Genomic DNA, 113,887 nt, shown 5'->3' with positions numbered 1-113,887 from the left:
GTCTCCAGCCAGACGCTGACCAACCTGCGTCTGATCGACAACGTGTCTGATACGCTGATCCTTCGTCCGCTGATCTCCCACGATAAAGAGCACATCATCGATCTGGCGCGCGAAATCGGTACCGAAGATTTTGCCCGCACCATGCCGGAATACTGCGGCGTGATCTCAAAAAGCCCAACGGTGAAAGCGGTGAAGGCTAAGATCGAAGCGGAAGAAGAGAACTTCGATTTTGCCATTCTGGACAAAGTGGTGGAGGAAGCCTCCAACATCGACATCCGCGAGATTGCCCAGCAGACCGAGCAGGAAGTTGTTGAAGTTGAAACCGTGAGCGGTTTTGGTGCTAACGATGCGATTCTGGATATCCGCTCTATTGACGAGCAGGATGACAAGCCGCTGCAGGTTGAAGGCGTCGAAGTGGTTTCTCTGCCGTTCTATAAGCTGAGCACGAAGTTCGGCGATCTCGACCAGAGCAAAACGTATCTGCTGTGGTGCGAGCGCGGGGTGATGAGTCGCCTGCAGGCGCTGTATCTGCGCGAGCAGGGCTTTGCGAATGTGAAGGTGTATCGCCCGTAGTGTGCGGCCTGATGCCCTCACCCCGACCCTCTCCCACAGGGAGAGGGCGCAAACATTAAAAACGGCAACCTTTGGTTGCCGTTTTGCTTTTACCTCGCGCCACCCGGCTTTTTTATGCGCTACTCTTCATAGTAATTATAAATCCCCGCTGGCATCACCAGCGACGACGCCACTTCGTACGCTTTCTCGCGCCCGACCAGCAGGTCAATAATCTTTAAGCCAAAATCAATCGCGGTGCCTGGCCCCTGGCTGGTCAGCAGGTTGACGCGCGGATCCCAGACGACGCGTTTATCCACCCAGTGCTCTTCCGGGATCGTATCCTTAAGCCCCGGGAAGCCGGTCATGTTGCCGATGGGGAAGATATCGTGCGGAATCAGAACCGTTCCGGCGGCTGCACAGATAGCCGCGACGATGCGGCCGGATAAATGAAACTGGCGCACGGTTTCAACCAGCAGCGGGCTGTCGCGAAAACATTCCGCGCCTTTCAGGCCGCCGGGCAGGACGATGATGTCGTAATCGCCGTCAGCCACCTGCACAAGGGGGGCATCTGCGAGGATTTTCACCCCGCGCGAGCAGGTGATTTCAAGATTGCCGTCGCTGGCGACGCTGGCGGTGGTAACCTTAATGCCGCCGCGCACCATCAAATCAATGGTGGTGACCGCTTCCATCTCTTCGCTACCAGGGGCGAGGCAGATCAGGGCTGACGCGCTCATATTCACTCTCCTTACGTTTAACCATGTCATACAGACGGGCGTTTTCCGGCACGGCGATGCCGTGCGCGCGGGCGCGTTTTAGCAGATAGCCGGTGATGTAGTCGATCTCCGTGTGGCGTAATGCCCGAACGTCCTGCAACATCGAGGAGATATTTTCTGCCGTGCTCTCAATGACCTGCTCGACGTAGCAGCGCAAATCGTCTGCCGAGGTATGCAGGCCTTCCCGCTCAACGACCGCCGCGACTTCCGCACACAAAATCGCAACGTCCTGCGGATGATTTCTCAGCTCCCCGTTCGGGCAGTTCCACAGCGCCGTCAGCGGGTTGATCACGCAGTTTACCGCCAGCTTGCGCCACAGCTGAGGGCGGATGTTGTTGTGCCAGGCCACGTCCGGCAGCACCTTCTGCAGTACATCGGCAAGATAGCTGTAGTCGCCATCCTGTGCTCTGGCCGGGCCGATATGCGTCACGCCGCTGGCGACATGCACGATAATGTTGCCGTCGCGACGTGCTGCGTGCGTGGTTGTCGCCATCAGCAGGGGCTGCGGGACGTTTTTCAGCTCATCAAGGGTCCCCATGCCGTTATGCAGCAGCAGTATGGGCGAAGTGGGGGGGAGCTGCGCGGCCAGCGTTTTTACCGCGTCTGAGACCTGCCACGCTTTAAGCGTTACCAGTAAAAGGTCGCTTTGCGCCAGGAAATCAGGATCGTTCGCGGTGAGGGATTCGTTAAAGATGCTTCCGTCTTCACCAATCAGGTTTACACTGCAATAGGGCTGGGGCACGCGCAGCCAGCCCTGAACCTCATGTCCGTGCTTGCACAGCGCGGTCAGCCACAGCTGGCCAAGCGCTCCGCATCCGAGCACCGTAATTTTCATTGTTCCTCCTCACCTGCAACTGCGCCAGGTGTTACAGCTTAATTATACAGCTAAGCTTCTGTTGAGTTATGCCTCGTAGCGGGTATTATGCAACGCAACAAAAGTGAAGGGAGAAGAAAAGATGCCATCTTTCGATATTGTTTCCGAAGTTGATATCCAGGAAGTTCGCAACGGCGTTGAGAACGCAACCCGCGAAGTTGAGTCACGTTTCGATTTTCGCGGCGTTGAGGCCTCGTTTGAGCTGAACGACGCAAATAAGACCATTAAGGTGCTGAGCGAGTCTGATTTCCAGGTGAATCAGCTGCTCGACATTCTGCGCGCCAAGCTGTTAAAGCGCGGCATCGAAGGGACGTCTTTGGACGTGCCGGAAGAGTTTGTGCACAGCGGTAAAAACTGGTTTGTAGAAGCCAAGCTGAAGCAGGGCATCGAGAGCGCGGTGCAGAAGAAGATCGTTAAGCTCATCAAAGACAGCAAGCTGAAGGTGCAGGCGCAGATCCAGGGCGAAGAAATTCGTGTGACCGGTAAGTCCCGCGACGATCTCCAGTCCGTAATGGCGCTGGTGCGCGGCGGCGATCTGGGGCAACCGTTCCAGTTCAAAAACTTCCGCGATTAATATAAAAAAGCCCGGTTAAACCGGGCTTTTTTTCACGCTTTGAGCACCTGCTCGACTTCAAAACGGTTGGTCATTTTACTGTCTATTTTGACGTAAGCGCTGCGCTCTTCCGGGACGATGAGCACGTCCGTCACGCCCTCTTTGGCTTCCAGACGCTGTTTCAGCGCATCGCTAATCTCCACATCATCCGGAATTTCTACGCGCAGGCTGCTCACGTAGCGCGGCTCTTTCATGGTGCTGGCGACCAGCAGCCAGACTGTCGCCAGGAGCGCACCGGCGAGGAACACGGTTTGTGAATCAAACAGGCCGTCCACCCAGCCGCCGAGCGAGCCGCCGATCGCCACGCCGAGAAACTGACTGGTGGAGTAGATGCCCATCGCCGTACCTTTATATCCGGCGGGGGACTCTTTGCTGATCAGCGACGGCAGCAGCGCTTCCATCAGGTTAAAGGCCAGGAAGAACAGCTGTACGCCGGCAATCAGTTCCCAGAAGTGCGGCCCTGCACCCCAGAGCACAATTTCGGCAATCAGCAGTACCGCCACGCAGCCCACGAAGACGCGCTTCATTTTGCGCTTCACTTCAGCGTAGATGATGAACGGTACGACGGAGACAAACGAAATAAGCATCGTGACCAGATAGATTTTCCAGTGCTCAGCCGCCGGGAAACCCGCTGCGGCAAGCTGGCCGGGCAGGGCGACAAAGGTCGACATCAGCAGGATGTGCAGACACATAATGCCAAAGTTCAGCTTCAGCAGACGTGGCTCGACAATCACTTTGCTAAAGCAGCCTTTTACCATCCCTGATTCGCGGTTCAGAACGTGGTTTTTGCTGTCCGGCACGACCCATAGGGTTAAGGCAATGCCGATGGTTGCCAGCACGGCAATCATCCAGAACAGGGCGTGCAGACCCAGCGTGTGCGTAATAATGGGGCCCAGCACCATGGCAATTGCAAACGTCACGCCAAAGCTCACGCCGATGAACGCCATCGCTTTGGTGCGGTTCTGCTCGCGGGTTAAGTCTGACAGCAGCGCCATCACCGCGGCGGCAATCGCGCCGGAGCCCTGCAGGGCGCGGCCGAGAATAATCCCCCAGATGGAGTGGGAGAGGGCGGCAATCACGCTTCCGAGCACAAAGACCAGCAGCCCGCCGACGATCAGCGGCTTTCGACCCACCCGGTCAGAGAGCAGGCCAAAGGGGATCTGGAAGACCGCCTGCGCCAGGCCGTAGATGCCGATCGCGAGCCCAATCAGCGCCTCGCTGGCCCCCTGCAGCGCCATACCGTACGTGGTCAGAACAGGCAGGACCATAAACATGCCAAGCATCCGTAGCGAGAAGACAGTCCCTAAGCCCCAGGTCGCGCGTAGCTCGCCTGGCGTCATTTTATAATCGTTCATTACCACCTCAGTTCAAAAGCAGGCACTAGTTTAGGCGGGGTGTTAATTGCGGTAAATAGGTGTTTGTTTAAGAGATATTACCATCGTAGGCGATGCCTTGCCCGACCTGCCGATCCCGTAGGCCCGTGCAAGCGTAGCGCCGCCGGGCAAAAAAAAAGCCAGGTGATTAACCTGGCTTTTTTAATTCAGCACGCTTACCAGACGTAAGTCAGCAGGTTGTGTGAATCTGGCACCATGAAGTCCACGGACATCATCACGGACAGCGAGGTGATGGCTACAATCGAGAACACAAACAGCTTGCGCGCCCAGACCTTGTCATCTTCCACTTTGTAACCGCGCAGCGCCATACCGAGCCACCAGACGCTCACCGCGGCCGCTACCGCCAGATATTTGTATCCGGCGTAACCGCCCAGAGAGAGCATCAGCGTTGCTACAGCAAAGGCGATGATGTACAGCGTGATATGGTTCTTGGCAACTGAAATGCCCTTCACGACCGGCAGAACCGGGATGTTCGCCGCCTGATAATCCTTAAAGCGGAAAATCGCGATGGCATAGGAGTGCGGCATCTGCCACAGGCTAAAGATAGCCAGCAGGATCAGCGCACCGCTGTCGAACTCGTTCGTGACCGCGCAGTAGCCAATCACCGGCGGCGCAGCGCCGGAGAGAGAACCAATCAGCGTGCCGTAGACGGAGTGGCGTTTCATATACAGGCTGTAGACGCCCACATACACCACGAACCCCATCACCCCCAGCCAGCAGGCCAGCGGGTTAGCACCAAACCACAGCAGCATAAAGCCAGCAATACCCAGCAAGGTGGCGTACACCAGCGAGACGGAAGGGGCGATCAGGCCTTTCACCAGCACCCGATTTTTGGTCCTTTCCATCTTCTTGTCGATATCCATGTCGATGTAGTTGTTAAATACACAACCGGACGCAACAACCAGTGACACACCGACCAGCGTGTAGATAAAGAGGGTGTAATCAATGCTGCCCTTAGAGGCCAGCAGGAACCCTCCGATCACGGAGATCAGGTTGCCAAAGATGATGCCTGGTTTCGTTACTTGCAGGTATTGCTTAAACATACTCGCCGCTCTTAGTGAACCATCATGTTGTAGTTGAGGTTCCACATAATCCAGATGGAACCGACTACCAGGATAGCGATGATAATCACGGTAAAGATAAAGGCGGTCATATTCCAGCCTTCATCGGACTTGGTGTTCATGTGCAGGAAGCAAACCAGATGCACCAGAATCTGAATCACCGCGGTCACCAGGATTGCACCCAGAATAACCGGTTTAGACGCAGAACCGCTCATCACCATCCAGAACGGGATCACCGTCAGGATGATCGACAGGATGAAACCTGTCATGTAGGTTTTTACGCTACCGTGGGAAGCGCCATGATCGTTTGAATGACTCATTACATCGCCCCCATCAGATATACAACAGAGAACACACAGATCCACACCACGTCCAGGAAGTGCCAGAACAGGCTCAGGCACATGATACGGGTACGGTTAGTGCTGGTCAGGCCGCGACGGGATACCTGGAACATCAGTACCGCCATCCAGATCAGACCAGAGGTGACGTGCAGACCGTGGGTACCGACCAGCGCGAAGAACGCTGACAGGAAGCCACTGCGATCCGGACCGAAACCTTCCAGAATCAGGTGATGGAATTCATAGATTTCCATCCCGATAAATCCAGCACCAAACAGCCAGGTCAACGCCAGCCAGGACACAACCTGGCTCTTGTTGTTTTTGTACATGGCGATAGCCGCCATGCCGTAGGTGATGGAGCTGAATAACAGCAGTGCGGTTTCAACCAGAACGAACGGCAGTTCAAAGATGTCCTTGCCAGCCGGGCCGCCCGCCGTGCCGTTCACCAGAACGGCATAGGTCGCGAACAGACAGCAGAACAGAATGCAGTCGCTCATCAGGTAGATCCAGAAACCGAAGACTTTGGTCGGTCCTGTATCGTGGTGCGCATGCTCATGCGCGTGGGCAGTTGAGTGCGCCAGAGTATCAGTTGCCATTTTTCAGCCCCGCTTTAGAAATCTCGTCGAAATGCTGGTTTTCCAGCTTCTCAACTTCACGGACTGGTACGTAGTAGTCCACGTCCTCGTCAAAGCTCTTCACAATCCAGCTGATTACGATGCCGGCGAAGCCAACAATCGCCATCCACCAGATGTGCCAGATCATTGCGAAACCAAATACCGTTGCGAAGGCGGCAATGACGATGCCCGCACCGCTGTTTTTCGGCATGTGGATTTCTTCGTAATGAGCAGGTTGCTTGTACGCTTCACCTTTTTCTTTCATTTCCCAGAATGCGTCGCGTTCATGAACCTGCGGCACGATGGCAAAGTTATAGAAAGGAGGTGGAGAAGAGGTCGCCCACTCCAGCGTACGGCCACCCCATGGGTCACCGGTCAGGTCACGGTTCTGGTCGCGGTCGCGAATAGACACGTAGAACTGAATCAGCTGAGACGCAATACCGCAGGCAATCAGCACCGCACCGCCCGCTGCAACCATCAGCATTGGGTGGAACTGCGGATCGATCTGCTGGCTCAGACGACGGGTCATACCCATGAAGCCCAGCACGTACAGCGGCATAAATGCCACGAAGAAGCCGATGATCCAGAACCAGAACGCGCGTTTACCCCATTTTTCGTTCAGCGTGAAGCCGAACGCTTTTGGCCACCAGTAGGTTACGCCAGCGAAGCAGCCGAAGACCACGCCACCGATGATAACGTTATGGAAGTGCGCAATCAGGAACAGACTGTTGTGCAGAACGAAGTCAGCACCTGGTACCGCCAGCAGTACGCCGGTCATCCCACCTACGGAGAAGGTAACGATGAAGCCGATGGTCCACAGCATCGCTGAGTGGAACACGATACGGCCCTGGTACATGGTGAACAGCCAGTTGAAGATCTTCACCCCGGTAGGGATGGCGATAATCATGGTGGTAATACCGAAGAAGGCGTTTACGTTCGCGCCCGCACCCATGGTGAAGAAGTGGTGCAGCCAAACGATGAACGACAGAACGGTAATACACACGGTTGCCCACACCAGAGAGGTGTAACCAAACAGACGTTTACGCGAGAAGGTTGCCGCGATTTCGGAGAACACACCGAACACAGGCAGAACCAGAATGTACACTTCCGGGTGACCCCAGGCCCAAATCAGGTTGATGTACATCATCATGTTGCCACCCATATCATTCGTGAAGAAATGGGTGCCCAGGTAGCGGTCCAAGGTCAGCAGCGCGATGGTGACGGTCAGAATTGGGAAGGAGGCAATAATCAGGATGTTGGCGCACAGAGATGCCCAGGTAAATACCGGCATCTTGAACATGGTCATGCCAGGGGCACGCATCTTGATAATGGTCACGAAGAAGTTGATACCGGTCAGGGTAGTACCGACACCGGAGAGCTGAAGCGCCCAAATCCAGTAGTCGACGCCAACGCCCGGACTGTACTCAATTCCTGACAGCGGCGGGTAAGCCAGCCAGCCGGTCTGCGCGAATTCGCCCACACCCAGTGACAGGTTAACCAGAATAACGCCGACAACCGTGAACCAGAAGCTCAGGTTGTTCAGGAACGGGAACGCCACGTCGCGCGCGCCGATTTGCAGCGGAACGACAACGTTCATCAGACCGATAACCAGCGGCATCGCCACGAAGAAGATCATGATAACGCCGTGGGCGGTAAAGATCTGATCGTAGTGGTGCGGTGGCAGGAAGCCGGCTTCACCCGCAGAAGCGAGTGCCTGCTGGCTACGCATCATGATCGCATCCGCAAAGCCACGAATTAACATGACGATACCGACGATGCAGTACATGATACCGAGTTTTTTGTGGTCAACCGAAGTCAGCCACTCGTTCCACAGGTAGCTCCACTTACCGAAGTAAGTGATCAGGGCCAGTAAGGCCGCGCCACCAATGATAATTGCAGCCACCGTAACCACGATAATCGGTTCATGGTAGGGCACTGCATCCAGTGTCAATTTTCCGAACATTTTCTTCCTCGGCCCCTTAGTGAGCGGTTTCCGCGTGGCTCATGTCCATGCCTTCCATACCTTCGTGCGCGCTGTGCTCGCCTTCAGGCTGGGTCATGTCCATGCTCTTGCCGTGATCCATAAATTTGCCAATAACGTCTTTGAACAAATCGGGTTTCACATTAGAGAAGTACTCCACCTTGTTGTATTCGCTAGGTGCAGCCACTTTTTCGAACGCCGCCATGTCAGACATGGTGTTTGGAGACTGCTTCGCTTTTTCAACCCACTGGTCGAAAGCGGCACGGTCCGGCGTCGCAATAGCTTTGAACTTCATACCTGAGAAGCCCGGGCCGCTATAGCTGGCGGAGATACCATCATAGGTGCCTGCTTCATTCGCGATCAGGTGCAGGTTGGTCTGCATACCGGCCATCGCGTAAATCTGGCTACCCAGACGTGGGATGAAGAAGGAGTTCATTACGGAGTTGGAGGTCACTTTGAACTGAACCGGAGTGTTCGCCGGGAAGGCGATTTCATTCACGGTAGCAATACCCTGCTCTGGATAGATGAAGAACCATTTCCAGTCCATGGAGACCACTTCAATGGTAATAGGTTTCTCATCGTGAACCAGCGGTTTGCTTGGCTCAAGTGCGTGAGTGGTTTTCCAGGTCAGTACGGCAAGGAACAGGATGATCAGAATAGGAACCGTCCAGACCACAGCTTCCACTTTATTGGAGTGTGACCAGTTAGGGCTATACTTCGCATCTTTATTGCTCGCACGATACTTCCAGGCGAAACCAACAGCCATCAAAATGGCAGGAATAACCACAATCAACATCAGGCCAAAAGCCGTCAATATCAGTGAACGTTGTTCCAGTCCAATCTGTCCTTTGGGGTCTAGTAGTGCAGAATCGCAGCCACTGAGTAATACAGTGCCCGCGAATAATGACAACCATCCCAAACTTTTATTGTATTTCCCGAGTCTCATTTAACGACCTCAATTCCACGGAGTCTGGTGGCGTTTAAAGTGTGCGGGCATTTTACGGGAAGGTTACATTACTGTAAACATCATTAGGCCTGTGTCAGGAAGGTGTTACTGGGTTCTGCCGCACATGTCACAAGTGTTGCAAATTATGTCGGTTTTTATGACAGAAGCCGCATGGCGTGGGCTTTATAACGAAAGGACCCCCAAGCATACCTTAAAAGGGGCAATTGGTATAACCATTGTTGAAAATAAACAAAAAATTAACAATTAATTATCAATAAAAAGACATTTGAAAAACGAAAAATCAAACTCTCATATGCTGAATCGTTTAATGAAAAATAGCGTTTCGGAATGGGAGCCAATAATTTCCAAATCCTATCCCGCACAAATCAACAAATATTTTTTTTGCGCCTGGCGGCTATTTCACCGTTATAATTTCAGTTAGTGATTACAACGGGAAATAACCTTTCGCATTTTTCTTCAGGTCATCTGCGTTTTACGCAACGCCATGAAATCAAGCAGACCTCCGATCAGGATCCCGGCGATAGCCAGCAGGGCGCCTGCGTCCAGCAGAAGGGCTTCGAAAGGGAGTACCAGAGAGGTGCTGGCATTGATAATAAGCACCACCAGCCAGAGTGCGAGAGCAGCGCAGCCCACCATTAACAGACGTAACGCAAAACGGTAGGCGCGGTGATATTCGGTGCGCGGCATAAAGTGTTCTGTCCGCTGGGTATATTCCAGGGTCTGACGGCAGACCAGCAGCAATAAAATTCCCGGCACGGCAGCCACAACCGAGAAGAGATAAAATGTTGGCCAGCCGTGGGCTTCCACGAACCAGCCGGCAATCGGGCCAACGTACACCCGGCCAACGGCGGAGAGCGCCGAGAGCAGCGCGAACTGTGTAGCGGAAAACGACTTGTTGCACAGGGTCATCAACAGTGCGACAAACGCCGCTGTGCCCATACCGCCGCAAAGGTTTTCGAAGAACACCGCAGCGGCCATGCTGATCGTATGTTTGTCGGTAATCGACAGCAGCCAGTAGCCTGCGTTAGAGGCGCCCTGAAGGATGCCGAAAATCAGCAGCGCGCGAAACAGCGTCAGGCGCTGCATCAGTACGCCGCCATAAAGCGCGCCGACAATGGTCGCAAACAGCCCCAGCGTTTTATTCACCACGCCGACTTCACCGGCGTCAAAACCGACGCCCCGGATCAGGAAGGTGGTGGTCAGGCTCATGGCAAAGGCATCGCCCAGCTTATAAAGGACGATAAGCAATAGGATCAGCCAGGCGTTGTTGCGGCCAAAGAAGTCACGAAGCGGTTCGGCGACGGCCTGCTCCAGCGAGCGGGGAACCGGGATGACATCACTCGGTTCGGGCGCGAACAGCGTCACGATAATGCAGGGGATGAGCAGTGCGGCCATCAGCCAGTACATGCCCTGCCAGCCGAGGTAACGGTCGGCGAGCCACAGCGCCAGCCCGCCGGAGACCAGCATCCCGAGGCGATAGCCCAGCACGCTGATTGCCGCGCCGGCGCCGCGCTCTTCCGCAGGTAACACGTCCGTCTTCCAGGCGTCGAACACGATATCCTGAGAGGCGGAACAGAAGGCAATCACTACCGCAAGTGCCGCCATCCAGCGAAGCTGAGTGCTGGGTTCAAGAAATCCCATCGCCGCAATAGCCAGCAGCAGCAGGATCTGCGTCATCACTAGCCAGCCGCGTCGACGCCCGAGGAAAGGCGGCGTATAGCGATCCATGATCGGAGACCACAGGAACTTAAAGACATAGGCCTGGCCCACAAGCGAGAAGAAACCAATCGTTTTAAGATCGATGTTCTCAACCGTCATCCACGCCTGAAGCGTGCCGGAAGTGAGTGCGAGGGGTAAACCCGAGGCGAAGCCGAGGATCAGCAGAATCGCTGATTTCGGTTGCTGGAAAATGCGTAAGTAGTGGCTGGACATGTTCTTATAAAACTGACCCGGTGATACACCGGGTCAGAGAGCGGGATTAACGCGCGTTCTGCTTGATGAAGTCGTGAATGCTGGTGTCCTGCGCCATATCGGCGATGGTGTCGGTCAGCACGCTGTTCACGGCGTTAGCAATGTTCTGGTTAGAAGCCTGGAAGGCACCTTCAACGGAGTAGCTGGCGCGGTAGTTTTTGGTCATCTTGTTGCCATTCTTCGCGGTGGCAATGATGGCGATATCCGCTTTGGTCGCGATGTTGTAGCGCACGTTGCCCTGAGACACGTCAGCGTACAGGTTGTTCACGATAATCTGCAGATCGACCGCGCCGCTTGGGCCAATCATGTAGCCGCGGGCTGTCATCTGTTTCTCCAGCACTTCCTGGAGCAGGAAGCGCAGGTCGCGGGACGCGGTGAGGGTAACCTGCTGGTTGTCGCGGGTCACTTTTGCCAGCGCCTGGTCCTGACGCTGATCGGCACCGTTAATGCTCACGGTGACGCCCATCAGGCTTGGGTCCTGCTGAGGCAGAGTGATTTTTGGTGAGACATCAATGGTGGTAGGCGGGGTAGCACAGCCTGCCAGCATAAAAAGGGCTACCAACGGAAAGAAGAGTTTTTTTAACATTTTCGGGTTCTCAACGAATCGTAAGCATTTAAAGAGAAAAATTGCCGCCATCATAACATCGCCAACGGCGAGGGGAAGTGGTCAACGCATGTAAATTCATCGTCTTGTCCGAAAACTGACCAGTTCACCGTTTTTCCCAATCCGTGTATGACAAAACGTATGAGTCTCACAGTGAACTTCATTCGTTTGAATGAGAAAATCAGACGAAAGCTAAATATTTGTTGTCAAGGTGTAATGGAAACGGTAAAAGCGGCTAACATTTAAAGGGATGGGTGACATCCTGGCGTTGTCGGAGGAGTAATTTCATGATGATACGTGAGCATATAGAAGATAAATTAAGGGCAGCGTTCAACCCTGTGTTCCTCGAAGTCGTCGACGAAAGCTATCGTCATAACGTGCCGGCAGGTTCTGAAAGCCACTTTAAAGTGGTTCTGGTTAGCGATCGCTTCACGGGAGAACGTTTCCTGAATCGACACCGCTTGATCTACAGCACCTTGACGGAAGAGCTCTCCACGACCGTGCATGCGCTGGCACTGCATACCTACACCATTAAGGAATGGGAAGGCTTGCAGGATACGGTTTTCGCATCGCCGCCCTGTCGCGGTGCAGGCACTATCGCCTGATAAATCGGATTTGCAACGGCTGGAGCTTTTCCAGTATGTTGCTTACAGATTTCCTCAAAACGGCCTCCGGGCCGTTTTGTTTTGTCTGAGTTTTGAGCGAATGGAGCGATTTTAAGACTAAAAATAGCCTTAAAGTGTGAAAAAAGCCGCAGCAACATGCCCCAACCGTTCTCGACTCACCTAAGTGATGCCGCTATAATGCCGCGTCTTATTGAATGTCTTCGGGATGATTCTGGCGACAGGGAATGTGAATCTGCACTAAGAGAGCATCCCGGTATAACAGACAGATTCAGAGTTGACCGAGCACTGTGATTTTTTTGAGGTAACAAGATGCAAGTTTCAGTTGAAACCACTCAAGGCCTTGGCCGCCGTGTAACGATTACTATCGCTGCTGACAGCATCGAAACTGCTGTGAAAAGCGAGCTGGTCAACGTAGCAAAAAAAGTACGTATTGACGGCTTCCGCAAGGGCAAAGTACCAATGAATGTTGTTGCTCAGCGTTATGGCGCTTCCGTGCGTCAGGATGTGCTGGGTGAACTGATGAGCCGTAACTTTATTGATGCGATCATCAAAGAAAAAATCAATCCGGCCGGTGCGCCGAACTACGTTCCAGGCGAATACAAACTGGGCGAAGACTTCACCTACTCCGTAGAGTTCGAAGTGTACCCGGAAGTTGAGCTGAAAGGTCTGGAATCTATCGAAGTTGAAAAACCAGTTGTTTCCGTGACTGACGAAGACGTTGACGGCATGCTGGATACCCTGCGCAAGCAGCAGGCGAACTGGAAAGAGAAAGAAGGCGCTGTTGACGCTGAAGACCGTGTCACCATCGACTTCACCGGCTCTGTAGACGGCGAAGAGTTCGAAGGCGGCAAAGCGTCTGACTTCGTACTGGCAATGGGCCAGGGTCGTATGATCCCAGGCTTCGAAGACGGTATCAAAGGCCACAAGGCTGGCGAAGAGTTCACCATCGACGTGACCTTCCCGGAAGAATACCACGCTGAAAACCTGAAAGGGAAAGCAGCGAAGTTCGCTATCAACCTGAAGAAAGTTGAAGAGCGCGAACTACCAGAACTGACTGAAGAATTCATCAAGCGTTTCGGCGTGGAAGATGGTTCCGTAGCGGGTCTGCGTACCGAAGTGCGTAAGAACATGGAACGCGAACTGAACGGCGCGGTGCGGAACCGTGTTAAATCTCAGGCGATCGAAGGTCTGGTGAAAGCCAACGAAATCGACGTTCCAGCTGCCCTGATCGACAGCGAAATCGACGTTCTGCGCCGTCAGGCTGCACAGCGTTTCGGTGGCAACCAGCAGCAAGCTATGGAACTGCCACGCGAGCTGTTCGAAGAGCAAGCAAAACGCCGCGTTGTTGTTGGCCTGCTGCTGGGCGAAGTGATTCGTACCCACGAGCTGAAAGCTGACGAAGAGCGTGTGAAAGGCCTGATCGAAGAGATGGCTTCTGCATACGAAGATCCATCAGAAGTGATCGAGTTCTACGGTAAGAACAAAGAGCTGATGGACAACATGCGCAACGTTGCCCTGGAAGAGCAGGCTGTTGAAGCGGTACTGGCGAAAGCGAAAGTGACCGAAAAAGCGACCTCTTTCAACGAACTGATGAACCAGCAGGCGTAATTTCGCCCCAACGGTTTAAAGTTTGAACAGAAAACCCGTTGCCTTGCGGCAGCGGGTTTTTTTTATCGCAGCGATAGCCCAGGAAGAGTGCTAAAACGCCCTTTCGGTGTTAGCGTAACAACAAAAGGTTGTTATGCTTGAAATAGGGCACTGTGAACCCCATAAGTACGTAATCATGATGAATGAGACTGGCTGATAATCCGTCCGTAAGGTTACAATCAGTACAGCAGGTGTTTTCAATTTTGATCCAGGAGACGGAAATGTCATACAGTGGCGAACGAGATAACTTTGCACCCCATATGGCTCTGGTGCCAATGGTTATTGAACAGACCTCACGTGGTGAGCGTTCTTTTGATATCTATTCCCGTCTGCTCAAGGAACGCGTTATCTTTTTGACCGGCCAGGTGGAAGACCACATGGCTAACCTGATCGTGGCGCAGATGCTGTTTCTGGAAGCGGAAAACCCGGAAAAAGACATTTACCTGTACATTAACTCCCCGGGTGGCGTGATTACAGCAGGTATGTCCATTTATGACACCATGCAATTCATCAAGCCTGATGTAAGCACTATCTGTATGGGTCAGGCTGCATCGATGGGCGCATTCCTGTTAACAGCAGGGGCGAAAGGTAAGCGTTTCTGCTTGCCAAATTCCCGCGTGATGATTCACCAGCCGCTGGGCGGTTACCAGGGGCAGGCGACGGATATCGAAATCCACGCCCGTGAAATTCTGAAAGTAAAAGCGCGCATGAATGAACTTATGGCGCAGCATACGGGTCAACCACTCGAGCAGATCGAGCGCGATACCGAGCGCGATCGCTTCCTCTCTGCTCCAGAGGCAGTTGAGTACGGCTTAGTCGACTCCGTGTTGACCCATCGTAATTGATGCCCGCGACGCGAGTGTGCCGCTATACTAAGGTAGGGCGGCACGCTGCTGATTGCAGCATGCGTCTTAGAATGGCATTTGCGTCGTCATGTGCGGCACAAAGAACTTAAAAAGAGGTTTGGACTCATGACAGATAAACGCAAAGATGGTTCGGGCAAACTGCTGTACTGCTCTTTTTGCGGCAAAAGCCAGCATGAAGTGCGTAAACTGATTGCCGGGCCGTCCGTGTATATCTGCGACGAATGTGTCGATTTATGTAACGACATCATTCGCGAAGAGATTAAAGAAGTCGCACCGCACCGTGAGCGCAGCGCGCTGCCAACGCCGCATGAAATTCGTCATCACCTTGACGACTACGTCATCGGACAGGAGCAGGCCAAGAAAGTGCTGGCGGTAGCGGTCTATAACCACTACAAACGTCTGCGTAACGGCGACACCAGCAATGGCGTAGAACTGGGTAAAAGTAACATTCTGCTGATCGGCCCAACCGGTTCCGGTAAAACGCTGCTGGCTGAGACCCTGGCGCGCCTGCTTGATGTTCCGTTCACGATGGCGGATGCCACCACCCTGACCGAGGCCGGTTATGTGGGTGAGGACGTCGAAAACATCATCCAGAAACTGCTGCAGAAGTGCGATTACGACGTACAGAAAGCCCAGCGCGGGATTGTTTACATCGATGAGATCGACAAGATCTCCCGTAAATCAGACAACCCGTCCATTACCCGTGACGTATCGGGTGAAGGCGTACAGCAGGCACTGCTGAAGCTAATCGAAGGTACGGTTGCCGCCGTTCCGCCGCAGGGTGGTCGTAAACATCCGCAGCAGGAGTTCCTGCAGGTTGATACCTCCAAGATCCTGTTCATCTGTGGTGGCGCGTTTGCTGGTCTGGACAAAGTCATCTCCCACCGTGTTGAAACCGGCTCCGGCATTGGTTTTGGCGCAACGGTGAAATCGACGTCCGAAAAACCAAACGAAGGCGAACTGCTGTCTCAGGTTGAACCGGAAGATCTGATCAAATTCGGTCTGATCCCTGAATTCATTGGCCGTCTGCCGGTTGTAGCAACGCTGAATGAGCTGAGCGAAGACGCGCTGATCCAGATCCTGAAAGAGCCGAAAAATGCGCTGACCAAGCAGTATCAGGCGCTGTTCAATCTGGAAGGCGTTGATCTGGAATTCCGCGACGAAGCGCTGGATGCTATTGCCAAGAAAGCGATGATCCGTAAAACCGGTGCGCGTGGTCTGCGTTCAATTGTTGAAGCGGCACTGCTCGACACAATGTACGATCTGCCGTCGATGGAAGACGTTGAGAAAGTGGTGATTGACGAGTCCGTCATTAGCGGTCAAACCAAGCCGCTGCTGATTTACGGCAAACCGGAAGCGCAGCAGGCATCTGGCGAATAATTAACCAAATCATACAAGCAGTTAATCAAAAAGGGGGGATTTTATCTCCCCTTTACTTTTTCCGTATTCATAGCGTTGAATGTGTGGGAAACATCCCCATATACTGGATACATGTTAATGGTTATGTGAAGCACAGTGACATGACCAGCTTACCTGGCGGACACTAACTAAGAGAGAGCTCTATGAATCCTGAGCGTTCTGAACGCATTGAAATCCCCGTATTGCCGTTGCGCGATGTGGTGGTTTATCCGCACATGGTCATACCCTTATTTGTAGGGCGGGAAAAATCTATCCGTTGCCTCGAAGCCGCCATGGATCATGATAAAAAAATCATGCTGGTGGCGCAGAAAGAAGCATCAACGGATGAGCCGGGTGTAAACGATCTTTTCACCGTCGGGACCGTGGCCTCTATTTTGCAGATGCTGAAGTTGCCTGACGGCACCGTGAAGGTGCTGGTAGAAGGCCTGCAGCGTGCGCGTATTACCACTCTGTCAGATGACGGCGAGCACTTCTCTGCAAAGGCAGAGTACCTTGATTCGCCTGAGCTTGATGAGCGTGAACAGGAAGTGCTGGTTCGCACCGCGATTAGCCAGTTTGAAGGCTATATCAAGCTGAACAAGAAAATTCCACCAGAAGTGCTGACGTCGCTGAACAGCATCGACGACCCTGCGCGTCTGGCGGACACCATCGCTGCACATATGCCGCTGAAGCTGGCTGACAAACAGTCCGTGCTGGAAATGTCCGACGTTAACGAACGTCTGGAATACCTGATGGCGATGATGGAGTCTGAAATCGATCTGCTGCAGGTTGAGAAGCGTATTCGCAACCGCGTGAAAAAGCAGATGGAGAAATCTCAGCGTGAGTACTATCTGAATGAGCAAATGAAGGCCATTCAGAAAGAACTGGGCGAGATGGACGATGCGCCGGACGAAAACGAAGCGCTGAAGCGTAAGATCGACGCGGCGAAGATGCCGAAAGAGGCGAAAGAGAAAGCCGAAGCAGAACTGCAGAAGCTGAAAATGATGTCTCCAATGTCGGCTGAAGCGACCGTTGTTCGCGGCTACATTGAGTGGATGGTGCAGGTTCCCTGGAACGCCCGCAGCAAGGTCAAAAAAGACCTGCGTCAGGCGCAGGAAATCCTGGATACCGACCACTACGGCCTGGAACGCGTGAAAGACCGCATTCTTGAGTACCTCGCGGTACAAAGCCGTGTAAACAAAATCAAGGGCCCAATTCTGTGCCTGGTAGGACCGCCGGGGGTAGGTAAAACCTCTCTGGGTCAGTCCATCGCCAAAGCGACCGGACGCAAGTATATCCGTATGGCGCTGGGTGGCGTACGCGATGAAGCGGAAATCCGCGGTCACCGCCGTACCTACATCGGTTCTATGCCGGGTAAACTGATCCAGAAGATGGCGAAAGTTGGGGTTAAAAACCCGCTGTTCCTGCTCGATGAGATCGACAAGATGTCGTCTGACATGCGCGGCGACCCGGCGTCTGCACTGCTGGAAGTGCTTGATCCAGAACAGAACGTGGCGTTCAGCGATCACTACCTGGAAGTGGACTACGACCTGAGCGACGTGATGTTCGTGGCGACCTCCAACTCCATGAACATTCCGGCCCCGCTGCTGGACCGTATGGAAGTGATCCGTCTCTCCGGTTATACCGAAGATGAGAAGCTGAACATCGCTAAGCAGCACCTGCTGCCGAAACAGATTGAGCGTAACGCGCTGAAAGCCAACGAGCTGACCGTCGAGGACAGCGCGATTATCGGCATCATTCGCTACTACACCCGTGAAGCGGGCGTGCGTAGCCTTGAGCGTGAAATCTCTAAACTGTGTCGTAAAGCGGTGAAACAGCTGCTGCTGGATAAGAGCCTGAAACACATTGTGATTAACGGCGACAATCTGCATGCGTACCTGGGCGTTCAGCGCTTTGACTACGGTCGCGCGGACAACGAAAACCGCGTTGGTCAGGTGACTGGCCTCGCATGGACGGAAGTGGGTGGCGATCTGCTGACCATCGAAACCGCCTGTGTCCCTGGCAAAGGCAAGCTGACCTACACCGGCTCGCTGGGTGAAGTGATGCAGGAATCCATCCAGGCGGCGCTGACCGTGGTGCGCGCGCGCGCGGAGAAACTGGGTATCAACCCTGATTTCTACGAAAAACGCGACATCCACGTGCACGTTCCTGAAGGGGCGACGCCGAAAGATGGCCCAAGCGCGGGTATTGCCATGTGTACCGCTCTGGTTTCCTGCCTGACTGGTAACCCGGTGCGTGCCGATGTGGCAATGACCGGTGAAATCACGCTGCGTGGTCAGGTTCTGCCGATTGGTGGTTTAAAAGAAAAACTGCTGGCGGCACACCGCGGTGGGATCAAAACCGTATTGATCCCTTACGAAAATAAACGCGATCTGGAAGAGATTCCGGACAACGTGATTGCCGATCTGCAGATCCATCCTGTGAAGCGAATTGAGGAAGTTCTCAGTCTCGCATTGCAGAATGAGCCCTCCGGAATGCAGGTTGTAACCGCAAAATAGTGACCTCGCGCAAAGAGCGTCAATAAAAACAAGGCTGGTAAGTCATTTCGCACTTGCCAGCCTTTTTTTGTATAGCTAATTTAGATTGCTGATTAGGTCAGCCATCAACAACGGGTGTTGTAAGGTCATGGCAGGCCTGATATAACTGCTGCGCGGTCGCGTTGTGAAGGATTCAGGCGCGATATAAATTATAAAGAGAGGAAGAGAACAGTGAATAAATCTCAACTGATTGACAAAATTGCTGCTGGTGCTGATATTTCTAAAGCTGCAGCTGGACGTGCGTTAGATGCCTTAATTGCTTCTGTTACTGAATCTCTGCAGGCTGGGGACGACGTTGCACTGGTAGGCTTCGGTACTTTTGCTGTTAAAGAGCGTGCTGCCCGTACTGGCCGCAACCCTCAGACCGGTAAAGAGATCACCATTGCTGCTGCTAAAGTGCCGGGTTTCCGTGCAGGTAAAGCGCTGAAAGACGCAGTAAACTGATTGCTTTCCCGTTTCAGGGAAGCCGGAAAGTACAAGGGCGCATCATTTGATGTGCCTTTTTTGTTTGTCCAGACCTGATTTGTGCGAGTTTATGCGAGTTGTGGGCTGACAATCGCCCCGTTTTCTTGTCACAATACGCCTTCACGCGCGACGGGCAGGATTTTCCGTCAGCGTAAGGTAACCAGTCACCTACAGCGGAGTGTTGTTACACCATGATGGACAGCTTACGCACGGCTGCTAACAGTCTCGTGCTCAAGATTATTTTCGGTATCATTATCGTGTCGTTCATATTGACCGGCGTGAGCAGTTACCTTATTGGCGGTGGCGCAAACTACGCCGCAAAAGTGAATGGCCAGGAAATCAGCCGTGGTCAGTTCGAGAATGCTTTTGCCGGTGAACGTAACCGTATGCAGCAACAGCTGGGCGACCAATTCTCTGAACTGGCAGCGAACGAAGGGTACATGAAGACCCTGCGCCAACAGACACTGAACCGTCTTATCGACGAAGCGCTGCTTGATCAGTATGCCAAAAAACTGGGCCTTGGCATCAGTGATGAGCAGGTGAAAAAAGCCATCTTCTCCACCCAGGCCTTCCAGTCTAACGGTAAATTCGACAACGCGCGTTACAACAGTATCGTCAACCAGATGGGGATGACGGCCGATCAGTACGCCCAGGCGCTGCGTAACCAGCTGACCACCCAGCAGCTCATCAATGCCGTCGTGGGCACCGATTTCATGCTCAAAGGTGAAACGGACGAACTGGCCGCGCTGGTGGCGCAGCAGCGCGTTGTACGCGAAGCGACCATTGATGTGAACGCACTGGCGGCGAAACAGCAGGTGAGCGATGCTGACGTTAACGCTTACTACGAGCAGAACAAGAATTCCTTTGTTTCTCCAGAGCAGTTCCGCGTGAGCTACATCAAGCTGGATGCGGCCGCGCTGCAGGAAACCGCGTCTGATGCTGAAATCCAGTCTTACTACGATCAGCATCAGGATCAGTTCACTCAGCCGCAGCGTAACCGCTACAGCGTGATTCAGACGAAAACCGAGGCTGATGCTAAAGCGGCGCTGGATGAGCTGAACAAAGGCGCTGATTTCGCGACCGTTGCGAAAGCGAAATCCACCGACATTATCTCTGCGAAAAACGGCGGTGATATGGGCTGGCTGGAAGACGCGACCACCCCTGACGAGCTGAAAAATGCCGGTCTGAAAGAGAAAGGTCAGCTTTCAGGCGTCATTAAGTCTTCCGTTGGTTTCCTGGTCGTGCGTCTGGACGACATCACCGCGGCGAAAACCAAGCCGCTGGCTGACGTTCGCGATGATATCGCGGCGAAAGTGAAACAGGAAAAAGCGCTGGATGCCTACTACGCGCTGCAGCAGAAGGTAAGCGATGCTGCCAGCAACGACAACGAATCTCTGGCAGGTGCAGAGCAGGCGGCGGGCGTGAAGGCGGTTGAGACGGGCTGGTTTGGTCGTGACAACCTGCCGGAAGAGCTGAACTTCAAACCGGTTTCTGATGCCATCTTCAACGGTGGTCTGGTGGGCGAAAACGGCACGCCGGGCAGTAACTCTGACATCATTACCGTCGACGGCGATCGTGCGTTTGTGTTGCGCGTCAGCGAGCACAAGCCAGAAGCGGTCAAACCGCTGGCGGAAGTGAAGGATCAGGTTGTCGCTCAGGTTAAGCACAACAAAGCGGAACAGCAGGCGAAACTGGAAGCTGAGAAGATTCTGTCCGATCTGAAAGCGGGTAAAGAAGACGCGCTGAAAGCGGCTGGACTTAGCTTCGGTGAAGCGAAAACGCTGAGCCGTACCGGCCAGGACCCAATCAGCCAGGCCGCGTTTGGTCTGACTCTGCCTGCGAAGGACAAGCCAAGCTTCGGTACCACCACCGATACGCAGGGTAACGTCGTTCTGCTGGCGCTGGATGAAGTGAAAGCCGGCACCCTGCCAGAAGCGCAGAAGAAAGCGATGGTTCAGGGGATTACCCAGAACAATGCCCAGATTGCCTTCGAAGCCATGATGAGCAACCTGCGTAAAGAAGCCAAAATCAAGCTGGGTGATGTAATGACTCAGCAGCAGTAATTACGTGTCTGCTCGCAGATTTTCGTAACGCTCTGCAAAAACTAAAGGCCGCTTTCGCGGCCTTTTCCATTTCTGCAATCTGCTGTTTGTGCCGGTTTTAACGGGCGGCTATCGTGACATGGCTGTCAACAAACAAGGAGATAACAGCATGAAATGTGGAATCAAAGCACTGTTAATTACGCTGGCTATTGCCACCACCGGGATGAGCGCGGGCGCGCAGGCGGCGACGCCAGCTGCCAAAGCACAGGCTACGCAGAGCAAGTCCGATGCGGCAGCGCCAGTGCAAGGGCAAACCAAAGCGACAGATGCCGGTAAAAATGCGGATGATGACGGTACGCGGGTCAGTATCAATTCGGCCTCAGCGGAAGATCTCGCCCGTGCGTTGAACGGCGTGGGCCTGAAAAAAGCGCAGGCCATCGTCAGCTACCGCGAAGAGTATGGTCCTTTCAAAACGGTCGACGATCTCAAGCAGGTGCCGGGCATGGGCAGCGCGCTGGTTGAGCGCAACCTCTCACACCTGACGTTGTAATTACGCAATTTCTTGCACTGCGGCAAAATTTTGCCAGGATAAAGAGGTCATACCAGTTATGACCTCTCTTCCTACAATAACAGTAAAGGCTATTGCGCTATGCAGACAAAAATCAAAGTACGCGGTTTTCATCTCGACGTTTATCAGCATGTGAACAATGCTCGCTATCTTGAGTTTCTTGAAGAAGCGCGCTGGGACGGGCTGGAAAACAGCGAAAGCTTTCAGTGGCTGACCGCGCACAACATCGCGTTTGTGGTCGTCAATATCAACATCAACTACCGCCGTCCGGCCGTGCTGGGCGATGTGCTCACGGTCACCAGCCAGGTGCAGCAGATCAATGGCAAAAGCGGCGTATTAAGCCAGGTGGTGACGCTCGATCCAGAAGGGCAGGTGGTCGCAGATGCGTTGATCACGTTTGTCTGTATCGACCTGAAAACGCAGAAAGCGCTACCGCTGGAAGGGGAGTTGCGGGAGAAGCTGGAGTTGATGATCGTATAAGACATATTAAGGCGTACTCGTGCTGTCGACACCTGTTTTGCGACAGCACGGTCAAATAACTCTATTTAAGCCCGGTCTTTTTCTGCATTGCGGCCATCACGCCGACTTTATCGGCGAGATAGTGGTTCAGCCCGTTAGCGCGAAGATTACAGGCCGCGCACTGGCCGCAACCATCGCCTTTGATACCGTTATAGCAGGTGAGCGTTTCGCTGCGAACAAGGTCCAGCTTGCCCCAGTAGTCCGCCAGCGCCCAGGTTTCGGCTTTATCCAGCCACATGAGCGGGGTTTCAAAGCGCGTCTCTTTCGCCATCCCCAGATTAACGGCGTGGTTTAACGCTTTCACGAACTCATCGCGACAGTCCGGGTAGCCGGAGAAGTCGGTCTCGCACACGCCCGTGATCACCGCTTCGGCCTTTACCTGGTAGGCGTATATCGCCGTCAGGGTCAGGAAGAGGATATTACGGCCCGGCACAAAGGTATTTGGAATGCCGCTGGCATCGGGTTCATAGTCTGGTACAGGAATACTGTCGCGGGTGAGGCTGCTCACGGCCAGTTCATTTAACAGCGTAACGTCCAGCACCTTGTGCGCGCGTGCGCCCAGTTTCAGGGCTAGTTCACGAGCAACGTCGATTTCAGCGCGATGACGCTGACCATAATCGAAAGTGACACAGTGAACTTCATCGTACTGATGAAGGGCCTGGACCAGGCAGGTAGTAGAGTCTTGTCCTCCGCTGAACACGACGACGGCACGTTTCATAAATCATCTCGACTGTTACGGTAAAAACGTTATGTTACCGTCTGACCACGACGGCGACCAGCTTCTTCACGATTTGGGCGCGGGCAGCCAGGCTTCGGTAAAGTCAAACCAGCCGCGGGTGTTGAGGCGTATACCATTCACGCCAGGCGGAGCACTGATTTGGTATTGATAATTAAAGAGTGGCGTCAGCACCGCACTCTCCATTAGCCGGTTGAAGATGGCTTGCAGCCCCGCGTGTCTATCCCGAGCCTCGGCCTGAGTCTGTACCGCATCCAGCGTGGCCTGCAGGTGAGCGTAAGCCGGAGCGCTAAGAACGTGCGGCCAGAGGGCATCGCAGCGCAGCCACTGTTCAAGCGTATATTCCGGCGCTTCGCCAATCAGCCTGTCCCCCATCATTATGTCTGCATCGGCAAGCTCCAGGCATCCGTCCCACGTCTTGGCGTCGTGAAAGATGACGGTCAGTTCACACCCCTGTAGCGCCAGGTATGCCTTCAACTGGCTGGCCATGGTGTGAAGCTCAACAGGGAGATGGTAAACCAGCGTCAACGCTTCAGGGAGGGTTACGTCCGATAAATCAGGCCATTCGGGGATTGTCCAGTCGGGAAGCAGTTCCTGGGTTGGCGTGATGAGCCCTTCGTTTAGCGGAAGTGTGTGGAGAAGCCTGGAGAGATGAATGATATTGATAAGCCGCTTTGCCTGGATCTCACTCAGGTGCGCGCTCTGTTTTAGCGTGAGGTAACAGAACCCCAGGCTGGTGCTGCTGCTTACCAGCCGCAGACTTTCCAGCTCGTCGGCCTCGCCGATCGCGATTTGCACCGGGTGACGACAGCTGGTGCCCAGGCTGTAATCAAAAAGCTGGGGAGTGATCCAGTATTCGATGGCTTTGAGCAGCGGATGACTCAGGTGATACTGCTCATGGCTTTCCAGACGAACCAGGTCGGGCTCAAAGGCAGCCAGCCGAAACGGGCCACTGCCAACCGCAGGATGGTCGGGATGCGCCAGACGGCTACAGTAGGTTGCCAGCCTGTGCGGTAGCCAGTAGTCCGGTTGATGCAGCGTAAACGTCAGACACTGTGGATGCGTTGTTTCAATACATAAGACGCTCTGAAACAGAGTGCGCAGGGCAGGAAGCGTCAACAGCGCTGTCAGACTTCGCTGGAGTTGCGCCGTTTCTATTTTATCGCCGTTATGCCAGTGCAGGGTGGAGCGAATGTAGAAATGCCAGCGCAAACCGTCCTTCGACACTTCCCAGTGATGAGCGAGATCGCCCGCGGGTTCACTGCTGTTACCGTTAAAACGCGTCAGGCCTGAGAACACCTGTCCCGCCAGATGCTGCTCTGCCCGGCCCGGTAAAAACCCCGGCTGAAGCGGCTCCAGCGAGCGATAGTAGGGGATGCGCAGCGTCGGCGTGTCGTTTTGCCACTGCCCGCCCAAAAACGGGTGCAGCAACGATCGTAATTCTGCGGGGGCAAGCTGGGCCAGTTCCAGCGCGTTATGCTGCTGCCCGCTTTTCAGCGCCTCTTCCATCATCGCATTGCGCAGTGACTCCGGGGCGACATGGAACGTTAGCTCACCGCGCTTACCGCGGCCAGACTGCGCTCGCCAGCTGAGCCAGCCCGCCTCCTGGGCCTGGCGCAGCAGGGTTCGGACATGCCGCTCGCTGCAAAAACAGCGGGCGGCCAGCTCGCTGATGGTGACCTGCTGCGTTGCCCCCAGGGAAGGCTGCCACAGGCGGTGATACTGGTTGAGTCGATTGAGCTGGCGCATAAGAAACCCGGAACAATAATTATCATCTATTCACTATTACTTCCGTATATCTCACACGATACTGTTGCACAAGTTAACCGCATCACATTTCGGGAGTAATCATGGCTCGGCTCGCTGCATTTGATATGGACGGTACGCTGTTAATGCCGGATCACCGTTTGGGAGAAAAAACCCTGAACACGCTGAAGCGCCTGCACGAGCGAAATGTCACCCTGACGTTTGCCACAGGGCGTCATGTGCTGGAGATGCGCCATTTGCTGGGGGCGTTTTCCCTCGACGCCTTTCTGATCACCGGCAACGGGACGCGAATTCACTCCGTAGAAGGCGATGTGCTGCACCGGCAGGATCTCAACCCGGAAGTGGCGGACATCGTGCTGCACAGCACCTGGGACACGCAGGCCAGTATCCACGTCTTTAACGATCGGGGCTGGTTTACCGGAAGCGAAATCCCTGAACTGCTGCACGCGCATGTATACAGCGGTTTCAAATATCAGCTTATCGATCTGCGTCGGATCCCCGCCCATGCGGTAACTAAGATCTGCTTCTGCGGCGATCATGACGATCTGTGTCGCTTACGGATTCAGCTGAATGAGGCGCTGGGCGACCGGGCGCACCTGACTTTCTCGGCGGTGGATTGTCTGGAAGTGCTGCCGGTGGGCTGTAACAAAGGCTCCGCTCTGGCGGTGCTGAGCGACCACCTGGGCTTAACGCTGCAGGAGTGTATGGCGTTTGGTGACGCCATGAACGACCGCGAAATGCTGGGTAGCGTAGGTCGCGGTCTGATCATGGGGAATGCGATGGCGCAGCTGAAAGCAGAACTTCCCCATCTGCCGGTTATTGGCCACTGCCGCAATGAAGCAGTGTCCCATTTTTTGACGCATTGGCTGGACAACAACAATCTCCCGTATTCCCCCGAATAGTGAGACCCTTCCAGCAAGCCAGACTTCGGTCTGGCTTTTTTTATTTCACCAGGTCTGCAATCTGCGCTTTCCACGGGGCGATATCGCCGATGTTGGCATGCACCCACTCCGCGTTGTAGTAGGTATCGAGATAACGCTCGCCGCTGTCGCACAGCAGCGTGACGATGGAACCGGTGCGGCCCTCTTCGCGCATACGGGCGGCAAGCTGCAGTGCGCCCCACATATTGGTGCCCGTCGATGCGCCCACTTTGCGGCCCAGCTGCGTTTCCAGCCAGTGCGCCGTTGCCACGCTTGCGGCATCCGGCACGCGCATCATCTCATCCACGACGTCGGGGATAAAAGAGGGCTCCACGCGCGGGCGGCCAATCCCTTCAATTTTACTGCCTACCGGGCTGCGCAGCTGCGCATTGCGGTTTTGCCAGTAGTCGAGGAACACGGAGTTTTGCGGGTCAACCACCATCAGTTGGGTATCGTAGCCCTGACAGCGGATGTAGCGTCCAATCGTGGCTGACGTGCCGCCGGTACCGGCGCTCATGACGATATAGGACGGAACCGGATGCGGTTCGTGGGTCATCTGGCGGAAAATACTGTCGGCAATATTGTTATTGCCGCGCCAGTCGGTGGCACGCTCGGCGAAAGTGAACTGGTCCATATAGTGGCCGTTCAGCTCGCGGGCCAGCATTTCGGAGGCGGCGTAGATTTCGCAGGCGCTTTCCACAAAGTGGCAGCGTCCGCCGTAAAATTCGATCTGTTCGATTTTGCGTTTTGCGGTGCAGGACGGCATCACTGCGATAAACGGCAGGCCCAGCAGGCGGGCGAAATAGGCTTCGGACACCGCCGTTGAACCGGATGAGGATTCTATGATGGTGGTGCCTTCTTTGATCCAGCCGTTACACAAACCGTATAAAAACAGCGAGCGCGCCAGGCGATGCTTCAGGCTACCGGTAGGATGGGTGCTTTCATCTTTCAGATAGAGCTGAATGCCGTCAAACCCCGGCAGGGAAAGGCGAATCAGGTGCGTATCCGCCGAGCGCTGATAGTCGGCATTGATTTCGCTGATCGCATGTTTAACCCAGGTGCTATTCATCATCGTTATCCGTTTGTCATTTTGTGCCTAGGATAGCGAAAAGCACAGAAAAAATTGTTGCTATCTGGCCTTTAAAATAGAATGAAGAGAGAAAAATTTTCTCTGTGAGGTGGGTATGCTAGATAAAATTGACCGCAAGCTCCTTTCATTGCTGCAAAATGACTGTACCCTCTCTTTGCAGGCGCTGGCAGATGCCGTTAATCTGACCACCACCCCGTGCTGGAAGCGCCTAAAGAAGCTGGAAGATGACGGCATTCTTCTGGGGCGCGTCGCGCTGTTAGATCCCGAAAAACTGGGGCTTGGGTTGACGGCATTTGTGCTGATAAAAACCCAGCATCACAGCAGCGAGTGGTATTGCCGCTTCGTCACCCAGGTGTCGGAGATGCCCGAGGTGCTCGGCTTCTGGCGTATGGCCGGAGAGTATGATTACCTGATGCGCGTCCAGGTGGCCGACATGAAGCGCTATGATGATTTCTACAAGCGGCTGGTGAACAGCGTACCGGGTTTGTCGGACGTCACCTCAAGCTTCGCCATGGAACAGATTAAATACACCACAGCATTACCCATTGAATAACTTCGTAAAATACCTTCAGGAACAAACCGCGTGCGATTATTTGCCCAATTAAGCTGGTACTTTCGTCGGGAGTGGCAACGCTACCTCGGTGCAGTCGCCCTGCTTATTATTATTGCCATCCTGCAGCTGATCCCGCCGAAAGTGGTGGGGTACGTCGTGGATGGCGTCACCGAACAGCATTACACCACCGCACGGGTGTTGATGTGGGTCGGCACGCTGGTGCTGACGGCCGTCATTGTTTATCTGCTGCGCTACGTCTGGCGCGTGCTGCTGTTTGGTGCGTCCTATCAGCTCGCCGTTGAGCTGCGTGAAGATTTTTACCGCCAGCTGAGCCGACAGCATCCCGAATTTTATCTGCGTCATCGCACCGGGGATCTCATCGCCCGCGCGACAAACGACGTCGATCGCGTGGTCTTTGCCGCCGGGGAAGGGGTGCTGACGCTGGTGGACTCGCTGGTGATGGGCTGTGCGGTGCTGATCGTGATGTCCACGCAGATCAGCTGGCAGCTGACACTGCTCGCCCTGCTGCCGATGCCGATCATGGCGCTAGCGATCAATCGCTATGGAGAACAGCTGCACGAGCGCTTTAAGCTGGCCCAGGCGGCGTTTTCGTCGCTGAACGATCGCACCCAGGAGAGCATGACCAGCATCCGCATGATCAAAGCGTTTGGTCTGGAAGACCGACAGTCTGCGCTGTTTGCCGCCGATGCGGCGGACACGGGGGCGAAGAACATGCGCGTCGCGCGTATCGACGCCCGGTTTGACCCGACGATTTATATCGCGATTGGCATGGCAAATATGCTGGCGATTGGCGGCGGAAGCTGGATGGTGGTGCAGGGCTCGCTTACCCTGGGGCAATTGACTAGCTTTGCGATGTACCTGGGGCTCATGATCTGGCCGATGCTGGCGCTGGCCTGGATGTTTAACATCGTGGAGCGCGGCAGCGCCGCCTACAGCCGCATTCGCGCCATGCTGGCCGAAGCGCCGGTGGTCATCGACGGCAGCGAAGCCGTACCGGAAGGGCGCGGCGTCATGACCGTCGACGTCCGGCAGTTTATCTATCCGCATACGGAGCATCCGGTGCTGGAAAACGTCAGCTTTACCCTGCAGCCAGGGCAGATGCTGGGCATCTGCGGCCCGACGGGATCCGGCAAAAGTACCGTGCTCTCTCTGCTTCAGCGCCACTTTGACGTCACCGAAGGCGATATCCGCTTCCACGATATTCCCCTGACCAGACTGCTGCTGGACGAGTGGCGCGGTCGCCTGGCGGTCGTCAGCCAGACGCCGTTTTTATTTTCGGACACGGTGGCGAACAACATTGCCCTTGGGCGCCCTGGGGCGACGCAGGAAGAGATTGAACATGTGGCGCGTCTGGCCAGCGTACATGATGACATTTTGCGTCTGCCGCAGGGGTACGAAACGGAAGTCGGGGAACGCGGCGTTATGCTGTCCGGCGGGCAAAAGCAGCGTATCTCGATTGCCCGCGCCCTGCTGCTGAATGCTGAAATTCTGATCCTGGATGATGCGCTTTCCGCCGTGGACGGCCGTACCGAGCATCAGATCCTGCATAACCTGCGCCAGTGGGGTGACGGACGCACGGTGATTATCAGCGCCCACCGTTTGTCGGCGCTCACCGAAGCCAGCGAAATTGTGGTCTTACAGCACGGGCACATTGCCCAGCGCGGGCAGCATGAAGCGCTTGCCGAGCAGCCGGGCTGGTATCGCGATATGTACCGCTATCAACAGCTTGAGGCGGCGCTGGACGATGCGCCGGAGCAGGATGAGGAGGCCGCCAATGCGTAAGCTCGGAACGATGTGGCCGACGCTCAAACGTCTGCTGGCCTACGGCTCGCCGTGGCGTAAACCACTCTCCGTGGCCGTGCTTTTACTCTGGATTGCGGCGATTGCTGAAGTGAGCGGTCCGCTGCTCATTAGCTACTTCATCGACAATATGGTCGCCAAAAGCTACCTTCCGCTGGGGCTGGTGGCGGGCTTAGGCGTGGCCTACGTTGGCCTGCAGCTGGCGGCGGCAGGGCTGCACTATGCTCAGTCGCTGCTGTTTAACCGTGCTGCCGTGGGCGTTGTTCAGCAGCTGCGTACGGATGTGATGGACGCGGCGCTTCGCCAGCCGCTCAGCGAGTTTGACATCCAGCCGGTCGGGCAGGTAATTTCGCGCGTGACCAACGATACCGAGGTGATCCGCGATCTGTACGTTACCGTGGTCGCGACGGTGTTACGCAGCGCGGCGCTGATTGGCGCGATGCTGGTGGCGATGTTCAGCCTCGACTGGCGCATGGCGCTGGTGGCGATCACCATCTTCCCGGCGGTGCTGATTGTGATGGTCATTTACCAGCGCTACAGCACGCCGATTGTGCGTCGGGTGCGCGCGTATCTGGCCGACATTAACGATGGCTTCAACGAAGTGATCAACGGCATGAGCGTCATCCAGCAGTTCCGCCAGCAGGCGCGCTTTGGCGAGCGCATGGGCGAAGCCAGCCGTTCGCACTACATGGCGCGTATGCAGACGCTGCGGCTCGACGGTTTCCTGCTGCGTCCGCTGCTGAGCCTTTTCTCGGCGCTGGTGCTTTGCGGGTTGCTGATGCTCTTCGGGCTGAGCTCAAACGGTACGATTGAAGTGGGCGTGCTGTACGCCTTTATTAGCTATCTGGGGCGCCTTAACGAGCCGCTGATCGAGCTCACCACCCAGCAATCGATGCTGCAGCAGGCGGTGGTCGCCGGTGAGCGCGTGTTTGAGCTGATGGACAGGCCGCGCCAGGCCTACGGCAATGACGAGCGGCCTCTGCAAAGCGGGACTATCGCCTTTGATAACGTCTCGTTTGCCTATCGCGAAGACCGGCTGGTGCTGCAGGACATCACGCTTGACGTTCCGTCGCGCGGTTTCGTGGCGCTGGTGGGGCATACCGGCAGCGGTAAGAGCACGCTTGCCAGCCTGTTGATGGGCTATTACCCGGTCACGCAAGGTGAAATCCGCCTCGACGGGCGCCCGCTCGCGTCTCTCAGCCACACCGTGTTGCGTAAAGGCGTCGCGATGGTGCAGCAGGATCCGGTCGTGCTGGCCGATACCTTCTACGCCAACGTGACCCTGGGGCGAGACTACTCCCAGGAGCAGGTCTGGGACGTGCTGGAAAAAGTGCAGCTGGCAGAGCTGGCGCGCGGGTTTAGCGATGGGATCAATACCAAACTGGGCGAGCAGGGGAACAATCTCTCCGTCGGGCAAAAGCAGCTCCTGGCGCTGGCGCGGGTGCTGATTGAAACGCCGCAGATTCTGATTCTGGATGAAGCCACGGCCAGTATTGATTCCGGCACCGAGCAGGCCATCCAGCAGGCGCTGGCCGCGGTACGCGACCATACGACGCTGGTGGTGATTGCCCACCGTCTTTCCACCATCGTCGATGCCGATACCATTCTGGTGCTACACCGTGGGCAGGCCGTTGAACGCGGTACGCACCGTGAACTGCTGGAAGCAAAAGGGCGCTACTGGCAAATGTACCAGCTGCAGCTGGCGGGCGAAGAGCTGGCGGCCAGCGTGCGCGATGAAGAGTCGCTTAGCGCCTGATGCACCAAAATGAGGCGACGCGCTAACAGTCATTCCTGTTGGTGCAAAACTGAAACGCACCCTGCACCGGCATGGTGCGTTTTTTTTCGCCTGTTTGTTTATTACGCCCGCGTAATGCTCTGTGCGCCGCCGTTCCCCCTCGTTTTCATTTCTGGCACACCCCTTGCAATACCATCTGCGTAAGCTGCGGCCATTACCGAATTCTGACTGGAGGGGATCTATGAAGCTGGTTACGGTTGTAATCAAACCATTCAAACTCGAAGACGTGCGTGAAGCGTTGTCTTCAATGGGTATTCAGGGACTGACTGTCACCGAAGTGAAAGGCTTTGGTCGTCAGAAGGGTCATGCCGAGCTTTATCGCGGGGCGGAATACAGCGTTAACTTTCTGCCAAAAGTAAAAATTGATGTCGCGATTGCTGACGACCAGCTTGATGAAGTCATTGATGTCATTAGCAAAGCGGCCTATACCGGCAAAATTGGCGACGGCAAAATTTTCGTTGCCGAACTGCAGCGCGTCATTCGCATCCGTACCGGCGAATCTGACGAAGCGGCTCTGTAAGCAACTCCTGGCACACAGTGATAGGGATCGAGAAAATGAAGATAGCAACACTCAAAACGGGTCTGGGTTCGCTGGCGCTGCTGCCGGGCCTGGCGCTGGCTGCTACCCCTGCGGTGGTCGACAAAGCCGATAACGCCTTTATGATGATCAGCACCGCGCTGGTGCTGTTCATGTCAATTCCGGGCATTGCGCTGTTCTACGGCGGCCTGATCCGTGGCAAAAACGTTCTCTCCATGCTGACGCAGGTTGCCGTGACGTTCGCACTGGTCTGCGTGCTGTGGGTGGTTTACGGTTACTCGCTGGCGTTCGGCACGGGCAACGCGTTCTTTGGTAACTTCGACTGGGTGATGCTGAAAAATATTGAGCTGACTGCGCTGATGGGCAGCTTCTATCAGTATATCCACGTTGCGTTCCAGGGCTCCTTTGCCTGTATTACCGTCGGGCTGATTGTGGGCGCGCTCGCCGAGCGTATTCGTTTCTCTGCCGTGCTGATCTTCGTGGTGGTCTGGATGACGCTCTCCTATGTGCCGATTGCGCACATGGTCTGGGGTGGCGGTCTGCTGGCAACGCACGGCGCGCTGGACTTCGCGGGCGGTACCGTTGTACACATCAACGCCGCGGTAGCGGGCCTGGTGGGTGCCTACCTGATTGGCAAACGCGTGGGCTTCGGTAAAGAAGCGTTTAAACCGCACAACCTGCCGATGGTGTTTACCGGTACGGCTATCCTCTACTTTGGCTGGTTTGGCTTCAACGCCGGTTCGGCAAGTGCAGCAAACGAAATCGCCGCGCTGGCCTTCGTGAACACCGTTGTGGCGACGGCGGGTGCAATCCTCTCCTGGGTGTTTGGCGAGTGGGCGGTACGCGGTAAACCGTCACTGCTGGGTGCCTGTTCGGGTGCCATTGCCGGTCTGGTTGGCATTACGCCAGCGTGTGGTTATGTCGGTGTAGGCGGCGCGCTGCTGGTCGGGCTGGTTTCCGGTCTGGCGGGTCTGTGGGGCGTGACCGCACTGAAACGCGTGCTGCGCGTTGACGACCCATGCGATGTGTTTGGCGTGCACGGCGTGTGCGGCATCGTGGGTTGTATTATGACCGGTATCTTCGCCGCGAAATCGCTCGGCGGTGTGGGCTACGCAGAAGGCGTGACCATGGTTCATCAGGTGCTGGTGCAGCTGGAAAGTATTGCTATCACCGTTGTGTGGTCTGCCGTTGTCGCCTTCATTGGCTATAAGCTGGCGGATATGACGGTTGGTCTGCGCGTACCGGAAGAGCAGGAACGCGAAGGTCTGGACGTCAACAGCCACGGCGAGAATGCGTATAACGCATGATCTGAGTGTTTTGCCGGGTGGCGGCTTCGCCTTACCCGGCCTACAAAAGCACAAAACGTAGGCCCGGTAAGCGTAGCGCCACCGGGCTTTTTACATCAACCTCTGTTACGCATCACCCCTTCCTGCACCGTAGAAGCTACCAGCACGCCATCCTGCGTATAAAACTCACCGCGCACAAACCCGCGAGCGCTTGACGCTGACGTACTCTCCACGCTGTAAAGCAGCCACTCATTCATGTTGAACGGACGGTGGAACCACATGGAGTGATCGATCGTCGCGACCTGCATCCCTTTTTCAAGGAACCCGACGCCGTGCGGCTGCAGCGCCACCGGCAGGAAGTTGAAATCTGACGCATAGCCCAGCAGATACTGATGAACGCGGAAGTCCTCAGCCACGGTGCCGTTAGCACGTATCCAGACCTGGCGCTTCGGCTCGGCGGTATGGCCTTTCATCGGGTTGTGGAACTCAACCGGGCGGATCTCCAGCGGCTTATCGCAGAGAAACTTCTCTTTGACCTGCGGCGGAAGCAGATGCGCCAGCGCGCGGGCGATATCGGTCTCTGATTTGAGATCGTCAGGCGCGGGTGCCGGCGGCATCACTTTTTGATGCTCGTAGCCGGGTTCCGGCGCCTGGAAAGAGGCGGTCATGTAAAAGATCGGCTTGCCGTTTTGAATGGCCGCTACGCGGCGCGCGCTGAAGCTGTTGCCGTCTCTCAGGACCTCAACGTCATACACGATTGGTTTCGCGCTATCGCCAGGGCGTAAGAAATAGCTGTGGAACGAATGCACCAGACGGTCTGCCGGGACAGTCTCCTTTGCAGCGTACAGCGCTTGTCCAACGACTTGCCCCCCGAAGACCTGGCGTAAGCCGAGATCTTCGCTCTGTCCGCGAAAGAGTCCTTCCTCAATTTTTTCCAGATTCAGTAATGTCAGCAGATTGTTCAGTGCCTGACTCATAGTTGTCCTCAATAAACGCCGTAGCGAAAGATAGGCAGAGTATAACGCAGAAATGAAAGTGGTCCGATGGGTAGAATAATCTGAATATCGGCACGTTTTCAGGCATAAATCGGTGATCTGTGCCACACTTGGATACGTTATGTGATTGAAACGACATCGGATGGGATCGATCCCGCTGGTGCATTGATAAGGAGACTTCAATGAAACTCGTGCCCATGCTAAGTGGTGTAGCTATTGCGGTGGCGTTGTCCGCCTGTGCCGGTAAGAGCGCCCAGGTGCCAGTGCCAGCAGCAGACCCGAACGGGATTAATACCCTTTCGCAGCAATCCATTCAGCAGCCTAACGTTTCCGGTACCATCTGGATTAAACAGAAAGTTGCGCTGCCGCCGGATGCGGTATTAACCGTGACGCTGTCTGATGCTTCTCTGGCCGACGCGCCGTCGAAAGTCGTGGCTCAGCGCGCCGTTCGTACTGAAGGCAAGCAGGCGCCGTTTAGCTTCGTGTTGCCGTATAACCCGTCGGACGTGCAGCCTAACGCCCGTATCCTGCTGAGCGCAGCGGTAACCATCAACGGCAAGCTGGTGTTTATCACCGATACGGTCCAGGAAGCGATCAACAACGGTGGGACCAAAGTCGACCTGAACCTGGTGCCGGTGCAGCAGACCGAAGTGCCGGTCGCACCGCAGACCAATCAGCCGTCCCTGCCAACCCCGCCGACTCAGATGTAATTTCTGCATTTCCCCTCTCCTCCGGGAGAGGGGTCAATATACCCACCGAAACTTCTGCAAATCGATCTGACCCGACCCTGACACCTGCACACCCTCTGAAAGTAACGCCTGACGCTGACGCTGGAGATCCGGCCCGGTGAGTGAAATGGCGCCATGACGGTTCACCACCCGATGCCAGGGCAGCGTACTGCCTTCCGGAAGCCGTTTCAGGACGCCGCCAACCTGTCGCGCCGCGCGCGGGGAACCGGCCAGACGCGCGACATCACCATAGGTAGTGACGTAGCCTTCCGGGATTGAGGCCACGATTTGCCATACGCGCTGTGGAAAGGAGTCGTGTTCGTCCATACCTTTACCTGTGGGGAGTTTCTGGAAAGCTATGGTAAACGAAGATCTTCTTGATTGCTGCGCCTGTTTGCGCAAGAAACCAGCATCCGGTTGCTGGTCGCTTGCAATTGGGTCTTAGCACAGGGATAATGCGCCAGCGCGTTGGTTATCAACGCTCTCAATGGGGGCTCTGTTGGTTCTCCCGCAACGCTACTCTGTTCACCAGGTCAGGTCCGGAAGGAAGCAGCCAGGGCAGACGACGTGTGTGCCGGGATGTAGCTGGCAGGGCCCCCACCCATTTGTGGCCTCATAAGATCTTCCTGCTTCACCTCTCCACTTAAACCACAATCCCACAATTATATTGTGCCTATATTGTGTAATATATATTTCATTGTACTGAAATATTATTGTCATAAACCTGTAATAATAGACTGTCATTTTATTATTGGACGGTTATTTTCTTCCATAACTCAAAAAAATATATATCTGGATAACATTGTTAACTTCGTGTATTAAATAAAGTACTTGTTCCGAAGGGAAGTGACAAACATGGCTACAGCGGTATTAAACGTTAAGATTGATGACGCGCTAAAAGAAAGGCTTCGCCACTATGCGGAAGTCAATAACGAGAATTTAAGCGTGACGACAGAGAAACTGCTGCTGCTGGCATTCGAAGCAGTAGAAGAGGCGGGAGTATCGGAAGAGGATATTGATAATCAGCATACGGAAGAAGAGAGTGTTTCTCCATTTACTCCTAAAGAAATCAAGGCTCTACGTAAACTTCTGAAGAAGAGAAAATGAAACAACAACTGTCAACTGCCAGTGACTACAACGAGGCCTGCGATCTGTTGCGTTCAGGCTACGTGAAGCATGTACGTCTTGGCTGGAATGTTGGAAGCGATGAATTCTTTCGAATTGCGTCTGACTGGTGTGATACCGGTGCAAAAATTAAGAAAGACGGTGATAACTTCGTTATTTCACTAAAAGGCTTTCCTATTCCTCCTCAGCATTAAACCCTGACCAGTGAAAACTGCTGACTGCATATGTTACAGTCAGCAGTTTTTATTTTATGATCTGCTTCAAATATTTTAATATTAGATCACGCTGCGTTTTAACGATGGCACGTTTTTATTCAGGGCGAGCCATAGCGGTTTGATCCTCAGCAATGCCTGCTCAAGCTCTGTCGATTCCAGCGAGAAGGGCATCCGTAAATAGCGGTCAAACGCGCCAGATAAACCAAACCGCGTACCGGTCCCCAGATTGATCCCCAGAATCTCAGCCCGCGCGGCAAGCTGTGTCGCCAGCATGCCCGGGAGTTCTATCCAGTAAGAGAGCCCGCCATCCGCCTCGTGGAATTTCCAGTCCGGGAAATGTTCGCGCAGCAGTTCACCGCATCGATCGCGCCGTTCCGCCAGCATCTTCCGGCGTGCGGGCAGAAACGTCTCGCTGTTGTTAATGAGCCACTGCATCGCCAGCTGTTCCAGCAGCGGCGAGCCTAAATCAAGGGTGTCCCGCGTCTGGGCAAGGGTGGCGATAGTGCGCGAGGAGGCGCGGATCCAGCCGAGACGCAGCCCTCCCCAGAAGCTTTTTCCTGCAGAGCCTAAGGTGATGACGGTGGCCTGCGGGTTAAAGGCGGCCAGCGGCGGCGGGGGAGGCGCATCAAACCAGAGATCCACCATTGTTTCATCTACCACCAGCGCCGTGCGGGTTTGGGCTGCAATATCCGTGATGGCCTGACGGGTGGCGATATCCATACAGCGCCCGGTGGGGTTATGAAAATCAGGCATCAGATAGGCCAGACGCGGCGCCGTCTGGGCAAGCGTTGCCGCGAAGCCATTCGTATCCCAGCCGGTTTCCGGCAGCGACACCCCGACTGGCCGACACTGCGCGCCCTGAATGGCGGCAATCGCCAGCGGATAGGTGGGGTGATCGACCACGACGCGGTCCCCCGGCCCGGTCATCATCCGCAGGACCAGCGCAAAGCCGCTGACGGCGCCATTAACCACCATCACTTCGTCCGCGCGGGTGGGAAGGCCCCGCGCGGTATAGCGCGCAGCGATGGCCTCCCGCAGCGTCGGTAGCCCCAGCTGATCGTAGCCCGTCAGCGAGAGGTGCGGGGTAATGGCCGTGAGCGCATGGGCATAAGCCTGATGGATCTCCGGCCCGGCATTCAGGGCGGCAGTGGAGAGATCCAGTGCGGCGCTCGCCGCTGAAAGGGTGGGAACGGCGCGCGTGTCAGGCAGAATGACCCGCGACCCGCTGCCGTGGCGGCTTTCAAGGTACCCTTCTTCACGCAGGTGGGCTAGCGCGCTGCTGACGGTGGTCCGGCTCACGTCCAGCGCCGTGGCCAGCTCACGCTCGCCCGGCAGCCGCGTATTTAGTGTCAGGCGTCCGTCAAGGATTAACAAACGCAGCGCGTCGGCCAGCTGTCGCCAGAGCGGTGTGCGGGATGAGGCTTGCTGCCAGTGGCCTAAAAGACGTACCAGCGACTGGCTTCCGAAGCGACGTGATGACATATGCAGTCCACTATTTGAAAACTGGACATTAATCATAGTGCCATTTTAGGTCAGGATGAAAGCCTGGTTTACTGGAGAAGATAAAAATGGTACGTCGTCTGCTACAACTCTATGTCGGTTTAGGACTGTATGGCCTTTCCACCGCGATGTTTATTCGTTCCGATTTGGGTGTCGATCCCTGGGATGTTTTTCACCTTGGGGTGGGGATGCAGCTGGGGATGACTATCGGGACGGTGATCATTTTAGTCGGCGCTGCGGTGCTGCTGCTGTGGATCCCGCTGCGCCAGATGCCGGGCCTTGGCACGATCAGCAACGTGATTTGTATCGGTCTGGCGGCGGACGCCAGCATGGCGCTTATCCCGGAACTGGATTCGCTAGCCGTTCGAATTGCTTTCCTGGTGTCGGGCATCGTGATGAACGCGATTGCGACAAGCATGTACATCGGGGCCGGCTTCGGGCCTGGCCCGCGCGACGGCCTGATGACCGGCATTCACGCCCGGCTGGGATGGTCCATTCGCAGCGTGCGCACCTCAATTGAAGTGTCCGTCCTGCTGATTGGATGCGTGCTTGGCGGCACGTTTGGGGTGGGTACCGTACTGTATGCCCTGACCATTGGCCCGCTTATCCAGCTCTGTCTGCCCTGGTTCCGCCAGAAGCCACGCATTGCGGAAATACCCCAGCCGGAGCGGGTTGTTTAATTTTGCGAAGCGCTCACATGTTTTAACGGCGTCGCTGTGCCAGAATAGGGGCACGATAAACGCGATGCCAGAATGCATGAAAGCTATCACTCTCTATGATGTCGCCCTCCTTGCGGGGGTTTCTTACCAGACCGTTTCCCGCGTCATTAACAACGCGGAACATGTGTCTGCCCGCACGCGAGAAAAGGTGCAGCAGGCGATGGCGGAGCTGCACTACGTTCCAAACCTTCGGGCACAGCAGCTGGCGGGTAAACGCACCCGTACGCTGGGCCTCATCACTACCGACCTGGCCCTGCACGCGCCTTCACAAATTGTGTCGGCGGTCAAATCGCGTGCGGCGGAACAGGGGGCGAGCGTCCTGATTTCCATGGTGGAGCAACCCCGGCAGTGTCAGGCCGCGCTTCAGACGCTGCTGGCACAGCGGGTGGACGCGCTGCTGGTTAATGTGCCGCTTGACGATCCGCACGCCGAAGAACTCAGGGCGCTGGCGTCGCCCGTCCCGGTGTTGTTCCTCGATGTGGCGCCCTCAGCGCGGGTAAACAGCCTCGTGTTTAACGCAGAACAGGGGGCGCGTCTGGGCGTTGAGCATCTGCTTTCACTGGAGCATCGGAATATTGCCCTGCTGAGCGGGCCGGAGAGCTCGGTCTCTGCACGGGCGCGTCTGGCAGGCTGGAAAGCGACGCTGGCGCAGGCGGGTCTTAACGCGGCGGCTGTGGCCTACGGTGACTGGAGCGCGGCCAGCGGTTACGAGAAGGGACACGTGCTGCTGTCGGGTGCGGCATTACCGGATGCGATTCTGGTAGCGAACGATCAGATGGCGCTCGGGGTAATGCGCGCCTGCGCGGAAAAAGGGATTGCGATCCCTGGCCAGCTTTCGGTAGTGGGGTTTGACGATACGGCCGACAGCGCCTGGTTTTCCCCGCCGCTAACGACCATTCGTCAGGCGTTTCGCGAGGCGGGCGAACGCAGCGTGGAGTGGCTGCTGGCGTCTTCCGGGGGCGAAGCGTGCCGGCAGGTTCAGCTGCCGGTGACGCTGGTTACCCGTCATTCCACCGCGCGGCGCAGCTCTAAGCAGGCCGAACGCGAGGATCTGGCGCAGCAGCTCAGAAGCCTGGCACTCCTTGCCGAGCAGATTGCCCGCAAATAAAACTTTGTGATCGGACTCGCTACCCCGCGATTGAACGCTTTACCGTTGCCGGGTGCCAGGGCATGTTAACCAAAATTGTGAGCGCTTCGCAAAGAGGTTACTATGTCCACCACTTCACCGCTGACCCTCAGCGCAATTCTGGCCCGTCGGGACTGGGAAAATCCTGGCGTCACCCAGTGGAACCGTCTGGCCGCACACGCGCCGTTGCACAGCTGGCGCAATGAGCCCTCGGCAAGAGATGACGCCGGATCCGCCAGCAGGCACAGTCTCAATGGGCTATGGCAGTTTAGCTACTTTACCGCGCCGGAGCGGGTTCCTCAGGCATGGGTAACCGAAGATTGCGCGGATGCCGTTGCGATGCCCGTGCCGTCTAACTGGCAGATGCAGGGTTTCGACACGCCCATCTATACCAATGTCACCTATCCCATTCCCGTTAACCCGCCTTTCGTGCCGCAGGAAAACCCGACCGGATGTTACTCGCTCACATTTGAGGTGGATGACGCCTGGCTTCAGAACGGGCAGACCCGCATCATCTTCGACGGCGTGAACTCGGCGTTCCATCTGTGGTGCAACGGGCAGTGGATGGGCTATTCCCAGGATAGCCGGTTGCCCGCCGAATTTGACCTCTCGGTGGCATTACGCCCCGGGCAGAACCGCCTGGCGGTCATGGTATTGCGCTGGTGCGACGGCAGCTATCTTGAAGATCAGGACATGTGGCGCATGAGCGGCATCTTCCGCGATGTAACGCTGCTGCATAAACCCGAGACGCAGATTGCCGATTATCACGTCGTAACGGATCTGAATGCGGAGCTGGACCGCGCGGTGCTGAAGGTGGATGTCACGCTGGCAGGCGCTGGCTTTGCGGACGGCGAGGTGGTCTTTACCCTGTGGCGCAAGGGGGAAAAATGCGCCAGCGTCTCCCGGCAGCCGGGGTCTGCCATTGTTGACGAGCGCGGCAGCTGGGCCGAGCGGCTAACGGCAGCGATCCCCGTCGACCAGCCCGCGCTCTGGAGCGCTGAAACGCCAGAACTGTATCGCCTGACGATTGCGCTTCTTAACCCGCAGGGTGAGGTGCTGGAGGTTGAGGCGTGCGACGTGGGCTTCCGCCGCGTTGAAATCAGCAATGGCCTGCTGAAGCTCAACGGTAAACCGCTGCTGATCCGCGGGGTTAACCGGCACGAGCATCACCCGGAAAACGGTCAGGTGATGGACGAAGCGACCATGCGCCGCGATATCGACATCATGAAGCAGCACAACTTCAACGCCGTGCGCTGCTCGCACTACCCGAACCATCCGCTGTGGTACCGGCTTTGCGACCGCTACGGGCTATACGTCGTTGACGAAGCCAATATCGAAACGCACGGCATGGTACCGATGAGCCGCCTTGCTGACGATCCGCGCTGGCTGCCCGCCATGAGCGAGCGCGTGACCCGCATGGTGCAGCGCGATCGTAACCATCCCTCAATTATCATCTGGTCGCTGGGCAATGAGTCGGGCCACGGCGCGAATCACGATGCGCTGTACCGCTGGCTGAAAACCACCGATCCTACGCGTCCGGTGCAGTATGAAGGCGGCGGCGCGAACACGGCGGCGACCGATATCGTTTGTCCAATGTATGCACGGGTCGATCGGGATCAGCCGTTCCCGGCCGTGCCAAAATGGTCAATCAAGAAATGGATCGGCATGCCGGACGAAACGCGTCCGCTGATCCTCTGTGAATATGCCCACGCGATGGGAAATAGCTTTGGCGGGTTCGCGAAATACTGGGAAGCGTTTCGCAGCCATCCTCGCCTGCAGGGTGGGTTTGTCTGGGACTGGGTCGATCAGGCCCTGACGAAACGGGACGAAAAGGGCAATACGTTCTGGGCCTACGGCGGAGACTTCGGGGATAAGCCGAACGATCGGCAGTTCTGTCTTAACGGGCTGGTATTCCCCGACCGCACGCCGCACCCGGCGCTGTACGAGGCGCAGCGCGCCCAGCAGTTCTTTACCTTTACGCGGGTCAGCACCTCTCCGCTGGTGATTGAGGTGCAAAGCGGCTACCTGTTCCGCTACACCGATAACGAAGTGCTGAACTGGACGGTCGCCCGCGACGGGGACGTACTCGCTGCGGGCGAGGTGACGCTCTCGATGGCGCCTGAAGGTACCCAGCGTCTGGAGATTGACCTGCCGGCGCTGAACGCCGGGCCGGGTGAGGTCTGGCTGAACGTTGAAGTACGCCAGCCGCGGGCAACGCCGTGGTCTCCGGCTGACCATCGCTGCGCGTGGGAGCAGTGGCCGCTTCCGGTTCCACTCTTTATTGCTCCGCCAGCCCCGGCGGGCGAACCTCCAGTGTTAACGCAAACCGATCGCATCCTGGAGATCGCCCATCGTCAACAGCGCTGGCAGTTCGATCGTGCAACCGGAAACCTGTCCCAATGGTGGCGAAACGGCGTTGAAACGCTCCTTTCACCTCTGGCGGATAACGTCAGCCGCGCGCCGCTGGATAACGACATTGGCGTGAGTGAAGCGACGCAGATCGATCCGAACGCCTGGGTTGAACGCTGGAAAGCGGCGGGCATGTACGATCTCACCTCGCGCGTTCTGCACTGTGAGGCACAGCAGCACACAGGCGACGTGGTGGTTACAACCCAGCACGCGCTTGAGTATCGCGGCAAAGCCCTGTTCATGAGCCGTAAAGTCTGGCGGGTAGACGAACGGGGCGTTCTGCATGGCGATATTCAGATTGATGTTGCGTCTGATATCCCTGAACCCGCGCGCGTTGGCCTGAGCGTTCATCTTGCCGAAACGCCGGAAAACGTTCATTGGCTGGGGCTGGGGCCGCATGAAAACTACCCGGACAGAAAGCTGGCGGCGCAGCAGGGTCGCTGGACATTACCTCTCGAGGACATGCACACGCCGTATATCTTCCCGACGGAAAATGGTTTGCGCTGTGAAACCCGGGAACTTGTGGTGGGAACGCATCAGCTGAACGGCCGGTTCCATTTCTCGGTGAGCCGCTACGGCCAGCAGCAGCTGCGTGAGACAACCCATCATCATCTGCTGCGCAAGGAGCCGGGATGCTGGCTCAATCTCGATGCGTTCCATATGGGCGTGGGAGGCGACGACTCCTGGAGCCCCAGCGTCTCGCCGGAATTCCTCCTGCAGACACGCCAGCTTCGCTATACCTTCAGCTGGCAGCAGAACCCTTAACTGACCATGAAGATGCGGCCACAGAGCGTGGCCGCAGTCTTACGCCAGAATGCCGCTCAGGCCATGCAGGCTCATGTAAATCCCTACTACGGTAATCAGCGCAGCGGAGATCCACGGCGCTTTACGGGAGAATTCGCTAAACCCGGGCCAGCGTTTGGTCGCGTGCTTGAGGCTTAAGGCGGCAATCGCGCCGGAAGCGACCAGCGTTAACGCCAGACCAATACTGAAGCTGAACACCAGCGTCGCGCCGAGGGCTAAATGCTTCAGCTGCAGGCAGATCAGCAGCACGGTGATGGACGCCGGACAGGGGATAAGCCCGCCGGTCAGGCCAAACATCACGATCTGTCCGGTGGTGACATTTTGACCGCTGAAGCGCCGGTTAATATCCTGCGCGTGAGCGCGCTGGTGGGCATCCTGCCACTCTTCTTCAACCAGCGTGTGTTCGTGGTGATGATGATCATGATGGTGGTCATGGTGGTGATCATGGTCGTGATGATGACGATCGTGCGGCTGGCTCTCTTTCCAGGTTCGCCACGCCATCCACAGGGCGATCGCAACGATCAGCATCCCGGAGATCAGCTGGAACCAGGGTTCGGACGTGTGTGCATCCCAGCCCCGACCAAACCATAATCCCGCCATCGCAACGAGCCAGACCACCGCCGTATGGGAGAGCGTGGCCGCCAGGCCGAGCAGCACCGCCTGTTTCAGCGTGCCTCGGATGGCAACAATAAAGGCGGCCATCATTGTTTTTGAATGGCCCGGTTCCAGGCCATGTAGCGCACCGAGCAGGATAGCGCTGGGAACAAACAGCCAGGCATTGCCCTGCTGAAGGAGTGAAGCAAAATCGGTCATGGGAAATTCCGGAGTGGAAAGCGTGCGGAGATACTACTCCCCCCCAGTAGTTCAATACTACCCCCCAGTAGAAAAATACTCAGGGGGAGTAGAGCGTGATATGCTTTAAAAGCCAAAAAATAAGGGATACAGAGATGTCACATACCGTTCGAGACAAGAAGATGTTACTGACTCGCCTGAAGAAAATTCAGGGGCAGAGCACCGCGCTGGAAAAAATGCTCAACAGCGATCACGAATGCGCCGAGGTGTTACAGCAGCTGGCGGCGATCCGCGGGGCGGTGAATGGCATGATGATGCAGGTGATCGAAGGGCATTTAACCGATCATGTGGTGAAAGAGCCTGAAGAAGCGCAGCGTGAAGCCGATCTTGGCGTGGTGTTACGGGTGATGAAATCCTATCTTAAGTAGAATGCATGCCGAGGTTATTTTCTGCCCAAAGAATAAATTCCGTCTTTGGCAGCGCTTTACTGTAAAACCATCCCTGACCGTACTGCACGCCGTGGCGGTGTAGCCAGGCGAGTTGCCCTGCGGTTTCGACGCCCTCCGCTACCATCGCCAGCTTCAGCGACTTCGCTATTTCAATGATGTGCGGCGTCACGTTTTTATATTCCAGCGCATCCACGAACGACTTATCGATTTTTAGCGTGTCGACGTCCAGATCCTGCAGATAGCTCAGGCTGGAATAGCCCGTGCCAAAATCATCAATATAGACAGGGTGGCCCGCACGACGGAATGCGGCGATAGCCGGTGCGCTAATTTTGGGATCGGCAAAACCGCGCTCGGTGAGCTCCAGGGCGATCTGTCTGGGATGGATTTGCCATTTATTCAGGAGCTGACTCAGCAGCGGCGGCAGGATGCCGGAGGTTAAATCGGCAGGGGCGAGGTTAATGGAGATATGCTGATCCGGATGGCGCTGCAGCCAGTGGCCCATATCTTCAAACACCTTTTCGATGACGAGCTGCGTGAGCTGCGAGATGAGCCCCGTTTGCTCGGCAAGGGGGACAAAAATATCCGGCGAAAGACTGCTTCCGTCTGGCTGCGGCCAGCGCGTCAGCGCCTCAGCGCCCACAATTTTTCCACTACAGAGCGCTACGATGGGCTGATAGTGCACCACAAAATCCCGGCTGTTAATGGCGTCAAGCAGGCGATTGCGCGGCGACTGGATACGCCGCAGGATCCGCAGGACAAACAGTGCGGCGAGCAGGCTTATCAACATGCCGAACGGTAACCAGAAAAGAAGCTGTCGGTGCCAGGTTTCAGCGAGCGGTTTGAGCGTTGCCCATGCGACGACGGTAAACCCAAGCTCAGGTACAGACTTCATGACGTACATTGAACCGTTGTACTGCACGCTTTTCACACCCCGCTCCTGAACCATGTCGCGGATGTGAGAGTCGAGCTTGCTGCTGCTGGCGAATATGCGGTGCGTTGCGCTTCCTACCAGGGCGGCATCAATCGCAATCTCGCCGAAAGGGATCACGTCCACCAGCGAGGCAGGATCGACCATCACAAGGTAGTTGCCTTTTCCCAGCACCGCCATGTAGCGGTTAAACCCAAGATCGTTCTGGGTGGTCAGCCAGGCGCTGTAACCATCTTCGGTAATGCGCATCGGAGGGGGGAAAGGGGACGCATGACTGGTTTGCTCCAGGGAAGAGCAGAGCGGTCGAAGGTTGTCGATATAAATCACTTCCTGGACATATCGCCACGAGAAAGCAACCCGGCGCATCTCCCTTAATTGCAAAGGGCTACACGGCACGCCGTCAAAGGCCTGCAGGTGATCGAGCGCTTCTTTTGCCTGATCCACAACCCTGTCGGTGCGTACCAGCACGCGGGAGGCATAGTTATCCAGCGCATCGGCAAATTTATCTTCAGCCTGGCGGTGGGCCAGCCAGATGCTCAGGCAAATGGGGACCAGCACAGAAAAGATAAGTACGCCAGTCACCAGACTGACCAGATGTCGGGTTTTCATGCTGTCGTGTCCTTCCTCGTATACCCGTTCCTGGGCATTGAGTTCCCTGCCTGAAGAGAAAGATTTTACCGCGAAATGATATAGTTATAGCACGTGGGTGGCGTGGTTTTCATTTTATCTAAGGTAAATCAGAAAATAACGTCAGAAGAGAGGGGTTGTTTTTTCAACCTCGCCTGGATATTATTTTGTTATGTTATAACAAAACACAAAGGATTTACGATGAAACCCGATATCCACCCAGCCTATCGCACCGTGGTATTCCACGACACCAGCGCGAATGAATACTTTAAAGTCGGCTCAACCATTAAAACCGACCGCGAAATTGAACTCGACGGTGAAACGTATCCGTACATCACCATCGAGGTTTCTTCAAAATCGCACCCGTTTTATACCGGTAAGCAGAAAACGTTCTCGACGGACGGCAGTGCAGCACGCTTCCGCAAGCGTTTTGGCGGCTTTCTCAATGCGAAGCGGGGCTAACCATGCAGGTACTTAACTCATTACGCAGTGCAAAGCAGCGTCACCCGGATTGCCAGATAGTCAAACGCAAGGGACGCTTATACGTGATTTGCAAATCTAATCCGCGCTTTAAGGCGGTTCAGGGACGTAAAAAAAGACGCTAAACGCGCGTTTCTCGCCAGCTTTCCAGGGCTCTTTTCTGTTTGCCATCGGCAGTAAAATTGTCGGTGGCAAGCCAGCTTTCAAAGGCGCTCGCCAGCGCAGGCCACTCTTTGTCGAGGATCGAAAACCAGTCGGTATCCCGGTTACGGCCTTTTATCACCAGCGCCTGACGAAAGCGCCCCTCAAACTGAAAGCCCAGACGCAGCGCCGCTTTGCGGGAAGGCTCGTTCAGGCTATTGCACTTCCATTCATAACGCCGATACCCCAGGGTATCGAACACGTATCGCATCAGCAGATACTGCGCTTCTGTCGACCCTGGCGTGCGGCTTAACAGAGGAGAGAAGTGAACGTGCCCCACTTCCACGACCCCATTTTTAGGGTCGATCCGCATCAGAGACAGCGTCCCGACAGGAGACTGGGTCCGGTTATCCATCACGGTAAAGTGGATGGGATCGGATAACTCACTTACGCTCGCCACCCATTCGGCAAACTCCTCTGCGGTGGCATCGGGTTCACGCAATAGCCACGTCCAGCTGCGGGTATCTTCGGCCAGGGAATACGCAGAGAACAGCGCGCGGGCATGCTCCACACGCAGCGGCTCAAGCCGACAATAGTGACCCTGAAGGACCACCCGGGATGGGTGTTGACGAGGCTGCCAGTCGATAAGGGCTTCGCCTACGGGCTGTCCAAACGCATTGAATGTATTCATCTTTATTTCCATGACGTTGAAAAGATCTCCAGATTAGAGAATTGCTGGTTCCTTAAAAAGAACCACCAGGCTATGTTTTTCTGGTACCACAAGGAGGGAAGATGAATATACCCGGTGATGAGCTTTACACTTTGCTCCATGCTGCGCTGAAAAAGCGTGGGCAGGAGACGCTCCAGCGCGCGCTCTATCTCGCTTTGCGGGAGGCCATACTGGGCGGAAGGCTTCGGTCCGGCAGCCAGCTGCCCGGCTCGCGAACGCTGGCGCAGCAGATCGCGGTTTCCCGAAACACCGTCAATGCGGCGCTGGACCAGCTCACGCTCGAAGGCTATTTGCTGCGTAACCGTCAGGGGACGCGGGTGGGGCAATTCGCTCATCGTACGATTGCCCGGGCATTGCCGGATCCTGACGTCAGGCTGACAAAACGGGTCGCCCTGCTGCCCGCGCCTGTGCCGCGCGACACCCCGGTGATGGCGTTTACGCCGGGAACGCCTGCCATTAACTATTTCCCCTTGCCGCTGTGGCGGCGATTGTACGATCGCGTCCTGCGCGAGGAGGGAAGTGCCCTGTTAGGCTATGGCGACCCGGCCGGCGAGCCGTCGCTGCGGGCGGCGATTGCGCGGCATCTCGCCCTGTCCCGCGGTATCGACTGCGACGCCAGCCAGATTGTAATCACGGAAGGAGCGCTGGAGGGCGTCAATCTCTGCACGATGCTGTTAAGCGAGCCTGGCGATGTCGCCTGGGTAGAAAACCCCGGCTATAGCGGGGCAAAGAGTGCGTTTGTTAAAACCGGCCTGGCAATGACGGGGATACCGGTTGATGACGAGGGAATGTGCTGGGAAGGGGTGAATTCGCCCGCTCCTTCACTGATTTTTACCTCACCTTCGCATCAGTTCCCTTACGGGAGCGTGCTCAGCGCGCGGCGGCGGCTGGCGCTGCTGGAGCTGGCCCGGCAGCACAACGCGTGGATCATTGAAGACGATTACGACAGCGAGTTCCGCTATGCCGGTGAGCCCGTACCGGCGATGCTGGGAATGGTCAACAATGCGCCCGTTGTGTATCTGGGGACGTTCAGTAAAACGCTTTTTCCATCGCTCAGAATGGGGTTCATGGTGTTACCGCCAGCGCTGGCGAAAGCGGCTCGCCCGGCCATCGGCTCGCTGTTGCGCGGGGGGCATCGTGCGGAGCAGCGTACCCTGGCGCTGTTCATTGAGGAAGGTCATTACGCCCGTCATCTTGCCGCCATGCGTCGGCTCTACCGTAAACGCTACCGCCAGCTGCGGGAGGTGCTGAGCGCAGAGCTTCATTCTCCGCACCGCATTCTGGCAGGCGAAGGGGGAATGCATCTGGCGCTGGCGATAGACGATATTGACGACCAGAGGCTGGTGGAGCAGGCGAGGGCGTTTCAGCTGGCACCCGCTGCGCTGAGCGGGTACTACCTGGAGGCGAAGCAGGGGCAAACCGGTCTGGTTTTAGGTTACGGCAATACCTCTGCTTCTCAGTTTGCGCCGGGGATCCGACGTCTGCAGGCGTTAATTACGCGGCAGCAGGGCGGGAAAGGGTAAAGACATCATAGAAAGAGAGCTGACCTTTGGTGGAGACCATTTTCTGCAGCTTCTCTTTTTGCCCGGCTTCAACCGCCGGAGAGTGCATGATGCTTTCGATCAGCTCCTCGGGCACGTAACGCGTGTTGTACCATTCGCCGTTGTAGCAGACCCGGAAATCGAGCACGTCGATATCTTCGTAACGGTAGCGCGGATTCACGTCGAAAAAGAAAAAGGCGTTAAAGACGACAAACAGTACAACCAGCAGCCAGACGGAGTCCACCAGCGTTTCGGACTTCAGCATCACAATAAGCGTCGCCAGCCAGGCGGCATACATGGCGACAAACAGTCCCGGATGTTTGCGAATAAAGCTAATGCTAAAGCGCGGGCGATTGTCGCGCTTTTCGCGGAGGTTGAGATCGTCGATGGTGGCGGTAAGCAGGCGCTGTATCTCGGTCATTATTTGCCTTCATGAGAGTTGACAATACAGGGTGTCTGCCAATTTTAGGGGAGCCATCAGGCTGAAAAAAGTAACAGTCTGGCGCTAAAATACTATAACAGTTGACTCCCCGGAACCTCACAGCGTTTTGATGATTTTTGCCGGGTTGCCGCCTACGACGACGTTAGCCGGGACGTCTTTCGTCACGACGGCGCCGGAGGCCACCACCACATTATCACCAATGGTGACGCCAGGGTTAATGACCGCCCGGCCGCCAATCCAGACGTTATTTCCTATATTGACCGGTTTTCCAAACTCCACGCCGCTGTTTCGTTCTTCCGCGTCCACGGGATGGGTAGCCGTATAAATATGAACACCCGGCGCGAGCATGCAGTTATCGCCAATATGAACAGGGCAGACGTCCAGCATTACGCAGTCGAAGTTAGCGTAAAAGTTTTTGCCCAGATAAATGTTATATCCATAGTCGCAGCGGAAGCTCGGTTCTATATAAGCGCCTGCGCTTTGTCCCAGAAGTTCCGCCAGAATGTTCTGGCGTTCTGTTTTTTCATCAGGCGCGGTGTGGTTATAGCGATATACCAGATGGCGGGCCCGCAGTCGGTCGGCCCGTAACGTCTCATCGCCGGGGCGGTAATGTTCACCGGCAATCATTTTCTGTTTTTCTAAGCTCATTGGAAACCTCGCTGGATGTGATTACCGCAGGGTAATCGGAACAAGCCAGGAGGGGAACGTTCCCGAAAAGCCGATGTGACCATTGTCACAACATTGATGCTGCTGAACACGTTTTACACGGAGACCTGGCTTACGCACAGGGAGCATAACGGGATAGGTAAATACTCAGAACGAGGCGTAGAACTCTACAGACACCCTTCAAAGATTAACGGACAAATTTCCACACAGAAGTAGGGATTTTGTCATACAGCTTATTCATTGTCAGCTCGGCAAGACGATGGTCAGCGGCTGAATAAAATACCGCCAGTTCATTATCCGAAAGCTCGTATTTATTCTTTTCAATGACGCGCTCGAGCGTGTCAATTGACTGACAACGTCGTAAGCGCATCAAATAATCGATTTTTGTGAGTGGTTTATCAGACATAAATTCACCTTAGTAATTGTAATAATTTTAACAGGAAAGACTAACCGGGTTAGCTCTGCTCACGTTGACGAAACAGCGGAATAGCCGATTTCCCGATTTACGCCATTTTTGCAAGTCCTGGGCGTTAATGCCGTAACTGCTGAACAACATAAAGGTGTCGTCCAGGTATTCATCAATTTGCTCAATGAGCTTATTATCTTCATTGTACTTAATTTTATAATTAAGTGCGAAGGTTGCGATATGCTCTATCAGCTCATTCAACTGTAAATTGATGGCAGACGTTGGGTCGTTTACCCAGCCATGGTTACTTTCATCAAGATTGGCAAGGCAGTCATGGTACAAGGATTCGCAGAGAAATTTCAACTGCGCGATATCATGCCTTTTTGGCGAGTACTCGTCCATAGCGCATCCCCTTCTGAGTGATTTCTTACTCACCGAACATCATTGTCGGGATGGATACAACTGACTTAGCTACATGAGTGCTGTGTTCCTGATAACCTAACTATAAGCCACTCCTTCCTGGATTTCACCGCGCTATTACGAAAAATTACAAATAAAACCGCAGGCTGGGAGCGTGAACGCAAATGGTCACCCTGGACTCAACGTTTTTATCCAAATTAACGACGGGGTTTTATCGCTTCCTTACGTTTCATCGGCTTAGCAAAAATGATGAGAAAAGTTCAGATTCAGACTTATCTTTGTAAGAACTTCTTATTAGGAATATTCCTAATACCTTAAGCGGGGAAATGAAATTAAAAAAATCCTGAATTCACCGATTAAGTTATCAGTTAATTATGATATGTCTATTTAAGATGGCAGAAAATAAATAGAGCCACAATAAGCGTAATTTATGATTTTTTCTGAAAATGAAAAAGGCCGCTAATGCGGCCTTTTTATGATGTGAAACCGGTATCAGTGAGGTTCTACCGAATGACTGTGTTCAACATCTTCATTCTTGCGGCTAAAGCGGCGGCGAACCACCACGAAGAACACCGGTACGAAGAAGATAGCCAGTACGGTCGCGGTAACCATACCGCCCATCACGCCTGTACCTACTGCGTTCTGCGCGCCGGAGCCCGCACCGGAGCTGATAACCAGCGGCAGTACGCCGAGGATAAACGCCAGCGACGTCATCAGGATTGGGCGCAGACGCATACGAACCGCCTCAAGCGTCGCCTCAATAAGGCCTTTGCCTTCTTTCTCCATCAGATCTTTGGCGAATTCAACGATAAGTATCGCGTTCTTCGCCGACAAGCCAATGGTTGTCAGCAGGCCTACCTGGAAGTAAACGTCGTTGGTCAGTCCACGGAACGTTGCCGCAAGCAGCGCACCGATAACCCCGAGTGGAACCACCAGCATAACGGAGAACGGAATCGACCAGCTCTCGTACAGTGCCGCCAGACACAGGAAGACTACAATCAGTGAAATGGCGTACAGAGCAGGGGCCTGGTTACCGGACAGACGTTCCTGATAGGACATACCGGTCCAGTCGTAGCCGATACCCGCAGGCAGTTTGCTTGCCAGCTCTTCCATCAGGTTCATGGCTTCACCGGTGCTTCGGCCCGGAGCAGCCTGACCCAGGATCTCCATCGATGGCAGACCGTTATAGCGTTCCAGACGCGGTGAACCGTATTCCCAGCGCGACGTTGAGAACGCCGAGAACGGAACCATCTGACCATTGCTGCCGCGCACGAACCAGCTGTTGATATCGTTCGGCAACATACGGTACTGCGCCTCTGACATCACGTACACTTTCTTCACGCGACCGCGGTCGATGAAGTCGTTAACGTAGCTACCGCCCCAGGCCGCGCCCAGCGTGGTGTTGATGTCACTGATGGATACGCCCAGCGCCTGGGCTTTTTCCTGGTCGATATCGATCTTGTACTGCGGCGTATCTTCCAGGCCGTTTGGACGCACGCCAACCAGCAGGTCAGGGTGTTTAGCGACTTCACCAAACAGCTGGTTACGCGCCTGCGTCAGTTTTTCGTGACCCAGACCGCCCTGGTCAATCAGCTGGAAGTCGAAGCCGGTTGCGGTACCCAGTTCAACAATCGCTGGCAGGTTAAAGGCGAAGACCATCGCATCTTTAATCTGCGAGAAGGTGCCCATTGCACGGCCGGTGATGGCTTCAACCTTGTTCTTTTCGCCCGGACGTTCAGACCAGTCTTTCAGAGAAACGAAGGCAATACCGGTGTTCTGACCACGACCCGCAAAGCCAAAGCCGTTAACCGCAAACACGGATTCAACGTTGTCTTTCTCTTTGGTGAGATAGTAGTCCGTCACTTCATCCAGCACTTTCTGGGTACGCTCTTGCGAGGCACCCGCCGGAAGCTGTGCCATCGTCAGGAACACGCCCTGGTCTTCATCTGGCAGGAACGAGCTTGGCAGACGAACGAACAGGAAGGCCATGCCCACCACGATGATGATATAGAGCAGCAGGTAACGACCGGTGCTGCGCAGGATGTTACCCACGCTGTCGGTGTAGTGGTGCGTGCTCTTATCGAACATGCGGTTAAACCAGCCGAAGAACCCTTTATGCTCGCCGTGACCGCCTTTCTGAATCGGCTTCAGCATGGTGGCACACAGGGCAGGGGTCAGGATCAACGCCACCAGCACCGACAGCGCCATCGCGGAAACGATGGTAATAGAGAACTGACGGTAAATCGCACCGGTGGATCCCCCGAAGAAGGCCATCGGGATAAATACCGCAGACAGCACCATCGCGATACCGACCAGCGCGCCCTGGATCTGGCCCATTGATTTACGGGTCGCTTCCTTCGGCGGCAGACCTTCCTCCGCCATGACGCGCTCGACGTTCTCGACCACGACGATGGCGTCATCCACCAGCAGGCCGATGGCGAGCACCATCCCGAACATCGTCAGGGTGTTTATCGAGTAGCCGAATATCGACAGGATCGCAAAGGTCCCGAGCAGAACAACCGGCACGGCAATCGTTGGGATAAGCGTCGCGCGGAAGTTTTGCAGGAACAGGTACATCACCAGGAATACCAGGATGATCGCCTCAACCAGCGTCTTAACCACTTCGTGAATCGAGATTTTTACGAACGGCGTGGTGTCGTACGGGTAAACGATTTTCAGACCTGACGGGAAGAACGGTTCCATCTTCTTCAGCTCTGCGCGGATCGCCGTGGCGGTGTCCAGGGCGTTAGCGCCTGTCGCCAGTTTGATACCCAGACCGGAAGCCGGTTTACCGTTAAACTTCGCGATGATGTCGTAGTTCTCACCGCCCAGCTCAACTTTCGCCACGTCGCGCAGGCGAACCTGCGAACCGTCCTGATTCACTTTCAGCAGAATTTTGCTGAACTCATCGGCAGAGGTCAGACGGGTCTGCGCGATGATCGAGGCGTTAAGCTGCTGGCCTTTCACCGGCGGCGTACCGCCGAGCTGACCGGCCGCTACCTGGGCGTTCTGCGCTTTAATCGCGCTGATCACGTCAACCGGCGTCAGCTGGAAGTTGTTCAGCTTGTTCGGATCCATCCAGATACGCATCGCGTACTGGGAACCGAACAGCTGCACGTCACCCACACCGGAAGTACGGCTGATGGCGTCCTTCATGTTGGCGCCCACGTAGTCGGAAATATCCTCCTGCGTCATGGTGCCGTTGGTGTTGATAACGCCGACAACCATCAGGAAGCTACTGGACGATTTCTCAACGCTCACACCCTGCTGTTGAACTTCCTGCGGCAGCAAAGGCATTGCCAGCTGCAGTTTGTTCTGCACCTGAACCTGCGCAATGTCAGCATCCGTACCTGACTGGAAGGTCAGGGTGATCTGAACCGTACCGGTGGAGTCACTGTTTGAGGACATGTACATCAGGTTATCGATACCGTTCATGTTCTGTTCGATAACCTGGGTGACGGTATCCTGCACCGTTTTCGCATCAGCCCCCGGGTAGGTTGCGGAAATTGTCACCGCCGGTGGCGCAATCGTTGGATATTGCGCGACAGGCAGCTTCAGGATCGCAAGTCCCCCGGCCAGCATGATGATAATGGCGATCACCCACGCAAATATGGGGCGATCGATAAAGAAATTAGGCATGTCTTAACGGCTCCTGTTTAAGTTAAGACTTGGTTTGTTCTGACTGGCCAGCGGCCGAAGCTTGTTGTTTATCGTCAGATTTCACTTCCTGTGCTTTAACCTGCGCGCCAGGACGAACTTTTTGCAAACCAGTAACAATCACGCGATCGCCATCTTTCAGACCTTCCGTCACCAGCCATTTATCGCCAATCGCCTGGGTGGCGGTGATATTGCGCGTTTCGACTTTGTCATCAGCCCCAACAACCAGCGCGCTCGCATCGCCGCGTGGCGTACGGGTCACACCCTGCTGTGGAACCAGAAGTGCGGTTGGATTCGTTCCTTCTTCCAGACGTGCGCGAACGAACATACCTGGCAGCAGATTTTTGTCAGGGTTCGGGAAAATCGCACGTAAGGTGATGGAACCGGTGGTCTGGTCGACCGTCACGTCAGAGAATTCCAGCGTACCTTCCTGCGGGAACTTGATACCGTCGTTGGTAATCAACTCCACTTTGGCTTTGCCGTTTTCCTGTTTCAGGGTGCCGTTAGCCAGCTCCTGTTTCAGGCGCAGGAAATCGTTGCTGGACTGCGTCACGTCAACGTAGATCGGATCAAGCTGCTGCACGGTTGCCAGCGCATTGGTCTGACCGTTCTGCACCAGCGCCCCTTCCGTGACGGAAGACTTACCAATACGACCGCTGATAGGGGAGGTCACTTTGGTATAGGCCAGGTTAATGCGCGCGGTTTCGACGGCCGCTTTGGCTGCCACTACGGCCGCGTTAGCCTGCTGTGCATCGGCCAGAGCGGTATCGTAATCCTGTTGGCTGATGTACTTGGTACCGAGCAGCTTTTGGTAGCGGTTCAACGTCAGCTGAGCAATTTTGGCCGCGGCTTGTGCTTTCGCCAGATCACCTTTCGCACTTTCATAAGAGGCCTGATAGGTTGCTGGATCAATCTGATACAGAGACTCACCGGCTTTCACATCACCGCCTTCGGTGAAGTTACGCTTCAGGATAATGCCGCTAACCTGAGGACGCACTTCCGCAATGCGGTAAGCATTGGTACGGCCTGGTAATTCGGTGGTGATTTGTAGAGGTTCAGATTTGAGCGTCACGACGCCTACTTCTGGCGCCTGCTGAGCTCCTTGTTGAGCTGGTTTGTCGTCACATCCTGTTAGCGCTAAGCTGCCTGAGAGCATCAGAACGACCGCCAGAGGCGTTAACCCTCTGTTTTTGTTCATATGTAAACCTCGAGTGTCCGATTTCAAATTGATCAAGGGTCCTGAGTCTAAAAACCCATTGCTGCGTTTATATTATCGTCATGCTATGGTACATACATTCACAAATGTATGTAAATCTGACTCCTGTAAATTCACCCACCTATGGCACGAAAAACTAAACAACAAGCGCTGGAAACCCGACAACACATTCTGGATGTGGCAATACGTTTGTTCTCGCAGCAGGGTGTTTCATCCACCTCGCTGGCGCAGATTGCTCAGGCTGCCGGTGTGACGCGAGGAGCGATTTACTGGCATTTTAAAGATAAGTCAGATCTGTTCAGTGAAATCTGGGAGCTTTCAGAGTCCAGCATTAGCGATCTAGAGAGTGAGTATCGGGCAAAATTCCCTGACGATCCACTCTCAGTATTGAGAGAAATATTAGTATATATCCTTGAAGCAACGGTAGTTGAAGAACGTCGCAGATTAATGATGGAGATTATTTTTCATAAATGCGAGTTCGTGGGCGAGATGGCGGTGGTGCAGCAGGCGCAACGCAGCCTTAGCCTGGAGAGCTATGATCGTATTGAACAGAACCTGAACCTGTGTATGCAGGCAAAACTATTACCGGCCAATCTCTTGACCCGACGGGCGGCAATCCTGATGCGCAGCTACATTTCAGGTCTGATGGAAAACTGGCTTTTCGCGCCGCAATCCTTTGACCTCAAAGAGGAAGCCCGCAGCTACGTGGCGATTTTACTGGAAATGCTACAGCTCTGCCCCACGCTGCGCAGCGACGCGCCTTCGCTAACGGCCTGATCCCTTTCCAGGATTTATCTCAGAGGATAACGTTCGCGCTATTCTGCTTTCGGCGAGCGTGATATTCTTCACGCCGGACTATTTTCGGTCATCTTCTGACATCATTCATAACTATGCTGCCCATCAATCGCTCGCAACATCCTGTTTTTGCATTGCTCTTTGCGATGCTGTTTTTCTTCGCCACGGCGCCGCTGACCTGGGCCCGCGCCGATAACAGCAACGATATTCCCTCGCGCGGCGATGTTCAGTCGCAGCTCGACACGCTGAACAAACAAAAAGATCTCTCTCCTCAGGATAAGCTCATCCAGCAGGATCTGACGGAAACGCTGGAAACGCTGGATAAAATTGAACGCGTCAAAGCAGAAACTGCCCAGCTTCGACAGAAGGTGGCGCAGGCGCCTGAAAATATGCGCAAAGCGACGGAATCGCTGAACGCCCTGAGCGACGTCGATAACGATACCGAAACGCGCAAGACGCTCTCAACGCTCTCCTTACGCCAGCTTGAGTCTCGCGTCGCGCAGCTGCTCGACGACCTGCAAACCGCGCAGTCAGATCTCGCAACCTATAACAGCCAGCTTGTCTCGCTGCAGACCCAGCCCGAGCGCGTGCAAAACGCGATGTACGCCGCGTCTCAGCAGCTGCAGCAAATTCGTAACCGTCTGAACGGCACGACGGTAGGCGAAGGCACGCTGCGCCCGACGCAGCAAACCCTGCTGCTGGTTCAGCAGACCTTGCTCAATGCGCAAATCGAACAGCAGCGTAAAAGCCTGGAAGGGAATACGGTGCTGCAGGACACGCTTCAGAAACAGCGTGATTACGTCACCGCGAACATTAATCGCCTGGAACACCAGCTTCAGCTGTTGCAGGAGGCGGTAAACAGCAAACGCCTGACCCTGACGGAAAAAACCGCCCAGGAGGCCGTATCGCCTGACGAAACCGCCCGTATTCAGGCGAATCCGCTGGTGAAACAGGAGCTCGAGGCCAACCACCAGCTTAGCCAGCGCCTGATACTGGCGACGGAAAACGGTAACTCGCTGGTTCAGCAAAATATTAAAGTGAAGAACTGGCTGGATCGCGCGCTGCAGGCTGAACGCAACATCAAAGAGCAGATTGCGGTTCTGAAGGGCAGCCTCCTGCTGTCGCGTATTCTCTACCAGCAGCAGCAGACGCTCCCGTCCGCCGATGAGCTGGAGGACATGACCAACCGCATTGCGGATTTACGTCTGGAACAGTTTGACGTCAACCAGCAGCGCGATGCCCTTTTCCAGAGCGATACCTTTGTCGCCAAAATTGAAGAGGGGCATTCCAGCGACGTGAACCCGGAAGTGCACGACGCGCTGCTCCAGGTCGTCGATATGCGTCGCGAGCTGCTGGACCAGCTCAACAAACAGCTGGGCAACCAGCTGATGATGGCCATTAACCTGCAAATCAACCAGCAGCAGCTGGTGAGTGTCTCGAAAAGCCTGCAGGAGATCCTGACCCAGCAGATTTTCTGGGTGAACAGCAACAAGCCGATGGACTGGGACTGGGTCAAATCCTTCCCGGAGACGCTGAAAACGCAGATCAAGAGCATGAAGATCACCGTAAACTGGGAGAAAGCCTGGCCTGCGGTGACGATTGCCTTGCTGGCGGGATTACCGCTGCTGCTGATTGCCGGCCTGATCCGCTGGCGTCTGGGCTGGCTGAAAAAATATCAGGCGAAGCTGGCCTCCGAAGTGGGGCAGCTGCGCAACGATAGCCAGCTCCATACGCCAAAAGCGATTCTGCTCGATCTCATCCGCGCCCTGCCGGTGTGCCTGATAATCCTGGCCGTGGGCCTGATTCTGCTTACCATGCAGCTCAACGTCAGCGATCTGCTGTGGGCGTTCAGTAAAAAACTGGCGCTGTTCTGGCTGGTCTTTGGCGTGTGCTGGAAGGTGCTGGAAAAAGACGGCGTGGCGGTGCGTCATTTCAACATGCCTGCGCAGCTGACCAGCCACTGGCGTCGTCAGATTGTGCGCATCAGCCTGGCGCTCCTGCCGCTGCACTTCTGGTCGGTTGTCTCTGAGCTTTCTCCGCTGCACCTGATGGATGACGTGCTGGGCCAGCTGGTTATCCTGCTGAACCTGCTGCTGATTGCGATCCTGATGTGGCCGATGTGCCGCGACAGCTGGCGTGATAAAGAGTCCCACAATATTCGCCTGGCCACCGTGACGGTGCTGGCGATCATTCCGCTGGCGCTGATGGTGCTGACGGCAACGGGCTACTTCTACACCACGCTGCGCCTGTCCGGGCGCTGGATTGAAACGGTCTATCTGGTGATCGTCTGGAACCTGCTCTATCAGACCGTGCTGCGTGGCCTGAGCGTGGCGGCCCGCCGCATCGCCTATCGTCGTGCTATCGCGCGTCGTCAGCATCAGGTGAAAGAGGGGGCCGAGGGCGCGGAGCCGCAGGAAGAGCCGACCATCGCCCTGGAGCAGGTTAACCAGCAGACGCTGCGTATTACCATGCTGGTGATGATCGCCCTGTTTGCGGTGATGTTCTGGGCTATCTGGTCCGATCTTATTACCGTTTTCGCCTATCTCGACAGTATTACCCTCTGGCAATACAACGGTACCGAAGCGGGCGCGGCGGTCATGAAAAGCGTGACCATGGGCAGCCTGCTGTTTGCGCTGGTGTCGTCGGTGGTGGCCTGGGCGCTGATTCGCAACCTGCCTGGCCTGCTCGAAGTGCTGCTCCTGTCACGTCTGAATCTTCGCCAGGGGGCGTCCTACGCCATTACTACGATCCTCAACTACGTGATCATTATTGTTGGGGCGATGACGGTCTTTGGCTCGCTTGGCGTTTCGTGGGATAAACTGCAGTGGCTGGCGGCCGCCCTCTCGGTCGGTCTTGGTTTTGGCCTGCAGGAGATCTTCGGTAACTTTGTGTCCGGCCTGATCATCCTGTTCGAACGCCCGGTACGAATCGGCGATACCGTCACCATCGGCACCTTCTCCGGTACGGTCAGCAAGATCCGCATTCGTGCCACCACCATCACCGACTTCGATCGCAAAGAGGTGATCATCCCGAACAAAGCGTTCGTGACCGAGCGTCTGATCAACTGGTCGCTTTCCGATACGGTGACGCGCGTGGTGATCCGCCTGGGCGTAGCCTATGGATCGGATCTGGAGAAGGTGAAAGAGGTGCTGCTCAAGGCGGCGTCAGAACATCCGAAAGTGATGCACGATCCGGCTCCGGCGGTCTTCTTCACCACCTTTGGGCCGAGCACGCTGGATCACGAGCTGCGTTTATACGTGCGCGAGCTGCGCGACCGCAGCTACACGGTGGATGAACTTAACCGCTCTATCGATCGTCTGTGCCGTGAAAACGATATTAATATCGCCTTCAACCAGCTTGAGGTTCACCTGCGCAACGAGAAGGGTGATGAGCATACGGAAGTGAAGCGCGAGATTAAGGGTGACGATCCGACTCCGGCGTAATCTATTATTTTCCCTCTGCCCTCAGGGGCGAGGGAACAATTTTTCCCCCTCTCCCTCAGGGAGAGGGCCGGGGTGAGGGTAATTTACCTTCAAAATCCCGCCGCACAATCTCCAGTGCCTTAAGCACCGTTTCGGCGGGGATCTCATGATTCTCCAGCAGCATAATCAAATCGACGGCCAGCTTGACCTCATCGGGTGCATTTTCCAGTGACATGGTGTGGCTCCTGTTAACGGGTCAAACGTTCAATGACGCGCTCAATCTCATCCCGCGCCTGACGGCAGCGGACGATGCGTCCTTCCAGCGCGCTAATCTCGCGCATCAATAGCTGCTGTTCCTCCAGCGTTTCGCTGTTGTTCAGCCGCACTTCGCGTTCGCGCTTCATCTCAAACAGCCGGCGCTCAAACTCCTGGTTCTCCAGCCGCTTGCGCTGCCATTTACCGAGGCCCGGCGAGGCGCTGTCCCAGGCGCGCAGCGGCCAGGCGGCGATTTCGCGATGCAGAGCGGTGATCTGTTCAGTGAGATGCTCCGCAAGCCACGCCAACTGTTCCTGCTGTTCACTCTCAACCGCATGGCGAAGCTCGTCGAGGTTCGTCTGCGCTTCCGCCAGATAATCCTGAATGACGGTGCTGCGGGTACGAAAAAGCTGCCGGTCAAAGCGCGGCTTCAGCGTGGCGTGCCCCATTAGCGGTGTAGCTTGCTCCTTCAGAGCAATCAGCTGATTTTGCAGCCTCTCAAGAAGCAGTGCTGTTTTCAAGGCGCTCTCCAGTGGTAAAGTAGCCGTTCAGTTTGATAACGATTCGCATTATGAAGCGTACTATTTTAATCATCATTGGCTGGCTCGCGGTAGTGCTCGGCACGCTGGGCGTGTTTTTACCCTTGCTGCCGACCACCCCGTTTATCCTGTTGGCGGCCTGGTGCTTCGCCCGCTCGTCGCCGCGTTTTCACCACTGGCTGCTCTATCGCTCGTGGTTTGGCGGCTATCTGCGGCACTGGCAAAAACACCGGGCCATGCCGCCCGGCGCGAAGCCGCGCGCGATCGTGGTGATCCTCATCACCTTTGCTATTTCATTATGGCTGGTGAAAATGATGTGGGTACGCATTCTGCTGCTGGCGATCCTCTCCTGCCTGCTTATCTTCATGTGGCGGATCCCCGTGGTTGATGAAAAGCAACAAAAGCACTGAAGCCTTATCATGACTGTTGCAATTATTGCGCACAGCCAGTAAATTCGACCGTTTTCGAGCACAGGTGCGCCTGGTCAAAGGTTAAACAATTGTTGCCTTGGCCGACTCGTTGCGCGCTGTGAGTAACACTGTTTCATTTAGGCAAAACCGATGACCGCAACTGCACAGCAGCTTGAATATCTGAAAAACAGCATCAAAAGCATCCAGGACTATCCAAAGCCTGGCATTCTTTTCCGTGATGTCACCAGCTTGCTGGAAGACCCGAAAGCGTACGCGCTCAGCATTGAACTGCTGGTAGAGCGTTATAAAAACGCCGGGATCACCAAAGTAGTAGGTACCGAAGCCCGTGGCTTCCTGTTTGGCGCACCGGTTGCGCTGGCAATGGGCGTGGGTTTTGTGCCGGTGCGTAAGCCGCGCAAACTGCCGCGTGAAACCATTGCTGAGAGCTATGAGCTGGAGTACGGCACCGATCAGCTGGAGATCCACGTTGATGCGATCAAGCCTGGCGACAAGGTGCTGGTGGTGGACGATCTGCTGGCAACCGGCGGTACCATTGAAGCGACCGTGAAGCTGATCCGTCGTCTGGGTGGTGAAGTGACCGACGCGGCATTCATCATCAACCTGTTCGATCTCGGCGGTGAACAGCGCCTGGAAAAACAGGGCATTACCAGCTACAGCCTGGTGCCTTTCCCGGGTCATTAATCCCGGTTTTCACAACCTCGCTCAATGGGTGAGGTTGTGATAGCATTCCCCTCCATAAATTCACCTTCCAGCGTTGCAGAGCCTGCCCATGAGTTATCAGGTGTTAGCCCGTAAATGGCGACCACAAACCTTTGCTGACGTTGTCGGTCAGGAACATGTGCTGACGGCCCTGGCGAACGGCTTGTCGCTAGGTCGCATCCATCACGCCTATCTTTTCTCCGGCACCCGCGGCGTCGGTAAGACCTCTATTGCCCGTTTGCTGGCAAAAGGTCTCAACTGCGAAACCGGGATCACCGCCACGCCGTGCGGCGTGTGTGATAACTGCCGCGAGATCGAGCAGGGGCGTTTTGTCGATCTGATCGAGATCGACGCCGCCTCGCGCACCAAAGTGGAAGATACCCGCGATCTGCTCGATAACGTGCAGTACGCCCCGGCGCGCGGCCGCTTCAAGGTCTACCTGATCGATGAAGTGCACATGCTGTCGCGCCACAGCTTTAACGCCCTGCTGAAAACGCTGGAAGAGCCGCCCGCGCACGTGAAGTTCCTGCTGGCGACCACCGATCCGCAAAAGCTGCCGGTCACGATCCTGTCGCGCTGCCTGCAGTTCCATCTGAAGGCGCTGGACGTTGAACAGATCCGCGCGCAGCTTGAGCACATTCTTGATGAAGAGAAGATCGTTCACGAGCCGCGCGCCCTGCAGCTGCTGGCCCGCGCGGCGGACGGCAGCCTGCGTGATGCGCTCAGCCTGACCGACCAGGCGATTGCCAGCGGCGACGGCAAGCTCTCCACCGATGCGGTCAGCACCATGCTCGGCACGCTGGATGACGATCAGGCGCTGTCGCTTATCGAAGCGATGATTGCCGCCAACGGCGAACGCGTGATGTCGCAGGTGAATGCCGCCGCTGCCCGGGGTATCGAATGGGAAGGGCTGCTGGTTGAGATGCTCAGCCTGCTGCACCGCGTGGCGATGCTGCAGCTTTCTCCGTCCGCCATCGGTGCGGATATGGCCGCCATTGAACAGCGGATGCGTGAACTTGCCCGCACCGTGCCGCCTGCCGACGTGCAGCTGTATTACCAGACGCTGCTGATTGGCCGCAAAGAGCTACCGTTCGCGCCGGATCCGCGGATGGGCGTTGAAATGACGCTGCTGCGCGCGCTGGCGTTCCACCCGCGCATGCCATTGCCGGAGCCGGAAGTGCCGCGGCAGTCTTTCGCGCCTGTCGCCCCTACGGCGGTGATGTCGCCGCAGCAGGTGCCACCGCAGCCGACACCGCCGCCGCAGCAAAACGTGCCGCTGTCGGATGCCACCAGTTCGGTGCTTGCCGCACGCAGCCAGCTGCAGCGTGCGCAGGGAGTAACCAAACCAAAAAAGAGTGAACCGGCAGCGCCAGGAAGAGCGCGGCCGGTGAACAACGCCGCGCTTGAACGACTGGCCTCGGTAACGGAGCGCGTACAGTCGCGTCCGGCACCGTCCGCGCTCGAGCAGAAAGCCCCGGTGAAAGAAGAGGCTTACCGCTGGAAGGCAACCACCATCACCGAAGAGGTGAAGGAAGAGGTCGCCACGCCGAAAGCGCTGAAAAAGGCGCTGGAGCATGAGAAAACGCCGGAGCTTTCCGCGAAGCTTGCCGAAGAGTCCATTGCGCGCGACGCCTGGGCCGCCGAGGTCAGCAAACTTCAGCTGCCGAAGCTGGTGGAGCAGGTCGCGCTGAATGCCTGGAAAGAGCAGGACGGCAATCAGGTGCGTTTACACCTGCGTCCGGGTCAGCGGCACCTCAATTCCCCTGGCGCGCAAAAGGCGCTGGCCGAGGCGCTCACTGCATTACAGGGTGCGCCGGTTGAATTGACTATCATTGAAGATGATAATCCGGCAGTGAAAACGCCGCTCGAGTGGCGCCAGGCCATTTATGAAGAAAAGCTCGCGCAGGCGCGCGAGGCGATTATTGCGGATAACAACATTCAGACCCTGCGCCGGTTCTTCGACGCCGATCTGGATGAAGAGAGTATTCGCCCCATTTGATCGTGAGTCTGACTTACGGTTGTAATCCTTAAACGTGAAAGAAGAGAGAAGCCTATGTTTGGTGGAAAAGGCGGTCTGGGTGGCCTGATGAAGCAGGCTCAGCAGATGCAGGAAAAAATGCAGAAGATGCAGGAAGAGATCGCTCAGCTGGAAGTCACGGGTGAGTCCGGTGCCGGTCTGGTCAAAGTGACCATCAACGGTGCGCACAACTGCCGTCGCGTGGAAATCGACCCGAGCCTGCTCGAAGACGACAAAGAAATGCTGGAAGATCTGGTTGCAGCGGCGTTTAACGATGCCGCTCGCCGTATCGACGAAACTCAGAAAGAGAAAATGGCCTCTGTTTCCAGCGGTATGCAGCTGCCGCCTGGCTTCAAGATGCCATTCTGATGCAAACCAGTCCGCTGCTCACGCAGTTAATGGAAGCACTGCGCTGCCTGCCGGGCGTTGGCCCGAAGTCGGCGCAGCGCATGGCGTTTACGCTATTGCAGCGCGACCGCAGCGGCGGGATGCGCCTGGCGCAGGCTTTAACCCGCGCCATGTCAGAAATTGGTCACTGTGCGGATTGCCGCACCTTTACCGAGCAGGACGTGTGTAACATCTGTACGAACCCGCGTCGTCAGGAAAACGGTCAGATTTGCGTGGTGGAGAGTCCGGCGGACATCTACGCCATCGAACAAACCGGGCAGTTTTCCGGCCGCTACTTCGTGCTGATGGGGCATCTCTCCCCGCTGGACGGCATTGGCCCGGATGATATCGGTCTTGACCGCCTTGAACAGCGTCTTGAGTCCGAAACCATCAAAGAGGTGATCCTCGCCACCAACCCGACGGTGGAAGGGGAGGCAACCGCCAACTACATCGCCGAACTGTGCTCGCAGTACGGCGTTGACGCCAGCCGCATCGCCCACGGCGTGCCGGTGGGCGGCGAGCTGGAAATGGTGGACGGCACCACGCTGTCGCACTCTCTGGCCGGGCGTCACAAGATTATTTTCTGACCAAACGGAGGCTGCGCGCACGGCCTCCGCTTGAAAATTTCCCCCCTTATCCCCATCTCTCACTCAACGTTTTAAAACCCCATTAAATGGCATTGTTGAGGTCGACATAGATGAAAGGACAAGAAACCCGTGGTTTCCAGTCAGAAGTAAAACAGCTTCTGCACCTGATGATCCATTCCCTGTATTCCAACAAAGAAATTTTCCTGCGTGAGCTGATTTCCAACGCCTCGGACGCGGCGGACAAGCTGCGCTTCCGCGCGCTGTCCAACCCGGACCTGTACGAAGGCGACGGCGAGCTGCGCGTGCGCGTCTCGTTCAACAAAGAGAACCGCACCCTGACCATCGCCGATAACGGCATCGGGATGAACCGCGACGAGGTGATCGACCACCTCGGCACCATCGCCAAATCCGGCACCAAAGCGTTCCTCGAGTCCATGGGCTCTGACCAGGCGAAAGACAGCCAGCTCATCGGCCAGTTCGGCGTGGGCTTCTACTCGGCGTTTATCGTGGCCGACAAAGTCACCGTGCGTACCCGTGCGGCAGGCGACAGCGCCGAGAACGGCGTCCTGTGGGAATCCAAAGGGGAAGGCGAATACACCGTTGATGACATCACCAAAACGGATCGCGGTACCGAAATCACCCTGCACCTGCGCGAAGGGGAAGACGATTTCCTGAACGACTGGCGCGTGCGCTCCATCATCAGCAAATATTCCGATCACATCGCCCTGCCGGTAGAGATTGAAAAACAGGAAGAGAAAGACGGCGAAACCGTGGTTTCCTGGGAGAAGATCAACAAGGCGCAGGCGCTGTGGACGCGCAACAAGTCTGAAATTAAAGACGACGAATACAACGAGTTCTACAAGCACATCGCCCACGACTTTACCGACCCGCTGACCTGGAGCCACAATCGCGTGGAAGGTAAGCAGGAGTACACCAGCCTGCTGTACATCCCGGCACAGGCGCCGTGGGACATGTGGAACCGCGATCACAAGCACGGCCTGAAGCTGTACGTGCAGCGCGTGTTCATCATGGACGACGCCGAGCAGTTCATGCCGAACTACCTGCGCTTTGTGCGCGGTCTGATAGATTCCAACGATCTGCCGCTGAACGTCTCCCGTGAGATCCTTCAGGACAGTACCGTCACCCGTAACCTGCGCAACGCCCTGACCAAACGTGCGCTGCAGATGCTGGAAAAACTGGCGAAAGACGATGCGGAAAAATATCAGACCTTCTGGAAACAGTTCGGCCTGGTGCTGAAAGAAGGCCCGGCAGAAGACACTGCGAACGTTGAAACGATCGCCAAACTGCTGCGCTTCGCCTCTACGCATACCGACTCCTCCGCGCAGACCGTGTCGCTGGAAGAGTACGTCTCCCGCATGAAAGAAGGGCAGGAGAAGATCTACTACATCACTGCCGACAGCTACGCGGCGGCGAAGAGCAGCCCGCACCTGGAGCTGCTGCGTAAGAAAGGCATCGAGGTGCTGCTGCTTTCTGACCGCATCGACGAGTGGATGATGAACTACCTGACCGAGTTCGACGGTAAATCCTTCCAGTCTGTCGCCAAAGCGGACGAGTCCATCGACAAGCTGGCGGATGAAGTGGACGAAAGCGCGAAAGAAGCCGAGAAGGCGCTGGAGCCGTTCGTTGAGCGCGTGAAAACCCTGCTGGGCGAGCGCGTGAAAGAGGTGCGCTTCACGCACCGTCTGACCGACACCCCGGCGATTGTCACCACCGATGCGGACGAAATGAGCACCCAGATGGCGAAACTGTTCGCTGCGGCGGGCCAGGCGATGCCGGAAGTGAAATATATCTTTGAGCTTAATCCGGATCATCCGCTGGTGAAACGCGCGGCGGATACCCAGGACGACGCCCGCTTTGCCGAGTGGGTTGAACTGCTGCTGGATCAGTCCCTGCTGGCCGAGCGCGGCACGCTGGAAGATCCTAACCTGTTCATTAAACGTGTGAATGCGCTGCTGCTGGCGTAATTGACCACGCCTCCCCTGGTCTTCTCCCTCTCCCGTGGGAGAGGGCCGGGGTGAGGGCACCAGACCGCACCCTCCAAAATAATCTCCCCCCGTTAACCGTTTCAGCCTTCCCGCCTTCCTTGAGCGATGCCCGTTCTGGTGGTATTGTTTAGCGCTTTTGAAAAATTGAAACGACTTTTGAGGGGATTTTCGCAATGCGTATTATTCTGCTTGGCGCTCCGGGCGCGGGTAAAGGAACTCAGGCTCAGTTCATCATGGAGAAATACGGTATTCCGCAAATCTCCACCGGTGACATGCTGCGCGCCGCTGTAAAATCTGGCTCCGAGCTGGGTAAACAAGCGAAAGACATCATGGACGCGGGCAAGCTGGTGACCGACGAGCTGGTTATTGCTCTGGTCAAAGAGCGCATTGCTCAGGAAGACTGCCGTAATGGTTTCCTGCTGGACGGCTTCCCACGCACCATTCCTCAGGCTGACGCCATGAAAGAAGCGGGCATCAACGTGGACTACGTTCTGGAGTTCGACGTGCCGGACGAGCTGATCGTTGACCGTATCGTTGGCCGTCGCGTACACGCTGCTTCTGGCCGCGTTTACCACATCAAATTCAACCCACCTAAGGTTGAAGGTAAAGACGACGTGACCGGCGAAGAGCTGACCACCCGTAAAGACGATCAGGAAGAGACCGTGCGTAAACGCCTGGTGGAATACCATCAGATGACCGCGCCGCTGATCGGCTACTACACCAAAGAAGCGCAGGCGGGTAACACCAAATACGCCAAAGTTGACGGCACCAAAGCCGTGGCTGACGTACGTGCAGAGCTGGAAAAAATCCTCGGCTAATCGCGCGCCTCTCACCCGGGCTCCCGGGTGAGAAATATTCTCATCTTACCTATTACAGCAATGGGTTTCGTTTAAACGCATTTCCGCTACAATTGACAACCTATCAAATGGTTAAGAGGCGTGAATGAGTCAGGCGAAAACCGGCATCCTGCTTGCCAATCTGGGCACTCCAGAAGCACCTACATCAGACGCGGTAAAACGCTACCTGCGACAATTTTTAAGCGACACGCGCGTCGTGGATTTCCCGAGACTGCTGTGGTGGCCGCTGCTGCGTGGCGTCATTCTGCCGATTCGTTCTCCGCGCGTCGCCAAACTCTATCAGTCCGTCTGGATGGAAGAGGGCTCGCCGCTGATGGTTTACAGCCGTCGTCAGGAAAAAGCGCTGGCCGCCCGCCTGCCGGATATGCCCGTCGCGCTCGGCATGAGCTACGGAAAACCGTCCCTCGAAAGCGCGGTGGAATCTCTGCTGGCGCAGGGCGTGGATCATATCGTCGTGCTGGCGCTCTACCCGCAGTACTCCTGCTCGACCGTGGCCGCCGTCTGGGACGAGCTGGCCCGCATTCTGGCGACCCGCCGCCGCATTCCTGGCGTGACCTTTATTCGCGACTATGCGGATAACGATCTCTACATCCAGGCGCTTGCCAACAGCGCGCGCGCGTCGTTTGAAAAGCACGGCGAGCCGGATCTGCTGCTGCTCTCCTATCACGGGATCCCACAGCGTTTCGCCAACGAAGGGGATGATTATCCGCAGCGCTGCCGCGATACCACGCGCGAGCTGGTCTCCGCCCTTGGCCTGCCGCCGGAGAAGGTGATGATGACCTTCCAGTCGCGCTTCGGCCGCGAGCCGTGGCTGACGCCGTATACCGATGAAACCCTCAAAATGCTGGGTGAGAAGGGCGTGAAGCATATTCAGGTGATGTCGCCGGGCTTCTCGGCCGACTGTCTGGAAACGCTGGAGGAGATCGCGGTGCAAAACCGGGAATTTTTCCTTGAGGCTGGCGGCGAAAAGTACGAGTACATTCCGGCGCTTAACGACTCGCCTGAGCATATCGACATGATGGTCTCGCTGGTAACGAACAGCCGCTGATCGCACTCCGGGCCGGGTTTGTGCTACCATTCCCGGCCCATATTCTTCGTACAGTTCAGACCATGAAATTTCCCGGTAAACGCAAATCCAAACACTACTTCCCCGTCGATGCCCGCGATCCGCTCCTGCAGCAAATCCAGCCAGAAAACGAAACCAGCGCGGCATGGGTCGTCGGTATCGATCAGACGCTGGTGGACATTGAAGCGAAAGTGGATGATGCGTTTGTTGCCCGTTACGGTCTGAGCGCCGGTCACTCGCTGGTGATTGAGGACGACGTTGCCGAAGCGCTGTACCAGGAGCTGGTGCGCGAAAACCTGATTACCCATCAGTTCGCCGGTGGCACCATCGGCAATACCATGCATAACTACTCCGTGCTGGCCGACGACCGCTCGGTGCTGCTCGGCGTGATGTGCAGCAATATCGAAATCGGTGGCTATGCCTACCGCTATCTCTGCAACACCTCCAGCCGTACCGATCTGAACTACCTTCAGGGCGTCGACGGGCCTATTGGCCGCTGCTTTACGCTAATTAGCGATTCCGGCGAGCGTACTTTTGCCATCAGCCCGGGTCATATGAACAAGCTGCGCGCCGAGAGTATTCCGGAAGAGGTGATCGCGGGCGCCTCGGCGCTGGTGCTGACTTCCTATCTGGTGCGCTGTAAGCCGGGCGAGCCGATGCCGGAAGCGACCATGAAAGCGATCGAGTACGCGAAGAAATACAACGTGCCGGTCGTTCTGACGCTGGGAACAAAATTCGTTATCGCCGATAACCCGGAGTGGTGGCAGGCCTTCCTGAAAGAGCACGTCTCGATTCTGGCAATGAACGAAGAAGAGGCCGAAGCGCTGACCGGCGAAAGCGATCCGCTGCTGGCGTCTGACAAAGCGCTGGACTGGGTAGATCTGGTGCTCTGCACCGCCGGCCCGGTTGGGCTGTACATGGCGGGCTTCACGGAAGAAGAGAGCAAGCGCAAAACCCAGCACCCGCTGCTGCCCGGTGCGATTGCCGAGTTCAACCAGTACGAGTTCAGCCGCGGCATGCGCTACAAAGATTGCGTGAATCCGCTGCGAATCTACTCTCATATCGCGCCGTATATGGGCGGGCCGGAGAAGATCATGAACACCAACGGTGCGGGCGACGGCGCGCTGGCCGCACTGCTGCACGACATCACCGCTAACGCCTACCATAAAACCAACGTGCCGAACTCCAGCAAGCACAAGTTCAGCTGGCTGACCTATTCCTCGCTGGCGCAGGTGTGTAAATATGCCAACCGCGTGAGCTATCAGGTGCTGAACCAGCACTCCCCGCGCTTAACGCGTGGGCTGCCGGAACGTGAAGACAGCCTCGAAGAGGCTTACTGGGACAGGTAAAAGCAAAACGGCAACCCTGGTTGCCGTTTTTAGTGTTTGTTCCCTCTCCCTGTGGGAAAGGGTCAGGGCATCAGGCCGCACAAGGTAAAAGCAAAACGGCATCCTATGGTTGCCGTTTTTAGTGTTCGTTCCCTCTCCCTGTGGGAGAGGGTCAGGGTGAGGGCATCAGGCCGCACCAAACTTACCCCGTCACAGCCTCTTCAACCGGCGGTTTCTCCAGCAGCGTCAGCATCGTATTCGCAATCTCGCGCTCGCCCATCACCACCTTATTTGCACCGCGCTCGGTAATGTACTCCACCTCGTCGTCATAGTGCGCCCGGGCGATAATCTCAATCGTTGGGCACTTCTCCCGCGCGGAAGCCACAATCTCACCCGCTTCATAGCCGTTAGGTATGGTCAGCAGCAGCCAGCGCGCGCAGTCCAGATGCGCCAGATTCATGATCTCTTCGTTTGCCGCATTGCCCAGCACCGCACGAATACCGCGCTCGCGCAGCTCGTCGACGCGGGTGCGTGAGGTCTCAATCACCACCAGCGGAATGCCCTGCGCCATCAGCTTCTCACCGAGCAGGCTGCCCACGCGGCCAAAGCCGACCAGCAGGGCGTGATTGCAAATATCCACCGGGATCTGCTTCTCTTCTTCGATGGCCTCTTCGAGCGTCTGTTCTTCCAGCGTTTCGGTTTTATCGAGGTATTTTTCCAGCAGGGCAAACAGCACCGGGTTGAGCATAATCGACAGAATCGCCCCCGCCAGCACCAGGTTCTGCCCCGCCTGCGGCAGCAGGTTGAGGGCCATGCCCAGACCGGCCAGAATAAAGGCGAACTCACCGATCTGCGCCAGGCTGGCGGCGATGGTCAGCGCCGTCCGCGGCGAGTGGCCAAACATCCGCACCAGGAAGAAGGCGGCAAGCGACTTGCCAAAGATGATGATCGCCAGCGTGCCCAGCACGGCCAGCGGTTGGTGAATCAGAACCATCGGATCAAACAGCATCCCGACGGAGACGAAGAACAGCACGGCGAAGGCGTCGCGCAGCGGCAGAGTATCGTGCGCCGCGCGGTGGCTCAGCTCGGACTCGTTCAGCACCATCCCGGCGAAGAACGCGCCCAGGGCAAAGGAGACATCAAACAGCTCAACGGCACCAAACGCGATTCCCAGCGCCAGCGCCAGCACGGAGAGGGTAAACAGCTCGCGCGAGCCGGTTGCCGCGCTGCGGGACATGATCCACGGCACCAGACGGCGGCCCACCAGCATCATGATGGCGATAAACGCCACCACCTTACCGATGGTGATACTCATATCCAGCGCCAGCGAGGCAAAGCCGACGTTGTCTTTTTCCATCATCCCGGCGACGGCAGGCAGCAGCACCAGCGTCAACACCATGACCAGGTCTTCAACAATCAGCCAGCCTATCGCGATTTGCCCGCGCTGGCTGTCTATTAGCTGTCTCTCTTCAAGCGCGCGCAGCAGCACCACGGTACTGGCGGTTGAGAGACACAGCCCAAAAACGATACCGGTCATTAACGACCAGCCCAGCACCGCCGAAAGCGCCATCCCCAGCAGCGTCGCCACCCCTATCTGGGCGATCGCTCCCGGTATGGCAATCGACTTTACCGCCATCAAATCCTTCAGGGAGAAGTGCAGGCCGACGCCGAACATCAGCAGAATCACGCCCAATTCCGCCAGCTCAGGGGCCAGTTTGGTATCCGCCACGAAGCCTGGCGTAAACGGTCCCGCCAGTACACCCGCTAACAGATAGCCGACAAGAGGAGAAATACGCAGTTTATTGGCAATCATGCCGAGGATAAAAGCGAGCACAAGTCCACCAACAATGGTGGTGATAAGCGGTGTGGCGTGGTGCATTCCGTCTCCTTTCGTTGTGGGTGTTCCTTTTTGGCGAAAAACCAAAAAACCGAGTAATAGTTTATGACAATTTTTACCCTTATGTTTATGAATAATTGTTGAAGTTTGAATAAAACAGCAATATGCGCGTAAAAAAGCGCATTTTGATAAATTCAGCGAGGGGATGAAGAAGAAACCCTTATGGCATCAGGGTATCAGGTAGCCAAAGTAAAACTTTGGCTACCCGTAATTCAGTCTTTATGACGGTTATCAGGCAGGAATATGGTTAACATCCCAAGAAGCGGCAGGAAAGCGCAGATTTTATAAACCAGGAAGATGCTGGTGTGATCCGCAACCATCCCTAACACCGCTGCGCCAAGCCCGCCCATGCCGAAGGCGAAACCGAAAAAGAGCCCGGAAACCATACCGATACGGCCAGGCAGCAGCTCCTGGGCATAAACCAGAATGGCGGAAAAGGCGGAAGCGAGGATAAAACCAATAATCACGGTTAAAATCCCCGTCCATTCAAGGCTCGCGTACGGCAAAATAAGGGTAAACGGCGCCACGCCGAGGATAGAGCCCCAAATGACATATTTACGCCCAATCTTATCCCCCACAGGCCCGCCAATGACCGTACCGGCCGCGACGGCGAACAGGAAGGCAAAGAGGTGGATCTGCGCATTCTGTACCGATAATCCGAATTTTTGCATCAGATAAAAGGTGTAATAGCTGCTGATGCTCGCCATATAGAAGTATTTCGAGAAAATCAGCACCAGCAGCACAGAGACGGCCAGGATAACCTTATTGCGCGGCAGGGGATTGATAACTTTCGCTTTAGGTTTCCCTTTATTCACGCGATGCTGAGCGGCATACCAGCGGCTGATCTGCGCCAGCACGATGATCGCAAGCAGCGCGGCCAGCACAAACCATGCCACGTTGCCTTTCCCGTAAGGGGCAATAATCACCGCGGCCAGCAGCGGGCCGAGAGAGCTACCGAAATTACCGCCTACCTGGAACAGCGACTGCGCCAGACCGTGACGTCCCCCGGAGGCCATGCGCGCCACGCGAGAAGACTCTGGATGGAAGACGGACGACCCGGTGCCCACCAGCGCGGCGGCAACCAGCACCGCTTCAAAACTCCCCGCCATGGCCAGCAGCACCAGCCCGCTTAAGGTAAAGCACATGCCGATCGGCAGCGACCACGGCATCGGGTATCTATCCGTCCAGTAGCCCACCACCGGCTGCAGCAGTGAGGAAGCCAGCTGGAAGGTCAGGGTGATCATCCCGATCTGCACGAAGGTGAGTGAGAACTCGGACTGCAGCAGCGGATAAATGGCCAGAATCAACGACTGGATCATATCGTTGAGCAGGTGTGAGAGGCTGATTGCGCCTAAGACTTTAAAGGAGGTGCGCGACGCCGGTGCGCCCGGAACGGGCTGGGTTGATTCACTGATTGCCATAGAGAGAAGTACCACGTCTTTAGTTATTAGAGATGCAGGGTGTAATTATTATCCGACTAACATACCCGCCCGGGACATTTGAAGAAAGTCGCAATTCTGAAAACTTATTTGTCTATTCTTGTTAGTCACTGTAATTTTTGCCTTTGTCTATTGGTCAGGGAGAGAGAAGATGAAGTTAATGAAGCGGGGCGTCGCGCTGGCGCTCATCGCCGCATGGGGCCTGGTAAGCCTGCCCGCGCAGGCGTATGAAAAAGACAAAACCTATAAAATCACCATTCTGCATACCAACGATCACCATGGTCATTTCTGGCGCAGCGAATACGGCGAATATGGCCTGTCGGCACAAAAAACGCTGGTGGACGGCATTCGTAAAGAGGTAGCGGCCCAGGGTGGCAGCGTGCTGCTGCTGTCGGGGGGCGATATCAATACCGGCGTGCCGGAATCCGATTTGCAGGACGCGGAACCTGATTTTCGCGGCATGAACCTGATTGGCTACGACGCGATGGCCGTGGGTAACCACGAGTTCGATAATCCTCTGACCGTACTGCGTCAGCAGGAAAAATGGGCCAAATTCCCCTTCCTCTCCGCCAATATTTACCAGAAAAGTACCGGCGAACGCCTGTTTAAGCCGTGGGCGCTGTTTAAGCGTCAGGATCTGAAGATCGCGGTCATCGGCTTAACCACCGACGATACGGCGAAAATTGGTAACCCTGAGTTCTTTACCGATATCGAATTCCGCAAACCGGCAGACGAAGCGAAGCTGGTGATTCAGGAGCTGCAGCAAAACGAAAAGCCGGACGTGATTATCGCCACCACGCACATGGGGCACTACGACAACGGTGAGCACGGCTCCAATGCCCCCGGCGACGTGGAGATGGCGCGCAGCCTGCCCGCGGGCTCGCTGGCAATGATTGTGGGCGGTCACTCACAGGATCCTGTGTGCATGGCCTCGGAAAACAAAAAGCAGGTGGACTACGTGCCGGGCACGCCGTGCGCGCCGGACCGTCAGAACGGTATCTGGATTGTTCAGGCGCACGAGTGGGGCAAATACGTGGGCCGGGCGGATTTCGAGTTCCGTAACGGCGAGATGAAGCTGGTTCACTATCAGCTCATCCCGGTCAACCTGAAGAAGAAAGTCACCTACCCGGACGGGAAAAGTGAGCGCGTACTTTACACGCCAGAGATCGCTGAAAACCAGCAGATGCTCTCCCTGCTGACGCCGTTCCAGAACAAAGGCAAGGCGCAGCTGGACGTGAAAATCGGCACGCTGAACGGTCGTCTGGAGGGGGACCGCAGTAAAGTTCGCTTCGTGCAGACCAACATGGGTCACCTGGTGCTGGCGGCGCAAATGGCGCGCACCGGCGCTGACTTCGGCGTGATGAGCGGCGGCGGTATTCGTGATTCCATCGAAGGTGGAAACATTACCTATAAGGACGTCCTGAAGGTGCAGCCGTTCGGCAACCTGGTGGTCTATGCGGACATGAGCGGGAAAGAGGTGATTGACTACCTGACCGCCGTAGCGCAGATGAAGCCGGATTCCGGGGCCTATCCGCAGTTTGCTAACGTCAGCTTCGTCGCGAAAGACGGCAAGCTTAACGACCTGAAGATCAAAGGCGAACCGGTTGATCCGGCTAAAACGTACCGTCTGGCGACCTTAAGCTTTAACGCCACGGGCGGCGACGGCTATCCGCATATCGATAACAAACCGGGATACGTGAACACCGGCTTTATCGATGCGGAAGTGCTGAAGCAGTTCATCGAGCAGAATTCACCGATTGACGTGAATGCCTACGAGCCGAAAGGTGAGGTGAGCTGGCAGTAGTGCGGTTGTTTTGTGCCGGGTGGCGGCTTCGCCTTACCCGGCCTACATTTGAATCGTAGGCCCGGTAAGCGCAGCGCCACCGGGCAATTTTCTCAATCCCGGCGCGCAATATCCGCAAACTTCGCGTCCAGCATTTTCGCCAGATCGCCCGCGGCCAGCTCGATATCCAGCCCGCGTTTGCCGCCGGATATAAAGATGGTTTCAAACTCCTGGGAAGGCGCATCGATCAGCGTCGGCAGGCGTTTTTTCTGCCCGAGCGGACTGATCCCGCCCACCAGATAGCCCGTGGTGCGCTGCGCCACCATCGGATCGGCCATATCCACCTTCTTCGCGCCCAGGGCTTTGGCGACTTTCTTCAGATCCAGCTGTCCCGCCACCGGAGTGACCGCGACGGCGAGGTGTTTCATATCACCATTCACCGCCACCAGCAGCGTTTTATAAACCTGGTCCGCGTTCAGCCCCAGCTTGCGCACCACTTCATCACCAAAGTTAGTTTCATTCGGATCGTGATCGTAAGTGTGGATCCGGAAAGAAATGTTGTTTTTTTCGAGTAATTTAACGGCGGGAGTCATAGCTATCCTTCTTACGACAGACAAATCATGCCATCAGCATACGCCTGACGTTTGTCTAAAAAATAGCACCATCTTGCGCAATAGTATTGGCAGTGATGGTCACTTTGAGCGACAATCGGCTCAACCGAAGGTCTCCTTCGGCATAATAAAAACGATGAAATTCCTCTTTGACGGGCCAATAGAAATATTGGCCATTTTTTTATTTCAACAGTGACGGCAAATTCCCTTCTCCGTACAAATGTAACGCCCCAACAGCCACCACGTAATGCCCCGCAGGTAACGCATGCAGCGTCTGCCGCCAGGCTTTGTTACGTGCGTTCATCAGCACATCATACAGCGATTCGCTGAACGTCGACGGTAACGCCAGCTTACCGTCCTCGGGCGGCGCGTCCAGCCACCAGCCAATCATGGTCTGCAGCAGGCGCGCATTGGTGTGCCAGTGGGTCAGCGTATCGTCCAGCAGCATAAGGCCGTCGTCGGGAAGCTGCCGCAGAAGCGCAATCTGACTGTCCGTCCCTTCCAGCTCGATGACGGGCAGACGGCGCGCCCTTGCCACGTTCAGCAGCTGGTAATCAATGCCGTAATCACCGCGCAGTCCCAGACGCTGCGCCTGCGTGGCCTGCAGCACCATCGCAATTTGCCAGAGCGGCAGGGTGTCAATCATGGAGAGCGACACGCCGGTTTCATCCGCGACGCGGGTCAGTTCCGCAAGCTGGGTTTCGTCCAGGCGTTCTGCCAGGGTGAGATCGCTCTCGAGCCCGGCAAACGGCGACTCCTGACCCGAAATGTCCGCCTCAACGACCAGCGCGTCGGCGTGCTTCAGCAGTTTAATCAGGCCGGGTGGCAGGGGAGACATATCCTGCGTACCCATATGAATACTGCCGACCAGGTGCAGGTGCTGACCGCCGGGAAGAGAAATATCCAGACCGGGCCAGGCATAACGGCGAGGAAAGAGGGCGCGAAACGATGCTTTTATACGATTAAACAGACCCATACGCGCTCCATGAATGGAAAGGTTCATGCTAGCGCGTACGGGTACAAGGTTCAATCCTTCGGTTTAAAGCGCAGCAGCCGGTTGGCGTTGCTCACCACGGTAATGGAGGAGAGCGCCATCGCCGCACCCGCGACCACCGGGTTAAGCAGCGTGCCGGTCAGCGGCCACAAAATACCGGCCGCGATCGGGATTCCGAGGGTGTTATAGACGAACGCTCCCAGTAAGTTCTGCTTCATGTTGCGCAGCGTGGCTTTTGAAATGGCCAGCGCGTCGGCAACGCCCATCAGGCTATGGCGCATCAGCGTAATGGCGGCGGTTTCAATGGCGACATCGCTCCCGCCGCCCATGGCAATCCCTACGTCCGCCTGGGCCAGCGCCGGGGCATCGTTGATGCCGTCGCCGACCATCGCCACCTGACGACCCTGGCTTTGCAGTTTCTTGATGGCGTCCGCTTTACCGTCCGGCAGTACGCCTGCAATCACCTCATCAATTCCGGCTTCTTTCGCGATGGCGTTGGCGGTGGTCGGGTTATCCCCGGTCAGCATCACCAGACGATAGCCGGCGCGGTGCAGGCGCTGCAGGGCGTCCACGCTGTCCTGGCGAAGCGGATCGCGCACGGCCAGCAGCGCGGCGGCTTTGCCATCCACCGCCAGCAGAACCGGCGTGGCGCCCTGAGACGCCTGCGCTTTCAGCTCGCTTTCCAGCGCGGCGGTATCAATACCGTTTTCATTGAGCAATGCCTGGTTGCCCAGCAGCAGCGCGTGGCCTTCTGCTTCACCGCTGACGCCGAGCCCGCGCAGGGTGCGGAAATTGCTGACCTGCGGCAGGGCAGAAGCATTCGCTTTATCGAGAATAGCGCGCGCCAGCGGATGGCTGGAGCCTTGCTCCAGCGCGGCGGCGAGGCGCAGCGCGTCCTCTTGCGCAATGCCCGCGGTAGTGACGGCCACCACCTGCGGTTTGCCTTCGGTCAGCGTCCCGGTTTTATCAAACACCAGCGTGTCGAGGGTGCTGGCCCGCTGCAGCGCGTCTGCATCCCGTACCAGTACGCCAAATTCGGCCGCGCGGCCTACGCCGGAGATAATCGACATCGGAGTCGCCAGGCCAAGGGCGCAAGGACAGGCGATGATCAGCACCGTGGTGGCGATCACCAGGGTGTAAACAATCTGCGGCGCGGGGCCGAAGAAATACCAGATAGCCGCGCTCAGCAGGGCAATGCCGACCACCACCGGCACAAAAATGGCCGAGATTCTGTCAGCAAGCTGGCCAATTTCCGGCTTGCTGCTCTGCGCCTGGCGCACCATGCGGATGATACGCGACAGCGTCGTGTGGCTGCCGACGGCGCTGGCGGTAAACAGCACGCTGCCGTCCTGCACCACCGTGCCGGCATGAACGGCGTCGCCGTCTGATTTCTGCTGAGGGATAGGCTCGCCGGTCAGCATCGCTTCATCCAGCCAGGCTTCGCCCTGGGTTATCTTGCCGTCAACGGGAACGCGATCGCCCGTCGTCAGGCGCAGCGTCATGCCGGGCTGAACTTCCGCCAGCGGGACGCTTTTCTCCCCCTCGACCGTGACCACGCGCGCCGTCGGCGGGGTTAAATCAAGCAATCTTTCCAGCGCTTTCGAGGAGCGCTGGCGGGCGCGGGCTTCCAGCATATGGCCCAGGTTAATCAGGCCGATAATCATCGCGCTCGCTTCATAGTAGAGATGGCGCGCCTCCATCGGGAACCACTGGGGCCAGACGTTCACGCTCATCGAATAGAGCCACGCCGCGCCGGTACCGAGCGCCACCAGCGTATCCATCGTCGCGGTGCGGTTTTTCAGGCTCTTCCAGGCGCTGGTATAGAAATGTCCGCCTGCAAACACCATCACCGCAAGGGTAATCAGGCCAATCACCAGCCACAGCGTGCGGTTGTCGTCGGTGACCATCATGTTGTCGCCGAGCATGCCCCACACCATGACCGGCACCCCGACCAGCAGAGCGACAATCGCCTGCCAGCGGAAGCGTTTCATGGTGGCGATAGCCGTTTCCTGCTGACGCTCGCGGCGCTCGGCATCATCTTCGATGGCCTCCGCCCCGTAGCCCGCTTTCTCAACGGCCTGCACTAAATCTGCGGCGGAGGCACTGCCCATCACCAGCGCAGTACGCTCCGCAAGATTGACCCGTGCCTGCGCGACGCCCGGTACGGCCTGCAAGGCGTTTTGTACCCGGGAGACGCAGCTGGCGCAGCTCATGCCGTTGATCAGCAGCTGTTGGCTGTCGTCAATATCATCAGCTGCCGGAAGCTCAGGAGTGGCCGCTGTCAGCGCTTCCGACGGGGATGATGACTCTGCCAGCGGTTTAGCCTTTGGGTGGCTTAACTCCGCCCCGTAACCGGCCTGCTTGATGGTATCAATCAGCGCATCCGCGCTGGCGCTGCCGGTCACGGCGGCATGATCGATAGTCACATCAGCGCTTTCAACGTCAGGGCGCTGTTCCAGGCTTTCTTTAACGCGTTTGACACAGTGGCCGCATGAGAGGCCGTCCAGCGTCAGGTCGATAGTGTGAGACATAACAAAACTCCCGTATAATGAACTGGTCAGTAGTTGACCGGAGTAACGCTTTTCGCTAACTGTTATGAAGGTTAAACCTTCCATCAAGGGGAAGGTCAAGGGGGAAATGTGAATATCAGTGACGTGGCAAAAAAAACCGGCTTAACCAGCAAGGCAATCCGCTTTTATGAAGAGAAGGGGCTGGTGACGCCGCCGCTGCGCAGCGAAAACGGCTACCGCAGCTATACGAAACTGCATATTGATGAGCTGACGCTGCTGCGCCAGGCAAGGCAGGTCGGTTTTAATCTGGAAGAGTGCGGCGAGCTGGTTAACCTGTTCAACGATCCAAAGCGTCACAGCGCCGACGTGAAAAAACGCACGCTGGAAAAAGTGGCCGAAATTGAACGCCACATCATCGAGCTGCAGGCGATGCGCGAACAGCTGCTGCAGCTCGCGGAATCCTGTCCGGGGGATGACAGCGCCGACTGCCCGATTATCGACAATCTTGCCGGCTGCTGTCATCGTAAGGCTTCTGCTTAGCAGGCTTTCACCCGCAGGGTAATGCCTTCCACCGCAATGACCTCAACCCGCGTGCCGGCGCTGAGGTCGTCGTCGGCGACCACCGGCCACGAGCTGTCGCCCACGCGCATATGCCCGCGCCCGTTCACCAGCGCGGTGTCGAGCGTAAAACGCTTGCCGACAATCTGCTGTCCGCGCTGGTTGAGGTGCGCGTCCAGCGGCTTCTGCTCGTTAACCCGCCGGTTTAGCCAGCGCCACCACAGCCACGCGGCTACCAGCGTGAGCACGGCAAATAGCGCACCCTGCCACGCCCAGTCCAGGGGAAGGATCCAGACCAGAAGGCCAGTAATGACGGCGGCAACACCGCTCCAGAGCAGGTAGCCGTTGCCGCCCAGCATCTCCGCCGCCAGCAGTAAGCCGCCGAGGCTTAGCCAGAAGGCATGAGGATGTGCAACGATCAGCTCAATCATTTTTTACGCTCGTTTCCGCTGTCTTTAATCAGCTCGGCAATACCGGCGATAGAGCCCATCAGGCTGCTGGCCTCCAGCGGCATCATCACCACCTTGCTGTTGTTCGCGGAGCCGATCTCTTTCAGCGCGTCGGTATATTTTTGCGCGACGAAGTAGTTCACGGCCTGGATATCACCGGCGGCGATTGCTTCAGACACCATCTGCGTCGCACGGGCTTCCGCTTCTGCCGAACGTTCACGCGCTTCCGCCTGTAAGAATGCGGACTGACGATCGCCTTCCGCTTTCAGGATCTGCGACTGTTTTTCCCCTTCCGCTTTGAGGATCTCCGCCTGTCGCACCCCTTCGGCTTCCAGAATGTAGGCGCGCTTGGTTCGCTCGGCCTTCATCTGGGCGTTCATGGAGGCGATCAGCTCCGCCGGCGGGCGCACGTCGCGGATCTCGATACGGGTGACCTTGATCCCCCACGGGTTCGTTGCCTCGTCGACGATGTGCAGCAGGCGGGTATTGATGCTGTCGCGCTGGGAAAGCATTTCGTCCAGCTCCATCGAGCCGAGCACGGTACGGATGTTGGTCATCGTCAGGTTGACGATCGCCAGCTCCAGGTTGCTGACCTCATACGCCGCTTTCGGCGCATCAATCACCTGAATAAAGCAGACGGCGTCGATGGTGACGTTGGCGTTATCCTTGGAGATGATCTCCTGGGAAGGAATGTCCAGCACCTGTTCCATCATGTTGATCTTGCGACCAATCCGGTCCATGAACGGAACAATCAGGCTTAAGCCTGGCTGGAGGGTATTGGTGTAGCGACCGAAACGCTCGACGGTCCACTGATAGCCCTGAGGGACAATCTTGACGCCTGCGCCCACAATAACCAGCGCAACAAAAATAAGGACAGGAACAACGATAAGCATAAAAACCTCCTGTTTTGCATGCTGTGACGAGAGATGTGTGTGTTTATTGCTCGTAAGTATAGGTAAAGTCAGAGATGAATCCATCACCCGCTTCGACAATGGCTTTGGATAACCCCTGGTAGTACTTCTCCAGCCCCAGCGCTTCGATACGCTGGATCTGTTCGCGGATAGGGGCGCAGAACAGAACGGCGTTCCCCGCTTCTACGCGCTTGTTATTCGGTGGAAGGTCGCCCGCGATGGCTTTGAACCACGTTCTGATGCCCTGCTTTAAATTATGCGGCGCTTTAGTCAGGTTATCCATGCCCGTCAGGATCTGCAGGGTGGGGAACTCGTCGGCCAGCACGGCGGTTTTCATGCGCGCAAAGAACTGGCTGAACAATTCAAACGATCCCAGATCGGTCACGCGCGGTTTGGTGGTTTTGCCGTTTTTATTGCCGATTTTCCCTGCGGCTGACGCTGCGGTCGGAACCGCATTCACCTTTTCCAGCTCCAGCCCGAATAACAAATTACAGTGCGCACGGCGCTCTTTCAGCGGGTAGGACATCAGCACGTCAATGAATTGGGTGGCCTTTACATCCGCAAGATCGTGGTTGATAAGCCACTGGGTACGAGAAAATTCAGCCGGAGAGACGAACCAGTCGGGTACCTCATTGAAACGTTTTGATTTTCCCTTGCCGTCAAATTCCAGGAAGTGTGACCCGTTGTCGAAGGCGAAATAGCAATTTTTGAAACTGCCGATCGTGGTGTTCACGATGAGCGCCTTCTTAACAAAATCCACCACCTCTGCACCAATGACAAAACGCGTGAGCTCCGAAGATTTGATGACTTCCATTAATGTTTCGACATCAGGAACACCAGGCTTCAGGGAAGGAAACTCATAAAAGATATGTGCCATGCTGCTTACTTCCTGTAGTGATGGTGGAGACAAATGACAAACAAAAAGTTTAACACTTGCTTTAGCGTGAGGCTATTCGCTCTGTGCGCACGAAAGGATTATGCTACAGGCGGTTATTACACGAAGCGGTTAACGGAAGCGTAATGAACGATAAAAAAGAACTATTACATCTCAGGGATATCGGATTTCGTGTTGGAGAAAACATTATTCTTCAGCACGTCGGGTTTAGCCTGTCGCCGGGCGAGTTTAAATTAATCACGGGTCCTTCAGGCTGCGGTAAAAGCACGCTGCTGAAAATTGTGGCCTCACTCCTCAGCCCGACGGAGGGCACCCTTCTGTTTGAAGGACAGGATATCGCAACACTGTCCCCGGAAAACTATCGCCAGCAGGTCTCCTACTGCGTGCAAACCCCCGCGCTTTTTGGCGACACGGTTTATGACAACCTGATTTTCCCGTGGCAAATCCGCAATAAAACGCCGGAGCCGGAAAAATTTATCAGCGATCTGGCCCGCTTTGGCCTGGCGCAGGAGACGTTAACCAAATCTGTCACTGCGCTGTCGGGGGGAGAAAAGCAGCGCGTCTCGCTGATCCGCAACCTGCAGTTTTTACCGAAGGTGCTTTTGCTGGACGAAATTACCAGCGCGCTCGATGACGTCAACAAGCGCAACGTTAACGAGATTATTCATCGCTACGCCCGGGAGCAGAAAATTGCCGTGCTGTGGGTGACGCACGACGCTAGCGAAATAACCCATGCGGATGACGTGATTACGCTTCAGCCGCACGGCGGGAAAATGCAGGAGGCAAACCGTGGGTGAGCATAACATTACCAATGAATCGCTGGCGTTTTCGATGGTGCTGGTGCTGATTGCTATTGTGGTCAGCTACCGGGAAAAGCTGGGTCTGGAAAAAGATATTGTGTGGAGTATCTGCCGCGCGGTGGTTCAGCTCATCATCGTCGGCTATGTGCTGAAGTATATTTTCAACGTCAACCACGCGGTGCTGACGCTGCTGATGGTGCTTTTTATCTGTTTCAACGCGGCGTGGAATGCGAAAAAGCGCAGTAAATACATTGATAAGGCGTTTATCTCGTCGTTTATCGCCATTACCACCGGGACGGCGCTCACGCTGGCTGTGCTGGTGCTCTCCGGCTCGATTGCGTTTACGCCGATGCAGGTTATCCCCATCTCCGGGATGATTGCGGGGAATGCCATGGTGGCCGTTGGGCTGTGTTATAACAATCTCGGCCAGCGATTCAGCAGTGAACAGCAGCAGCTGCAGGAGAAATTAAGCCTGGGGGCGACGCCTAAGGTGGCCTCGGCGCGGCTGATTCGTGAGAGCATTCGCTCATCGCTGATCCCAACGGTAGATTCAGCCAAAACGGTGGGGCTGGTGAGCCTGCCGGGCATGATGTCGGGGCTGATTTTTGCCGGTATCGATCCGGTAAAAGCGATTAAGTATCAGATCATGGTGACGTTTATGCTGCTCTCCACGGCAAGCCTGTCAACCATCATTGCCTGCTACCTGACCTATCGGAAGTTCTACAATGCGCGCCACCAGCTGGTGGTGACGCAGTTGAAAAAGACGGGATAACATCGGCTTTTGTAGGCCCGGTAAGGCGAAGCCGCCACCGGGCAAAGTGCATCAATATAACAACGCGTACAGCTGACGGCGATACTTCGACGCCAGCGCGTCTCCGGTGCCCAGCGCGGCCAGAATTTCCTGGAACATCTTACGCGCCTGACCGTCTGCGGCTGCCAGGTCTTTTTGCAGGTGGCTGAACAGCAGCTCCAGCGCCTCTTCGTTACGCCCCACCTGGTGCAGCTGCAGCGCCAGCTGGCTTGCCAGAGCGGCGTCGGCCGGATTGTCGGCAACCTGCTGCTGCAGCTGCTGAATTTCCGGGGTGTCCGCGGCCTGTTTCAGCAGCTCAATTTGTGCGACCAGCCCCTGATAGCGGGTGTCCTGATCCTGCAGCGGAACCGTTTTCAGTACGGCTTCCGCGTCTTCTGAACGGTGCAGGGCGATCTGCGTTTCCGCCAGCAGCAGGCCAATCTGGCTGTTCTGATTCGACAGCTGCCACGCCTCTTTGAGCAGCGGCAGCGCCTCGTCGTATTTGCCTTCCTGCATCAGCGCCATGCCTTCCTGAGCTTTCAGTTCTTCTTCGCGCGGCAGCACTTTATCCAGCAGGGCGCGAATAGCCTCTTCCGGCTGCGGCCCCTGGAAGCCGTCAACAGGCTGACCGTTCTGGAACAGATAGACCGTAGGAATGGCGCGCAGGCCAAACTGGGACGCCACCATCGGCTCGGCGTCGCAGTCCAGCTTAGCGAGAATGAACTGACCGTTGTACTGGGCGGCAAGGCTTTCCAGCACCGGCGTCAGCTGCAGACAGTGTTGGCTGCGTTCAGACCAGAAGTAGAACAGCACCGGTTTGGTCATCGACTGTTCAAGGGTCTGTTGCAGGTTAGCTTCTGTAATATTGACGATATTCTGTACGGACATGCGGCTTTCTCTTTTGTCGGTTTGTTCTTTACATGGGGATGCGCGTCGTCGCTTCAACTCAACCGTGTAAAATTTTGTCCATCATTCGGCCCGGCAGCAGGCGTTTTAACCAGCCTACGGCGTGGGTGACCAGCGTCACCGGATAGCGCATTTTGGGATGTTCGCTCTCAAAAGCATGGCGCACTTTGGCCACAACCGCCTCCGGCCCGAGGGTAAAACGTGCGGCAATGCCGGGGTTCTCAACCGGTTTATCCGCCTGCGTCTGGTTCACGTTTTCGGTAAAGCGGGTGCGGATCGGGCCGGGCTCAATCAGGCTGACCTTAATGCCGCTGTGGCGTAGCTCCATGCGCAGGGCGTCGGACCAGGCCTCCAGCGCATATTTGCTGGCGGCGTAGGCGCCGCGGCCCGGGGTGGAAATCAGCCCCATCACTGACGAGGTCATCACGATGCGCCCTTCACCGTGCGGCAGCATCGCGGGGAGCAGACGCATGGTGAGCTGATGCACGCCGAAGAAGTTGGTCGAAAACTGTTTCTCCAGCGTTTCGCGGGAGAGCGTATCCAGCGGGCCATACACGCCATAGCCGGCATTGTTAAAGAGCCCGTACAGACGATTGTCGGTCAGCGCGATCACTTCATCGGCGGCGCGTTCAACGCTCTCCGGCGAGTCCATATCCAGCAGCACGCCGGTAAAGCCCAGCCCGTTCATGCGTTCGACATCGTCGGGTTTGCGACAGGCCGCCAGGACCCGAAACCCCTGGCGCTTCAGTTCGAGCGCGCTTTCCAGGCCGATTCCACTGGAACATCCTGTAATTAAGACCGATTTTTGCATAACTTTACCTGTCAGGATCTCCGCTTAATCAGGAGTCATGTTTAACTAAAGGAGCCAGCCGCGTTGCCATCCAGTCGGCAATAAACGGCTGAGCATCGCGATTGGGGTGGATCCCGTCGTCTTGCATCCACTGGGGTTTGAGATAGACCTCTTCCATGAAAAATGGCAGCAGCGGAATATCAAACTCTTTGGCAAGCTTAGGGTAGATCGCGCTAAAGGCTTCATTATACCGACGACCGTAGTTAGCGGGCAGGCGAATTTGCATCAGCAGCGGCTGGGCGTTTGCCGCTTTGATATCCTGCAAAATGGTGCGCAGCGTTTGCTCGGTTTGCTGAGGCTGAAAACCGCGCAGTCCATCGTTACCGCCAAGCTCCACCAGCACCCAGCGCGGCTGATGCTGTTTGAGCAGCGCAGGCAGGCGTGACAGGCCCTGCTGCGAGGTATCGCCGCTGATGCTGGCGTTGATTACCGACGTCTTGCTCTGCCATTTGTCGTTGAGCAGAGCGGGCCAGGCCGCGCTGGCCGCCATGCGATAGCCTGCGCTCAGGCTGTCGCCGAGAACCAGTAACGTGTCCGCTGCCGCCGCGCGGAAGGTCATCAGAATCAAAAACAGGAAGGGCAAATGCCAGCGGAAAACAGTGTTGAAGTTCATCATCTTAAGAAGTCCGTCGGTCAGGGGGAACACGAGCTTTCCATCCTTACTGGAGTTGAACTCGTTGTCAAACGCGCTGAAACCATCGCGCTGATTGGCGAATCCGGCTCCGGCAAGTCCACGCTGCTGGCGATTTTGGCCGGTCTGGACGACGGCAGCAGCGGCGAGGTCCACCTTGTCGGGCTCCCGCTGCACCAGCTTGATGAAGAGGCGCGGGCCGCGCTGCGCGCGCGTCACGTTGGTTTTGTCTTCCAGTCCTTCATGCTGATCCCGACCCTGAACGCGCTGGAAAACGTCGAACTCCCGGCGCTGTTGCGCGGAGAAAACAGCCGTGAAAGCCGCACGCATGCGAAGGCGCTGCTGGAACAGCTCGGTCTGGGGAAACGTCTCGACCACCTTCCCGCGCAGCTTTCCGGCGGTGAGCAGCAGCGCGTGGCGCTGGCGCGGGCGTTCAACGGCCGTCCCGAAGTCCTGTTTGCCGATGAGCCCACCGGTAACCTTGACCGTAAAACCGGTGACAAAATTGCCGACCTGCTGTTTTCGCTCAACCGCGAGCACGGCACCACGCTGATCCTCGTGACTCACGATCCGCAGCTCGCCGCCCGCTGCGACCGTCGCCTGCGGCTGGTCAACGGTATTCTTCAGGAGGAGGCATGATTACCCGCTGGTTCTGGCGCGAGTGGCGCTCGCCCTCGCTGCTGATTGTCTGGCTGGCGCTAAGCCTGGCGGTGGCCTGCGTGCTGGCGCTCGGCAGCGTCAGCGACCGCATGGAAAAAGGGCTCAGCCAGCAGAGCCGGGAGTTTATGGCGGGTGACCGGGCGCTGCAAAGCTCCCGCCCGGTGCCGTCGGGCTGGATTGACGAAGCGCGTAAAGAAGGGCTGAAGGTGGGGGAGCAGATAAGCTTCCAGACCATGACCTTTGCGGGCGACACGCCGCAGCTCGCCAGCGTGAAGGCTGTCGATGATATCTACCCGATGTACGGCGAACTGCAGACCAACCCGCCCGGGCTGAAGCCCAAGCCAGGCACGGTGCTGCTGGCATCACGTCTGATGGCGCTTCTGAACCTGAAACCCGGCGACAGCATCGACGTCGGCGACGCCACCCTCAACATTGCCGGGGAAGTGGTGCAGGAGCCCGATTCCGGCTTTAACCCCTTCCAGCTCGCGCCGCGCCTGCTGATGAATACCGCGGATGTCGCGGCAACCCATGCGGTGCAGCCGGGCAGCCGCGTCACCTGGCGCTATAAGTTTGGCGGCACGCCTGCCCAGCTTGACGCGTATGAAAAATGGCTTCTGCCGCAGTTAAAACCGGAACACCGCTGGTACGGGCTGGAGCAGGACGAAGGGGCGCTCGGTAAATCACTTGAGCGTTCTCAGCAGTTCCTGCTGCTTTCGGCACTGTTGACCCTGCTGCTGGCGGTGGCGGCGGTTGCCGTGGCGATGGGGCATTACTGCCGCAGCCGCTACGATCTGGTGGCGATCCTCAAAACTCTGGGGGCGGGCAGGGCGCAGCTGCGCAAGCTGATTGTCGGCCAGTGGCTGATGCTGCTGATTCTGTCCGCGCTGACCGGCGGAATAATGGGGCTGCTGTTTGAAAAACTGCTGATGGTGATGCTGAAACCGGTGCTCCCGGCCGCATTGCCGCCGGCCAGCCTCTGGCCGTGGCTGTGGGCAATCGGCGCAATGACGGTGATTTCGCTGCTGGTGGGGCTACGCCCCTATCGCCTGCTGCTCGCGACGCAGCCGCTGCGCGTGCTTCGCAACGATGTGGTGGCGAACGTCTGGCCGCTGAAATTCTACCTTCCGGTGATTATTGCCGTGGCGGTGGGGCTGCTGGCGTGGCTGATGGGGGGCAGCACGCTGCTGTGGGCGGTACTGGCCGGGGCGGTTGTGCTGGCGCTGCTGTGCGGCGTGCTGGGCTGGATACTGCTCAACGTCCTGAAGCGGCTCACGGTGAAATCGCTGCCCGTGCGCCTGGCGGTCAACCGCCTGCTGCATCAGCCGTGGTCAACGCTCAGCCAGCTGTCGGCGTTTTCGCTGTCGTTTATGCTGCTGGCGCTGCTTTTAGTGCTGCGCGGCGATCTGCTCGATCGCTGGCAGCAGCAGCTTCCCCCGGAAAGCCCGAACTTTTTCCTGATCAATATCGCGCCTGAGCAGGTCACGCCGCTGAAGGGCTTCCTGTCGGAGCATCACATTATCCCTGAGTCGTTCTATCCCATCGTTCGCGCGCGTCTGACGCAGATCAACGGTCAGCCAACGGAGGGGAACAAGGACGAGTCGCTGAACCGCGAGCTGAACCTGACCTGGCAGGAGAAACGCCCTGACCACAACCCGATAACCGCCGGTACCTGGCCGCCGAAAGCGGGGGAAGTGTCGATGGAGGAGGGGCTGGCGACGCGCCTGAACGTGAAGCTCGGGGACAGCGTGACATTTACCGGCGATACGCAGGATTTCACGGCGAAAGTCACCAGCCTGCGTAAAGTGGACTGGGAAAGCCTGCGGCCCAACTTCTTCTTTATCTTCCCGCCGGGCGCGCTGGACGGTCAGCCGCAGAGCTGGCTGACCAGCTTCCGCTGGGAAAACGGCAACGGCATGCTGACCCAGCTCAACCGGGAGTTTCCGACGGTCAGCCTGCTGGATATTGGCGCGATCCTGAAGCAGGTAGGGCAGGTTCTGGAGCAGGTGAGCCGCGCGCTGGAGGTGATGGTGGTGCTGGTGACGATCTGCGGCGTGCTGCTGTTGCTGGCCCAGGTGCAGGTGGGCATGCGCCAGCGCCATCAGGAGCTGGTGGTCTACCGCACGCTGGGGGCCGGAAAGCGGCTCCTGCGGATGACGCTCTGGAGCGAGTTTGCGCTGCTGGGGCTGGTGGCGGGTCTGGTAGCGGCCATTGGCGCGGAAACGGCGCTGGCGGTGCTGCAGACAAAGGTCTTCGACTTCCCGTGGGAGCCTGACTGGCGCCTTTGGTTGATCCTGCCTCTCAGTGGCGCGGTGCTGCTTTCTCTCTGCGGAGGCTGGCTCGGCACGCGGCTGTTAAAGGGGAAAGCCCTGTTCCGTCAGTTTGCGAGTTGATTTAGCACGGTGATAGTTGCGCACCGGGTTTTAATGCCGGTGCACAGTGTTTAAATAGCACAAAGTGATAATACCCACTCATTTAGTAGCACAAAACATTAAAAACCCGACCACACAGCCCGATTATTTCCAGTTAATATTCACCCGCTAAATATTTAGCAGCGTGTCTATTAAGGAAAAATAATGACTATAAAAAAATCAGCGCTGGCGGCAACGATCGGCGCGGCAGTGGCATTGACTACCTTCGCTTCTCAGGCGGAAATCACCGTTCTTAAGCAGGATCCTCAGGCGGGTAACCCGCTGAGCCGCCTGAACTTTACCGTTGGCGGCAGTATTCGTCCTCAGTTCCAGAACATGACCGGCGACGACGGTAAAAACAGCTACAAGCGTAACGGCTTTGACGGCGGCACCCGTTTCCGTTTCGCGGCTGATTACTATCTGTTTGATGACATCAGCTGGATCAGCTACTACGAGCTGGGTGTCAATATTCCTGCGCAGTTTAACTGGGATCACCACTACGCCGACGGCGCACACGACACCACGCGTCGTATGCTCTACACCGGTCTGAAGAGCGACACCTGGGGTACGCTGACCTTCGGTCAACAGAACAGCGTTTACTATGATGTGGTGGGCGCGAAAACCGATATCTGGGACTACGACATGATCGGCCAGGCGCCAGGTAACGGGATCAACGGCGATTACGACGGTTCTTACCGTTCACGCCAGATGCTGAAATATAAGAAAACCGTGGGTGATGCCGACATTTATGCATCCTACCTGTTTGAAGACAGCGAATACCTGCCGGGCAATGGCCTGCGCTACAAGCGTAAAGGCGGCGGCTCGCTGGGTCTGGATTATCACCTGACCACCGATCTGACCTGGGGCGCAGCGTGGAACTACACCCGCGCGGACATGCGTAACCCGGACAACGGCGACAGCAAAACCTACGACCAGAACATCCTCGGTACCGCGCTGAACTGGACCCCGGACAACTGGACCTTCTCCGCAGGCGGCGGCTGGTACCAGAACTTCCTGACCACCAAAAAAGTGTCGGTTAACGACTACTTCGCCGGTGATGCATGGGGTATCGAATACTTTGCGGGCTATAAGTTCCCAATCGGTCAGTATGCGGTTAAATCTATCCAGCCTTACTTCATGGGCGACCGCATTCAGTACGTGAACGGCCGCAACTACCAGCGCATCGACAACGGCGTGGGTATCAGCTTCCAGCTGGATTACGGTTTCCGCGTGGATTACGAACACGTGTTCACTTCCAGCACCGACAACCTGGGCGACATGAACCTGGTGCGTCTGCGCTACGACTTCTAAGCCGTCTGTTCCCCGGTGGCGCTGCGCTTACCGGGGCTACAAAAGCATATGTAGGCCGGGTAAGGCGTAGCCGCCACCCGGCTTTATTTTTCAGCGATCAAGCCACTCAGCAATCTCTTCGTACGTCCCGCGATAGACAATCTTCTCCGCCTTTTTCTCCAGCTGATAGCCGTACATCGGGTCGTAATAATCCTTCAGCAGCGGCGCAAGCCAGCAGAAGTGCGCGTCAGTGCTGCCGGAGCGTTGCTGTTCCAGCAGCGCGGAATCTAACAGCGCGGTGAATTCTGCATACCGCTGCAGCCCCAGACGGCGGCGAATGGCGAACAGGCCGTGATGCAGATACTCGCTGTACTCTTTCCAGCCCGCTTCCTCGCCGTAGGCAGCAGAAAAATCCGCCCACATGTGGTCGAAATACTCTTCGCGCAGGCGCTCAAGACGGACGTCAAACGGGTCTTCGACGACAACGATAGGGGCTTCAGCCATGCGGTCGCGCAGGCACTCCGGCAGGTGGTTGGAGCCAATCATCCGGCCTTCATCTTCCAGCACCCAGCGCGCGGCGTCTTTTTTCAGGAGCTCAACCGCAAGGTGGTTTTCAAAGCTCGCCTGGGAAAGCTGCGGCGTGAGCGTGCGGCCAAACGACGAACCGCGGTGGTGCGCCAGCCCTTCCAGATCGATGCCCTGTGCGTGCTGCTTCACCAGCAGGGTTTTACCGTTTCCGGTGCAGCCGCCAATAAGCACCATCGGCTTTTGTGACTGCTCGATGGTCACCTGAATCGCCGTCTGACGCAGGGCCTTATAGCCGCCGCGGATCAGCGGGTAGTCGATGCCCGCCTCTTTCAGCCAGGCCTGAGAGATATGCGAACGCTGGCCGCCGCGCGCGCAGCAGAGAAAGCCCTCAGGATGGGCAAGGCTGGCCTCGCGCCAGGCGTTGATGCGCGCGTCACGCGTCTCGCCGCTCACCAGCTGATGGCCGAGCGCCAGCGCGGCCTCGGGGCCCTGGCGTTTATAGCAGGTACCGACGGCGGCGCGTTCGTCGTCGTTCATTAAGGGCAGGTTAACAGCCGCAGGCATCGCGCCCTGGGCAAATTCGATCGGCGCGCGAACGTCGATTAAAGGGGTATCAGACGCGAGGATCGCGCGATAGTCCGTTCCATCGTTCATGGTTATTCCAGAAGAAAACTCAGCAGCAATGGGCGGGGATTGTACGCCGGGGAAGGGGAAGGTCAACTCCCCGGCGCAGATGTCCTACTTGAGCTTTGACTGTGCCCAGACAATACCGCTCGCGTATTCCGGCGGCAGGAGCGGGATCATGGCTTCCAGGGTGGCGCTCAGGCGGCCCGTGTCGCTGTCGTTCAGGTTCAGGTGACCGACCTTGCGACCCGCGCGAACCTCTTTGTCATACCAGTGCAGATGCACGAGCGGCAGCTTCAGCCAGTCGTAGTTCAGATCGGTGCCGATCAGGTTGATCATCACCGACGGGCTGTTCACCACCGGCTGCGGCAGCGGCAGGTCGGTGATTGCACGCAGGTGCAGCTCGAACTGGCTGATGGACGCGCCGTTTTGCGTCCAGTGGCCGCTGTTGTGCACGCGCGGCGCAAGTTCGTTGATCAGCAGGCCGGACGGGGTGATAAAGCACTCCATCGCCATGACGCCCACATACCCGAGTTCGTGCATGATGGCAGAGAGCATATCTTCCGCCTGCGCCTGCTGGTCAGCATTGGCGTGCGGGAAGGCGACGCTGGTGCGCAGAATGCCGTCCTGGTGCAGGTTATGCGTCAGCGGATAAAAGACGGTATGCCCGTCGTGCCCGCGCGCGCCAACCAGCGACACTTCGCCGCTGAAGTTAATGCCCTGCTCAACGATGCACTCGCCGTAGCAGTCGTCCGGCAGTTCTGCCGTTTCATCAGCACGCAGGCGCCACTGGCCGCGGCCGTCGTAACCGCCCACGCGGCGCTTCACGATTGCCAGCTCGCCCAGCATCGCGAAAACGTCATTCCATTCGCTTTTATCGGACAGGAGCTGCCACGGTGCGGTCGGCAGACCGAGCTTGTCGAACAGCTGCTTTTGCGTCAGACGGTCGGCGATGATCGGGAACACGTCGCGGTTAACGAAGGCGTTATGACGCGCCAGCTCGCGGGTCAGCGCCGTTTCCGGCCAGCGTTCAATCTCGGCGGTGATCACGCTCTGGTGGAACGGTACGGCTTCCGGTTCGGCGTCCAGCCCGACGGGCCAGACGGCAATACCCAGCGGCTCACCGGCCTGACGCAGCATGCGGCCTAGCTGGCCGTTACCGAGGACGCAAACCTGCTTCATGCCGCACCCCGCGGGTCCGGATTGTCCAGCACCTCGTCGGTCTGGGCTTTACGCCACTCCGCCAGACGCTGGTGTAATGCTTTATCGTGCGTCGCAAGAATTTGCGCCGCCAGCAGGGCGGCATTGGCAGCACCCGCTTTACCAATCGCCAGCGTGCCGACAGGAATACCGCGCGGCATCTGGACGATGGAGTAGAGGCTATCCACACCGCTTAACGCGGCGCTTTGGACCGGAACGCCCAGTACCGGCACCAGGGTTTTGGCGGCAATCATGCCTGGCAGATGTGCTGCGCCGCCCGCGCCGGCAACGATCACCTCATAACCGTTCTCTTCGGCGCTTTCGGCGAAGCTGAACAGTTTGTCCGGTGTACGGTGCGCGGAGACCACTTCAACGTGGTGCGGAACATTCAGGATTTCAAAGATTTCGGCGGCGAACTGCATGGTAGCCCAGTCGCTTTTGGACCCCATCACGATGGCGACACGCGCCGGATTATTGCGGGAAGACATGCGTCTTAAAACTCCTGTGGTGCGAAACACACTGCTTTCGAGGGCACAGAGAATAGCATGTTATACGGGCAAGGAAAACGGTTGCGCGGTTAAAAGGCGAGCAGTTATGGCGAGAAAGAGATAACAAAAAAGACCGCACGATGGCGGTCTTTTATGTGATGTTACTGAAGATCCCCTGCGGACAGGTTCTCGTTGTCGAACGCGCGGCTGACATCGATATGATTCACCATGCTGGTGTCGGCATTCGAGCCCGATTTTGGCACGGAGAAGCGATTCTCCGCGGCCTGTGCGCCAGTGGACAACACGACTGCCAGCAGCAGGGTACTTACGATGCTGATGTTTTTCATTCTCTGTTCCTTCCTCATCGTATTGTCGCTGTCGCACGTCTTAGCTGGCGGCACGGCAATCAGGGTTTTTATTTAGTCAGTTCTGCGGTCATGTACACGCGGTTGTTGACCTTCGCGCTCGTAATTTTATAAGAGGCATTCTGCTCGGCGGCCTGCGCGGCAATTTTCGCTTCTGCGCGGTCAAGGGTAGAGGCGGTTGCGCTCACGCTTTGAGCGAAAGAACCGAAAGAAACCAGGGAAAGGGCGGCAACTGCAACGAAAGTTTTGATAGATTTCATGGTCGTATTCCTTAAGTATTTTATCTGGGATAGGGCGTATTGCCCTGATGTGATAAATAATAGGCCGACCACGGGCTGATTAAAATCGAAACAATTTGCCGATATTGTTCAAAAAAATAGAATGATGGTGTGAGGGGTTAAAACGGAAACGCGATCAGCTCCACGCCCTCTGGCGTGACTTTGACCATGGAGCCTTCGGTGTGCCAGGCACCCAACACCACGCGATGGGCCGGTTCGCCGTTGGCGATAAGGGAATGGACGTCAGGACGATGGGTATGACCGTGGATCAACCACTGAACGCCATGCTTTTCCATCACGCTAACCACGGCCTGCGGGTTCACGTCCATGATGGTCATGGATTTGCTGCTGTTGGCGGCTTTACTGCCCGCGCGCATCCTGGCGGCGATGCGGTTGCGGATAAACAGCGGCAGCGCAAGAAACACCTTTTGGATCCACGGGGTGTGGACTTTGGCGCGAAACGCCAGGTAGCCGGTATCGTCGGTGCAGAGCGTGTCGCCGTGCATGATCAGGACCCTGCGGCCATAGAGGTCGAGCACCTGCTCTTCCGGCAGCAGCGTCATGCCGCTTTCGCGAGCGTAGCGCTTGCCGATCAGGAAATCACGGTTGCCGTGAATGAAGTAGCAGGGGACGCCGGAATCTACCAGCGCACGAATGGCGGCTGCCATTTCACGGTGCAGCGGGTTAGGATCGTCGTCGCCAATCCAGGCTTCAAACAGGTCGCCCAGGATATACAGCGCATCGGCGCTTTTCGCTTCACCGCGTAAAAAACGCAGAAAACCGGCGGTTATCGCCGGTTCTTCTGTTTGCAGATGCAAATCCGCAATAAAGAGTGTCGCCACGAATTACTCGCTGACGGTCACGCTTGTAATCACAACGTCTTCTTTAGGAACGTCCTGGTGCATACCGCTGCGGCCAGTAGCGACGGCTTTGATCTTGTCAACCACGTCCATCCCTTCAACCACTTCTGCGAATACGCAGTAGCCCCAACCCTGCAGGCTTTCGCCGGAGAAGTTCAGGAAGTCGTTGTCAGCCACGTTGATGAAGAACTGCGCGGTGGCAGAGTGTGGCGCCTGAGTACGGGCCATTGCCAGCGTACCGCGGGTGTTTTTCAGACCGTTGTTCGCTTCGTTTTTGATCGCTTCTTTGGTCTCTTTCTGGTTCATGCCAGGTTCGAAACCGCCGCCCTGGATCATAAAGCCGTTGATCACGCGGTGGAAAATGGTGTTGTTGTAGAAACCTTCGCGGCAGTAGTCCAGGAAGTTTTTAACTGTTTCAGGCGCTTTGTCATCAAAGGTTTTGATTACGATATCGCCATGATTAGTGTGGAAAGTAACCATTTTTGCATCCTGTTCCGTTATTGTGGTACGTCGACCCGCGTTCGGGTCATCTATAGGGGCTTGTTATAGCATAACCACAGGATGCGATCACCTTGCATTGTGTGCTGCTTCGGGTTTGAATTACGGGTAGAATAGCCGGTTTTCAACCACACACGTGTTTACATGGAATCTTCGATGTTAAAAATCTTTAATACAATGACGCGCCAGAAAGAGGAATTTAAACCTATCCATGCCGGGGAAGTCGGCATGTACGTGTGTGGTATTACGGTTTACGATCTCTGTCACATTGGCCATGGCCGTACCTTTGTCGCTTTTGACGTGGTGTCACGCTACCTGCGTTTTCTGGGCTACACCCTGAAATACGTGCGTAATATCACCGACATCGACGACAAAATCATCAAGCGTGCTAATGAAAACGGCGAAAGCTTCGTTGCGCTGGTCGATCGCATGATCGTCGAGATGCACAAAGATTTCGACGCCCTGAATATTCAGCGCCCGGACAGCGAGCCGCGCGCGACCCACCATATTCACGAAATCATCGAGATCACCGAAAAGCTGATCGCACGCGGCCACGCGTACGTTGCGGACAACGGTGACGTGATGTTCTCGGTGCCGACGGACCCAACCTACGGTTCGCTTTCCCGTCAGGATCTGGACCAGCTCCAGGCCGGCGCGCGCGTTGACGTGGTTGACGTGAAGCGTAACCCGATGGACTTCGTGCTGTGGAAAATGTCCAAAGAGGGCGAACCAAGCTGGCCATCCCCGTGGGGCGAAGGCCGCCCGGGCTGGCACATTGAGTGTTCCGCGATGAACTGCAAACAGCTGGGCAAGCACTTCGACATTCACGGCGGCGGTTCGGACCTGATGTTCCCGCACCACGAAAACGAAATCGCGCAGTCCACCTGCGCCCACGGCGGCGAGTACGTTAACTATTGGATGCACTCGGGCATGGTAATGGTTGACCGCGAGAAGATGTCTAAATCGCTGGGTAACTTCTTCACCGTGCGCGACGTGCTGAAATATTACGACGCGGAAACCGTGCGCTACTTCCTGATGTCCGGCCACTATCGCAGCCAGCTGAACTACAGCGAAGAGAACCTGAAACAGGCGCGCTCGGCGCTGGAGCGTCTGTACACCGCGCTGCGCGGAACCGACAGGTCTGTTCCTGCTGCAGGCGGCGAAGCGTTCGAAGCACGCTTTGTTGAGGTGATGAACGACGACTTCAACACCCCGGAAGCGTACTCCGTGCTGTTCGACATGGCGCGCGAAGTGAACCGCCTGAAGTCAGAAGATATGGCCGCGGCGAATGCGCTGGCATCCCATCTGCGTAAGCTCTCCTCCGTGCTCGGCCTGCTGGAGCAGGATCCGGACGCGTTCCTGCAGAGCGGTGCGCAGGCGGACGACGGTGAAGTGGCGGAAATTGAAGCGTTGATCAAAGCGCGTCTGGAAGCGCGTCAGGCAAAAGACTGGGCGGCGGCAGATGCGGCGCGCAACCGTCTGACCGAGATGGGCATCATTCTGGAAGATGGCCCGCAGGGAACGACCTGGCGCCGCAAGTAGGTCTGGTGCGCGCTGATGCCCTCACCCCAGCCCTCTCCCACAGGGAGAGGGTGCAAACACTAAAAACGGCAACTTGAGTTGCCGTTTTGCTTTTACCTCCGTTTCCACCACAGCAACCCCATCAGCACGACTCCCGGCAGCCACACCCACAGCAGTTCTGAAACGATCACCTGATGCCCGTACGGCGTGGTATAGCGCGACAGCGCAAACGGCGCGACCTTAATGACCTGCCACGGCGCAAAGAATCGTTCATATGACCACGGCCACAGCCAGCCGACGCCTTTCCCACCCGTGGTAATCGAATCCAGCAGGCTGTGCGACAGCAATGACACGGTTAAAAACAGCCAGCAGCGCGTCAGGCTGGCCCGGAACCATCGTCGGCCAAGCAGCACGCAGAGTATCGGCACCACAAAGGCGAACAGCAGGGAGTGGGTAAAGCCGCGATGGCCGAAAACATTGCCGTACGCGACGCCGAACTTGAACGCCAGCACGTCGGCATCCGGCAGCATGGCGAGGACAATCCCGGCAAACAGCAGGCGGGGAGGAATCACTTTGGTTCCGAGGCCTAAGCCCAGACAAAGCGGAACAGCGGCGTGCGTAATAACGGTAGGCATTGCGATTATCCATGGCAAATCATGGAAATATAGCAGCAATCCCGCGCCAGCAGACCCGCGTCAAATTCTTATTTTTACGCCGACTCGCGTGCGATAAGCTGCCCGGAAAGCGTAATGCGCTGGGTTTGCAGCGTCGGCTCCTTGAGCGTGCGGATAATCAGCCCGGCAGCCTGACGCCCGGTCTCTTCGCTGGCGGACGACACGTAGGTAAATGACGGAGAGGTGAGGTTAACGTGGAGCATATCTTCGAAACCGACCAGCGCGACCTGCTGTGTCAGAAACACATCTTTACCCACCGTTCGTCCAACCTGATGAATACCGGAGATGGAGCCGATCATGGCATCCGGAGAGTGGCAGAGCAGGGCGGTGATGGTGTTGTTTTTTTCCAGCAGCTGGCGGGTGGCGAAACCCGCCGCCAGCGTGTCATCGCTGCAGGCCGGAGAGTATTCATCGCGCCAGACCAGCCCGTTCTGCGTCATCGCGCTGCGAAAACCGAGCAGGCGCTGCTCGCGGATAAGGCAGCCTTCACGTCCGCCAATGTAGGCGATATTGCGATGGCCGCGCTCGATAAGATAACGCACCGCCAGATTTGCCGCCTGACGGTTATCGCGCATCACCAGATTGCATTTTTCATCTAGCAGCGACTGAGAGACTACCACCAGCGGCAGCGGGCAGCGTCGAATCTGCTCCGGCAGGGTGGGGGTACGGGTATCCGAGGCCAGATAGATAACCCCGGCGACGCCCTGCTGCTTAAACGACAGCAGGCAGCGCTCAAGATGGTCATGGTCGTTCTGGGGCTGGCCGAGAAAAACCATATACCCCTGTTTTTCAAGATCCTGGACAATGCTCGCCATCACCTTGATGGAGAAACTGTCGCTAAAGTCACGGAGGATCAGGCCAATCAGATTGGACGTATTGGCGCGGAGGTTGGCAGCGGCAACGTTATGAACATAGCCCAGCGTATTGATGGCAGCGTTGACCTTCTCGATCGTTGCCTCTGAGATTTTCCCTTTCTGGCGCAAAACCAGCGAGACGGTTGAGACCGAAACGCCCGCGCGCTTTGCGACATCAATAATGCTGACTTTCTTCAAAACCGCTCCCTGAAATTTGCCGATTATCAGCCAGATAAAACACGTCTCCCAGCGTACAGGAGACGTGTCGCTCAGGCATCTTATTATTTGCCGATCATGGTGGACATGGTCTGGGCGATAAACTGTGCTCTGGCACCGAAAATCACCTGAATACCGTTGTCGCCGACGAAGACCACGCCGCGCGCGCCGAGTCCGTTCAGGCCGTCCTTATCGACCACCTCGCTTTTTGCCACTTCCAGACGCAGACGGGTGATACAGGCGCCGACGGAGTCGATGTTGTGCGCCCCGCCCAGCAGGGTGATGATCTCGGTCGCGAGTTCTGAATCAGACTTATCATCCGCGTTGGCGGTCACTTCAGTGCGGCCCGGCGTTTTCACGTCGAAACGACGGATCACAAAGCGGAACGTGAAGTAATAAATCAGGCCCATTGGAATACCGATGATAATCGCATTCAGGAAGTTGGTCTTGTAGCCGTTGAAGGACGGCAGGATCCCGAATGACAGATAGTCGATAAAGCCCGCGGAGAACGACTTGGCGATATGCGCATGCAGCAGATACATGGTCATGTAGGCCAGGCCTGCCATGATGGCGTTAAAGACGTACAGGATTGGCGCCACGAAGATAAAGGTAAACTCAACCGGTTCGGTGATCCCCGTCAGGAAGCAGGTCAGCGCCGCAGAGAACAGAATACCGGCCGCGATTTTCTTATTCTTCGTATGGGCTTCGTGATACATCGCCAGGCACGCTGCGGGCAGCGCGAACAGCATCAGCGGGAATTCACCCTGCATGAACTTACCGGCGTTCTGGTAGGTGTCGCTGCTGAAGGACTTCACACCTTCTTCCAGCATCTTGAACCAGATGGTCTGGTCGCCGTGGATCACCTGTCCTGCCTGGGTGGTGTAATCCCCGAATGAATACCAGAAGGACGGATACCAGATGTGGTGCAGGCCGAGCGGGATCAGCGCGCGTTCTACCAGACCGAAGATAAAGGTCGACGCCGCCTGATTATCGCCGTTCACCACCACGGAGAGCGCGTCGATACCGGCCTGGATATGCTGCCACACGTACGGCAGCAGCAGCCCCATCAGGAACGACAGAAACGCCGTTGCAATGGCCACGAAGCGCTTGCCGGAGAAGAAGCCCAGGAACTCCGGCAGCTGCATGGTGTGGAAGCGGTTATAGCACCAGGCCGCGAGAATACCGCAGATCAGGCCGCCGAAGACACCCATCTGCAGCGTCGGGATGCCGACCACCATGGCGTATTTCCCGCCCTGGGAGGCCATTTCCGGCGTGATGCTCAGCACGGTGCTGATGGTGATATTCGTGACAAACACCGACACCGCCGCAGACAGCGCCGCGATGCCGGATTCTGACGCCAGACCCACGGCGGAGCCAATGGCAAACAGCATCGGCAGGTTATCAAAAATAACCCCGCCCGCGTTCATCATCAGCGGCAGATGGAACTTATCGCCGAAGGCCAACAGCAGGCCCGCAGCGGGAAGCAGTGAAATTGGCAGCATTAAGGCGCGACCAATCATCGATAACTTAGACAGCGATTTAACAAACCCTGATATCAGACTCATGCTGATTTCCCCCGAGTAGCGCTTTTTTGGCGCTGTTATTGTAAGTAGAACGTTTTAGTAGAACGTTCTACTTATCGTGGGCAAAGAGTGAAAAACGCGCAACTGAATTTTCACGTTTCAACAGATGAAATAGTGATTATTTGAAGTTGATCGATAAATAACCGCGATGGGTGTGAGGGGATGCTGAGAGAAATTGCCGGGTGGCGGCTTCGCCTTACCGGCCTACAAACGGAGACAGTACGTAGGCCCGGTAAGCGCAGCGCCACCGGGCATCAGACGGCTCAGGCCGTAACGGTTACGCTCTGTCCTTCAAAGCTCACGGTCTGACCCGCGACAATCTTGCAGCGCTTGCGCGTTTCTACCACGCCGTCGACTTTTACCAGCCCGTCGGCGATAACGATTTTCGCCTGCGCGCCGCTTTCGCTCCAGCCTTCCAGCTTCAGCAGATCGCACAGCTCAACGTGCGGGTGTTTACCTAATGAAAAAGTCGCCATCTTACGCGTCCTCTACGTCGTGATATTCTTCGCACGCCTGCAGTGTATTTTGAATCAGCGTTGCTACGGTCATCGGGCCTACGCCGCCCGGTACGGGGGTAATGTAAGACGCGCGCGCGGCGGCATCTTCGTACACCACGTCGCCGACCACTTTGCCGTTTTCCAGACGGTTAATCCCGACGTCCACGACAATCGCGCCCTCTTTGATCCACTCGCCCGGAATAAAGCCCGGCTTGCCGACCGCGACGATCAGCAGATCGGCGTTCTCGACGTGGTGACGCAGGTTTTTGGTGAAGCGGTGGGTAACGGTGGTGGTGCAGCCGGCCAGCAGCAGCTCCATGCTCATCGGGCGGCCCACGATGTTGGACGCGCCGATAACCACGGCGTTCAGACCGTAGGTGTCGATGTTATAGCGCTCCAGCAGCGTCACAATGCCGCGCGGCGTGCACGGGCGCAGACGCGGCGCGCGCTGGCACAGGCGGCCAACGTTGTACGGATGGAAACCGTCCACGTCTTTATCCGGTGCGATACGCTCCAGCACCTTCACGTTGTCGATACCCGCCGGCAGCGGCAGCTGAACCAGAATACCGTCGATCTCTTTATCGGCATTCAGGGTGTCAATAAGTTCCAGCAGCTCTGCTTCGCTGGTGGTTTCCGGCAAATCGTAAGAGCGGGAGACGAAGCCCACCTCTTCACACGCTTTGCGCTTGCTGCCGACATAAATTTGCGATGCCGGGTTGCTGCCAACCAGCACAACGGCCAGCCCGGGGGCGCGTTTTCCGGCAGCTTTACGCGCCTTCACTTTTTCCGCGACCTCAGAGCGCACCTGCTGCGCAATCGTTTTACCGTCAATAATCTTTGCTGCCATCAGAGAGAAGATTCCGTCTGTAACGTTTGAAAGGGGGGATGCGTGTATTTTGTCAGAAGCGAGCGTCGCTGTCAGTCACCCTTTACGCGTTTTTATCAGTGAGACGCAAAAACCCTTCTTAGTGGATGGTCAATTTCTTAGGCGGTATTAGGATGTGACCTGGCGAAATGGCAGCGTTTTGACATATTTAAAAAATGCGTCCTGAGCTACTTTGTCTCCTCCGAAATAAGCTTTCAATTAATCAATTGAACGTATTTCTTATTCCCGATTATTCGCGGGAAGGGTTATTTACATTTTAAAGGAATAGACATGAAACTCAGCAACATTGCTTCTACTGTTATTGCAACTTTGGCCCTGGTTGCGGGTGCCGCAAATGCAGCAGATCCTGCTGCGCCGGTTTCCGTAAATGGCGGTACCGTACATTTTAAAGGTGAGCTGGTTAATGCGGCTTGTTCAGTAAATACTGATTCTTCCGAGCAGACCGTTAATCTGGGTCAGTATCGCACCGCGAAATTTACCAAAGTGGGCGACACCACCTCCAATATTCCATTCAACATTGAACTGAATGATTGCGATCCGCTGGTTGCCAAAACTGCAGCTGTTGCGTTCACCGGTCAGATCGACCCAACTGACAAAACCCTGCTGGCCGTGACCTCCGGTAACAACGACAACACCGCGAAAGGCGTGGGTATCGAGATCCTCGACAGCAAATCCAGCGTTCTGACCCCAGACGGCGCGACCTTCTCTGCTGCGCAGACGCTGATCGAAGGGACCAACACCCTGAAGTTCACCGCGCGTTATAAATCAACGGCTGCCACCACCGAGCCGGGCCAGGCGAACGCTGACGCCACCTTCGTAATGAAATACGAGTAATTCCTCCGCACAGGGATGTTCAGGCCTCACGGACGAGGCCCGTCATACGCAAATGCCAGGAACGAAGGATGACAAGGACTGGAACACTACTGCTGTTAACCCTTGCGATGGCTTGTCCGGCATCGGCGCATACCGTGGTGATCGAAGGTGGCAAGGTTCATCTCCGGGGCGAACTGGTGAACGGCGGCTGCGCCGTGGCGCCCGACAGCCAGAATATGCGCATCGACATGGGGCAGTACCGAACCAATTCATTTTCCGGTGTGGGCAGTTTTTCCACGGTTAACGTGCCTTTTACCGTGCGGCTGCTGGACTGCAGCGTTGATGTTTCGCGCACCGTGGGGATCCAGTTTCAGGGCGTGACGCCCGCAGAAGATCCGCAGGTCTTTCTGGCGACATCGCGGCCGGGTGAAACGCCCGTCAGCAGCGGCGTGGGGCTGGCGCTCTTTGACGAACAGCAGCGTCAGATTATCCCAAACGCCACGGCCGTCAGCTGGCTGCCGATCGATACCCGCGAGCTCGCGTTCCATTTTAGCGCCCGCTATCGGGCTATTTCCGAACACCTCGAGCCAGGCAAAATTCAGTCGGATGTCTGGTTTACGTTGATTTATCCATAACACCTGCGAACACATTATTAAAGGTACGGTTGTGATGAATACCCTAATTAAACCAGGACTTTTTTTATCGTTTATTTTGATGATGGTTTCTGCCTGCGCAAATGCTTCCGGCGGTATTGCGCTGGGGGCCACGCGCGTTATTTATCCCGCAGAGGCGAAGCAAACGTCGCTGGCGATCACCAACAGCAACAAACAGGAACGCTATTTAATTAACGCGTGGATCGAAAATGCGAGCGGGCAAAAAGAAAAAACCTTTGCCGTCACTCCGCCCCTGTTTGTCAGCGAGCCTAACAGTGAAAACACGCTGCGTATTATTTACGCCGGGCCAGCGCTGCCAGCCGATCGTGAATCGCTCTTTTACATGAACGTGAAGGCGATCCCGTCGGTGAACAAAGCGAAAACGGAAAACAATAACGTGCTGCAGCTGGCGATCCTCTCACGCATCAAGCTGTTTGTGCGCCCGAACAACCTGGCGATGCAGCCGGAAGAGGCGCTTTCCCAGCTGCGGTTTGAGCGCGCGGGCAGCCATCTCAAAGTCAGCAACGCTTCTCCGTATTACATCACCCTCGTCAATCTAAAGCTGGGCGGGCAGCAGCTGGATAACCTGATGGTTGCGCCGAAAAGCTCGGCTCAGCAGGTGCTGCCAGCCGGTGCCGGCGGCACGCTTTCCTGGCAGAGCGTGAATGACTACGGTGCCATCACCCCGGCGCGTAGCGTCAACCTGTGAGCAGAGTCAGGGCGATGAAAAACCACCAGAGACGTTACTGCCCGGTTGCACTGGCGCTGATGGCTGCGCTCTGGCCGCAGGCTGGCTGGAGCGAAAGTTATTTCAACCCGGCCTTCTTGTCCGACGACGCCGCCAGCGTGGCGGATTTGTCGCGTTTTGAACAAGGACACCAGCAGGCACCCGGCGTTTATCGCGTGGATATCTGGCGTAACGATGAGTTTATCGGTACCCAGGACGTGCGTTTCGAGCAGGCCGAGAACACGCCGCCGGTGGCGGGCGGTTTGTCGGCCTGCATTACGCGCGCGATGCTCGATCGCTTTGGCGTCAACGTCGCGGCGTTTCCCGAGCTGGCTAAAGTGCAGGGCGACACCTGCGTTCCGTTGACCACGGCTATACCCGGCAGCGAAACGGCATTCAACTTTGCCTCACAGCGTCTGGACGTCAGCCTGCCGCAGGTGGCGTTGCAAAACAGCGCCCGGGGCTACATTCCGCCTGAACAGTGGGATGAAGGCATCCCCGCCGCGCTGGTGAACTACAGCTTCACCGGTAACCGGGGAAGCGAAGACGACAGCTATTACCTCAACCTGCAGAGCGGGTTGAACTATGGCGCCTGGCGTTTACGTAACAACGGCGCATGGCGGTACACGCAGAATAACGGGCAGCGGCACAGCGAGTGGCAGAATATTGGCACCTGGGCGCAGCGCACCGTCATCCCGCTTAAAAGCGAACTGGTGCTGGGCGACAGCAATACCGGGAATGACGTTTTCGACAGCATGGGTTTTCGCGGCGGGCGTCTCTTCTCGTCTGACAGCATGTACCCGGACAGCCTGCAGGGCTACGCGCCGACCGTGCGCGGGATCGCCCGTACGCCCGCCAAAGTGGTGGTTCGCCAGAACGGCTACGTTATCTATCAAAGCTACGTCCAGCCGGGCGCATTTGCCATTACCGATCTTAACCCGACCTCCTCAAGCGGTGACCTGGAAGTCACGGTCGAAGAGAAAGACGGCACCCAGCAGCGCTATACCGTGCCGTACTCCACCGTGCCGCTCCTGCAGCGTGAAGGTCGCTGGAAGTACGACCTCGTCGCGGGGGATTACCGCAGCGGGAACAGCGATCAGGATACGCCGTTCTTCACCCAGGGCACCCTGGTTACCGGCCTTGCCAACGGTTACACGCTCTACGGCGGGACACAGCTGGCGTCACGCTATACCGCGGTGGCCGTCGGGGCCGGGAAAAACCTGGGCGACTGGGGCGCGGTCTCGCTCGATATCACCCACGCCCGCAGCCAGCTCGCGGACGACAGCAAGCATGAAGGGCAGTCTCTGCGCTTCCTCTATGCGAAATCTCTTAACGGCTTCGGCACCAACTTCCAGCTGCTGGGCTATCGCTATTCCACAAAAGGGTTTTACACCCTCGACGATGTCGCTTGGCGCTCAATGGAAGGCTATCAGTATGCCGATAGCCAGAACGATAACGATGTGCCGGACGTGCAGAGCTATCACAACCTGACGTGGAATAAAAAAGGCCGCTTCCAGCTCAACGTTTCTCAGTCGCTGGGGGACTACGGCTCGGTCTATATCTCCGGTAGCGAGCAGACCTACTGGGGAACGGACGAGACGAACCTCTGGTACCAGCTGGGCTACGCGGGAGGCGTGAAGGGGATCAACTACTCCGTCTCGTGGTCGTGGAACAAATCCGTGGGGATAGACGGTACCGATCGGATCGCGTCGTTTAACGTCTCCGTGCCGTTCAGCCTCTTTACCCGTCAGGGCTATCGCCGGGACAGCGCGATTGACCGCGCCTACGCTACGGCATCCGCCAGTCGAAACAGCGATGGCGACACAAGCTGGCAAACCGGCGTCAGCGGAACGCTGCTGGAGGACCGCAACCTGAACTACAGCGTGACCCAGGGACACGCCAGCACCAACGGCTCAAGCGGAAGCGCCAGCGCCAACTGGCAGGCGACCTACGGCACGCTGGGGGTGGGATACAACTATTCCCGCGATCAGCACGATCTCAACTGGCAGCTCTCCGGCGGGGTGGTCGGCCACGCCGACGGCGTGACCTTCAGCCAGCCGCTGGGCGACACCAACGTGCTGATCAAAGCGCCGGGCGCATCGGGCGTCAGTATTGAAAACCAGACAGGGGTGAAAACCGACTGGCGAGGCTACGCGGTGATGCCGTATGCCACCGTCTACCGCTACAACCGCGTGGCGCTGGATACCAACACCATGAGCAACAACACCGATATCGAAAACAACGTGAGCAGCGTGGTGCCGACCAAAGGCGCGCTGGTACGCGCCAGCTTTGATACCCGCATTGGCGTGCGCGCCCTGCTGACGGTAACGCGCGGAAACCAGCCGGTGCCGTTCGGCGCGGTGGTTCGCGAAACCCGAAGCGGCGTCACCAGCATGGTGGGGGATGACGGGCAAATTTACCTGAGTGGGCTGCCGCTGGAAGGCGAACTGCTGATCCAGTGGGGCGACGGGGCGCAGTCCCAGTGTCGCGCACCTTACAGCTTGTCTGAACAGAGCCTGCAACAGGCAATCACACTTAAGGGGATCGGCTGTGATTAAAACTCAACTCTTTGCCTTGTCGCTTCTGGCGTTACTGCCTGCGACAAATGCATTAGCGACCGTGTGCGTCAATGAAAATGGCGTGCCGACGGAAGTGCATTACGACCTGACGGATAAATTCAATAGCTCGAATAACCAGATTGGGCAGGTCGTGACGCTCAGCGAGAAATCGCAGTGGGTAGGGGTGAATGCCGTCTGCCCGAAGGGCACGACCGGGAATACCACCAAGCGCAGCTATGTGACCGATTATCCGGTAACGGGAACGAGCGATGGCTACCAGTATCTGAAGCTTAACGACTATCTGGACGGGGCGATGAAAATTACGGACAGCTTTGCTGGCGTATTTTATCCGCCAAAAAGCTATATCCAGATGGGGAGCCATCCTAACGTATCCAAAAACAAACCGTTTGGCGTTCAGGACTCCAGCCTGGTCTTTCGTCTTAAGGTGACCCGGCGTTTTATCAACATGGTGGTGATCCCGCGTGCCACCATGTTCCGCGTTTACGTCACCACTACCTCTTCCGATCCGTTAACCACGCCGGTCTATACCATTAGCTACAGCGGAACCATTCAGGTGCCGCAAAGCTGCGCCATCAATGCCGGTAACGTGGTGGAGTTTGATTTCGGCGACATTGGCGCCTCCTTGTTCAGCAAGGCGGGCGTGGGTAACAAGCCGGAGGGCGTCTCATCGCAAAGCAAAACCATCGCCATCAAATGCACCAACGTGGAGGCAAACGCCATGCTGACGATGCGCGTCGAGGCGGAAAAAGTCTCTGATAATGTGCTGGTGTCGGATAACCCGGATGTGGGGTTCATCATCGCCAACGAGAGCGGGGCGCCGCTGACGCCCAACAACCTGACAAGCAAAATTCCGTTCCGTCTCGACGACAGCGCGCAGGCGCAGGTGGGGATCCGGGTCTGGCCGGTCAGCGTGACGGGCAATAAGCCAGCGGAAGGGCGCTTCACCTCGCGCGGGTATTTGCGCGTGGATTACGACTAAGGAGCCGATATGCGAAACGGGATCCGTTTTATCACCGTAGCGCTCTTTGCGCTTTGCACCCGGGCTCAGGCGGACACCGCGTTGGGCGAGATTAACATTCGGCTCTACGGCAATATCGTCGATTTTACCTGCGTTGCCGAGGGCAGCGACAGCGACAAGGCCGTCCCGCTGGGCACCTGGCCCACGAAACAGCTCAGCACCACCGGGAGCCGCACGCAGCCTATGCCGTTTACGCTGAAGCTGACCGGCTGCCCGCCGGGCGCGGCGTCCATTACGTTTTCGGGTAAAGCCGACGGGAGCAATAGCGGCTTGCTGGCGCTGAATGACGCCAGTACTGCAAGCCATGTCGCCGTTGAGATCAGGGATGCGGATAAAACGCGCCTGGCGCTTCAGCAGGCCAGCCAGCCGGTCTCGGTTGACGCACAGGGAAATGCGACGCTGTCGTTTTATGCCAATTATATTGCCACTGCCGATAACCCTCAGCCCGGACGGGCTGATGCGGATGCCACCTTCATGATTAATTATAATTAGCACTGACCGCACTCCCTGCAGCTCAGATAAGCTGCAGGGAGTGAATTCAGGTTATAGCAGCTCGTGGGCTTTAGCGTAATCAATTAATTCCACGATGCTTTGCACGCCCAGCTTGGAATAAATATTGGATTTGTGCGCGCTAATGGTCTTGTTGCTTAATAGTAGCTGTTCAGCTATTTCCTTGTTGGATAATCCATTCGCCAGATACCGTAATACCGTGACCTCGCGATTCGATAATGGCATATCTACTGCCATCCCTTTTCCGGAACCCAAATGGTTTATAAAGTTCAACGTCTCCGACGGGAAAAAGGAATAGCCCATCAGGATCATTTCTACGGCGTTGTAGATCTCACCCAAATCTTTTCGTTTACTGACGAAGCCATTTGCTCCGGCGCGAATGGCGCGACCTGCGTAAAACAACTCTGATTTCGACGAGAGGAACAGAACCTTAATGTTTTTGTTTAAGTTCCTGATTCTCTTTAGTAAAGAGAAGGCATCCGTGCCCGTGAGTTCAATGTCAAGGATCACCAGATCGATAGGGTGATTGCGGATACAGTCAAGGACTTCATGGCTATCGCCAGACTTGAGCTTGACTGTGATATTCTTATTTTTCTGTAGCAGGACTTCTATCGACATTCTGACGATAGGATGTTCGTCCATAATGATAACGGATGCCGGTTTCATTTTTAATGCCTCAGATTGTTAAAAGCGTTATACAGAGTTTGGTAAAACTCTCGAAATGCCGGAAGGATATAATGTGCAGATCCCTGTACCGTAGTATTTCCCTGGGAAGAGCGAAAGCATCCTTGTTTACGTAATGAAAAGAACTATGCCTCAGCGCGGTCATCTCATTAGGCTGGTGTTGGCAAAAAGGTTTTTCTTATTCATATTTGATACGCATCTTATTATACAGGGTAAGTTTTTTCCGAAAACCCTGTAAATTAATTTGAGGGTATTGGTTTGTATTATCTTCTGGATATGAATCGCTATTTTTTTAAAATTAGCGGAAATATCCTGTTATCTCATTTACCACATTTTTTCATCTTTATGTAATAACAAAAAATAACAGATATCTCTTTATGTTGATCAATTGTTAACAAAAATGCGCCTATTTTAAAGGGACGAACCCGCAAAAGTGAGGTTAAAAATTGCCCTCGCAGGCCGTCATACCTTCATCCGAAAGTGCTTACGTTGGCCAGGACAACGGCGTCTGATGCACAGGAGAACATGCTACCCGCTTCGCTTTTTACTCCAGGCTGTTGTCGCTAAGCTGCTTGTTTTTACATCATTATCATCTTGTTAACGCCTTCTGCATTCGCTTAACGGATGGAGGAAAGTGCTGCCGTTCCGCCAATCTGTGGCATTTCACAAGGTTCACGCCCATAAATTAGGAATAGTTATAATTTCGAGTTTATTGTTAAAAATTAACATTTTTGCAACGCGAGTGGTAAGTAATTTCCTAAACCGCTTTAGGAAATAAGGGGTTAGGAGGTGAGTGAAAACGTGCAGTCTGAGAGGTTATTAAGAAGATGGAGCAATTCCTGGCGATGGCTTAGCCCCAGCTTTAGGAGGATGCAGCTGAGACGATAGATAATGCGGCTATAGGGGCGATTCTGCATCAGGGCAATCTGACGCAATGTCTTGCCCCGGGAAAGCTCCTGTAGGATGGGCCATTCGTTGCGCGAGAACCAGTCTTTCTCGGTACCCGGCGGAGGGAGGGGATCCTGCAGGCTGTGCTGGAGCGCGGCGGCGTTCAGCTGGCGTTCGAGCACATGAAAGGGACCTGCCGCTTTGCAGAAGAGGCGGGGGTCGTAATTATCGGCCCGGACCAACAGCCAGGGCGTCAGGAACGGAGGAAACAGGCTATGCCGTCTCAACTGATCCAGTTTCTCCAGAAGCCCCGTGGATCGGCTTTCAATATCCACGACCAGACGGGCAGAGGGCCACTGCGTCTGAGCGATAAGGGCGTCGTCCAGCGTGGCGTAGTCGCAGCAGCTGCTCAGGGGAAACTGCCCGTTGAGAAAACCGGTGCGCAGGTAGTGATCCTCCGTCACCAGAAGGATAAACGGGGCGTCGGTTTTGCGGGGCTGGCTGATAGACTGGCTCAAAAATTCGAGCCGGTCGAAAAAGGGGGGAGCAAAAGGTGAGCGCGTAAATCCCAGAGCATCACTTCCTGTACGCCGCCGCCGGTAACGGCGCACTGTCATTCGCATGGTCTCCCTCCTGGAAATGGCTTTTTAATCCTCCGGCCATGTCCAGGACGGCCAGTAATATCCCTGGCCGAGGTCTGCGCCTGCCTGCAGTGCCCAGGTACGATCGCGTTCAGTCTCAATACCTTCAATAAGCACTTTCCCGGCAAGCTGAAAGCAAAGGGAAACCAGTTGCCTCAGCGCAGGGGTGTCGCGTAAACGCCAGAATGCTTCCTTATCTATTTTGATGCCGCTTAACGGGAGTCGGCAGGATAAAAACGACTGCACTGTGACGTCATCCACGTCATCAAGCCAGATTGCGTGTCCCTGTCTGCTAAGTTGCCGCAAATTTTGAACGACATGCTGCTTCTCGACGAGGGTCAGCGCCACAAAGGACGCGAGATCGACAATCTCAATATTGAGCGGCACGCCTGTTAACCGGATAAGTCGCTGAAAAGAGGCTGTCTCTGTCAGGACGGTTATCGGCAGATTAATAAAAAGATTATGATCGTGCGGCGCATTTTTTAACGCGGCAAGCTGTGCTTCAAGCAGTGCTATCGACCAGTCTGCGGACCGTTCGCAAAAAAAGTCCTCGCTGTGCCGCGTGTCGGACAGAACGCTAAGTACCTCCACGCCAACCTGGCGCAAGGAGGAAAGGGCGACGATGGGCTCAAGCTTAATGCCGACGATGTCCTGAGAAATGTACTGTAACCGGGGGGGCGTATCGATCGGGTTTTGCGCTGTCACTCCATTGTCCTGTTGTCTGCCAGCCTCCAGGCGGCCGGGATACCTGACTCTAGTGTGACGAGCTGACGTTCAGGAAAACAGCAGGCGTTACTTAAATGCAACTAAGCCTTTTCGCAGCGCCAAATTTTACGGTGAAACAGGGCGAAATGTTGAGAAAATAGCCGTATTTACAATCGGGTAGTGGTAATTGCCGTGGAAAGCGGAAAAGGCATTGACTCACCTGCCATTGACCGTATAATTCTTCGCGTTTCACCACCGCGAAGTACACGCATATCAGTGCGCCCTTAGCTCAGTTGGATAGAGCAACGGCCTTCTAAGCCGTAGGTCGTAGGTTCGAATCCTACAGGGCGTGCCATTATCACTTCTACTAACGTCTCTCAAAGTCTACTTAATCCAGTAATACCAAGCCATTCAGCTTAATCTCGCTCTCCCTACGTCTACTAAATTGTATTGAAATCCACACCAAAGTGGGGGTACATTCGGGGGTATATACAGGTTCAATGGAAAGAGATACCCCCAATGAAGTTAACGGCACGCCAGATAAGCACAGCTAAGCCTCAGGACAAGCCCTACAAACTGGCGGATGGCGGTGGCCTGTACCTGCTAGTTAACCCGAATGGGTCCAGATACTGGCGACTGAAGTACCGCCTGGCTGGAAAGGAAAAGCTCCTGTCTATTGGTGTTTTCCCTGATGTAACCCTCGCTGAGGCAAGAGATAAGCGAAATGAAGCCAAGCGATTACTCGCTAATGGTGAAGATCCGTCTGAGGTTAAGCAGGCGGAGAAACAAGCCAGAATCCTCGCTGTGAATAACAGTTTTGAGTCTCTTGCACTTGAATGGCATGAGCATAAGAAACCGAATTGGTCTTCCGGTTATGCTGATGACATCCTCGAATATCTGCGAAAAGATATTTTCCCTTATATCGGTAGAAAGGCGATTACCGATATCAAACCAATGGACATGCTTTCTGTTCTGAAGAAGATGGAAGAACGCGGTGTCCTGGATAAGCTCAAGAAAACGAGACAGGCTTGCCGCCAGATATTCACTTATGCAGTTATCACTGGAAGGGCCGAGTACAACCCAGTCACTGATTTGGCTGGGGCTCTGAAATCCCCCAAACAGCAACATTTTCCTCATCTCTCACCAGCTCAACTTGGACCCTTTAGACAAGCTGTCGACGCATATAGCGGTAGTAAAATTACCCGCATCGCGACATTACTTCTCATGTACCTCAGTGTCAGAACAATTGAACTTCGTGCCGCAGAGTGGTCCGAGTTTGATCTGAGCAAAGATCTCTGGCTAATCCCAAAAGAGCGCATGAAGATGCGTCGACCACACCTCGTTCCTATACCCAAACAAGCTAAGGATCTGCTTCTCGAATTAAAAGAGATAACTGGTAGAGGAAAGTATGTTTTCCCTGGACGTAATGATGCAGGAAAGCCAATGAGCGAAGCCAGCATTAACCAGGTGATTAAACGTATCGGCTATGCAGGTCAAGCTACTGGCCATGGCTTCAGGCATACCATGAGCACTGCGTTACATGAACAGGGATTCAATTCTGCCTGGATAGAGGCGCAACTGGCACACTCCGACAGAAACACAATACGTGGTACCTATAATCATGCTCAGTACATTGATGGGCGACGTGAAATGCTTCAATGGTATGCGGACTATCTTGATGAACTTGCCGTAGTGGTTCAAAAAAAGAATGCGTGAATATTTACTGTATAAATGCACAGTCCATTCTGGACATGTTTACTCCAGTAGACGATAATCGGGATATGTGACTTATATCACTACTTTAAAAAATGAATTCGATCAGCTATAAATTTTTTTCGCCTGTAGGGAGGCGTTAAATGATAGAAAGTAAACTACTAAAGGTTAAAAAGTGGGTCGATTTAAACGAGGCCGCGATTAGGTTGTCAATTGCTCTTGATGAGCCAGTGAATGCTTTAGATCTGATGGAGCTTGCTCTTGAAGGAGAATTGATACTTTCAGTTAAATTTCCATTTGATAAAAAGTACATTGCTCGGAAAATGTATGAGAAAGAAACTCCAATGGGAATGCGTTTAAAAGAACTTTTTGAATTTGAAAATTTTTTCCGTTATGGAAATGATGGTTCAAAAGATGATGAATATTTAGAGGAGGAAAGAAAATACATTTATCAGTATTACGAAGAATTTCTTGCCTCTGAGGCAAGTAGCGGCCTTTCTAAACATCAAAAAACATTTTCTTACTATTGTGAAAATATAAAAATGGTTGAATGGGGGTACGGTGGGATAGGTTACCTCAAGGAAAATATTTACGAACTTCCTATGCTCGGGGCTGAAAGAATTGATGTAATGTGGCTAATCCAACAAAATAGAGAAAGAGAAATGGAGGAGCTTACTAACTTAGATGGTGTAATTTTAAGGGGAAGTGATGGTGAGTTCTATAACTTACAAGAAAAATTTGATGATGAATACATCCGTGACATGAATTCAGACAGCTCATCGGAAACAAAAATTAATATTCTTGATAAGTTTAAACTCAATGAAAAACATTATTTTCCTGCAGGCGGGTTACCAGTAGGATGCGAGCTGGGTATGTCCCCAGTTAATATGTCTTTATTTGAACGAAAACTTTCCGAAGACGAATCAAAAATACCTGAGAAATTGGTTTTAACAACTCTAGGGGCTGCCTTAAATGAGATAACCTCGTCAAGCGCAAGGAAATGGACGCAAGGTGATCTTGCCGTACGCATTGCTGATAAAAAGATACCTGGATTAAGTGAAAGAACTGTCAATGGTATTTTCGCTATGTGTAAAAAGGAATACAAATCAATGTGATATGATTGCATGCAAAAAAATCACTTTGCATGCAATGCATAATTTTTTCAAAACTAGTTACATACCTCCATCGTGTTCTGTCTTCTATTAATGGCAACTGACATAAACTGGAGGGAGTATGTTAAAACCTAGTAAAACACTTATTCGTCTGTCTGAAGTTCAGCGCCGAACCGGCTACTCCAAGGCTTGGCTATACCGCCTTATGAGTCAGGGTAAATTCCCATCCTCTATCAAAATTGGCTGCCGCTCCATTGCCTTTGTCGAAAGTGAAATCGATGACTGGATTAACCAGCGCATCGACGAATCGCGTAAGGAGGTTGCCTGAGTAAGAACCCCCTATGTGTATTTGTTGCGTGCCGTTGCATTAACATCTGGTTAAGATCTGAATGTCACGACAGCTATTAGCTAATTAAAGACAGGTAAATCATCATGACTAAATTTCATGCCCCGACTGGGGAGGACTTCGCTCAACCTAAAATCGGTCAGCACGGCATTTCTACGCCGACTATGAGTAGCTTAGAAATGGTCGATTACATCAATGCCGAGCGTAAAGCGAAAGCCGAAGCAGAAGGATTAACTTTCCCATGCAAGCGCTATACGAAGATTCAACACAAACACATCCTTGCCAAATCGCCGAAGGTTTTGGGTGAGGGATACTCAGCCAAATTTTTGGCTCAGTATATTGATAGCACAGGGCGTGAGCTTCCCTGCTACCAGTACCCCAAACGTGAGGCCTGCTTGATGGCAATGAGTTATAGCTATGAGCTGCAGGCCAAGGTTTACGACTACATGGAAGAGTTAGATCGCCAGGCTCATGGTGAATCGCCACAGGTTTAACAGACACCTCAGAGTCATTTAAGATGACTTAAAGAGAGGTGCATATGAGCAGTAAGCGTTATCCTGAAGAGTTTAGAATTGAAGCCGTCAAGCAGGTTGTTGATCGTG

107 protein-coding genes, 1 tRNA gene, 1 other RNA gene, 2 pseudogenes and 1 other annotated feature (1 of these 112 cut by a window edge) are annotated in these 113,887 nt (G+C 55.9%); of the genes and pseudogenes, 58 read left to right on the top strand and 53 right to left on the bottom strand.

The features are described 5' to 3' along the window. A protein-coding gene (gene thiI, locus P346_RS05440) for a tRNA uracil 4-sulfurtransferase ThiI (RefSeq protein ID WP_032661537.1) crosses the window boundary here: on the top strand, positions 1-573 show its final stretch. Its footprint begins 876 nt before the window's first position; the window shows 573 of its 1,449 coding nt (coding positions 877-1,449); its start codon lies off the left edge, out of view; its stop codon occupies positions 571-573. A gap of 119 nt (positions 574-692) precedes the next feature. On the opposite strand, the gene yajL is transcribed toward thiI, so the two are convergent. Further along, on the bottom strand, positions 693-1,286 hold the full coding sequence (gene yajL, locus P346_RS05445) for a protein deglycase YajL (RefSeq protein ID WP_032661534.1): 594 nt from the start codon (positions 1,284-1,286) through the stop codon (positions 693-695). Further along, the gene (gene panE, locus P346_RS05450) at positions 1,249-2,160 is read right to left on the bottom strand and encodes a 2-dehydropantoate 2-reductase (RefSeq protein WP_032661531.1); all 912 of its coding nucleotides are present in this window, start codon (positions 2,158-2,160) and stop codon (positions 1,249-1,251) included. The genes yajL and panE overlap by 38 nt, the downstream gene beginning before the upstream one ends. A 121-nt stretch (positions 2,161-2,281) precedes the next feature. Between panE and P346_RS05455 the strand changes: the two genes are divergently transcribed. Beyond that, complete coding sequence (locus P346_RS05455; RefSeq protein ID WP_023334701.1) at positions 2,282-2,773, top strand: YajQ family cyclic di-GMP-binding protein; 492 nt, start codon at positions 2,282-2,284, stop codon at positions 2,771-2,773. Positions 2,774-2,805: 32 nt separating this feature from the next. Here P346_RS05455 and P346_RS05460 read toward each other — a convergent pair whose 3' ends face one another. From P346_RS05460 to P346_RS05495, 8 genes are all read right to left on the bottom strand, one after another. After that, positions 2,806-4,167, bottom strand: a complete 1,362-nt coding sequence (locus P346_RS05460; RefSeq protein ID WP_032661529.1) for an MFS transporter — start codon at positions 4,165-4,167, stop codon at positions 2,806-2,808. 194 nt (positions 4,168-4,361) lie between these two features. Further along, entirely contained in the window at positions 4,362-5,249 is an 888-nt protein-coding gene (cyoE, locus tag P346_RS05465; protein ID WP_013095848.1) for a heme o synthase, read from the bottom strand. Positions 5,250-5,260: 11 nt separating this feature from the next. Further along, entirely contained in the window at positions 5,261-5,587 is a 327-nt protein-coding gene (locus P346_RS05470; protein WP_006176899.1) for a cytochrome o ubiquinol oxidase subunit IV, read from the bottom strand. Beyond that, positions 5,587-6,201: a cytochrome o ubiquinol oxidase subunit III gene (locus tag P346_RS05475; protein ID WP_023334703.1), complete on the bottom strand. Its 615-nt coding sequence runs from the start codon at positions 6,199-6,201 to the stop codon at positions 5,587-5,589. Before P346_RS05475 ends, P346_RS05470 begins: the two co-directional genes overlap by 1 nt. Beyond that, on the bottom strand, positions 6,191-8,182 hold the full coding sequence (gene cyoB, locus P346_RS05480; protein WP_014168864.1) for a cytochrome o ubiquinol oxidase subunit I: 1,992 nt from the start codon (positions 8,180-8,182) through the stop codon (positions 6,191-6,193). The genes P346_RS05475 and cyoB overlap by 11 nt, the downstream gene beginning before the upstream one ends. A 16-nt stretch (positions 8,183-8,198) precedes the next feature. Continuing rightward, the gene (cyoA, locus tag P346_RS05485; protein ID WP_014882770.1) at positions 8,199-9,146 is read right to left on the bottom strand and encodes a cytochrome o ubiquinol oxidase subunit II; all 948 of its coding nucleotides are present in this window, start codon (positions 9,144-9,146) and stop codon (positions 8,199-8,201) included. A 477-nt stretch (positions 9,147-9,623) separates the two neighbouring features. Continuing rightward, positions 9,624-11,099: a muropeptide MFS transporter AmpG gene (ampG, locus tag P346_RS05490; RefSeq protein WP_032661526.1), complete on the bottom strand. Its 1,476-nt coding sequence runs from the start codon at positions 11,097-11,099 to the stop codon at positions 9,624-9,626. Positions 11,100-11,145: 46 nt separating this feature from the next. Beyond that, positions 11,146-11,724 carry a lipoprotein gene (locus P346_RS05495; RefSeq protein ID WP_023310568.1) on the bottom strand — a complete coding sequence of 193 codons (579 nt, stop codon included), beginning with the start codon at positions 11,722-11,724 and terminating at the stop codon, positions 11,146-11,148. 305 nt (positions 11,725-12,029) lie between these two features. On the opposite strand from P346_RS05495, the gene bolA reads away from it, so the two are divergent. From bolA to P346_RS05540, 9 genes are all read left to right on the top strand, one after another. Further along, on the top strand, positions 12,030-12,347 hold the full coding sequence (bolA, locus tag P346_RS05500) for a transcriptional regulator BolA (RefSeq protein ID WP_021241655.1): 318 nt from the start codon (positions 12,030-12,032) through the stop codon (positions 12,345-12,347). A 330-nt stretch (positions 12,348-12,677) separates the two neighbouring features. Beyond that, the gene (gene tig / locus P346_RS05505; protein WP_023310569.1) at positions 12,678-13,976 is read left to right on the top strand and encodes a trigger factor; all 1,299 of its coding nucleotides are present in this window, start codon (positions 12,678-12,680) and stop codon (positions 13,974-13,976) included. A gap of 260 nt (positions 13,977-14,236) precedes the next feature. After that, a complete protein-coding gene (gene clpP / locus P346_RS05510) occupies positions 14,237-14,860 on the top strand; it encodes an ATP-dependent Clp endopeptidase proteolytic subunit ClpP (protein ID WP_010428105.1) in 624 nt (207 codons plus the stop codon). A 126-nt stretch (positions 14,861-14,986) separates the two neighbouring features. Continuing rightward, the gene (gene clpX, locus P346_RS05515) at positions 14,987-16,261 is read left to right on the top strand and encodes an ATP-dependent protease ATP-binding subunit ClpX (RefSeq protein WP_024906819.1); all 1,275 of its coding nucleotides are present in this window, start codon (positions 14,987-14,989) and stop codon (positions 16,259-16,261) included. Between the two features lie 182 nt (positions 16,262-16,443). Continuing rightward, on the top strand, positions 16,444-18,798 hold the full coding sequence (lon, locus tag P346_RS05520) for an endopeptidase La (RefSeq protein ID WP_023334706.1): 2,355 nt from the start codon (positions 16,444-16,446) through the stop codon (positions 18,796-18,798). Between the two features lie 210 nt (positions 18,799-19,008). Continuing rightward, positions 19,009-19,281, top strand: coding sequence for a nucleoid-associated protein HU-beta (gene hupB, locus P346_RS05525; protein WP_002444653.1), 273 nt, complete (start codon positions 19,009-19,011; stop codon positions 19,279-19,281). Positions 19,282-19,493: 212 nt separating this feature from the next. Beyond that, a complete protein-coding gene (gene ppiD / locus P346_RS05530) occupies positions 19,494-21,365 on the top strand; it encodes a peptidylprolyl isomerase (protein WP_032661524.1) in 1,872 nt (623 codons plus the stop codon). A gap of 148 nt (positions 21,366-21,513) precedes the next feature. Next, on the top strand, positions 21,514-21,894 hold the full coding sequence (locus P346_RS05535; protein WP_032661521.1) for a helix-hairpin-helix domain-containing protein: 381 nt from the start codon (positions 21,514-21,516) through the stop codon (positions 21,892-21,894). A gap of 99 nt (positions 21,895-21,993) precedes the next feature. Further along, a complete protein-coding gene (locus P346_RS05540) occupies positions 21,994-22,392 on the top strand; it encodes a YbgC/FadM family acyl-CoA thioesterase (protein ID WP_032646165.1) in 399 nt (132 codons plus the stop codon). A 61-nt stretch (positions 22,393-22,453) separates the two neighbouring features. Here P346_RS05540 and queC read toward each other — a convergent pair whose 3' ends face one another. Beyond that, positions 22,454-23,149: a 7-cyano-7-deazaguanine synthase QueC gene (queC, locus tag P346_RS05545; protein WP_032646166.1), complete on the bottom strand. Its 696-nt coding sequence runs from the start codon at positions 23,147-23,149 to the stop codon at positions 22,454-22,456. Positions 23,150-23,215: 66 nt separating this feature from the next. Next, the gene (locus tag P346_RS05550; RefSeq protein WP_032661520.1) at positions 23,216-24,916 is read right to left on the bottom strand and encodes an SgrR family transcriptional regulator; all 1,701 of its coding nucleotides are present in this window, start codon (positions 24,914-24,916) and stop codon (positions 23,216-23,218) included. A gap of 101 nt (positions 24,917-25,017) precedes the next feature. Between P346_RS05550 and cof the strand changes: the two genes are divergently transcribed. Next, a complete protein-coding gene (gene cof / locus P346_RS05555; RefSeq protein ID WP_032661517.1) occupies positions 25,018-25,836 on the top strand; it encodes an HMP-PP phosphatase in 819 nt (272 codons plus the stop codon). A gap of 40 nt (positions 25,837-25,876) precedes the next feature. On the opposite strand, the gene P346_RS05560 is transcribed toward cof, so the two are convergent. Beyond that, complete coding sequence (locus P346_RS05560; RefSeq protein ID WP_233456506.1) at positions 25,877-26,926, bottom strand: PLP-dependent cysteine synthase family protein; 1,050 nt, start codon at positions 26,924-26,926, stop codon at positions 25,877-25,879. A gap of 112 nt (positions 26,927-27,038) precedes the next feature. On the opposite strand from P346_RS05560, the gene P346_RS05565 reads away from it, so the two are divergent. From P346_RS05565 to amtB, 5 genes are all read left to right on the top strand, one after another. After that, the gene (locus tag P346_RS05565; protein ID WP_023310581.1) at positions 27,039-27,497 is read left to right on the top strand and encodes an Lrp/AsnC family transcriptional regulator; all 459 of its coding nucleotides are present in this window, start codon (positions 27,039-27,041) and stop codon (positions 27,495-27,497) included. Between the two features lie 30 nt (positions 27,498-27,527). Then, positions 27,528-29,300 (top strand): SmdA family multidrug ABC transporter permease/ATP-binding protein, encoded by a 1,773-nt coding sequence (locus P346_RS05570; protein WP_032661512.1) that lies wholly within the window; start codon positions 27,528-27,530, stop codon positions 29,298-29,300. Continuing rightward, on the top strand, positions 29,293-31,074 hold the full coding sequence (locus tag P346_RS05575) for a SmdB family multidrug efflux ABC transporter permease/ATP-binding protein (protein ID WP_032661509.1): 1,782 nt from the start codon (positions 29,293-29,295) through the stop codon (positions 31,072-31,074). The genes P346_RS05570 and P346_RS05575 overlap by 8 nt, the downstream gene beginning before the upstream one ends. Before the next feature lie 220 nt (positions 31,075-31,294). Next, positions 31,295-31,633: a P-II family nitrogen regulator gene (glnK, locus tag P346_RS05580; protein WP_008503304.1), complete on the top strand. Its 339-nt coding sequence runs from the start codon at positions 31,295-31,297 to the stop codon at positions 31,631-31,633. 35 nt (positions 31,634-31,668) lie between these two features. Next, positions 31,669-32,958 carry an ammonium transporter AmtB gene (gene amtB / locus P346_RS05585; protein ID WP_023310584.1) on the top strand — a complete coding sequence of 430 codons (1,290 nt, stop codon included), beginning with the start codon at positions 31,669-31,671 and terminating at the stop codon, positions 32,956-32,958. Positions 32,959-33,053: 95 nt separating this feature from the next. Here the strand turns inward: amtB and tesB are convergent, their stop codons facing one another. Beyond that, positions 33,054-33,914, bottom strand: a complete 861-nt coding sequence (tesB, locus tag P346_RS05590; protein WP_032661507.1) for an acyl-CoA thioesterase II — start codon at positions 33,912-33,914, stop codon at positions 33,054-33,056. A gap of 200 nt (positions 33,915-34,114) precedes the next feature. Between tesB and P346_RS05595 the strand changes: the two genes are divergently transcribed. Then, entirely contained in the window at positions 34,115-34,642 is a 528-nt protein-coding gene (locus P346_RS05595; protein WP_029741632.1) for a YbaY family lipoprotein, read from the top strand. Positions 34,643-34,675: 33 nt separating this feature from the next. On the opposite strand, the gene P346_RS05600 is transcribed toward P346_RS05595, so the two are convergent. Beyond that, the gene (locus P346_RS05600) at positions 34,676-34,987 is read right to left on the bottom strand and encodes an MGMT family protein (RefSeq protein WP_029741631.1); all 312 of its coding nucleotides are present in this window, start codon (positions 34,985-34,987) and stop codon (positions 34,676-34,678) included. Between the two features lie 170 nt (positions 34,988-35,157). Between P346_RS05600 and ffs the strand changes: the two genes are divergently transcribed. The 3 genes from ffs to P346_RS05610 all read left to right on the top strand — a co-directional run bounded on the left by ffs (position 35,158) and on the right by P346_RS05610 (position 35,979). Beyond that, positions 35,158-35,254, top strand: an RNA gene (gene ffs / locus P346_RS22700) — signal recognition particle sRNA small type. Between the two features lie 261 nt (positions 35,255-35,515). Beyond that, positions 35,516-35,767, top strand: coding sequence for a hypothetical protein (locus P346_RS05605; protein WP_023310587.1), 252 nt, complete (start codon positions 35,516-35,518; stop codon positions 35,765-35,767). Then, on the top strand, positions 35,764-35,979 hold the full coding sequence (locus P346_RS05610) for a hypothetical protein (protein WP_023310588.1): 216 nt from the start codon (positions 35,764-35,766) through the stop codon (positions 35,977-35,979). The genes P346_RS05605 and P346_RS05610 overlap by 4 nt, the downstream gene beginning before the upstream one ends. A gap of 81 nt (positions 35,980-36,060) precedes the next feature. Here the strand turns inward: P346_RS05610 and yczR are convergent, their stop codons facing one another. Beyond that, the gene (gene yczR, locus P346_RS05615) at positions 36,061-37,482 is read right to left on the bottom strand and encodes a MocR-like transcription factor YczR (RefSeq protein WP_032661504.1); all 1,422 of its coding nucleotides are present in this window, start codon (positions 37,480-37,482) and stop codon (positions 36,061-36,063) included. A gap of 86 nt (positions 37,483-37,568) precedes the next feature. On the opposite strand from yczR, the gene yczE reads away from it, so the two are divergent. The 3 genes from yczE to P346_RS05630 all read left to right on the top strand — a co-directional run bounded on the left by yczE (position 37,569) and on the right by P346_RS05630 (position 42,519). Beyond that, positions 37,569-38,180 carry a membrane protein YczE gene (yczE, locus tag P346_RS05620; protein WP_029741628.1) on the top strand — a complete coding sequence of 204 codons (612 nt, stop codon included), beginning with the start codon at positions 37,569-37,571 and terminating at the stop codon, positions 38,178-38,180. Positions 38,181-38,256: 76 nt separating this feature from the next. Beyond that, on the top strand, positions 38,257-39,327 hold the full coding sequence (locus tag P346_RS05625) for a LacI family DNA-binding transcriptional regulator (protein ID WP_032661502.1): 1,071 nt from the start codon (positions 38,257-38,259) through the stop codon (positions 39,325-39,327). A 102-nt stretch (positions 39,328-39,429) separates the two neighbouring features. After that, positions 39,430-42,519 carry a beta-galactosidase gene (locus P346_RS05630; protein WP_032661499.1) on the top strand — a complete coding sequence of 1,030 codons (3,090 nt, stop codon included), beginning with the start codon at positions 39,430-39,432 and terminating at the stop codon, positions 42,517-42,519. 39 nt (positions 42,520-42,558) lie between these two features. Here P346_RS05630 and P346_RS05635 read toward each other — a convergent pair whose 3' ends face one another. After that, positions 42,559-43,371 carry a nickel/cobalt efflux protein RcnA gene (locus P346_RS05635; protein ID WP_032661498.1) on the bottom strand — a complete coding sequence of 271 codons (813 nt, stop codon included), beginning with the start codon at positions 43,369-43,371 and terminating at the stop codon, positions 42,559-42,561. Between the two features lie 134 nt (positions 43,372-43,505). Here P346_RS05635 and P346_RS05640 point away from each other — a divergent pair, with 134 nt between their 5' ends. Further along, positions 43,506-43,778 carry a metal-sensing transcriptional repressor gene (locus tag P346_RS05640; RefSeq protein ID WP_023310594.1) on the top strand — a complete coding sequence of 91 codons (273 nt, stop codon included), beginning with the start codon at positions 43,506-43,508 and terminating at the stop codon, positions 43,776-43,778. Here the strand turns inward: P346_RS05640 and P346_RS05645 are convergent. Continuing rightward, complete coding sequence (locus P346_RS05645; RefSeq protein ID WP_032661495.1) at positions 43,771-45,336, bottom strand: EAL domain-containing protein; 1,566 nt, start codon at positions 45,334-45,336, stop codon at positions 43,771-43,773. The genes P346_RS05640 and P346_RS05645 overlap by 8 nt on opposite strands. A gap of 219 nt (positions 45,337-45,555) precedes the next feature. Between P346_RS05645 and P346_RS05650 the strand changes: the two genes are divergently transcribed. Both P346_RS05650 and ykgO read left to right on the top strand, forming a co-directional pair. Further along, positions 45,556-45,816 (top strand): type B 50S ribosomal protein L31, encoded by a 261-nt coding sequence (locus P346_RS05650; protein ID WP_010428154.1) that lies wholly within the window; start codon positions 45,556-45,558, stop codon positions 45,814-45,816. Between the two features lie 2 nt (positions 45,817-45,818). After that, a complete protein-coding gene (ykgO, locus tag P346_RS0121865) occupies positions 45,819-45,959 on the top strand; it encodes a type B 50S ribosomal protein L36 (protein ID WP_003859006.1) in 141 nt (46 codons plus the stop codon). Here ykgO and P346_RS05655 read toward each other — a convergent pair. Further along, on the bottom strand, positions 45,956-46,666 hold the full coding sequence (locus P346_RS05655) for a GNAT family N-acetyltransferase (protein WP_032661493.1): 711 nt from the start codon (positions 46,664-46,666) through the stop codon (positions 45,956-45,958). The genes ykgO and P346_RS05655 overlap by 4 nt on opposite strands. A 101-nt stretch (positions 46,667-46,767) precedes the next feature. On the opposite strand from P346_RS05655, the gene pdxR reads away from it, so the two are divergent. Further along, complete coding sequence (gene pdxR, locus P346_RS05660; RefSeq protein ID WP_032661490.1) at positions 46,768-48,228, top strand: MocR-like pyridoxine biosynthesis transcription factor PdxR; 1,461 nt, start codon at positions 46,768-46,770, stop codon at positions 48,226-48,228. Here the strand turns inward: pdxR and P346_RS05665 are convergent. The 6 genes from P346_RS05665 to acrA form a co-directional block, all read right to left on the bottom strand. Next, the gene (locus tag P346_RS05665; protein WP_032661488.1) at positions 48,200-48,667 is read right to left on the bottom strand and encodes a YlaC family protein; all 468 of its coding nucleotides are present in this window, start codon (positions 48,665-48,667) and stop codon (positions 48,200-48,202) included. The two genes, pdxR and P346_RS05665, sit on opposite strands and share 29 nt — an antisense overlap. A 117-nt stretch (positions 48,668-48,784) precedes the next feature. After that, the gene (gene maa / locus P346_RS05670) at positions 48,785-49,336 is read right to left on the bottom strand and encodes a maltose O-acetyltransferase (protein WP_032661485.1); all 552 of its coding nucleotides are present in this window, start codon (positions 49,334-49,336) and stop codon (positions 48,785-48,787) included. A 205-nt stretch (positions 49,337-49,541) separates the two neighbouring features. After that, positions 49,542-49,760 (bottom strand): HHA domain-containing protein, encoded by a 219-nt coding sequence (locus tag P346_RS05675; protein ID WP_008499287.1) that lies wholly within the window; start codon positions 49,758-49,760, stop codon positions 49,542-49,544. Positions 49,761-49,787: 27 nt separating this feature from the next. Then, positions 49,788-50,162 carry an Hha toxicity modulator TomB gene (gene tomB, locus P346_RS05680; protein WP_008499288.1) on the bottom strand — a complete coding sequence of 125 codons (375 nt, stop codon included), beginning with the start codon at positions 50,160-50,162 and terminating at the stop codon, positions 49,788-49,790. Positions 50,163-50,672: 510 nt separating this feature from the next. Next, the gene (acrB, locus tag P346_RS05685) at positions 50,673-53,819 is read right to left on the bottom strand and encodes a multidrug efflux RND transporter permease subunit AcrB (protein WP_029741964.1); all 3,147 of its coding nucleotides are present in this window, start codon (positions 53,817-53,819) and stop codon (positions 50,673-50,675) included. Between the two features lie 22 nt (positions 53,820-53,841). Next, entirely contained in the window at positions 53,842-55,035 is a 1,194-nt protein-coding gene (gene acrA / locus P346_RS05690) for a multidrug efflux RND transporter periplasmic adaptor subunit AcrA (protein WP_029741963.1), read from the bottom strand. A 141-nt stretch (positions 55,036-55,176) separates the two neighbouring features. On the opposite strand from acrA, the gene acrR reads away from it, so the two are divergent. After that, positions 55,177-55,830 carry a multidrug efflux transporter transcriptional repressor AcrR gene (acrR, locus tag P346_RS05695; RefSeq protein ID WP_023310602.1) on the top strand — a complete coding sequence of 218 codons (654 nt, stop codon included), beginning with the start codon at positions 55,177-55,179 and terminating at the stop codon, positions 55,828-55,830. Positions 55,831-55,943: 113 nt separating this feature from the next. Further along, positions 55,944-59,291, top strand: coding sequence for a mechanosensitive channel MscK (gene mscK / locus P346_RS05700; RefSeq protein ID WP_032661481.1), 3,348 nt, complete (start codon positions 55,944-55,946; stop codon positions 59,289-59,291). Between the two features lie 21 nt (positions 59,292-59,312). Here the strand turns inward: mscK and rsmS are convergent. Then, positions 59,313-59,505, bottom strand: a pseudogene (gene rsmS / locus P346_RS05705) (pleiotropic regulatory protein RsmS). Between the two features lie 13 nt (positions 59,506-59,518). Beyond that, positions 59,519-60,046, bottom strand: coding sequence for a primosomal replication protein N'' (gene priC, locus P346_RS05710; RefSeq protein WP_032661478.1), 528 nt, complete (start codon positions 60,044-60,046; stop codon positions 59,519-59,521). Between the two features lie 50 nt (positions 60,047-60,096). Between priC and P346_RS05715 the strand changes: the two genes are divergently transcribed. The 9 genes from P346_RS05715 to P346_RS05755 all read left to right on the top strand — a co-directional run bounded on the left by P346_RS05715 (position 60,097) and on the right by P346_RS05755 (position 69,463). Further along, positions 60,097-60,474: a DUF454 family protein gene (locus P346_RS05715; RefSeq protein WP_032661476.1), complete on the top strand. Its 378-nt coding sequence runs from the start codon at positions 60,097-60,099 to the stop codon at positions 60,472-60,474. Between the two features lie 150 nt (positions 60,475-60,624). Then, entirely contained in the window at positions 60,625-61,176 is a 552-nt protein-coding gene (gene apt / locus P346_RS05720) for an adenine phosphoribosyltransferase (RefSeq protein ID WP_000127359.1), read from the top strand. 88 nt (positions 61,177-61,264) lie between these two features. Beyond that, positions 61,265-63,193 carry a DNA polymerase III subunit gamma/tau gene (dnaX, locus tag P346_RS05725; protein ID WP_032661473.1) on the top strand — a complete coding sequence of 643 codons (1,929 nt, stop codon included), beginning with the start codon at positions 61,265-61,267 and terminating at the stop codon, positions 63,191-63,193. Beyond that, positions 62,523-62,587, top strand: a sequence feature (DnaX frameshifting element). Its footprint overlaps the gene before it by 65 nt. A gap of 54 nt (positions 63,194-63,247) precedes the next feature. Next, a complete protein-coding gene (locus P346_RS05730) occupies positions 63,248-63,580 on the top strand; it encodes a YbaB/EbfC family nucleoid-associated protein (RefSeq protein ID WP_003858972.1) in 333 nt (110 codons plus the stop codon). Further along, the gene (recR, locus tag P346_RS05735; protein WP_008499298.1) at positions 63,580-64,185 is read left to right on the top strand and encodes a recombination mediator RecR; all 606 of its coding nucleotides are present in this window, start codon (positions 63,580-63,582) and stop codon (positions 64,183-64,185) included. Before P346_RS05730 ends, recR begins: the two co-directional genes overlap by 1 nt. Positions 64,186-64,295: 110 nt before the next feature. Continuing rightward, complete coding sequence (gene htpG, locus P346_RS05740) at positions 64,296-66,170, top strand: molecular chaperone HtpG (protein WP_032661471.1); 1,875 nt, start codon at positions 64,296-64,298, stop codon at positions 66,168-66,170. A 194-nt stretch (positions 66,171-66,364) separates the two neighbouring features. Further along, complete coding sequence (gene adk / locus P346_RS05745) at positions 66,365-67,009, top strand: adenylate kinase (RefSeq protein ID WP_006809841.1); 645 nt, start codon at positions 66,365-66,367, stop codon at positions 67,007-67,009. A gap of 124 nt (positions 67,010-67,133) precedes the next feature. After that, positions 67,134-68,096, top strand: a complete 963-nt coding sequence (gene hemH / locus P346_RS05750) for a ferrochelatase (protein ID WP_032661468.1) — start codon at positions 67,134-67,136, stop codon at positions 68,094-68,096. Between the two features lie 62 nt (positions 68,097-68,158). Next, a complete protein-coding gene (locus P346_RS05755; protein WP_029741032.1) occupies positions 68,159-69,463 on the top strand; it encodes an inosine/guanosine kinase in 1,305 nt (434 codons plus the stop codon). A 181-nt stretch (positions 69,464-69,644) separates the two neighbouring features. Here the strand turns inward: P346_RS05755 and ybaL are convergent, their stop codons facing one another. Beyond that, complete coding sequence (gene ybaL / locus P346_RS05760; protein WP_032661465.1) at positions 69,645-71,321, bottom strand: YbaL family putative K(+) efflux transporter; 1,677 nt, start codon at positions 71,319-71,321, stop codon at positions 69,645-69,647. A 230-nt stretch (positions 71,322-71,551) separates the two neighbouring features. After that, positions 71,552-72,760, bottom strand: coding sequence for an MFS transporter (locus P346_RS05765; protein ID WP_032661463.1), 1,209 nt, complete (start codon positions 72,758-72,760; stop codon positions 71,552-71,554). 169 nt (positions 72,761-72,929) lie between these two features. Here P346_RS05765 and ushA point away from each other — a divergent pair, with 169 nt between their 5' ends. Continuing rightward, a complete protein-coding gene (gene ushA / locus P346_RS05770; RefSeq protein WP_032661461.1) occupies positions 72,930-74,582 on the top strand; it encodes a bifunctional UDP-sugar hydrolase/5'-nucleotidase UshA in 1,653 nt (550 codons plus the stop codon). Positions 74,583-74,674: 92 nt separating this feature from the next. Here ushA and ybaK read toward each other — a convergent pair whose 3' ends face one another. The 3 genes from ybaK to copA form a co-directional block, all read right to left on the bottom strand. Next, entirely contained in the window at positions 74,675-75,154 is a 480-nt protein-coding gene (gene ybaK / locus P346_RS05775; RefSeq protein WP_023310615.1) for a Cys-tRNA(Pro)/Cys-tRNA(Cys) deacylase YbaK, read from the bottom strand. A gap of 199 nt (positions 75,155-75,353) precedes the next feature. Continuing rightward, positions 75,354-76,148, bottom strand: coding sequence for a TraB/GumN family protein (locus P346_RS05780; RefSeq protein ID WP_032661460.1), 795 nt, complete (start codon positions 76,146-76,148; stop codon positions 75,354-75,356). 50 nt (positions 76,149-76,198) lie between these two features. Further along, complete coding sequence (copA, locus tag P346_RS05785) at positions 76,199-78,697, bottom strand: copper-exporting P-type ATPase CopA (RefSeq protein ID WP_032661459.1); 2,499 nt, start codon at positions 78,695-78,697, stop codon at positions 76,199-76,201. Between the two features lie 108 nt (positions 78,698-78,805). Between copA and cueR the strand changes: the two genes are divergently transcribed. Next, the gene (gene cueR, locus P346_RS05790) at positions 78,806-79,216 is read left to right on the top strand and encodes a Cu(I)-responsive transcriptional regulator (RefSeq protein ID WP_032661458.1); all 411 of its coding nucleotides are present in this window, start codon (positions 78,806-78,808) and stop codon (positions 79,214-79,216) included. Here the strand turns inward: cueR and P346_RS05795 are convergent. Genes P346_RS05795 through P346_RS05805 form a run of 3 tightly spaced genes read right to left on the bottom strand, consistent with a single transcriptional unit; the run spans position 79,213 to position 81,471 of the window. Next, positions 79,213-79,665, bottom strand: coding sequence for an NfeD family protein (locus P346_RS05795; protein ID WP_032661457.1), 453 nt, complete (start codon positions 79,663-79,665; stop codon positions 79,213-79,215). The two genes, cueR and P346_RS05795, sit on opposite strands and share 4 nt — an antisense overlap. Next, positions 79,662-80,576, bottom strand: a complete 915-nt coding sequence (locus P346_RS05800; protein WP_032661456.1) for an SPFH domain-containing protein — start codon at positions 80,574-80,576, stop codon at positions 79,662-79,664. Before P346_RS05800 ends, P346_RS05795 begins: the two co-directional genes overlap by 4 nt. A gap of 43 nt (positions 80,577-80,619) precedes the next feature. After that, positions 80,620-81,471 carry a hypothetical protein gene (locus P346_RS05805; RefSeq protein WP_032661455.1) on the bottom strand — a complete coding sequence of 284 codons (852 nt, stop codon included), beginning with the start codon at positions 81,469-81,471 and terminating at the stop codon, positions 80,620-80,622. Positions 81,472-81,614: 143 nt separating this feature from the next. Between P346_RS05805 and fetA the strand changes: the two genes are divergently transcribed. Then, complete coding sequence (gene fetA / locus P346_RS05810) at positions 81,615-82,286, top strand: iron efflux ABC transporter ATP-binding subunit FetA (RefSeq protein WP_032661454.1); 672 nt, start codon at positions 81,615-81,617, stop codon at positions 82,284-82,286. Next, positions 82,279-83,061 (top strand): iron efflux ABC transporter permease subunit FetB, encoded by a 783-nt coding sequence (fetB, locus tag P346_RS05815; RefSeq protein ID WP_023310623.1) that lies wholly within the window; start codon positions 82,279-82,281, stop codon positions 83,059-83,061. The genes fetA and fetB overlap by 8 nt, the downstream gene beginning before the upstream one ends. Positions 83,062-83,112: 51 nt before the next feature. Here the strand turns inward: fetB and P346_RS05820 are convergent, their stop codons facing one another. Genes P346_RS05820 through tesA form a run of 3 tightly spaced genes read right to left on the bottom strand, consistent with a single transcriptional unit; the run spans position 83,113 to position 85,448 of the window. After that, positions 83,113-83,967, bottom strand: coding sequence for a co-chaperone YbbN (locus tag P346_RS05820; RefSeq protein ID WP_023310624.1), 855 nt, complete (start codon positions 83,965-83,967; stop codon positions 83,113-83,115). 58 nt (positions 83,968-84,025) lie between these two features. Continuing rightward, positions 84,026-84,796 (bottom strand): SDR family oxidoreductase, encoded by a 771-nt coding sequence (locus P346_RS05825; RefSeq protein ID WP_014882827.1) that lies wholly within the window; start codon positions 84,794-84,796, stop codon positions 84,026-84,028. A 28-nt stretch (positions 84,797-84,824) separates the two neighbouring features. Next, on the bottom strand, positions 84,825-85,448 hold the full coding sequence (gene tesA / locus P346_RS05830) for a multifunctional acyl-CoA thioesterase I/protease I/lysophospholipase L1 (RefSeq protein ID WP_032661743.1): 624 nt from the start codon (positions 85,446-85,448) through the stop codon (positions 84,825-84,827). Between tesA and ybbA the strand changes: the two genes are divergently transcribed. From ybbA to P346_RS05845, 3 genes are all read left to right on the top strand, one after another. After that, a complete protein-coding gene (gene ybbA / locus P346_RS05835) occupies positions 85,419-86,105 on the top strand; it encodes a putative ABC transporter ATP-binding protein YbbA (protein WP_032661742.1) in 687 nt (228 codons plus the stop codon). The two genes, tesA and ybbA, sit on opposite strands and share 30 nt — an antisense overlap. Continuing rightward, the gene (gene ybbP, locus P346_RS05840) at positions 86,102-88,516 is read left to right on the top strand and encodes a putative ABC transporter permease subunit YbbP (protein ID WP_032661453.1); all 2,415 of its coding nucleotides are present in this window, start codon (positions 86,102-86,104) and stop codon (positions 88,514-88,516) included. The genes ybbA and ybbP overlap by 4 nt, the downstream gene beginning before the upstream one ends. Positions 88,517-88,699: 183 nt before the next feature. Further along, the gene (locus P346_RS05845; protein WP_032661452.1) at positions 88,700-89,845 is read left to right on the top strand and encodes a porin; all 1,146 of its coding nucleotides are present in this window, start codon (positions 88,700-88,702) and stop codon (positions 89,843-89,845) included. A 90-nt stretch (positions 89,846-89,935) separates the two neighbouring features. Here P346_RS05845 and mnmH read toward each other — a convergent pair whose 3' ends face one another. From mnmH to ppiB, 7 genes are all read right to left on the bottom strand, one after another. Continuing rightward, the gene (mnmH, locus tag P346_RS05850) at positions 89,936-91,006 is read right to left on the bottom strand and encodes a tRNA 2-selenouridine(34) synthase MnmH (protein ID WP_032661451.1); all 1,071 of its coding nucleotides are present in this window, start codon (positions 91,004-91,006) and stop codon (positions 89,936-89,938) included. Between the two features lie 84 nt (positions 91,007-91,090). Then, positions 91,091-92,158, bottom strand: a complete 1,068-nt coding sequence (gene purK / locus P346_RS05855) for a 5-(carboxyamino)imidazole ribonucleotide synthase (protein ID WP_032661448.1) — start codon at positions 92,156-92,158, stop codon at positions 91,091-91,093. Next, complete coding sequence (gene purE, locus P346_RS05860; RefSeq protein WP_023310631.1) at positions 92,155-92,664, bottom strand: 5-(carboxyamino)imidazole ribonucleotide mutase; 510 nt, start codon at positions 92,662-92,664, stop codon at positions 92,155-92,157. Before purE ends, purK begins: the two co-directional genes overlap by 4 nt. A 161-nt stretch (positions 92,665-92,825) precedes the next feature. Further along, positions 92,826-93,011 carry a hypothetical protein gene (locus P346_RS05865; protein WP_032661445.1) on the bottom strand — a complete coding sequence of 62 codons (186 nt, stop codon included), beginning with the start codon at positions 93,009-93,011 and terminating at the stop codon, positions 92,826-92,828. A gap of 68 nt (positions 93,012-93,079) precedes the next feature. Next, positions 93,080-93,289, bottom strand: a complete 210-nt coding sequence (locus tag P346_RS05870) for a YdgH/BhsA/McbA-like domain containing protein (protein ID WP_023310633.1) — start codon at positions 93,287-93,289, stop codon at positions 93,080-93,082. A 137-nt stretch (positions 93,290-93,426) separates the two neighbouring features. Continuing rightward, on the bottom strand, positions 93,427-94,149 hold the full coding sequence (lpxH, locus tag P346_RS05875) for a UDP-2,3-diacylglucosamine diphosphatase (protein WP_032661443.1): 723 nt from the start codon (positions 94,147-94,149) through the stop codon (positions 93,427-93,429). 3 nt (positions 94,150-94,152) lie between these two features. Further along, positions 94,153-94,647 (bottom strand): peptidylprolyl isomerase B, encoded by a 495-nt coding sequence (gene ppiB / locus P346_RS05880; protein WP_023310635.1) that lies wholly within the window; start codon positions 94,645-94,647, stop codon positions 94,153-94,155. A 174-nt stretch (positions 94,648-94,821) separates the two neighbouring features. Here ppiB and cysS point away from each other — a divergent pair, with 174 nt between their 5' ends. Beyond that, positions 94,822-96,207, top strand: a complete 1,386-nt coding sequence (cysS, locus tag P346_RS05885) for a cysteine--tRNA ligase (protein WP_029741052.1) — start codon at positions 94,822-94,824, stop codon at positions 96,205-96,207. A gap of 92 nt (positions 96,208-96,299) precedes the next feature. Here the strand turns inward: cysS and P346_RS05890 are convergent, their stop codons facing one another. The 5 genes from P346_RS05890 to folD all read right to left on the bottom strand — a co-directional run bounded on the left by P346_RS05890 (position 96,300) and on the right by folD (position 100,857). Beyond that, complete coding sequence (locus P346_RS05890) at positions 96,300-96,821, bottom strand: metal-dependent hydrolase (protein ID WP_032661440.1); 522 nt, start codon at positions 96,819-96,821, stop codon at positions 96,300-96,302. Positions 96,822-96,895: 74 nt separating this feature from the next. Continuing rightward, positions 96,896-97,912 carry a Mal regulon transcriptional regulator MalI gene (gene malI / locus P346_RS05895; RefSeq protein ID WP_032661437.1) on the bottom strand — a complete coding sequence of 339 codons (1,017 nt, stop codon included), beginning with the start codon at positions 97,910-97,912 and terminating at the stop codon, positions 96,896-96,898. A gap of 83 nt (positions 97,913-97,995) precedes the next feature. After that, entirely contained in the window at positions 97,996-99,495 is a 1,500-nt protein-coding gene (locus P346_RS05900; RefSeq protein WP_029741054.1) for a PTS transporter subunit EIIC, read from the bottom strand. A 281-nt stretch (positions 99,496-99,776) separates the two neighbouring features. Further along, positions 99,777-99,989, bottom strand: a complete 213-nt coding sequence (gene ybcJ, locus P346_RS05905; RefSeq protein WP_023334767.1) for a ribosome-associated protein YbcJ — start codon at positions 99,987-99,989, stop codon at positions 99,777-99,779. Position 99,990: 1 nt separating this feature from the next. Next, positions 99,991-100,857, bottom strand: a complete 867-nt coding sequence (gene folD, locus P346_RS05910) for a bifunctional methylenetetrahydrofolate dehydrogenase/methenyltetrahydrofolate cyclohydrolase FolD (RefSeq protein ID WP_008499332.1) — start codon at positions 100,855-100,857, stop codon at positions 99,991-99,993. 309 nt (positions 100,858-101,166) lie between these two features. Between folD and fimA the strand changes: the two genes are divergently transcribed. The 6 genes from fimA (at position 101,167) to sfmF (ending at position 107,178) form a co-directional block, all read left to right on the top strand. Then, entirely contained in the window at positions 101,167-101,730 is a 564-nt protein-coding gene (gene fimA, locus P346_RS05915) for a type 1 fimbrial major subunit FimA (RefSeq protein ID WP_023310641.1), read from the top strand. A gap of 68 nt (positions 101,731-101,798) precedes the next feature. Then, on the top strand, positions 101,799-102,344 hold the full coding sequence (gene fimI / locus P346_RS05920; RefSeq protein ID WP_023310642.1) for a type 1 fimbrial protein subunit FimI: 546 nt from the start codon (positions 101,799-101,801) through the stop codon (positions 102,342-102,344). A gap of 34 nt (positions 102,345-102,378) precedes the next feature. Continuing rightward, a complete protein-coding gene (gene fimC / locus P346_RS05925) occupies positions 102,379-103,071 on the top strand; it encodes a type 1 fimbria chaperone FimC (protein WP_032661434.1) in 693 nt (230 codons plus the stop codon). Positions 103,072-103,085: 14 nt separating this feature from the next. After that, positions 103,086-105,647, top strand: a complete 2,562-nt coding sequence (locus tag P346_RS05930) for a fimbrial biogenesis usher protein (protein ID WP_032661432.1) — start codon at positions 103,086-103,088, stop codon at positions 105,645-105,647. Further along, on the top strand, positions 105,640-106,647 hold the full coding sequence (gene fimH, locus P346_RS05935) for a type 1 fimbria D-mannose specific adhesin FimH (protein WP_032661430.1): 1,008 nt from the start codon (positions 105,640-105,642) through the stop codon (positions 106,645-106,647). Before P346_RS05930 ends, fimH begins: the two co-directional genes overlap by 8 nt. 9 nt (positions 106,648-106,656) lie before the next feature. Continuing rightward, positions 106,657-107,178 carry a fimbria assembly protein gene (gene sfmF / locus P346_RS23605; protein ID WP_032661428.1) on the top strand — a complete coding sequence of 174 codons (522 nt, stop codon included), beginning with the start codon at positions 106,657-106,659 and terminating at the stop codon, positions 107,176-107,178. A 51-nt stretch (positions 107,179-107,229) separates the two neighbouring features. Here sfmF and fimZ read toward each other — a convergent pair whose 3' ends face one another. The 3 genes from fimZ to P346_RS05955 all read right to left on the bottom strand — a co-directional run bounded on the left by fimZ (position 107,230) and on the right by P346_RS05955 (position 110,114). Beyond that, the gene (gene fimZ / locus P346_RS05945) at positions 107,230-107,862 is read right to left on the bottom strand and encodes a fimbria biosynthesis transcriptional regulator FimZ (protein ID WP_032661427.1); all 633 of its coding nucleotides are present in this window, start codon (positions 107,860-107,862) and stop codon (positions 107,230-107,232) included. Between the two features lie 800 nt (positions 107,863-108,662). Next, positions 108,663-109,391: a helix-turn-helix transcriptional regulator gene (locus P346_RS05950; protein ID WP_032661424.1), complete on the bottom strand. Its 729-nt coding sequence runs from the start codon at positions 109,389-109,391 to the stop codon at positions 108,663-108,665. A gap of 24 nt (positions 109,392-109,415) precedes the next feature. Then, complete coding sequence (locus P346_RS05955; protein ID WP_032661422.1) at positions 109,416-110,114, bottom strand: EAL domain-containing protein; 699 nt, start codon at positions 110,112-110,114, stop codon at positions 109,416-109,418. Positions 110,115-110,392: 278 nt separating this feature from the next. Here P346_RS05955 and P346_RS05960 point away from each other — a divergent pair. The 5 genes and pseudogenes from P346_RS05960 to P346_RS05980 all read left to right on the top strand — a co-directional run. Beyond that, positions 110,393-110,469 (top strand) — tRNA-Arg (locus tag P346_RS05960). A gap of 164 nt (positions 110,470-110,633) precedes the next feature. Beyond that, a complete protein-coding gene (locus tag P346_RS05965; protein ID WP_032661419.1) occupies positions 110,634-111,830 on the top strand; it encodes a tyrosine-type recombinase/integrase in 1,197 nt (398 codons plus the stop codon). A gap of 140 nt (positions 111,831-111,970) precedes the next feature. After that, complete coding sequence (locus P346_RS05970; protein ID WP_032661417.1) at positions 111,971-112,942, top strand: hypothetical protein; 972 nt, start codon at positions 111,971-111,973, stop codon at positions 112,940-112,942. A 118-nt stretch (positions 112,943-113,060) separates the two neighbouring features. Then, on the top strand, positions 113,061-113,267 hold the full coding sequence (locus tag P346_RS05975; RefSeq protein WP_032661414.1) for a helix-turn-helix transcriptional regulator: 207 nt from the start codon (positions 113,061-113,063) through the stop codon (positions 113,265-113,267). A 182-nt stretch (positions 113,268-113,449) separates the two neighbouring features. Then, positions 113,450-113,755, top strand: a pseudogene (locus P346_RS05980) (Rha family transcriptional regulator); the annotation flags it as partial. Positions 113,756-113,887 lie beyond the last annotated feature (132 nt).

It is taken from the genome of Enterobacter sp. DC1 (assembly GCF_000568075.1).
Taxonomy (GTDB): Bacteria; Pseudomonadota; Gammaproteobacteria; order Enterobacterales; family Enterobacteriaceae; genus Enterobacter; species Enterobacter asburiae.
This window is presented reverse-complemented; position numbering and strand designations above follow the sequence as displayed.

What these genes read in the sequence shown, in the direction of transcription:
- yajL (WP_032661534.1), bottom strand. Translation starts at nt 1,286, where the DNA reads ATGAGCGCGTCAGCCCTGATCTGCCTCGCCCCTGGTAGCGAAGAGATG.
- panE (WP_032661531.1), bottom strand. Translation starts at nt 2,160, where the DNA reads ATGAAAATTACGGTGCTCGGATGCGGAGCGCTTGGCCAGCTGTGGCTG.
- P346_RS05455 (WP_023334701.1), top strand. Translation starts at nt 2,282, where the DNA reads ATGCCATCTTTCGATATTGTTTCCGAAGTTGATATCCAGGAAGTTCGC.
- P346_RS05460 (WP_032661529.1), bottom strand. Translation starts at nt 4,167, where the DNA reads ATGAACGATTATAAAATGACGCCAGGCGAGCTACGCGCGACCTGGGGC.
- cyoE (WP_013095848.1), bottom strand. Translation starts at nt 5,249, where the DNA reads ATGTTTAAGCAATACCTGCAAGTAACGAAACCAGGCATCATCTTTGGC.
- P346_RS05470 (WP_006176899.1), bottom strand. Translation starts at nt 5,587, where the DNA reads ATGAGTCATTCAAACGATCATGGCGCTTCCCACGGTAGCGTAAAAACC.
- P346_RS05475 (WP_023334703.1), bottom strand. Translation starts at nt 6,201, where the DNA reads ATGGCAACTGATACTCTGGCGCACTCAACTGCCCACGCGCATGAGCAT.
- cyoB (WP_014168864.1), bottom strand. Translation starts at nt 8,182, where the DNA reads ATGTTCGGAAAATTGACACTGGATGCAGTGCCCTACCATGAACCGATT.
- cyoA (WP_014882770.1), bottom strand. Translation starts at nt 9,146, where the DNA reads ATGAGACTCGGGAAATACAATAAAAGTTTGGGATGGTTGTCATTATTC.
- ampG (WP_032661526.1), bottom strand. Translation starts at nt 11,099, where the DNA reads ATGTCCAGCCACTACTTACGCATTTTCCAGCAACCGAAATCAGCGATT.
- P346_RS05495 (WP_023310568.1), bottom strand. Translation starts at nt 11,724, where the DNA reads ATGTTAAAAAAACTCTTCTTTCCGTTGGTAGCCCTTTTTATGCTGGCA.
- bolA (WP_021241655.1), top strand. Translation starts at nt 12,030, where the DNA reads ATGATGATACGTGAGCATATAGAAGATAAATTAAGGGCAGCGTTCAAC.
- tig (WP_023310569.1), top strand. Translation starts at nt 12,678, where the DNA reads ATGCAAGTTTCAGTTGAAACCACTCAAGGCCTTGGCCGCCGTGTAACG.
- clpP (WP_010428105.1), top strand. Translation starts at nt 14,237, where the DNA reads ATGTCATACAGTGGCGAACGAGATAACTTTGCACCCCATATGGCTCTG.
- clpX (WP_024906819.1), top strand. Translation starts at nt 14,987, where the DNA reads ATGACAGATAAACGCAAAGATGGTTCGGGCAAACTGCTGTACTGCTCT.
- lon (WP_023334706.1), top strand. Translation starts at nt 16,444, where the DNA reads ATGAATCCTGAGCGTTCTGAACGCATTGAAATCCCCGTATTGCCGTTG.
- ppiD (WP_032661524.1), top strand. Translation starts at nt 19,494, where the DNA reads ATGATGGACAGCTTACGCACGGCTGCTAACAGTCTCGTGCTCAAGATT.
- P346_RS05535 (WP_032661521.1), top strand. Translation starts at nt 21,514, where the DNA reads ATGAAATGTGGAATCAAAGCACTGTTAATTACGCTGGCTATTGCCACC.
- P346_RS05540 (WP_032646165.1), top strand. Translation starts at nt 21,994, where the DNA reads ATGCAGACAAAAATCAAAGTACGCGGTTTTCATCTCGACGTTTATCAG.
- queC (WP_032646166.1), bottom strand. Translation starts at nt 23,149, where the DNA reads ATGAAACGTGCCGTCGTCGTGTTCAGCGGAGGACAAGACTCTACTACC.
- P346_RS05550 (WP_032661520.1), bottom strand. Translation starts at nt 24,916, where the DNA reads ATGCGCCAGCTCAATCGACTCAACCAGTATCACCGCCTGTGGCAGCCT.
- cof (WP_032661517.1), top strand. Translation starts at nt 25,018, where the DNA reads ATGGCTCGGCTCGCTGCATTTGATATGGACGGTACGCTGTTAATGCCG.
- P346_RS05560 (WP_233456506.1), bottom strand. Translation starts at nt 26,926, where the DNA reads ATGATGAATAGCACCTGGGTTAAACATGCGATCAGCGAAATCAATGCC.
- P346_RS05565 (WP_023310581.1), top strand. Translation starts at nt 27,039, where the DNA reads ATGCTAGATAAAATTGACCGCAAGCTCCTTTCATTGCTGCAAAATGAC.
- P346_RS05575 (WP_032661509.1), top strand. Translation starts at nt 29,293, where the DNA reads ATGCGTAAGCTCGGAACGATGTGGCCGACGCTCAAACGTCTGCTGGCC.
- glnK (WP_008503304.1), top strand. Translation starts at nt 31,295, where the DNA reads ATGAAGCTGGTTACGGTTGTAATCAAACCATTCAAACTCGAAGACGTG.
- amtB (WP_023310584.1), top strand. Translation starts at nt 31,669, where the DNA reads ATGAAGATAGCAACACTCAAAACGGGTCTGGGTTCGCTGGCGCTGCTG.
- tesB (WP_032661507.1), bottom strand. Translation starts at nt 33,914, where the DNA reads ATGAGTCAGGCACTGAACAATCTGCTGACATTACTGAATCTGGAAAAA.
- P346_RS05595 (WP_029741632.1), top strand. Translation starts at nt 34,115, where the DNA reads ATGAAACTCGTGCCCATGCTAAGTGGTGTAGCTATTGCGGTGGCGTTG.
- P346_RS05600 (WP_029741631.1), bottom strand. Translation starts at nt 34,987, where the DNA reads ATGGACGAACACGACTCCTTTCCACAGCGCGTATGGCAAATCGTGGCC.
- P346_RS05605 (WP_023310587.1), top strand. Translation starts at nt 35,516, where the DNA reads ATGGCTACAGCGGTATTAAACGTTAAGATTGATGACGCGCTAAAAGAA.
- P346_RS05610 (WP_023310588.1), top strand. Translation starts at nt 35,764, where the DNA reads ATGAAACAACAACTGTCAACTGCCAGTGACTACAACGAGGCCTGCGAT.
- yczR (WP_032661504.1), bottom strand. Translation starts at nt 37,482, where the DNA reads ATGTCATCACGTCGCTTCGGAAGCCAGTCGCTGGTACGTCTTTTAGGC.
- yczE (WP_029741628.1), top strand. Translation starts at nt 37,569, where the DNA reads ATGGTACGTCGTCTGCTACAACTCTATGTCGGTTTAGGACTGTATGGC.
- P346_RS05625 (WP_032661502.1), top strand. Translation starts at nt 38,257, where the DNA reads ATGAAAGCTATCACTCTCTATGATGTCGCCCTCCTTGCGGGGGTTTCT.
- P346_RS05630 (WP_032661499.1), top strand. Translation starts at nt 39,430, where the DNA reads ATGTCCACCACTTCACCGCTGACCCTCAGCGCAATTCTGGCCCGTCGG.
- P346_RS05635 (WP_032661498.1), bottom strand. Translation starts at nt 43,371, where the DNA reads ATGACCGATTTTGCTTCACTCCTTCAGCAGGGCAATGCCTGGCTGTTT.
- P346_RS05640 (WP_023310594.1), top strand. Translation starts at nt 43,506, where the DNA reads ATGTCACATACCGTTCGAGACAAGAAGATGTTACTGACTCGCCTGAAG.
- P346_RS05645 (WP_032661495.1), bottom strand. Translation starts at nt 45,336, where the DNA reads ATGAAAACCCGACATCTGGTCAGTCTGGTGACTGGCGTACTTATCTTT.
- P346_RS05650 (WP_010428154.1), top strand. Translation starts at nt 45,556, where the DNA reads ATGAAACCCGATATCCACCCAGCCTATCGCACCGTGGTATTCCACGAC.
- ykgO (WP_003859006.1), top strand. Translation starts at nt 45,819, where the DNA reads ATGCAGGTACTTAACTCATTACGCAGTGCAAAGCAGCGTCACCCGGAT.
- P346_RS05655 (WP_032661493.1), bottom strand. Translation starts at nt 46,666, where the DNA reads ATGAATACATTCAATGCGTTTGGACAGCCCGTAGGCGAAGCCCTTATC.
- pdxR (WP_032661490.1), top strand. Translation starts at nt 46,768, where the DNA reads ATGAATATACCCGGTGATGAGCTTTACACTTTGCTCCATGCTGCGCTG.
- P346_RS05665 (WP_032661488.1), bottom strand. Translation starts at nt 48,667, where the DNA reads ATGACCGAGATACAGCGCCTGCTTACCGCCACCATCGACGATCTCAAC.
- maa (WP_032661485.1), bottom strand. Translation starts at nt 49,336, where the DNA reads ATGAGCTTAGAAAAACAGAAAATGATTGCCGGTGAACATTACCGCCCC.
- P346_RS05675 (WP_008499287.1), bottom strand. Translation starts at nt 49,760, where the DNA reads ATGTCTGATAAACCACTCACAAAAATCGATTATTTGATGCGCTTACGA.
- tomB (WP_008499288.1), bottom strand. Translation starts at nt 50,162, where the DNA reads ATGGACGAGTACTCGCCAAAAAGGCATGATATCGCGCAGTTGAAATTT.
- acrB (WP_029741964.1), bottom strand. Translation starts at nt 53,819, where the DNA reads ATGCCTAATTTCTTTATCGATCGCCCCATATTTGCGTGGGTGATCGCC.
- acrA (WP_029741963.1), bottom strand. Translation starts at nt 55,035, where the DNA reads ATGAACAAAAACAGAGGGTTAACGCCTCTGGCGGTCGTTCTGATGCTC.
- acrR (WP_023310602.1), top strand. Translation starts at nt 55,177, where the DNA reads ATGGCACGAAAAACTAAACAACAAGCGCTGGAAACCCGACAACACATT.
- mscK (WP_032661481.1), top strand. Translation starts at nt 55,944, where the DNA reads ATGCTGCCCATCAATCGCTCGCAACATCCTGTTTTTGCATTGCTCTTT.
- P346_RS05715 (WP_032661476.1), top strand. Translation starts at nt 60,097, where the DNA reads ATGAAGCGTACTATTTTAATCATCATTGGCTGGCTCGCGGTAGTGCTC.
- apt (WP_000127359.1), top strand. Translation starts at nt 60,625, where the DNA reads ATGACCGCAACTGCACAGCAGCTTGAATATCTGAAAAACAGCATCAAA.
- dnaX (WP_032661473.1), top strand. Translation starts at nt 61,265, where the DNA reads ATGAGTTATCAGGTGTTAGCCCGTAAATGGCGACCACAAACCTTTGCT.
- P346_RS05730 (WP_003858972.1), top strand. Translation starts at nt 63,248, where the DNA reads ATGTTTGGTGGAAAAGGCGGTCTGGGTGGCCTGATGAAGCAGGCTCAG.
- recR (WP_008499298.1), top strand. Translation starts at nt 63,580, where the DNA reads ATGCAAACCAGTCCGCTGCTCACGCAGTTAATGGAAGCACTGCGCTGC.
- htpG (WP_032661471.1), top strand. Translation starts at nt 64,296, where the DNA reads ATGAAAGGACAAGAAACCCGTGGTTTCCAGTCAGAAGTAAAACAGCTT.
- adk (WP_006809841.1), top strand. Translation starts at nt 66,365, where the DNA reads ATGCGTATTATTCTGCTTGGCGCTCCGGGCGCGGGTAAAGGAACTCAG.
- hemH (WP_032661468.1), top strand. Translation starts at nt 67,134, where the DNA reads ATGAGTCAGGCGAAAACCGGCATCCTGCTTGCCAATCTGGGCACTCCA.
- P346_RS05755 (WP_029741032.1), top strand. Translation starts at nt 68,159, where the DNA reads ATGAAATTTCCCGGTAAACGCAAATCCAAACACTACTTCCCCGTCGAT.
- ybaL (WP_032661465.1), bottom strand. Translation starts at nt 71,321, where the DNA reads ATGCACCACGCCACACCGCTTATCACCACCATTGTTGGTGGACTTGTG.
- P346_RS05765 (WP_032661463.1), bottom strand. Translation starts at nt 72,760, where the DNA reads ATGGCAATCAGTGAATCAACCCAGCCCGTTCCGGGCGCACCGGCGTCG.
- ushA (WP_032661461.1), top strand. Translation starts at nt 72,930, where the DNA reads ATGAAGTTAATGAAGCGGGGCGTCGCGCTGGCGCTCATCGCCGCATGG.
- ybaK (WP_023310615.1), bottom strand. Translation starts at nt 75,154, where the DNA reads ATGACTCCCGCCGTTAAATTACTCGAAAAAAACAACATTTCTTTCCGG.
- P346_RS05780 (WP_032661460.1), bottom strand. Translation starts at nt 76,148, where the DNA reads ATGGGTCTGTTTAATCGTATAAAAGCATCGTTTCGCGCCCTCTTTCCT.
- copA (WP_032661459.1), bottom strand. Translation starts at nt 78,697, where the DNA reads ATGTCTCACACTATCGACCTGACGCTGGACGGCCTCTCATGCGGCCAC.
- P346_RS05795 (WP_032661457.1), bottom strand. Translation starts at nt 79,665, where the DNA reads ATGATTGAGCTGATCGTTGCACATCCTCATGCCTTCTGGCTAAGCCTC.
- P346_RS05800 (WP_032661456.1), bottom strand. Translation starts at nt 80,576, where the DNA reads ATGCTTATCGTTGTTCCTGTCCTTATTTTTGTTGCGCTGGTTATTGTG.
- P346_RS05805 (WP_032661455.1), bottom strand. Translation starts at nt 81,471, where the DNA reads ATGGCACATATCTTTTATGAGTTTCCTTCCCTGAAGCCTGGTGTTCCT.
- fetA (WP_032661454.1), top strand. Translation starts at nt 81,615, where the DNA reads ATGAACGATAAAAAAGAACTATTACATCTCAGGGATATCGGATTTCGT.
- P346_RS05820 (WP_023310624.1), bottom strand. Translation starts at nt 83,967, where the DNA reads ATGTCCGTACAGAATATCGTCAATATTACAGAAGCTAACCTGCAACAG.
- P346_RS05825 (WP_014882827.1), bottom strand. Translation starts at nt 84,796, where the DNA reads ATGCAAAAATCGGTCTTAATTACAGGATGTTCCAGTGGAATCGGCCTG.
- ybbA (WP_032661742.1), top strand. Translation starts at nt 85,419, where the DNA reads ATGCCAGCGGAAAACAGTGTTGAAGTTCATCATCTTAAGAAGTCCGTC.
- tesA (WP_032661743.1), bottom strand. Translation starts at nt 85,448, where the DNA reads ATGAACTTCAACACTGTTTTCCGCTGGCATTTGCCCTTCCTGTTTTTG.
- ybbP (WP_032661453.1), top strand. Translation starts at nt 86,102, where the DNA reads ATGATTACCCGCTGGTTCTGGCGCGAGTGGCGCTCGCCCTCGCTGCTG.
- P346_RS05845 (WP_032661452.1), top strand. Translation starts at nt 88,700, where the DNA reads ATGACTATAAAAAAATCAGCGCTGGCGGCAACGATCGGCGCGGCAGTG.
- mnmH (WP_032661451.1), bottom strand. Translation starts at nt 91,006, where the DNA reads ATGAACGATGGAACGGACTATCGCGCGATCCTCGCGTCTGATACCCCT.
- purK (WP_032661448.1), bottom strand. Translation starts at nt 92,158, where the DNA reads ATGAAGCAGGTTTGCGTCCTCGGTAACGGCCAGCTAGGCCGCATGCTG.
- purE (WP_023310631.1), bottom strand. Translation starts at nt 92,664, where the DNA reads ATGTCTTCCCGCAATAATCCGGCGCGTGTCGCCATCGTGATGGGGTCC.
- P346_RS05865 (WP_032661445.1), bottom strand. Translation starts at nt 93,011, where the DNA reads ATGAAAAACATCAGCATCGTAAGTACCCTGCTGCTGGCAGTCGTGTTG.
- P346_RS05870 (WP_023310633.1), bottom strand. Translation starts at nt 93,289, where the DNA reads ATGAAATCTATCAAAACTTTCGTTGCAGTTGCCGCCCTTTCCCTGGTT.
- ppiB (WP_023310635.1), bottom strand. Translation starts at nt 94,647, where the DNA reads ATGGTTACTTTCCACACTAATCATGGCGATATCGTAATCAAAACCTTT.
- cysS (WP_029741052.1), top strand. Translation starts at nt 94,822, where the DNA reads ATGTTAAAAATCTTTAATACAATGACGCGCCAGAAAGAGGAATTTAAA.
- P346_RS05890 (WP_032661440.1), bottom strand. Translation starts at nt 96,821, where the DNA reads ATGCCTACCGTTATTACGCACGCCGCTGTTCCGCTTTGTCTGGGCTTA.
- P346_RS05900 (WP_029741054.1), bottom strand. Translation starts at nt 99,495, where the DNA reads ATGAGTCTGATATCAGGGTTTGTTAAATCGCTGTCTAAGTTATCGATG.
- ybcJ (WP_023334767.1), bottom strand. Translation starts at nt 99,989, where the DNA reads ATGGCGACTTTTTCATTAGGTAAACACCCGCACGTTGAGCTGTGCGAT.
- folD (WP_008499332.1), bottom strand. Translation starts at nt 100,857, where the DNA reads ATGGCAGCAAAGATTATTGACGGTAAAACGATTGCGCAGCAGGTGCGC.
- fimA (WP_023310641.1), top strand. Translation starts at nt 101,167, where the DNA reads ATGAAACTCAGCAACATTGCTTCTACTGTTATTGCAACTTTGGCCCTG.
- fimI (WP_023310642.1), top strand. Translation starts at nt 101,799, where the DNA reads ATGACAAGGACTGGAACACTACTGCTGTTAACCCTTGCGATGGCTTGT.
- fimC (WP_032661434.1), top strand. Translation starts at nt 102,379, where the DNA reads ATGAATACCCTAATTAAACCAGGACTTTTTTTATCGTTTATTTTGATG.
- P346_RS05930 (WP_032661432.1), top strand. Translation starts at nt 103,086, where the DNA reads ATGAAAAACCACCAGAGACGTTACTGCCCGGTTGCACTGGCGCTGATG.
- sfmF (WP_032661428.1), top strand. Translation starts at nt 106,657, where the DNA reads ATGCGAAACGGGATCCGTTTTATCACCGTAGCGCTCTTTGCGCTTTGC.
- fimZ (WP_032661427.1), bottom strand. Translation starts at nt 107,862, where the DNA reads ATGAAACCGGCATCCGTTATCATTATGGACGAACATCCTATCGTCAGA.
- P346_RS05950 (WP_032661424.1), bottom strand. Translation starts at nt 109,391, where the DNA reads ATGCGAATGACAGTGCGCCGTTACCGGCGGCGGCGTACAGGAAGTGAT.
- P346_RS05965 (WP_032661419.1), top strand. Translation starts at nt 110,634, where the DNA reads ATGAAGTTAACGGCACGCCAGATAAGCACAGCTAAGCCTCAGGACAAG.
- P346_RS05970 (WP_032661417.1), top strand. Translation starts at nt 111,971, where the DNA reads ATGATAGAAAGTAAACTACTAAAGGTTAAAAAGTGGGTCGATTTAAAC.
- P346_RS05975 (WP_032661414.1), top strand. Translation starts at nt 113,061, where the DNA reads ATGTTAAAACCTAGTAAAACACTTATTCGTCTGTCTGAAGTTCAGCGC.